This window comes from Burkholderia sp. BCC0397, from assembly GCF_902832865.1.
GTDB lineage: Bacteria > Pseudomonadota > Gammaproteobacteria > Burkholderiales > Burkholderiaceae > Burkholderia.
In genome coordinates this window covers 1-106,195 of record NZ_CADFDL010000022.1, presented here as the reverse complement: position 1 = coordinate 106,195, position 106,195 = coordinate 1, and the positions used below count along the sequence as shown (strand labels likewise).

Sequence of the window (106,195 nt, the reverse complement as noted above, 5' to 3'; positions counted from 1 at the left end):
AATGAACCAGTTTGCTATCCTGTTCGGCGAGCGATTTATGCAGGCGCGTGGATAACGTGCTGTTCAACCGCCTCGCCCACAAAAATGCGGACAGGTTCATGGCTCGCAGCTTTATCAGACCAACGTCGCAATCGATTCGCTGTCAACCTCGTCCTCGACCGGCCTGTCGACCACCAACAGCACGATCGCGTCGCTGTCCACGACGCTGTCGTCGTCCGATAGCTCGGTGACATCACTGTCGACCTCGACGTCGACCGGTCTGTCGTCGGCTACCAGTTCGATCAGCTCGCTGTCCACGTCGACTTCGACAGGTATCAATTCGCTGTCGACGGGTTTGAGCTCGACCGATAGCTCGGTGACTTCACTGTCGACCTCGACGTCGACCGGTCTGTCGTCGGCCACCAGCTCGATCAGCTCGCTGTCCACCTCGACTTCGACCGGCATCAACTCGCTGTCGACGGGCCTGAGTTCGACCGATAGCTCGGTGGCTTCGCTCTCGACTTCCACGTCGACAGGTCTGTCGTCGGCTACCAGTTCGATCAGCTCGCTGTCCACGTCGACTTCGACCGGTATCAACTCGTTGTCGACAGGCCTGAGCTTGACCAACAGTTCGGTTGCTTCGCTGTCGACTTCCACATCGACCGGCCTGTCGTCGGCTACCAGTTCGATCAGCTCGCTGTCCACGTCGACGTCGACGGGTATCAACTCGCTGTCGACAGGTCTGAGCTCGACCGATAGCACAGTGACGTCGCTGTCGACGTCCACGTCGACGGGCCTCTCGTCGGCAACCAGCTCGATCACGTCGCTGTCCACGTCGACTTCGACCGGTATCAACTCGCTGTCGACAGGCCTGAGCTCGACCAACAGTTCGGTTGCTTCGCTGTCGACTTCCACATCGACCGGCCTGTCGTCGGCCACCAGCTCAATCACGTCGCTGTCCACCTCGACTTCGACGGGCATCAACTCGCTGTCTACGGGCCTCAGCTCGACCGACAGCACGATCCTGTCGCTGTCCACGTCGACCTCGACGGGTGTCGGCTCGCTGTCCACCGGCCTGAGCTCGGCCAATAGTTCGATCACGTCGTTGTCGACCTCGACCTCGACTGCGATCGAAGCCGCGAAGACGCATTACTTCAGCGTCAACGACAACGGCACGCAGCAGGGCAACTACAACAACGACGGTGCAACCGGCATCAACGCGATCGCAGCAGGCACGAACGCGAGCGCGTCGGGCGCCAGCAGCGTCGCAGTCGGCGACGGTTCGCACGCGTCGTCGGACGGCGCGGTCGCGATCGGCCAGAGCGCTTCTGCAACCGGCGGCAAGGCCGTGTCGATCGGCGTCGCGAACACCGCGAGCGGCGATGGCGCGGTGGCAATCGGCGATCCGAACGTTGCAACCGGCGCCGGCGCGGTGGCGATGGGCGCGAACAACACGGCGACCGGCACCGGTGCGGTGGCGCTCGGCAACGCGAATACGGCGACCGGCGACGGCTCGCTCGCCCTCGGCAACGCGTCGACGGCCGCCGCCGCCGGCTCGCTGGCCTTCGGTTCGAACGCAGTCGCGAAGAACGTGAACGACGTCGCGCTCGGCACGAATTCGGTCACGGCCAACGCGAACCCGACGTCGAGCGTGACCATCGGCGGTGTCACGTACCTGTTTGCCGGCGGCACGCCGACGAGCGTCTTCAGCGTCGGCGCACCGGGTGCGGAACGTCAGATCACGAACGTCGCCGCGGGCCAGGTGTCGGCCGCCAGCACGGACGCGGTCAACGGCAGCCAGCTCAATGCGACGAACCAGGCGGTCACCAGCCTGTCCACGTCGACCGCGTCGAACATCTCGTCGTTGTCGACCGGCATCGGTTCGCTGTCCACGGGCCTCAGCTCGACCAACAGCTCGCTGACGTCGCTGTCCACGTCGACCTCGACGGCGATCAACTCGCTGTCCACGGGCCTCAGCTCGACGAACAGCAACCTCACGTCGCTGTCCACGTCGACGTCGACCGGCATCGGCTCGCTGTCCACCGGTTTGAGTACGACGAACAGCACGGTGTCCTCGCTCTCGACCGGCGTAACCAACCTCGGTGACCAGGTGTCCCAATTGTCGACGACGATCAACCAGAACCAGACGCGTACGGCGAACAACAACGGCGTCGCGGCCGACATGAACGGCACCGGCACCGACAAGCCGACCGTCACCGCCGGCTCGAACTCGGTGGCGATCGGCGCGAATTCGACGGACGGTGGCCGTTCGAACGTGGTGTCGGTCGGCAGCGACACGCAGCAGCGCCAGATCACGAACGTCGCGCCGGGTACGCAAGGCACTGACGCGGTGAACCTTAACCAGCTCAATGAATCGATTTCGCAGTCGAATCACTATACAGATCAGAGAGTCAACGAGGTATCCACACAAGTGAACCAGGTAGCAAAGGCCGCCTATGCGGGCGTTGCCGCTGCCACTGCGTTGACGATGATTCCCGACGTCGATCTTGGAAAGACGATCGCAGTGGGTATCGGTGCCGGCACATACAAGGGCCAGCAGGCCGTGGCTTTTGGGGCGTCGGTCCGCTTTACTCAAAACATCAAGGGGAAGCTCGGCGCGGGTTATAGCTCGCAGGGCACCAGTGTGGGCGTGGGTGCGGCCTATCAGTGGTAAATGTTGGCGGATTGAATCGACCGGGGGCAATTGCCTTCGGTCGATCGCCGCAAAGCCTGAAATTGCTCCGCCATCCGGAGCACATTCCGGACATGCCGGTTCGAATGAACACGGCATGTTCGTTCTATACGAGAGTCGACTATGAAATTGCTGTATGCCACACTTCTGACGTGCGCCGCCTTTCTGTCGGGATGTGCAGCATCCGGCCCGACCTACAATCTCGACGCCGTCACGCTTGAGAATGGCGCGCAAGCCAACCGGGTTCAATGCCAGGGTCTTCTCGAGACCGGCAAGGCGTGCGTCGATCAGGCCAACAAGGTCTGTGGTGCCGATAACCATCATCTGATTTCACGGACCGGGCCCGTCGATGACGCTTATAAACCGAACACCCCGCGCGAGCTGCTCTTCGCGTGCGGAAGCACTCGTAAGCAGACCGAATCGAATGGGTCGTAGGAAAAGGGAGGGTGCCGGCCATTGTGCCTTCCGGTGCCGCACGTGCCGTGGTGAACGAGATCGTCGAATCGAGCCATTCATTTTGCATGATGTGCGAAGGTGTCGAGTGCCACGGGGTCGTTGGAGCATGGGCCGGGAGTGGCTTGATTGAGAGACATTCGAATGGACGAATATAGCAAGCTACGTACGCTATACGATCGGTTGAAACGGGAGATCGAAGAAGATAGGCGAATGGAATCCGAACGCCTGGCGGAGCTGGTGATCGCGCGTGTGCGGGAGGCCCTGGATGAACTGCGTATCGATGCCGACGTAGTGCCGCGCCAAAGTGGCAACAAGGTTGCTAGAAAAAGAGCGCTGCCAAAGTACTGGAATCCGAAAACAGGGCAAACGTGGAGCGGGAACGGGCGACCGCCGAAGTGGCTGGCAGGCAAGAATCACGAGCGATTTCTGATTGAAAAAGATGCCGAGACCGATATTGGAACAGCGCGCCGGGCGCCTGAATCACCGTCAGAGGACCGGGATTAGACGCAGCTGAACCGTAGTGCATCCTGAGCCAAGCCCTTGACCTATCGCCGGCCGTCGCTGTCGCTCCCCGCCGGCGGCACGAAAAAGCCAAAGCCTGGCTGTCGGCGCAGGTAGAGCGCCAGTGCGACGGTGACGACAAACGCATAGGCAAGCAATCCGGCTCCTGTCAGTTGCTGGTCTGACAGCAGGTAATTGGCACAGAGCCGGCTTTCGGCATCGTGAAACAACATCCCGACAGTGGCCAGCGTCCAGATGAGATTGCCGCCGAAGAACAACAAGATCGCCGCTTGGGCTCGCCTCAAGCCATGCTGCATTGCCACGCCGGCGAGTATCAGAGACACATACTTTGCACCGTTGACGCCAGCGTCGAGCCTGGACAGGTCCAGCGCCAGCGGCACCATCCAGAACATCAGGCAGAGCGAGGCACCCAGCAGCGGCGCCAGTCCCATGTACATCAGCGCATCCACGGCAGGATGTTCTCGGTGGCGGTGCGCCAGCACGGCGGATGCCGAGAAGCCGAATGCCAGCAGGAGCGGAAATTCCACCAGCATCTGCCAGGCCATGCTCGCTTCCAGGGCCTCGCGCACGGGCGCCAGCAGCAGGATGGCTGGCAGGCCCAGGAGGCCACGGAGCACCCACCCGGCACGCCTTCCAGCCGTCTGTACTGTTTCCATTCCGGTAGCCAACCTCATCGCATGGCCCGCCGCGCCGCTTCGAGCGCCTCTTTGAACTGTCTGTAGTCGTACAGACCCAGGACGACGCCGCGGCCATCGATCAGGTGAATCTCTCCGTTGTGAACGTATCCCCCGAGGCCGTCCGGGATGGCTACCACATCGAGCGATCTCAACAGCGCGCCCCGCTCCGCGGACCTTACCGGCGCGCTAATGTGCCAGATGGCCGGATCGGCGCGCTGATGGCTGCCATAGTCGGCCAGGCGCGAGGTGTCGTCGTGGACCGGGTCAATGGAAACGGACAGCAGGCTGACCCGGTCTTCGAGCCCGCGTGCCCGGATTTCCTGCTGCATCCAGTAGAACTCCGAGCCGAGCGCTGCACAGACTGTTTCGCACCGCGTATAGATGAAATCCACGAGGTAAACCTGAGCCGATCGTGACGCTGCATTCCACGGCACGAACTGCCCACCGCGCGCGTTGCGTAGTACGACCGGAGCGGCCGACATGCTGCCCGCCGCGGCCTGCGCACTGCGGCGCTCGTCGAGCGTCCACGTCTGCAACCCGTGCGTGAGCCACGCCAGTGCGGCTGCAAAGCCAATGCACAGTACCAGGCAGGCCGCGCCTGCCGCGCGTAGGCCGGGTAGGCGGCGCAAGTCCCTGCTGTCCACGGTCTTCCCTACTTCAGCGGCACCAGTTCCTTGTCGCCATCGAAGGGACTGGTCTTGTCCTTGGTAGCGGCGCGGACCTGGCCGACGAGTTCCACCGGCACGGGCGGTGCGGCGTTGCCCCATTGGCTTCGCACATGGCTCAGCACGGCGGCGATCTCGGCGTCGCTGAGCTGGGCGCCGAACGGTGGCATCGACCCATTGAAGGCGTTGCCCTTCACCGTGAGCTGTCCCGTGATGCCATGCAAAACAATCGCAACAACGGTTTCCGGCTTTCCCCGCACCCATTCAGAGCCGGCCAGCGGCGGGAACACGCCCGGCAAGCCCTGGCCCGTCGCCTGATGGCAGGCGGCACACTGTCCAGAGAAGATGGCGGCCCCGTCCGCCTTGCCGCCGCCGCCCCCGCTTTTCCTGCCCGCCAGCGCGCTGATCGTGCGGCCGTCCCCGAGTTCGGACGGAATGTTGATCGGCGCACGCGCGATGTAGTAGATGCCCCAAAGGATCAGTACGGCCACGAGCAGCACGACGCCTCTGGGAATGGGCGTCTGCGATTCGCCGGGATCGGCATGCTCGCGCTGTTCCTGCGGCGAGGGCTGAATGGATGGCGGACGGTCTGACATGGCGGTCGGGTTCCTGAAGTCGTCGCGTGCCGCCGCTACTTGTTTGTCTTGCCGGTGGCGCCGTCGGGCAAGGCAAGTGCGGCGTAAGTGTGATCAAGCGCCTTCAGGTAGGCCACCAGATCCAGCGCCTCGGGCGTCGCCACGACGACCATGCCCGGTGGCGCGACACCGGGCGGCAGTGTCAGCGCGCGTTCGCCGGGCTCCGTGGTTTCCTTGACGTCGAACAGGTACGGGTAGCTCGGCATGATGCTCTGCTTCACGTAGGCGCGCGGCTGGTACAGGTGCCCGAGATGCCAGTCCGCGCTCGGCTGCCGGGCACCGATATTGAACAGGTCGGGCCCGGTGCGCATGGTACCCAGCAGGTGCGGCCGGTCATAGTAGTAATCCGCCGCCACGGAGGGTCTGCCCCAGCCCCGCTTGCCGTCTGGTGCGAACGACGGATCCCGTGGCTGTTGCGAATGGCAGTAGATGCAGCCGTTGCTGATATAGACCTGCCTGCCGCGCAGTTGTGCCGATGTATAGGGCTTCAGGCCGGGTGCCGGCTTCACGTCGTGCAGTTGCAGGTACGGCACCACCACCAGCGCACTGGTCGCAAGCGCCAGCATGACCATGCCCGCGCCGATCAGCAGCGTGATATTGCTCATGAGCCGGCTCCTGCCTCGTCCATGCTGGCAATCGGGAACATCGCCGGCTTGTCGCGGTTGGGGCCGAGCCCGAGAATGACGCAAACAAAATTGGCGATGAAACACAGATGCCCCAACACCATCAGCCCGCCGCCCAGCGAACGGGCCTTCAGGTACGGCACCGTCAGCGCGACGGAATCGATGAAAGGCCGGGAGGCATCGAGCATGGCCAGGCCCTGCAGGGTGCCGGCGATCGTCAGGGCGACAAAGTAGATGCCGACGCCTACGGCCGCACACCAGAAATGCGCGGCGATCAGGCCCGGATACGGCCATTCGCGCCGCGTGATGCGTGGCACGATGAAGTAGATGGCGCCAAAGAAGACGAAGCTCACGAAGGCATAAAGCCCCAGGTGGGCATGGGCCACCGTGAAATGGGTGAAGTGGGTGATGGCATTGACGCTGCGCAGCGCTTCAAAGGAGCCCTGGAGCGAACTGAGCGTGTACATCATGCCGCCGAGCGTCACGAACCGCAGCGTGGGCGAATATAGCAGCGCCCTGAAGTGCCCCTTCATCGTTTGGTGCAGGTTCACTGTGAACGCGATCACCGGGATGATCATCATCATGCTCTGCACGATCGAAAGCGTGACCATCCAGCCGGGAACCGGCCCGCCGATCAGATGGTGTCCTCCGACCTGCCCGTAGAAGAATGCAAGAGTCCAGAAGCCGAGCAGGGACAGGCCATATGACTGGATCGGCCTGCCGATGATCTTCGGCAGGAAATAATAGACGGAAGCCAGCGCGAGCGGCGTATAGAACAGGCCCAGCACGCTGTGCCCGAACCACCAGTTGGTGGTCGCCTGCTCGACGCCGAAATGGATGAAGGGAACCTTCGCGACCAGGTAAAGCACGGGGAACCAGAACAGCGCGCAGCCCATGTACCAGACGGATACGTACAGGTGGGTGACCCGGGTTGACAGCAGCGTCAGCACCAGCGGCATGCCGATCAGGGCTCCTCCCACGGCGAACACGATGCCGATCTGCCATGGAATCTCCAGCCACTCCATGCCGTCGGAAAGGCCGACGGCGATACTGCCGAGGCCGGCGACAAGCCCGGCGTTCCACATCATTGCCCCAAGCAGCGCGTAATTGGCGCCGACCAGGCGCGTCTTCAGCACACGCGGCAGGACGAACAGCGCGATGCCCAGGCCCGCCATCGGCGCCCAGCCATAGGCCACCGCGTTCAGGTGAACGGTCCGGACCCGCCCGAATGTCAGCCAAGCCTGCGAAGCAAGCGCATCTGGCATGTGCAGCTTGAGCGAAGCCGTCAGCCCGGCCAGCGAGGCCACCAGCAGCCATGTCATGGCGCTGCACAGGAAGATGAACGTCACCAGCGAGGAGGAATGATCGGCTTCGGCCCGCACGGATAGGTCCTCGTCCACGGTCGGCGATGGTGCCGGCATCTGGGCCTGGCCTGCGACAGCCTGCAGTGCCGCGCGCTGCTGCTCGGTGACCGCCGGCTCTTCGGTCCGCCCGATTTCGCCCCGCGCAAATATCACCTCGGCAGCCTTCTGGGACCCGTCGAGCAGTCCGTAGCGAACGCTGACGATGAATACCAGCAGTCCGACAACGGAAATGATGAAAGCCGACAGGAGTATGGCGACTGTGCTCATGGAACCCTCCCGGCCTCGGACTCCAGCGACGGCTCGTGCAACCGTCCGGCAGATGGCGGCACCCTGCGTGGCAACGTGGCGGAAGCCCGGCAGCGAGGGTGGCGCGGGGAAATTGTCCACTGCAATGTAGTCCATCCCCCCAAGACTTGCCAAATCCACTTTGCAGCGACAAGCATCGCAAATGCGCGGGGGCTTTCCGTTTCCTTGGTGAAGGGGCTCCGAAGAGCGTGCCTTGGCCGATGCGGAAAAGGCATGCACACGGCACGCGCGATGCCTTTCGCCCGCTTCTCGCAGGTGCCTTGCAGAGCCGGAGTCAGAATCAGCGCGGCAAGATCCCTTCCCGATGCGCTGCTGCCTGGATGCCGTATACGGCCGCCGCGGTTACCAGTCCGGTGATCAATACGCCGAGCATGCCGAGCAGTACAGCAACGACGCGGCCGATGTCGGTCATCGGAATCACGTCCCCATAGCCGATTGTCAAGGCGGTAATGGCGCAAAAATAGGCAACCTGGCCAATCGACGCGGGTGCATGAGTGACCACATTGACCGCTCCACCCGCGTAGCGCATGACCACCGCCAGCAGCACGAAGAGGATGAGCAAGATGAACAGGACCCCGCGCAGGTGCCAAAGAACGCGCGCGAACTCGCCGATGGCGTGGCGCGGCACGATGCGCTTGTCGAGTGCTTCAACGGATGCGTTTTCCATGTTGGCTCCTGTGGCGGTTTGTACTTGTGAATTCCCATTAAGAGCCTAGACTCTGATGTCGACGAAGGCACGTTTGGCAGCTGCCAGAAGGTGCGGACATCCTGCGGGACTCCTACAAGAAACTCGATCCCAGCAACCGGTTCGATCCGGGCATCGGACAGACGACCAAGCTCGCTCACTGGAAGGAAGGGCAAAAGGCGCGACAGGCGGGCGCACAGCAGGCGGAAGCCGTGGCAAAACTCAAACCTCGCATCATTTTTCAGCCCACTCGAGTTCGGACGGCCTGCTGCCTGCCCGGTCGTCCGTCTACCGGCCGGATACGGCGAGGCCGCTGGATATGATCGCGAGGGATTTGCACCGGGAGATGTCATGACAGCCCCTATCAATCTTGCGACCGTGGTTCCCTCCGACGAATTCCGGCTCACCAGCGCCGACGGCTTGCAGATATCGTGTGCCAGATGGAATGGCAGCAGCGGCCCCGTTCGTGGAGTCGTCCAGATTGCGCATGGCATGGGCGAACATATCGGGCGGTATGTCGGAGTGATCAGCGCACTGACGTCCGCCGGATTGACCGTATATGGAAACGACCATCGCGGGCACGGACACACAGCGCCATCCGCAGCAAGTCTTGGCGATTTCGGGGAGGGCGGCTTCGATCTACTGGTTGAAGACATGGTCCAGCTGACCCGCATCGCAAAGGAGGAAAACCCGGGTCTGCCGTTCATCCTGTTGGGACATAGCATGGGCTCCTTTGCCGCCCAGCAGTACGTGGAGTCTCACAGCCAGGAAATCGACGGCCTGGCCCTGTCGGGTTCCGGCGCGCTGGATGGGCTCGCACACCTGGTGAGCGCAGCCGCGCCGGGGACTAGCGTGCTCAATGCCGCCTTCGAGCCGGCGCGAACCTCGGCGGATTGGCTAAGCCGCGACAGCGCGGTCGTGGACGCATTCCTTGGCGATCCACTCTGCTTTGCGCAGCTTCAACCGGCGGCATTCCGGTCATTCCTGGCGGCAGCGCCTCGACTGGCCGATGCCGCCAGCCTTGGCGGAATTCGCAGCGATCTGCCCATCTATCTGTTCTCCGGCAGTGAAGACCCGGTCGGTCAGCAACTCGAAGGCGTCAGGCTGCTTGCAGCGCGCTATCGCGAAGCAGGCATCCGAGACGTGACGTGCGATTTCTACCCTGGGGGCCGTCACGAGATGCTCAACGAAATTAATCGCGGGGAAGTGCAATCGCGTTTGCTTGCATGGATCTCGGGCATCCTGAACAAGCACTGAAGGCACTGGACGGCGGCTCCACGCCGCTCCGCCGGCAGAAACGAAGCCGCGCTGAAATCATGTCCGCATGGTTATTCCTGAAGAGGCGTTCACTGTGACGCGAGAGTCCCTCAACGATTCCGAGCCCGGCAAATTCTGGTCGGAAACCTAGCGAGACTTCTCATAACGGTCACTCACCCAGCAGAGGCCACCTTTTCTGCGAACCTATAGCGGGGTTGATTTGCTGGTTGTAGGGTCTGCGCGCTCGCCCTCGGAGCGCGGCGCGACATCTCCGCGCGGATGCGTGTCCCTGCTGGCGATCATCGGGTCGACGATGTTCATGAAGTCCTGGCGGTCGGCTGGAAAGGTGTTTTCCCCCGTTGGTATGGCTGATGCTTTCGTACGGTGGCGAATGGCGGCCACGCATATAAGCATCGGACACGGGCGCTTACTAGTGGCGACGGCGAGCGTGTGATGATCAGGTGGACACGGATAGCTATGCGTGGTCCTCGCCGCTACCGGCCGGGCCATCCAAGCTTCTGTGCCCGGTCGAGCGAGGCTCGCACGACGAGGCGATGGAAAGGCGCGATCACGCCAAGATAGGCGCGGCCCAGCAGACGATTGTAGAAGACGAGCGTAGTGAGTATTAGTCGCCGGGGCCGCCCCTCGGAGGCAGGCTGCACGAGAACCGACACGCGGAAATCGAGATGCGCGTCGTCCTCGCCCAGAATGATCTCGTCTTCATGCCGTTCGAACACGCGGAAAATACTGAGCCGGTCGTCCTTCGCGGCTTTCAGATCGATCGTTCTTTTAAGGCCGAATGGCAAGACGGCAATGTCGCGAATGCCCTGCAGCATTGCGATCCATTGGGGTTGTCCTGCGAAGATATATCGAGCGAGAGACTCTGCGTCGTTGCAGGCAGTCGCTGGCAAGTCCACTGAAAATGCGTCGACAAAATCAGCGTTGCCGTACGACCGGCTCAGCCTCGAGGTCGCCGGCGGGCCGACCTGTTCGGCCTTCTTCGGTTGCTTCTGCATGCCCATTCTCCATGCGTTCAAGTTGTCCGGCTGCCTCGGCGCGACCCGAATGAACGCGGTCGAGAGAATGAGCGTGACATGTTCCTGCTTGAGCCGAAACAAACTGATCGTGGTGGCCCGGCACTGAACGCCGGACCGGATCACCCGTCGCGGGCAGCCCACCTTTGGACACTGACCTCTGCCAGCGCTTCGAATACAGCCGGCGTGCGTTCCAGGCGGGCGATCGTTCGCGCGCCTTCGAGGGCGGCGACCAATGCGGCCGCGGTGGAGGCCGCACGCGCGGGAGCGAAACCGCACCCCCTGAAATGCTCCGCAATAATCCCGGTCGATTCAGCAAATCCACGCGCCACGCGTTGGGTCAGCTCAGCGTCGAGCGCGGGTAGCTCATTCGCCAGATTTTGCATCAGACATCCATACTGGAAATCAGAGGCGACCATTTCGGCCGCGAATGTGCTGAAAATTCGATGAACGAAATTCAGCGCATCGCCCGCCGTACTCGCCGAGATATCCCGTAATACAGCCATTCGCTTCGCAACATAATTATCGATGGCTTCTTCTGCGAGTTGCGCCTTGCCCCGTGGAAAATGAAAGTAGAACGACCCTTTGGGCGCGCCGCTTTCCTCGAGTATCTGGGTCAACCCGGTCGCAGTGTAGCCCTGGATGCGAAAGAGTCGCTCGGCGGTGGCAATCGCGCGATCGCGCGCGTCAGTCTTGCGTGTCATGCCGAAAACGTACCACGTCTCGCTTGACGTTGCTATGGTGAACGCCATAGTATGGTGATCACCATATATCGGAGATGAGCGATGCCCTGGTACTCAATCAAGCCATCGTCGTCCCGACGAGCGGTCCTGGCGATGGGCGCGGCCAGTCTGGTTGCGACGTTACTCCGACCGGCCCGCGCAGACCCTACGGGAGGAACTGATTTGGCCACGTCGACCTATGGCGAAGGAACGCTTCCCACCGGGGTCCGCTCACGCATGATCCATGGGGTCAACGGCCTCGATGTCCATATTCTTGAGGCCGGTTACGAAAGTCCCGGCCGGCCGCTCGCGCTGCTTCTGCACGGCTTTCCGGATCTGGCTTACGGTTGGCGACACCTTCTCCCGATCCTGGCTGATGCCGGATACCATGTTGTTGCGCCCGACCAGCGGGGCTTTGGGCGCACCACAGGCTGGGTGAACGGCTATGACGCCCCGCTGGAGCCATTCGGCCTCCTGAATATGACGCGCGACGCCCTCGGATTGGTTTCGGCGTTGGGGTATCGGCGGACGACGATGCTCGTCGGGCACGACCTCGGCTCGCCGGTGGCGGCCTATTGTGCGCTGGCGCGACCTGACGTCTTTCCGTCGGTAGTGCTGATGAGTGCACCGTTCCCCGGCCCGCCGGCCCTTCCGTTCAACACCGCGCAAAGCGACGTATCGTCGGCTCAATCGAACACCGGCAATCAAAAGTTGGCGGCCGCGTTGGCGGCACTCGATCCGCCGAGAGCGCATTACCAGCAGTACCTGAGTTCACGAGGGGCGAACCAGGACATGTGGCACCCTCCTCAGGGCCTGCACACGTTTCTTCGTGCATTTTTTCATGTCAAAAGCGCCGACTGGCCGGGAAACAAGCCGCATCCGTTGAAGGCGCCAACCGCCGCGGAACTTGCACGGATGCCCACCTATTACGTCATGGATCTCGGCAAGACGATGCCCGAGACCGTCGCGCCATTCCAACCATCCGCCGCTGAGGTCCGGGCCTGCAAATGGCTCACCGAGCCGGAACTCGCGGTGTACACGGCGGAGTATGGCCGCACGGGATTTCAAGGCGCGCTGCAGGCTTATCGCGTTTTTTCCGATCCTGACCTGAACGCCGAGTTGCGCCTGTTTTCGGGCAAGACGATCGATGTCCCGTCGCTCTTTATTGGCGGGAAGAGCGATTGGGGCACCTATTCGGCGCCGGGCGCGCTCGATCTGATGAGGACGAAGGCGACGACGAGAATGAGTCGCATCGAGCTGATCGACGGCGCCGGTCACTGGATCCAGCAGGAGCAGCCGGGTCGGCTCGGCGAGCTGCTGCTCGCCTTCGCCAAGGAGGTCGGCGCGGCGGATTGTGCCAGCGATTAGTTCGGGAACGTCGGCCGTTCTGGCATCAGCTTTCGGCCGCACCGTCTTCGATCGCAGCGTGAAACATGCTCCCGATGAACGGCGTCGCGGGGCTGGATGCAGTTAACGCGACCCAAAGACGTTTAGCATATTTCGCGCGGCTCACTGAAATCTCGTCTGCCACCGTTCCTGAAATACGTGCCCGGACGATGTCACCCTATTAGCAGTGACACGGCAACCGTACCGAGTACGGAGCTGCAGGGTAAGTTTCACATTCACGAGAAATGTTTAGGGTTGCGTTACCGAATCATGAGAATTTTCGACAGAGGAAATTCTCATGAACGTGCCTAACTTTTTGATTTGTGTAGGGGGAGAAGGGCGGATTCGCTGAGACCCTGCACGCGTACGATGGACCGATTCGCAACTCGCTTGAACATGCCTGCCGGCGTGCATGCATGCGAATCCTCTATCCGGCGCACGGATGTCCCAGCGTCGCCGGCACCGGCGTCCTACAGTGGGCCAGATAAGCCGATCCTCCTTCCTGCCCGGATCGGCTCCTGATCGGGAGACCACGACATGACAGCCGACTACACCCTCACACACCGGATTGCGGGCGAGCCATGCGACGCCGCGCACGGCGAGTGGTTCGAGAAATTCGAACCGTGCACCGGACACCTGCTCGCCCGCGTGGCGGCCGGCACCGAAGCCGACGTCGACCGGGCCGTGCGCGCGGCGCGCGCCGCATTCGACGGCGGGCCGTGGAGCCGGTTGCCCGGCGCCGCGCGGGCGAAGCTGCTGCATCGGCTGGCGGACCTGCTCGAGCACGACGCGGAGCGCTTCGTCGAGCTGCTGGCGCGTGAGCAGGGGCGCCCGGCCATGGAGGTGCGCATGATGGATCTGCCGATGTCGATCGACACGCTGCGCTACTTCGCCGGCTGGGCGGACAAGCTCGAAGGCCGGCAGATTCCGACCGGCGGCTTCATGGGACGCCCGACGGTCAACTACACGGTCCGCGAGGCCGTCGGCGTCGCCGGCCTGATCGTGCCGTGGAATGCGCCGCTGATGATCGCGTGCTGGAAGCTGGCGCCCGCGCTCGCGGCCGGCTGCACGGTCGTGATCAAGCCGTCGGAGGACGCGCCGCTCGCCGTCGGCGCGTTGGCGGATCTGGCCGCGCAGGCAGGCTTTCCGCCGGGTGTCGTCAATCTCGTGCACGGTATCGGCGCATCGGTCGGGGCCGCGCTCGTCAATCATCCGGGCGTCGACAAGATCAGCTTCACCGGCAGCACCGAGGTCGGCCGGACGATCGCGCGTGAAGCCGGCGCGCAATTCAAGCGGCTGACGCTGGAACTCGGCGGCAAGGCGCCGCAGATCGTCTTCGACGATGCGAACCTCGAGCAGGCGATCGCCGGCGTCGCGATGGGGTTGTTCGTCAACCAGGGGCAGACCTGTGCGGCCGGCACGCGCGTGCTCGTGCAGCGTCGTCGCTACGACGACGTCGTCGGCGCGCTCGCGCACGCGGCACGATCGGTCGAGGTTGGCACACCGTTCGACCCGGCGACGCAAATGGGTGCGCTGATCAGCGCGCGCCACGCCGAGCGTGTGAAAGCGCATATCGCAACGGCGCTTCGCGACGGCGCGACGCTGGTCGCGGGCGACGAGCCGGTGCCGTCGCAAGGCTTCTTCGTACGGCCGACGATCTTCGCGAACGTCGATCCGGCAATGCGCATCGCGCGCGACGAAGTGTTCGGGCCGGTCGGTACGATCATCCCGTTCGAGACGGAAGACGAGGCCGTCGCGCTCGCGAACGATACCGTCTACGCGCTGTCCGCGACGGTGTGGACGCGCGATCTCGCGACCGCCCACCGCACGGCTGCCCGCCTGCGGGTCGGCGCGGTTGCGGTGAACGCGTGGAGCCCGCTCGACGCAAGGCTGCCATGGGGCGGTTTCAAGGACAGCGGCGTCGGGCGCGACCTGTCGCAAAGCGGGCTCGATGCGTACCTGGAAGAGAAGGTCGTCACGATCGCGATGTAGCCGAAGCCGCGCCCGTTCCGGCACGGAAACACCCCCCACAACGAGACCGCGGGCGTTGCGCCGCTGGTCCGCTTACCCCTATCGACAGACACATGACTACTCAAGACCTGACCTTCGATTACGTCGTCATCGGCGCGGGTTCCGCCGGTTGCGTCGTCGCCGCGCGGCTGATCCAGCAGAACGCCGGCTCGGTGCTGCTGCTGGAGGCCGGCACGCGCGACGACAATCCGTTTCACCGGATTCCGGGCGGCGTGATGCAGGTGTTCCAGAAGAAATCGTGGCCCTACATGACCGAGCCGCAGCCGAACGCGAACGGCCGCCGGATGATCATCGCGCAGGGCAAGGTACTGGGCGGCGGCAGCTCGGTCAACGGGATGATCTACATCCGCGGGCAGCGCGACGACTACGACGACTGGGCGACGCAGTGGGGCTGCACCGACTGGCGCTACGACGACGTATTGCCGTACTTCATGAAGGCGGAAGCGAACGAAAGCCTGGGACCTGCGTATCACGGCCAGACCGGGCCGCTGCCCGTCAGCGAGAACCGCTATCGGCATCCGTTGACTGCCGCGTTCATCCGGGCCGGGCAGGAGATGGGGCTCTCCTACGTCAACGATTTCAACGGCGAAGTGCAGCAGGGCATCGGGTATTACCAGACGACGACACGCAACGGCGAACGCGCGAGTACGGCCCGCACGTATCTGGCGTCGGTGCGCAACGACGCGAAGCTGAAGGTGGTGACGGGTGCGCTCGTGCACCGCATCCGCACCGATGCGGGGCGTGCGGTGGCGGTCGAATTCAGCGAGGACGGCAATGCGCCGGTATCGGTACGCGCGCACAAGGAGGTCGTCGTGAGCGCGGGCGCGATCGGGAGTCCGAAAGTGCTGATGCTGTCCGGCATCGGGCCGGCAGAGCAGCTCGCCGCGCTCGGGATCGATACGGTGGCCGCGTTGCCGGTTGGCAAGAACTTCCACGATCATCTGCACATGTCGGTGCAGGCGTCGATCCGCACGCCGGCCAGCCTCTACGGCGAGAACGCGGGGCTCCGGGCGATGCGCCACTTCCTGCAATGGAAATGCTTCCGCAGCGGGCTGCTGACCAGCAACATCCTCGAAGGCGGCGCTTTCATCGACACGCTGGGCACCGGGCGGCCGGACGTCCAGTTCCATTTCCTGCCGCTGCTCGACAATTTCGACAATACGCCAGGCGAAAAACCGCCGGCGAGCGAGCACGGCATGTCGGTCAAGGTCGGCCATCTGCAGCCGAAGTCGCGTGGGAAAGTGGGGTTGCGCAGCAAGGACCCGGCGGATCTGCCGACGATCGATGCGAACTTCCTCAGCGATCCGGCCGACCTCGAAGGACAGATCCGTGCCGTTCAGGCCGGGCTCCGGATCCTGTCGGCGAAAGCGCTGCAGGCGCACGTGAAGGAGATCGTCGCGCCCGCGCGGATCGATCCGGACGACCGGTCGGCAATCGAGACGTTCGTGAGGCAGGACATCAAGACCGTCTATCACCCGGCAGGCACTTGCCGGATGGGTACGGACTCGCGGACCTCGGTGGTCGATCAGAAGTCGCTGCGCGTGCACGGCTTCGCGAACCTGCGCGTGATCGACTGCTCGATCTGCCCGCAGGTGCCGAGCGGCAATACCAATGCGCCGGCGATCATGATCGGCGAACGCGGCGCCGATCTGCTGCTCGGCCGATGAAGGACGCGGCGCAGGGATGACCTGCGCCACCGCCGCGCCGGCCGATGCCGGCGCGGACCCGTTCGGGTCACAGCGGAAACACGGCCTTGAGCCAGAATGCCGCGCCTTCGGGGCGGTTCCGCACGTCGGTTTCCATCTGGTATTTGGCAGTCACGAACCAGCCCTTTCCGCTGTCGTACTTGATCGACGGGCCGATCGCGAACGAACGGCCGCGATCGCCGGCGATGGTCTGCCCGGCCTGCGAATCATCCGTCATCTGCCGATAGAAGTAACCACCCGCACCGAGCGTCAGCCCGTTGCCGAAGCCCCAGCCCGCCGAATAGTCGACGATGAGCTCCTGGCCGGACCGATAGTCCGTCGCGGGGTTGCGCCGGTTGAGGGTCCACATGACCTTGGCGTCGAACACGGGCCCGGTGCGGCCGCCGTACGAGACGCCGGCGATCGGCTGGATCGCCCAGTAGTGCCGGCCCAGGTTGGCCAGGTCATTCCTGGCGTACCGGCCGGTCGGCGCGAAGACATCGACGGCGAGCAGCGTATGGAGCGTCGGCGTGACGTGCCAGCCGAGCGCCGGCCCGAACGTCATGTCGCCGATGCCGGTCCGTCGCTGCGATTGCCCGCCCGCGTGGACGTCGAGCGTGACGAGCGGCAGCAGCGCATGCATGGCCAGCGACGCGCCGGCGAAGGTGTACGGCGTCACCCACACGATCCGCGGCGTGACCGCATAGGCCGTGATGCTGAAATCCGGCGGCGCGACGTTGCGGCCATCGTTGTCGCGCAGTTCGCCGGCGTGGTAGCGCTCGGTATAGATCAGCGCATAGAGCCCGGGCGGCGGCAGCGCGCAGCACAGGTAACCTTCCGCGCCCGTCGGGTACACGGAGCCGCCGCCTTCGGTCGCATGAGCGCCGTGCGCGGCGGCGAGCGCGGAAAGCATCAGGGAAATGCGTAGCTTTTTCATCGTTTGTTTCCTGCTGCGGCGCATGAGTGGCCGCTGTTCGTCTTCGGGCGGTGTGTTTGACGGCGTGACCCGGCAAACCCGAACGGATGGGGGGGCCGCTGGTCAGCAGGGTGCCGCGCCGTACCGCCGGTCGCATGTGTTTGCGTGCAGAGCCGTCAGGAGTGCGGTGCATCTAGGTGAAATCTTTATCGCGTCAGGTAGCGTCCCGGCCGGGCATGAGCGTTATGCGAATTTTTTTTTGCGCGGCCGCGTCGTATGCTTCGATCGGATCCCCTCGATGTATGACCGGCACGCGTCGCCGCACACGACCGGGAAGTCGGACGAGTCGATCATCGCGCCTGCGGTGTATGGATGCAGGCGGCCAGGTAACGGACGGACTTGAAAGCCGGATTCTTCTGGAGATGAACATCATGATCGAGTCGGGAGCGCTTTCGCGGCGGCGGGAGGGCGGCATTGCGTGCTGGTCGGAGCAGATCCGGCATCGATTCTTTCCGCTGGAACTGAGCGCCGGCGCATCCGGCGAATTCGACGCTCGCGTCGACGTGTTCGATCATGCGCGCTGCCGCGTCGCGCGCGTGTCGGCAAGCGCGCACAGCGCCTCCATCGGGCGCGACGCGTGCGGGACGCTGAAGCACCGCTATGTGAAGGTGATCTGGCAACTGAGCGGGGCGGCGACGCTCGAACAGCGTGCGTGCGAGGTGCTCGTGCCGCCCGGGCATTTCACACTGTACGAGGCCAGCAGTCCGTACTGGATTCAAAGCGACACCGGCGGCGAGTTCGTCACGATGCTGTGTGAAGTGGCCAATCACGACGTGCTGCTGGCATTGGCCCGGCACGCAATCGGCCGCGCGATGCCGACGACGGGCGGCGCGGCCGTCGCGCTCGCCAGCTTGCAGGCGATGATCGCCGAGGGCCCGCGCATGAATCCGCGCAGCCGGTTCGGTGTGCTGGAGCTGGTGGCGGCGCTGATCGCCGAGGAAATCGATTTTGCGGACGGCACGGCGCCCGCGTCGCGGCGCAGGCTCCGCGAGGCGTTGCTGCGCGACGCGCAGCACTACATTAATCAGCACCTGGACGACGGCGAACTGTCGCCCGATCGGATCGCGGCCGCATTGAAGGTCTGTCGCCGCACGCTCTACCAGGCGTTCGAATCGGTCGGCGAAAGCCCGCAGGCGATGATCCAGCGTCTACGGCTCGAGAAGTGCTACGACGTGCTGTCGCAGACCGGCGCCGACGGTGCGAGCATTACGCGCCTCGCGTTGCAGTCGGGATTCTCCGATCCCGCGTATTTTGCGAGGCTGTTCCGCCGGCGTTTCGGTGTCACGCCGTCGCAGTGTCGGGATGCGGCGATGCGCGACACGGGCGGTCCATTGCGGTAACCGTCGTTGAAAGGGGACGAAGGCAGCGGCCCGGCGCCGCGCCTTCGTCGTCAGTCGCGCCGGATGCCGGAACGCCGGAATGCCGACACGCCGCGCGGATCAGAACCGCGTACTGAACCCGATCCGCGCGACCGACTGCAACGCGCCGCTCGATGCGCCGTTCGCGTCCATCACGCCGTTGATCTGCGCGTGGCTGCCGCGGCTTGCGCGTTGATGCACGCCCGCGACGTACACCATCGTGCGCTTCGACAGCCAGTACTGGACGGCGGCGAGCAGCTGGTGCGCATGCGCGTTGTCGAGCGTGTCGTTGCCCTTCATGTACGTGTAGCTCGCGCCGATCACCCATACCGGCGATGGCCGCCACGCGGCGCCGGCTTCCGCCGACCACGCGCCCGCGCCGTTCTGCGCGTTGTGCACGGTCGTGAAGAGCGCCTTGCCCGTGACCGTGCCGACCGTGTAGTGCACGCCCGCGCCCCAGTTGCGTACGCTGGTGGGCGGCAGGCCGTCGGCCGCGCCGTATTTCTGGTTCGTATAGGCGGCGCCCGCGCCGAACGGGCCGTTGTCGTAGCTGGCGCCGACGCTGACCGTGTTGTTCGCGCCGATCGATCCCGCGACGTTGCCGAAACCGTACAGCGCGCCGAAGGTCAGGCCCGACAGCGACGGGCTCGTGTACTTGACCGAATTCGCGACGCGATTGCTGCCGGCGACGCGGTCCCAGTCGAATGCGCCGGTCGGGTTGTTCGGCAGCGCGAGCCGGTCGAACGGCCCGTTGCGAAAGCCGTACAGGCCGACGAGGTCCTGCGCGATCTCGTTGCCGCCGGCGGCCAGCGAATCGACCATGAACTCGTACTGGTTGCCGAGCGTCAGCGTGCCGTACCGGTCGTTCTGCAACCCGACATAGGCCGTGCGCGCGAACAGCCCGCCGCCGATGATCGAGCCGTTGCCGAGCGAATACTGGTTGACGAGCCGGAAGATCGCACGCGTGCCCGCGCCGAGATCCTCCTTGCCTTCGAAGCCGAGCAGGTTCGGAAAGAAGATGTTGTCGTCGAATTTTGCGGCGCCATGGCCGCCTTGATTGCTGACGTAGCTGATGCCGGCATCCATCAGCCCGAACATCGTCACGCTGCTCTGGGCGAACGCCACGGCCGGAAGCGTGCAGGCCGCGAGCGCCAGAAAGGTCTTTTTCGTCATCTCCAAAGTGCTCCTCACATGGTCCGATCGAGTCGGATATTTTTTAGTCGGACTACTGATTGATATGAAGAAAACTGAGCCGGGCGAACCCGGTTCAGCGACGGTCAAGCGGAGCCGTGACGCGCAACGGGCATCGGCAGATCGCGCCGATGCGCCGCGCTTGACCGTCGAATACCCGCCGTCCACCGGCACGACCGCGCCGGTGACGAACGACGCGCCGGGCGAGCACAGGAACAGGATCACTTCCGCGACTTCGTCGGCCGTGCCCCAGCGCCCGAGCGGCGTGCGCTCGAGGATGCGGCGCGACGCCTGCGTGTCGGCCATCAGCCCGCTGCTGAGCGGCGTGTCGATCCAGCCCGGCGCGACCGCGTTCACGCGGATGCCGCGATCGGCCCACGCTTGCGCGAGCGAACGCGTGAGTTGCGCGATGCCGCCCTTGCTCGCGCTGTACGCGGGCCGGTCCTTGCTGCCGAAGTACGTGTACATCGACGCGATATTGACGATGCTGCCGCCGTTCGCCGCCAGCGCGGGCCGCGCGGCGTCGGATGCCCGCATCACCGACGTCAGGTTCACGTTCAGCACGTGCTCGAACTGGTCCATCCGGTATTCGTCCGCGTGCCGACTGATGCCGACGCCGTTGACGAGCACGCCGAGCCGCGGCAGCGCGGCGATCGTGCGCGTCAGTGCATCGCCGTCGGCCACGTCGAGTTCCACGCAGCGGATGCCGGCATGCACGGGTGCATGCGGGCCGACTGCGTCGAGCCCGAGTGCGACGACCGATGCGCCGGCCTGCGCGAAGCGCAGCGCGGTGCGCGCGCCGATGCCCGACGTGCCGCCCGTCACCACGACCGACCGCCCGTCAAACGCCCACTGACGATTCATGCTCGACACTCCCGATGGTGGATGCGCGACGGGCCGGCCGCTGCGCGGGTGAAACGAGGATCTTGATCTGCGTGCGATCGGCGAGCAGCGCGTCGAAGCCGTCGGCGACGGCATCTTCGAGCGCTACGGTGCGCGTGACGATCGACGTGAGGTCGAGCGCGCCCGACGCGACGATGCGCAGCAGGTCTTCGTACGCATGCCGATAGCCGACGCTCGCGGTGAAGGTCAGCTCGTCGTTGACCGCGCGAAACGCGTCGAAGCCCGCGTGCGGCATCAAGCCGACCATCACGACGCGGCCGCCCTTGCGCAGTGCCCGCATCGCCGATTCGAACGTGGCCTGCAATCCGGCCGCTTCGAAACTCGTATCGACGCCGAGCCCGCCCGTGGCCGCGCGAATCGCGTCCTGCAACGCGGACGCATCGAGCCCGCGCGCATCGAACGCATGCGTCGCACCGAAACGCGTGGCCGCCGCGAGCCGTTCGGGCGACACGTCGACGGCGACGATCGTCGTCGCGCCCTGCAGCTTCGCGAGCATGATCAGCAGCAGGCCGATCGGCCCGAGCCCGAACACCGCGCAGATGTCGCCGAGCCGCAGTTCGCCCCGCCGCAGCGCGTGCAGCGCAACGGCGGCCGGCTCCATCACCGCGGCCTGTTCGAGGCTCACGCCGTCGGGCAGGCGATGCAGCATGTAGGCCGGCACGACCGCGAAGTCGGCCATCCCGCCGTCGCCCATCAGCCCGGCGAAGCCCATCGACACGCACAGGTTGTACGACCCCGAGCGGCAGTATGCGCACTGGCTGCAGCGATACTCGGGCTCGACCGCGACGCGGTCGCCCGCGCGCAGCGTCGTCACGCCTTCGCCGACTTCGACGACGGTGCCGCAGAACTCGTGGCCGAGCGTCAGCGGCGCGGTGCGGCGCGACAGCGGATGCGGCGCGTCGACCGGAATCGCGTGCGGGCCGTCCGCGTATTCATGCAGGTCGCTGCCGCAGATGCCGCAATACGCGACCGCGATGCGCACGTCGCCAGGGCCGACGCGCGGCGTGTCGATTTCCACGAGACGGACGTCGCGCGGGCCATGCCATTGAAGTGCGCGCATGTCAGCGTCCTCCGAGGTTTTGCGTGTCGAGGCGGCCGGCGGCGCCTGCGAGCGCGCGCTTGCGCAGCACGGCCGGCGCGGTTTCGACGAGGCCGAACGACAGCACGCACGCGAGGAGCGCGCCGGTGGTCGACGTCCACATCGCGAACTGCAGGCCGTACTTGTCCGCCGCGAAGCCGGCGACGGTCGGCGCGACGAAGCCGCCGATCAGCTCGCCGGCGCCCATGATCAGCCCGAGCGCGCTCGCGATCGCGCGCGGCGGCACCGTTTCGGCCGGGATCGTCGCCATGAACAGCGTGAAGCAGCCGAGGCCCGTGTACGTGACGAACACGAGCGCGCCGAGCGCCCAGACCGAGCCGACGTGGATCAGCACGACCGGGCACACGGCCGCGATCAGCGCGAACCCGATCATCGTCGGCTTGCGGCCGATCCGGTCGGAGATCGCCGGCACCGCGAAGCCCCAGAACACCCACGCGGCGCCGAGGCAGGTCATCACGACGCCCATGTCGGACGGCGACAGGCGGCGGCTTTCCACGAGGAACACCGGCGCGAACGAGATGATCACGACGAACCACGTGAGGAAGCAGCAACTGATCAGCACGCAGAGCAGGATGTTGCGTTCCTTCAGCAGCGCCCAGCGGCTGACCGCCGCGCCGCCGGCGGCCGGGACCGCGGTGGTATCGGCCTGCACGTGGCGCACGCCGCCGGGCGGCACTTCGCGCACCCAGCGCCAGAGGCAGAACGCGATCAGGAAGCCCGGAATGCACGACACGTAGAACGCCTCGCGCCAGCCGTATGCGGTGGCGATGCCGATCACGACCGGCGGCCCGATCATCGCGCCGAGCAGGCCGGCGGCCGAGCCTTGCAGCAAGCCCATGTTCAGCCCGCGGCGGCTCGGCGTCGAGCTCTCGACCATCAGCGATTGCGACAGCGGCAGCACGGGGCCTTCGGCGATGCCCATCAGCGCGCGAAAGGCGATCAGGCTCGCGAAGCCGCCGACGAGGCCCGACAGCGCCGAGCACACGGAAAAGCCGAGCACGGCCGCGACCAGCAGCGGCTTGCGCGTGCCGCGCGCGTCGGACCATGCGCCGGTGGCGGCGCCCGACAGCGCCCACGTGAGCGCGAGCGCGGACGACACCATGCCGAGCTGCGTGTTCGTCAGGTGCAGCTCGGCCGACATGAACGGGAACAGGAACGACAGCGCGAGGCGGTCGAAGAACACGAAGCCGAACGTCATGAACAGGATCAGCAGCAGCCTGTTCTCGTACGTCCAGGCGGGCCTGGAGGAGGAAGGGGAAGTCATCGTGAGCCTCGCCGCGCGTCAGCGGAACAGCTTCTCGATCGCTTGCGCGCCGAGGCCGACCTTCTCGTAATGCGCCTTGCACATCGCGATGTACGAATGCACGTCGAAGTAGCCGTCGGGATTGCCTGCGTCGTCGAGCCAGATCAGCGGGCCCTTGACGATGAAGAACGCGCGCATCGGCTCGGGATGATCGAATGCGACGAGCGTGTGGCCTTCGCCCGGCGTCTCGTACACGAAATCGCCGCGCGTCGCGGTCCATTCGTGTTCCAGGTAGCCCCATTTGCCCGACAGCGTGTACGCGAACACCTCGTGCGGGTGATAGTGCCGGTTCACGAGCCCGGCTTCCTTCGCCATCAGGATGTCGCACCATTTGTTCTGCGACGGCGAGATCCACAGCGGCCGCGACGAAACCGTTTCGGTGAACGGAACGTAATAGCGCTCGTCGTCGGTGGCCGCGTTCGGGATGTAGGCTTCGGGCCGCGCATCGGGCTTGAACGGATTGGCAATCGCCGGGATGTTTTGCCAGAATTCGGATACGGCTTTGTCGACCACGGTTGTCTCCTTGTGTATGGGTGTCGTGGGCTCGACTTTAGCCAGCCGGTGCGCGCCGCTCTTGACTGGGCGGGACGAATTGCTTGACCGCGCCGGACATTGCATCGCACCAGAATCCAGACGAACCATCTCCCAATCCGTGCCGCTCCGCACGACAGGCGCCAGCAGGAGGCGACGTGACGCATTCGACCGTTTTTTCACGCACGCGGGGCTCGACGGCCGACGTGCCGGCGCGCGACCGGATGGCGTACTGGGATGCGTTCAACGCGGCGACGCTGGTCGGCCTGCGCTGTTCGTCGCTGTCGCCGGCCGGGCTCGACGTCGAGAAGACCGACATCGCGCTGCCGGGCCTCGGCATCGCCGACATCAGCGGGCAGGATCACGTGATCGAGCGCAGCCCCGCGCTGGTGCGCCAGTTGCCGAAGGAGTCGCTGTTCGCGTGCCAGATCGTGAGCGGGCGCGCGTATTTCATCCAGCGCGACCGCTGCCTGCTCGCGGAAGCCGGCGATGTCGTCGTCTACGACACACGCGTGCCCTATCTGTTCGGATTCCTGACGCCGATGCGGCAGTTGCTGATCGATATCCCGATCACGACGTTCGACGACCGGCTCGATGCGGAGCTCGCCGCACTGCCGCTGCGGATCGCGCCGAAGCCGGGCGCGGGCGCGATGCTCGGCGCGACCTTGCGCGCGAGCGTCGAGCGGTTCATGAAGACGCCGGTCGAGCGCGACGCCGCGCGGTTCGCCGAGCACACGCGCACGCTGGTCGCGGAACTCATCGACGCGGAAGTGAACGGCGCGGGCGCCTCGCGGGCGTCGCTGTCGTACCTGCTGACCGCGAAGCAGTACATCGCGACGCATCTCGGCGAGCCGGAACTCGCGCCGCAGGCCGTCGCCGAGGCGGTCGGGCTGTCGCTGCGGCATCTGGGCCGTCTCTTCGCGGCCGAAGGCGAGTCGATCACGCAGCACATTTGGTCGGAGCGGCTGTCGCACGCGCATCGCGAGCTGACCGACGCGCGGTTGCGCAAGACGAGCATCGGCGAGATCGCGTTTCGCTGGGGGTTTTCGAGCCAGGCGCACTTCAGCCGCGCGATCCGCGAGCGCTACGGCGCATCGCCGATGGCGCTGCGCGATGCGGTGCGTGCGGCTGGGGGCTGATGCCGGCTTACCGGTGGTTCGGCGGCGGCGCGTGCATCACGCGCCGCTTCGTTTTCGGCGCGGCGCGGTGCATGCGCACGCGCATCGCGTCATGCCGCCAGCATGAATTCCGCGCAGCGCTCCGCGATCATGATCGTCGGCGCGTTCGTGTTGCCGGACACGATGCGCGGCATCACCGATGCATCGCAGATCCGCAATCCGTCGACGCCCTGCACCGCGAGACGCGGCGTGACGACCGCGTGCGCGTCGTTGCCCATGCGGCAGGTACCGGCCGGGTGATAGACGGTTTTCGCGCGACGCCGCACGTAGTCGGCGAGCGCGGCATCGGTCAGCGTCTCGGCTTCGTGAACGATGCGTGCGAGCGACGGCGCGCGGAGGATCTGCCGCGCGAGCGCGACGCCGCGCACGAGGCCCTCGACGTCGGCCGGATCGGACAGCGCGCCGCTGTCGAACCGGATCGGAGCGGCCGGATCGTTGCCGCGCAGTTGCACGGAGCCGCGCGAGCGCGGCCGGAGCAGGCACGGGTTGATCGACAGGCCGTGGCCGGGCAGCGGTTCGCGATCGACGTCGCCGACGAGCGTCGGCAGCACATGGAACTGGATGTCCGGGCGGCCGCTGCCCGTCGTGTCGACGAACGCGCCCGATTCGACGACGTTCGACGTCAGCAGGCCCGAGCGGCACAGCATCCATTGCAGCCCGTGCCGCAACGCCCTTAATCCGCGATCCTCGCCGAGCAGGCTGACGGGCGCATCGCTGCGGCCGTAGATCGATACTTCGAGATGGTCCTGATAATTCGCGCCGACTTCCGGGCTGTCGTGCAGCACGTCGATGCCGTGCGTGTGCAGGTGCGCGCCGGGGCCGATGCCCGACAGCATCAGCAGCTTGGGCGTGCTCAGCGCGCCGGCCGCGAGCACGACGTCGGCGCGCGCGGCGGCCGATCCCGCCGCGCCGCTCGCGGTGCGCCATTCGACGCCGGTTGCGCGGCGGCCGTCGAACCGGATGCGCGTCACGCGGCAGCCGGTCAGCACGCGCAGGTTCGGATCGGCGATCGCGTCGGCCAGATAGGTGGCCGCGGTGCTGCCGCGCTGCCCGTCGAAGATCGTCGTGTGATAGAAGCCGACGCCATGCTGCGCGGCGCCGTTGAAATCGTCGTTGTACGCGATGCCGGCTTCTTGCGCGGCCTTCACGAACGCGAGGCTCAGCGGATGCCGGAAGCGCGTGTCGCCGACCTTCAACGGCCCGTCGGTGCCGTGGTACGGCTCGGACAGCCGCAGATGCGATTCGGCGCGCTTGAACACGGGCAGCACGTCGTCCCAGCCCCAGCCGGCGCAGCCGAGCGCGGCCCAGTCGTCGTAGTCGTCGCGCGTGCCGCGCACGTACAGCATCGCGTTGACCGAGCTGCCGCCGCCGAGCGTGCGGCCCTGCGGCACGTAGGTCCTGCGTCCCGCCGCGCCGGGCTGCGGCTCGCTTTCGAACGTCACCGTGCGCTGCGTGCCGAGCACGCGGATGAACGTCGCCGGAATCCGGATGAACAGGCTGTCGTCCTTCGGGCCGTCCTCGAGCAGCAACACGCGCCGGCCGGCCTTCACCAGCCGGTGCGCAACCGTGCAGCCGGCCGAACCGCCGCCGACGACGATGTGGTCGTACGTCTCCATCCCGCTTCTTCTCCTTGCTGTCGGGCGGCGGAACGCATGCCGCCGCGCAGGAAGTCAGCTTAGCGAGCGGGCTGCGGCCCCATTTGACCGGGGCGGACGCCGTGCTTGCCTCGCCGGGACATCGCGGCGAGTGGCGGTGTGAGCGGCAGGAAGCGGCAGGGAGCGGGAACAGCCGCTAGCGTGCGTCGGCCGGCGCGCGCGTGTCGCTCGGCGTCTCGCCGAACCGCGCGCGATAGCTGCGGCTGAAGTGCGCGCTGTTGTTGAAGCCCCAGCGGAACGCGATCTCGCTGACCGTCAGGTGCTTCAGCGACCGGTCGCGCAGGTCGGCGCGACAGCGTTCGAGCCGCCGCGCGAAGATGTAGCGCGTGAGCGGCATCCCCTCGATCTCGAAGATGCGCGCGAGCTGGCGCGGCGACAGGTTGATCGCGCGGCTGACCGACCGGCTGTCGAGATCGTCGTCGGCGAGATGGCTGTCGATGAACGCCTTCGCGCGCGACAGCGTGTGGACCGTCGACTTCGTCGGCGATGCATCGCCGTCGCGCAGCCGCAGCATCGACTGAACGAGATCGAGGATCGCGGCGGCGCGCCGTTCGCGCGCGTCGGGCGTCGGCTCCTGCGGCGCGGCGAGCAGCGCAACCACCTGCCGCACGGCCCACGACGCGAGCCCGTCGCCGCGGTCGATCTTGACGAGGCTGCGGTAGCGCCACGGGCCGACGCGCGCTTCGAACACGTCGCGCGGCACGTCGAGCACGGTCATCGCCATGTCGGCGGGAAAGCCGTGACCGTACGGCATCGACGTGTCGTACAGCACGAGGTCGCCGGGCCCGTGCTGCATGCAGTCGACGTCCTGGAACGTATAGCCGTGCCCTTCGTGCATCAGGCAGATGAACACGGCGTCGCGCTGGTCCGCGTGAATGTTGTGCGGCGTGCGCACGACCGCATGCCGGTTCGCGACGATGTCGCATGCGCGGAACAGCCCGAGATCGCGTTGGCTCAGCGACGCATCGATCCCTTCGGACGATTTTCCGCTGCATTCGATCCGCACGAGCGTGCGAGCGACATGGTCGACCCAGAAGTCGACGCGCTCGGCGCCGCGTACGGCGCGCGTCGAGATCGTGGCGATCTCCGTGCTGGTGTCCGGCATGACGTTCTCCCGATGACGGCCCGAGCGGCGCAGTCTCGGGCATGCCGAACGCCGCGGTCAATCCGTGAAAGACCCGGGGCACGCGCGTGACGCGCTTGCAGCGGGGCGCGGCGGGCGATGGCGCGGGCGATGTCCGTCCCGGTCAACGGAAGCGGCCGGGCGAGTCAAGACACGTATGCGATTCCGGGGTAAGCGCTGCCGGCTTACTTCGATGAAGACGACGGCAGCCCGAGCGAAACGTTCTCCTGATAGCCCATCTTGCCGCCGCGAAACTCGACGCTCACGTGGCCCGGCGGCTGCGTGCCGCTGACGTTCGCGTAGATCGACGTCATCACCATCCCCGCGTCGCAGTCGAGCGCGATCGTACGATCGACGCGCCCCGTCGCGATGTTCACGGCCCGCAGCGACTGCATCGCGATGCCGCACTTGTCGGACAGCGCGTAGACGCCGACCAGCATGTGCGTCTTCGTGCGATACCACATCGGGATATCGATGCTGCCGTCGAGTTGTAGGTGCTGCGTGTCGGTGTCGTTCAGCCGGCCGACTTCGTTCAGCGTGACCGGCAGCGTCTTGCGGCCGTCGTCCCACGTGCCGGTCGCCGTTTTTCCTGCGACGTTCAGCGCGATCGGGCAGGGCTTCGGCCGTGACGGCGAGGCGGCCGGGACGACCGGCGAGTCGGCGTTCGACGCGGGCGACGAGGCTTCGCACAGCGTCAGGCGGCCGTCGGGCGCGCGGTGGCCACGCAACGGGATCGGCTTGCGATGCGCGTCGTAGTAGTAGCTGCCGTCGATGCGCGAGCGGCCCGCGTCGTTGTGGTTGAGGGTGTCGTAGGTCTGCACCGACACGTGTACCGGCGCATTGCCGATCGTGCCGGTGTAGTTCGCGATTTCGTACCAGCCGGCGAAGGACACGGCTGGTGCGCAGGCGAGCAGCGCGGCGATCGTTGCGGCGAGCGGACGGGAATAACGGGGGCGGCGGGCAGTGTGGATCATCGGCGGTCTTTTATGTGTGGTGCAGGTTCGGCGCGAAGAAGCCCGGTCGCGCCGCGCGGCCGTCGGATGCCCGCCATTGTATCCATCCACCCTGCACGCATCGCAGGCAGGCCGTCGAACCGCAACGCAGTTCACCCGGCCTGCTTGCCAACGCCACGGACGTCAGGGCGCGCTGGCTTCGTCGATCTGGCGGATATCGTCCTGATCGAGCGTGACGCGGATCGCTTCGCCGAGCAGGGCGAGCTGCGCAAGCGACGTCGCGCTCGCGATCGGCGCGGTGATCGTCGGCCGCGCGATCTGCCACGCGAGTGCGATCGCGGCCGGCTGCGTGCCGTGCTTCGCCGACACGGCGTCGAGCGCCGCGAGGATGCGCAGGCCGCGTTCGTTCAGATAGCCGGCGACGCGATCGCCGCGCACGCTCTTCTTCAGGTCGGCCTCGCTGCGGTACTTGCCCGACAGGAACCCGCTCGCGAGCGCGTAGTAGTTGACGACGCCGAGCTTCAGGTCGCGCACGACCGGCTCGAGATCGCGTTCGTAGCCGGCGCGGTCGAGCAGGTTGTATTCGGGCTGGATGACCTGGTAGGCGGGCAGCCCGTCGCGTGCGCTGATGGCGGCGGCTTCGCGCAGGCGTGCGCCGCTGTAGTTCGATGCGCCGATGATGCGCACCTTGCCCGCGTCGATCAGCGTTTGATACGCGCCGAGCGTTTCTTCGAGCGGGGCCGTGTCGGCCAGGTCGCGGTGCGAGAAATACAGGTCGATGTAGTCGGTCTGCAGCCGGCGCAGCGAATCGTCGACGGCCTTCAGGATGTTGTCTTTCGACAGCCCGGCGCGTGCGTCGAGCAGGCCGACCTTGGTCGCGATCACGACCTGCTCGCGCTTGCCGGAGCGCTTCAGCCACTTGCCGATGATCGTTTCCGATTCGCCGCCGTGGTTGCCGGGAACCCAGGCCGAATAGACGTCGGCCGTGTCGATGAAGTTGATGCCGGTGTCGGCGAGCGCGTCGAGCAACGCGAACGATGCGTTTTCGTCGACGGTCCAGCCGAAGACGTTGCCGCCGAACGCGAGCGGCGAAACCTGGATGCTGGAGGTGCCGAGGGTGCGATGTGCCATGTTCCACTCCGATAACTGCAGATAACGGGATTGAACTGCGGGATGGGCCGAGGCGATTGCGGCGGGACGGCAGGATGCGCGGTGCGGTTCCGCCGTTGTCGCGGGACACCGGACATTCTCGCCGATCGTTTCGATTCGTGCAGGCGGAGTGATGCCGCGATGGTGGACGGCTTGCGGCAGATGGCGGATACCGTGTCCGCTGCGTGAGCATGCCGTGCGGCTGTGTTCGATCGGGAGCGAATTTTTGCGGCGGGGTGTGCGACGGAAATCAGGCAAGTTGCGCTGGCGTGGCGCCGACGCGGAGGGCAAGCCGGGCGGCAGGCGGCCGCCCGTGCGCAGACGGGTCCGTCAGCGCAACTGCACCGCCGCGAGAAACAGCACCATGCTGCCGATCGCGCCGTCCAGCACGCGCCACGCGACCGCCTTGCGGAACCACGGCGCCAGCAATCGCGCGCCATAGCCGAGCCCGAGGAACCACACGACGCTGGCCGTCATCGCGCCGATCGCGAACGCGAGCCGCCCGCCTTCCGGCTCGCGCGCACCGGCCGTGCCGATCAGCAGGAACGTGTCGAGATACACGTGCGGGTTGAGCCACGTGAACGCGAGCGTCATCAGCACGATCGAGAGCGCGCTCTGCGGCGGCGGCGCGACCGCGTCGCCGCGGACGTCGAGCGTGTCGTGGCCCGGCTTGAACGCGCGGCGCAGCGCGTTGATGCCGAACCACGCGAGATACGCGAGGCCGACGTACAGCACCGCATGGACGAAGGTCGGATAGCGTTCGACGAGCACCGATGCGCCGCCGACGCCCGCGCCGATCAGGATCATGTCGGACACCGCGCACAGCAGCACGATCTTGCCGACATGCGAGCGCATGATGCCTTGCCGGAGCACGAACGCGTTCTGCGCGCCGATGGTGACGATGAGCGACGCACACAGTGCGGCGCCGTGGGAAAAAGCGAGCCAGTTCATGATGAGGGACAGCCGTGGAAGCAGTAGACGAATGAATCGGGTAGCGCTAGTCTGCGATCGGCAGGGGAATAAGAGAAGCTAAATCACCTAATGCAGATTAAGGAAATCTAATGCTCGACTACGCGTTGCTCGATGCCCTCGCGGCCGTGATCCGGCACGGTTCGTTCGAGCGGGCGGCCAAGGAGCTGAATGTCACGCCGTCGGCGGTGTCGCAGCGCGTGAAGCTGCTGGAGGAGCGGGTCGGCAGCGTGCTCGTCAAGCGCGGGCAGCCGTGTGTCGCGACCACCTCGGGCGCGCTGCTGTGCCGGCATACCGAACGCGTGCAGTTGCTGGAAGCCGAACTGGGCGGCCGAATGCCCGCATTGCCGGGCCAGATCGCGAGCGCGTGGCCGACGTTGCGCGTGGCCGTCAACGACGACAGCGTCGCGACGTGGTTCATCGACGCGGTCGGGCCGTTCTGCACGGAGCGCGAGACGCTGCTCGACCTCGTGATCGACGATCAGGATTACACGGCCTCGCGCATCCGCGACGGCAGCGTGCAGGGCGCCGTGACCGCGCAGGCCGAGCCGATCCAGGGATGCCGGTCGGAGCGGCTCGGGCGGATCCGCTATCGCGCGGTGTGCTCGCCGGCGTTCTACGCACGTTATTTCGACGCGGGGATTACGCGCGATGCGCTGCGCCGCGCGCCATGCGTGATGTTCAATCCGAAGGACGGCTTGCAGGCGCGCTTCATTCGGCGCGTGACGCGCGCGGATCTCGATCCGCCGCAGCACTGGATACCGCACGTCGCGGGCTATCTGCGCGCGTGCGAAACGGGATTGGGATGGGGGATGTGCCCGGACCGGATGGTCGACCGCCAACTGGCGGCAGGTGAATTGATCGACATGTCGCGCGGGCGAACCATCGACATCGATCTGTACTGGCAGAGCTGGCGTCTGTCGATCGGCTGGCTCGACGATTTCAGCGCGGCGCTGAAGGCGCGTGCCGCGCTGTTTCTCGATTGACCGGCGAGGTGATGCAAGCGGCGTGCGACGGGCGCGCGCCGTGCGGGGTCAGAGGTGCTGCAGGCCGTCGAAGTCGACGATCTGCACGTGGCGGCCCTGCATTTCGATCAGGCCGCGCTTCTGGAATTTCGACAGCGTGCGGCTGACCGTTTCGAGCGTCATGCCGAGATAGCTGCCGATGTCCTCGCGCGTCATCCGCAGGTTGAATTCCGACGGCGAGTAGCCGCGCTTCAGGTAGCGCGACGAGACGTCGAGCAGGAAAGCGGCGACGCGCTCTTCGGCATTCAGCGAGCCGAGCAGCATCGTTTGCGACGTTTCGCGCACGATCTGTTCGCTCATCAGCTTGTGCATGCGCAACTGCATCGAGCCGGCTTCCGAGCATAACGCCTTGAGCGCGCTGTACGGAATCACGCAGACCGAGCTGTCTTCCAGCGCGACCGCGGTGCGCGGATGCGTATCGTCGCAGATGCCGTCGAGGCCGAGCGCTTCGCCGGCGAGGTGCAGGCCCGTGACCTGTTCGCGGCCGTCGTGGCGCGTCGCGACGGTTTTCAGCGAACCCGAGCGCACCGCGTACAGGTTGTCGAATGCGTCGCCTTCGCGGAACAGCGCTTCGCCGCGCTTGACCGGGCGTGCCGCGCAGATGACCGACTCGAGGCGGCTGAGCGCTTCGGGCGCCAGGCCCTGCGGCATGCACAGATGCCGCATCGCGCACGACGAGCAGTGCGGGGCCTGACGGGGAGCCCAGCTAGCGGCATGGGGCGTGGCGGCAGGGCGGGTGGCGACGGGCGTCAGCATGATCGTTTACTCCGGCGTTGAATCGACGAAATCATTGTCCCACCGCAAGTTGCCGCTGTCGGGTGACAAAACGTCGCGACCGGCCGCGCCTGCCGAACGCCGCTCAGGCAGCCGGCTCGTCCGCGTTGGCGGCCGCCGGAATCAGCAGCACGGGCAGCGTCGCGTGGCGCACGCACTGTTCGGCGATGCTGCCGAGCACGAGGCGGCGGAAGCCGCGGCGGCCGTGCGTGCCGAGCACGAGCAGATCGGCGCCGAACGCTTTCGCGCCATCGAGGATCAGCGACGATACGTCGTTGAGCGACGTCGCTTCGTTCAGCCGCGTTTCGCCTTTCACGCCGGCGGCCTGCATCAGCTTCGCGAAATCCTGCGCGAGCGTGTTGCCCTGCGCGACGAGCTGATCGCGCAGCACGGACGGATCGTAGCCGGGCACGTTGTAGTAGATCGCGGCGTTCTCGACGACGTAGAACGGCTGCAGCTCCGCGCCGTGCGCTTTCGCGAGCGTCAGCGCGGCATCGAACGCATGGCGGGACGTGTCGCTGCCGTCGACGGCAACCAGAATACGTTTGTACATAGTGTCTCCGAGTGGCGGGTTGAAACGAAGTCGGCCGGATGGCCGATCGGGCTGAGCAATGCGCGATGCTGCGAGGCAGAGTAAACCAACGGGCACGATCGTGCAGCGAGATACCCGCCGTGCCGCGCAGCCGCGCGATTTCTGTGGATGACGTGCGTGGCCATGCGCGCGACGCATGCTGCATTGCGCGATGTGCGTCGTGTGTTCGGCGCGCGCATCGACCCGGCACGGCAAGCAAGTCGATGCGCCTCACGTATCGCCATTCAATCGCAACTGCGCCGTGGCGCCATGACTTCGGTCAACGCATGTGCGTCGATGCGATGCACGGCATGCATGACGGCGAATGCCCATGCCCATGCGCGGAGTCATTCGCTCCGGCACCGTGCGAGCGAGTATCGGTGCGCGGTTGAATCGCGCGCGCCGATTCACCGTCATCGACCCATGGCGATTCCCAAACGAACGATCGATTCAAACGCCGCGCCGGCTATCCCGGCACGACCGTCAACTCGATGATGCGCTCCGGCCGGCGGCTGTGGCCGGGCCAGTACGCGCTGCCGTACATCCGGTGAACGGGACCGAACGGCGCGTCGCCCGCAGGCGGCGCGGCGAAGCCTTTCTCGATCACCCTGTAGCCGGCGCGCAACGCGAACATCGGATGATTGCCGTCGGGGCGGCTGTCGAACCCGGCGAGCCCGTCGCCGGCTTCCGGCATCGCGTTGACGAGCGACGCGTTGCTGCGCGTGATCTGGTCGGGCGAAATCGGCCCGGCCCCGGCGAGGCGCGACGCTTCGCGGTTCTTGCCGTCGGTGTCGACCGTGCTGTCGTGCGTGTCGTCGTTGTCGAGTTCGATGCTGCGCGGATGCGCACGCGCGGTTTGAGCGGATGATTCCATCGCGGCTCTCCTGGCGGCGACACGCTCCGGATCGAAGCAAATCCCGTTCCGGGCACGACGGGAAAAGGCGCGCGGGCGATCGCCGCGGTCGCGCGACGCGCACTGATTTGTCATGATTTATTTCAGCTAGAAGACGCGTTTTCTACAGAGTATGATTCTTTTCCTGCGAAGCGGCGACAGGGGATGGAGTCTCGCCGCCTCTGCCCGCGCCGGGGCGCCGCAGCACCCTTAAAGACGGGTAGTGAACAACAAAGCAAGGGACTAGAGGTGGCGGATTCATGCAAGCGACTACTGCCTTCACGCACCGCGGTTATCTGTTGAATTGCGCGCCCGCACGCGCCAGCGACGGTTCATTCAAGCCCTATGTCGTGATCTCCCGATCGAGCGACGGGGAGCTCGTGGCGAACCGGTTTTTTCCGATCGAGCTCCAGTTCAACGACGAAGGCGACGCGATCGCGCACGCGCGCGACTGGGCCGTGCGCTGGATCGACGCAAGCAGCATCTCGAAGTGAGCCGTCGTATTCGAACAGCGTCGGCCGTCCGGCCGATCCCCGGGGGGCCGCTCCCCGACAAAAAACGCGGTAATCTTGCGGAACCCGTCACTTTATTAGCGGCCGTGCAACCGAGCGCGGCTGCCCGCATTGGCTTATGTCGACATCACCCGCCCGTCAGTGGGGCCTCGAAGAAATCGTCGCCGGCTTGCGCGAGTCGCGCGAGGAACTCCATCGCACGCGCCATCCGCGCGGCATTCGCGAACTGCCGTCGCGCGATGCGATCTGCAAGATTGTGACCGGCCTGCGCGCGTCGATGTTTCCGACGCACTACGGCGCGCCCGACCTGACCGACGAAAGCGTCGACTACTACGTCGGCCACACGCTCGAAAGCACGCTGCGCGTCCTGTCCGAGCAGATTCGCCGCGCGCTGCCGTTCCTGCCCGAGCATGTCGATACGCCGTTCGCCGAGCTCGACGAACGCGCGTTCGAGATCGCGCGCGAATTCGGCCGGCAGTTGCCGGCGATCCGCGCGCTGCTCGTCAGCGACATCCAGGCCGCGTACGCGGGCGATCCGGCCGCGCAGCACATCACCGAGATCCTGCTGTGCTACCCCGGCGTGCTGGCGATGATGCACCATCGGCTCGCGCATGCGCTGCACCAGCTCGGCGTGCCGCTGCTCGCGCGCTTCATCAATGAAATCGCCCACTCGGCGACCGGCATCGACATCCACCCCGGCGCGCAGATCGGCCCGAGCTTCTTCATCGACCATGGCACCGGTGTCGTGATCGGCGAAACCGCGATCATCGGCGAGCGCGTGCGCGTGTACCAGGCCGTCACGCTCGGCGCGAAGAGTTTCCCGGCCGATGGCGAAGGCGCGCTGGTGAAGGGCAACGCACGGCACCCGATCGTCGAGGACGACGTGGTGATCTATGCGGGTGCGACGATTCTCGGCCGCGTGACGATCGGGCGCGGCTCGGTGATCGGCGGCAACGTGTGGCTCACGCACAGCGTGCCGCCCGGCACGAGCGTCGCGCAGGGCAAGGTCCGCGAAGGCGGGAGCGCCGAGAAGCCGTAACGCGGCGGGCGGCGGCGCGGGTGTCGCTTGCGCAACGCAGGTGAGGGCGGGCGGCTGCTGTGCAGCCGTCGGCGCACACCCCGACGTGCAAAGGCGGCTCAATGCCGCCGCCGTACCTCTGAAGTCAGTGCTTGCCGTCCGGCGAGCGGTGCTTGTACAGCACGTCCTGGTCCACGCGGATCAGGTTCTGGCCCGCATCGACGACGAAATCCACGCCGTTGTACGCATTGCCCGTCAGCAGCAGGATCGCGCTTGCGACGTCGTCGGGGCCCGCGATGCGCGCGAGCGGCGTCGATGCGCGGCTCGCGTGTTCGAAGTCGGCCTGCGTCTGGTCGTCGCTCGGCAGCATCAGCCCCGGGAACACCGCATTCACGCGCAGCACCGGCGCGGACGACAGCGCGAGCATCTGCGTCAGGTTGCCGAGCGCGGCCTTCGCGACCGTGTAGCTGAAATGGTCGCGGTGGAAGTTTTCCTTGATCTTCTGGTCGACCACATTCACGACGACGCCCTGCGTGCCGGCCGCGCGGGCCCGTTCGTAGAACGCGCGCGTGAGCAGGATCGGCGCGCGGCAGTTGACGGCCCACGCCTGGTCGAACGCCGCGAGATCGAAGCTCGGGAAATGGTCCTGCCAGAACACCGATGCGTTGTTGACCAGCACGTCGAGGCGCCCGAAGCGCGCATAGACCTGATCGATCAGCGCGGTGATCTGCGCGGCATCGGACAGGTCGGCCTGCAGCGCCACCGAATCGTGCCCGCGTTCGGCAATCGCGCGGGCGGCGGCCTGCGCGGCATCGGCCGAACGGTCGTAGTGCACCGCGGTGCGATAGCCGTGCGCGGCGAAATACTCGGCGAACGCGCGCCCGGCCCGGCGCGCGGCGCCGGTCACGAGCACGACGGGCGCGTGCGCCGTTTGCTTCGTCTGCTCCATCAGGTATTCGTCAGGTTGACCGAGGAAGGATTCGCGACGATCGACAGGAATTCGCGCCGCGTCGACGGATCGGTGCGGAACGAGCCGAGCATGCGCGACGTGACCATCTCGACGCCCGGCTTGTGCACGCCGCGCGTCGAGATGCATTGGTGCGCGGCTTCGAGGATCACGCCGACGCCCTTCGGCTGCAGCACGTCGAACAGCGTGTCGGCGATCTGCACGGTCATCTTTTCCTGGATCTGCAGGCGCTTCGCGAACGCGTCGACGAGGCGCGCGAGCTTCGAGATGCCGACGACACGATGGTTCGGCAGATACGCGACGTGCGCGCGGCCGATGATCGGCACCATGTGGTGCTCGCAATAGCTCTCGAAGCGGATGTCCTTCAGCACGATCATTTCGTCGTAGCCGTCGACTTCGCTGAAGGTGCGCGCGAGGATCTCGCGCGGCTCCAGCGCATAGCCGGCGAAGAACTCCTCGTATGCGCGCACGACGCGTGCGGGCGTGTCGAGCAGGCCTTCGCGCGCGGGATCGTCGCCGGCCCAGCGCAACAGCACGCGGACGGCGTCTTCTGCTTCTTCACGGCTTGGCCGGGCGGCGACCGCCTCGGGCTGCGCGGATTTTTTTCCCTTACCCATGTAGTGGCTCCATCGAAGGCCGCCTGCGGCGGCCAATATCCGGGCATTGTTTCATGCTTTCGCCGGTCGTGCGTGCGGGCCGCCGCGCCCGCTTCTTCACTTCGGCCATTCGTCCTGCTCGTCGTTGAACAGCGACGCGACGACGCCGCGCAGCCATGCGGTGCGCGGGTCGTTGTGGTACTTGCGATGCCAGTGCTGCTTCAGGTCGAAGCGCGGCAGCGCGAGCGGCGGCTCGACGGGCACGATGAACGCGTGCTCGGCCGCATACGCATAGCCGATCGCGTGCGGCACCGTCGCGATCAGGTCGGTGCGGCTCAGGATGAACGGCAGGCTCATGAAGTGCGGCGTTTCGAGCACCGCGCGGCGCTGCATGCGCTGCTTCGCCAGATATTTCTCGAGCACTTCCTGGCTGCGGCCTTCGGCACGCACCACCGCGTGTCCGCACGCGAGGAACTGCTCGACCGTGAACGGCGGCGTCTGCTCGAACGGATGGCCGCGTCGCATCAGGCAGACGAACCGGTGCGTGAACAGCCGCTGCTGGAAGAAGTTGTTGCCGTCGAGATCGGGGAAGTAGCCGACCGCGAGATCGATCGACCCGGCTTCGAGGCCGCGTCCGACTTCGTCGTGCGCGAGCGAGACCGAACGCAGGTTCGCGTGCGGCGCAAGCGTCGCGAACGCCTGCAGCAGCTTCGGCAGGAACACGATCTCGCCGACGTCCGACAGCGCGATCGAGAACGTATGCGTGCTCGCGGCCGGATCGAAATCGTGCGGCGCGACGAGGCCGCGCTCGATCTGCGCGAGCGCGTCGCGGGCGGCCGGCAGCAGCGCGAGCGCGCGCGGCGTCGGCTCCATCCCGCGCGACGTGCGCACGAACAGCGGATCGCCGAAGTACTCGCGCAGCCGGCCGAGCGCCGTGCTCACGCGCGGCTGGCTCACGCCGAGCAGGTCGCCCGCGCGGCTCACGTTGCGCGTGTCGTCGAGGGCGACGAGGTAGGGAATCAGGTTCAGATCGAGCGCATCCATCGTCGGGCCGGTATCTTCAAAACGTATACAACATATCTCCTGAATCGCGTTGCCGCATAGTCGGGAAAGCGCTCAAATGTATTCCATTACTCGAACCAAAGTTCTGGAGACGAACAATGCGCACCCAGGTCGCCATCATCGGCGCCGGCCCGTCCGGCCTTCTGCTTTCCCATCTGCTGCGCCTGCAAGGCGTCGATTCCATCCTCGTCGAAGCGCGTTCGCGCGAATACTGCGAGAACCGCATCCGCGCCGGCGTGCTCGAGCAGGGCACGGTCGACACGCTGAACGAAGCCGGCCTCGGCGACCGGATGCGCCGCGAAGGGCTCGAACATCACGGCATCGAACTGCTGTTCGACGGCCAGCGCCACCGCATCGACCTGTCCGAACTCACCGGCGGGCGCGCGATCACCGTCTACAGCCAGCACGAAGTGGTGCGCGACCTGATCGCGGCCGGCGTCGAGCACGGCCATCAGATGCATTTCGAAGTCAGCGACGTCGCGCTGCACGATATCGAAAGCGAGCACCCGTTCGTCACGTTCAAGCACGCGGACGGCCGCGCGGACCGCATCGACTGCGATTACATCGCCGGCTGCGACGGCTTCCACGGCATCGCGCGCCAGACGATTCCCGCCGAGCGGCTGAACACGTTCGAGCGCGTCTATCCGTTCGCGTGGCTCGGCATCCTCGCCGACGCGGCGCCGTCGCTCGACGAACTCGTGTACGCGCATCACGACAACGGCTTCGCGCTGTTCTCGATGCGCTCGCCGACGGTCACGCGCCTGTACCTGCAGTGCAAGCCCGATGAAAACCTCGCCGAATGGTCCGACGCGCGGATCTGGGACGAACTGCACACGCGCTTCTCGAACGACACCGGCTGGACGCCAACCGAGGGCCGGATCACGCAGAAGAGCGTGACGCCGATGCGCAGCTTCGTGTCGGAGACGATGCAGCACGGGCGGCTGTTCCTCGCCGGCGACGCCGCGCACATCGTGCCGCCGACCGGCGCGAAGGGCATGAACCTCGCGGTGGCCGACGTCCGCGCGCTGTCCCGCGCGCTCGGCGCGCGCTACCGCAACGGCGACGCGACGCCGCTCGAGCGCTATTCGGCGACCTGCCTCGAACGCGTGTGGCGCGCCGAGCACTTCTCGTACTTCATGACGAACATGCTGCATGCGTCACCGGACGATTCGCCGTTCGTCAATCGCCTGAAGTTTGCCGAGCTGAAATACGTGACGCGTTCGCGCGCCGCCGCGCAGTCGCTCGCCGAAAACTACGTCGGCTTGCCGTTCGACGACGCGACCGCCCCCGAGGGAACCCGCCTTGACAACGCGCTGTGCGCGACTCTATGATCGGCCATCGTTCGCTAATCGAATCTAGGTTCGAATAGCGAACAAATGCCGAGGGTCGACTCAGGCCTCCGGCGCGGCACGCGGCACACGCGTGTCCCCTCGACAGGCCGCGCACGAGCCGCGGGTTCGCATCAGGAAGAGACATGGTCAACAAGATTTTCGAATCGCTTCAGTCGGCGGTTGCCGACGTCCACGATGGCGCGACAATCATGATCGGCGGCTTCGGCACGGCCGGCATGCCGTCCGAGCTGATCGACGCGCTGATCGAACAGGGCGCGCGCGACCTGACGATCGTCAACAACAACGCGGGCAACGGCGAGACGGGTCTCGCGGCGCTCCTGAAGGCGAAACAGGTGCGCAAGATCATCTGTTCGTTCCCGCGCCAGAGCGACTCGCAGGTGTTCGACGCGCTGTACCGCGCCGGCGAGATCGAGCTGGAACTGGTGCCGCAGGGCAACCTCGCGGAGCGCATCCGCGCGGCGGGCGCCGGCATCGGCGGTTTCTTCACGCCGACGGGCTACGGCACCAAGCTCGCGGAAGGCAAGGAAACGCGCGTGATCGACGGCAAGCCGTATGTGTTCGAGACGCCGATCCACGCCGATTTCGCGCTCGTGAAGGCGTACAAGGGCGATCGCTGGGGCAATCTCGTGTATCGCAAGACCGCGCGCAATTTCGGACCGATCATGGCCAGCGCCGCGAAGGTCGCGATCATCCAGGTGTCGGAAGTCGTGCCGCTCGGCGCGCTGAACCCGGAACACATCGTGACGCCGGGCATTTTCGTGCAGCGCGTCGTCGAAGTGCCGCAGGCCGCGCATGCGGCCGAGCTGGCCGCCGAATACGCAGCATCGCAAGCCGCCTGACCGCCCTGAACTTTGTATGGGACCGGAGTAAGCGCTGAAGCGCCAACTCCGGTCGACAGGAGACCCGACATGAAACGACTGACCCGCGATGAAATGGCCAAGCGCGTCGCCCAGGACATCCCCGAAGGCGCGTACGTGAACCTCGGCATCGGCGTGCCGACGCTGGTGGCGAACCACCTCGACCCGAGCAAGGAAATCTTCCTGCACAGCGAGAACGGCCTGCTCGGCATGGGCCCGGCGCCCGCGCCCGGCGAAGAAGACGACGAGCTGATCAACGCCGGCAAGCAGCACGTGACGCTGCTCACCGGCGGCGCGTATTTCCACCACTCGGATTCGTTCGCGATGATGCGCGGCGGCCACCTCGACTACTGCGTGCTCGGTGCGTTCCAGGTATCGGCGAACGGCGACCTCGCGAACTGGCATACGGGCGCGCCCGATGCGATTCCGGCCGTCGGCGGCGCGATGGACCTCGCGATCGGCGCGAAGCAGGTGTTCGTGATGATGGAGCACCTGACGAAGCAGGGCGAAAGCAAGATCGTCGCGCAGTGCTCGTATCCGGTCACCGGCGTGCAATGCGTGAGCCGTATCTATACCGATCTCGCCGTGCTCGACGTGACGGCCGACGGCCTCGCGGTGAGCGAGATCTTCACCGACCTGTCGTTCGACGAACTGGAGAAGCTGACCGGCGTGCCGCTGATCGACGCGACGCGCAAGGCCGCGGCCTGAACCACAGGCGTGCCGGCGCGCGCATTCGAGCGCACGCCGGCACGCTTGGGTGGACAATAGGCGCACGCCGTTTCCCCAATCTGATGCCATGCTCGAAGACAGCGCTCGCCTGACCTCCCTCATCTGCGGCACCGAGCCGCTCAACCGGATCTGGTCGCCCCGCGCGACGATCCAGCGAATGCTCGACGTCGAGGCCGCGCTCGCGCGCGCGCTCGCCGCCCAGCAGGTGATTCCCGCCGCGGCGGTCGCGCCGATCGAACGCGCGTGCGACGCCGGCCGGCTCGACGCCGATGCGCTTGCGCACGGTGCGGCGCTCGGCGGCAATCTCGCGATTCCGCTCGTCAAGCAGCTCACCGCGCAAGTGAAGGCCGACGACCCCGAGGCCGCGAAGTTCGTGCACTGGGGCGCGACGAGCCAGGACATCATCGATACCGCGACCGTGCTGCAGTTGCGCGACACGCTCGACGTGCTCGAACCGATGCTCGACGAAGCCTGCGCGTCGCTCGCTGCGCTCGCCCGCACGCATCGCGCGACGCCGATGATCGGCCGCACGTGGCTGCAGCAGGCGCTGCCGATCACGCTCGGCCTCAAATTCGCCCAATGGCTCGATGCGCTGCTGCGCCATCGCGCGCGTTTCGCCGAATTGCGCGAGCGTGCACTGGTGCTGCAGTTCGGCGGCGCGGCCGGCACGCTGGCGAGCCTGCGTGAACACGCGGCCGGCGTGACCGCCGCGCTCGCGGCCGACCTGAAGCTCGCGGCGCCGGCCGTGCCGTGGCATACGCAGCGCGACCGCATCGCGGAAGCCGCATCGTGCTTCGGCATGCTGACCGGCACGCTCGGCAAGATCGCGCGCGACGTGTCGCTGCAGATGCAGACCGAAGTCGGCGAGCTCGGCGAACCGGCCGCGGCCGGCAAGGGCGGCTCGTCGACGATGCCGCACAAGCGCAACCCGGTCGGCTGCGCGGCCGTGCTGACCGCCGCGGTGCGCGCGCCGAACCTCGTCGCGACCGTGTTCGCGGGGATGGTGCAGGAGCATGAGCGCGCGCTCGGCGGCTGGCAGGCCGAATGGGACGCGTTGCCCGACCTCGCGCGCCTCACCGGCGGCGCGCTCGCGCAGATCGCGCAGATCGTCGCGGGCCTCGACGTCAACACCGAACGCCTTGCCGCGAACCTCGACCTCACGCACGGGCTGATCCTCGGCGAAGCGGTGATGCTCGCGCTCGGCGACCGTATCGGCCGGCTCGATGCGCATCACGTCGTCGAGCACGCGTCGAAGGAAGCCGTGCGCACCGGCGCGACGCTGTTCGACGTGCTCGCCGCCGATGCGACCGTGTCGGCTCACCTGTCGCGCGACGCGCTCGCGCGGCTGCTCGATCCCGCACATTACGTCGGCGAGGCGCAGGCCTATGTCGACGCCGTGCTCGCGCTGCATGCGGGCGCGCAATAACCAGGAGAACCTTGAGATGCCTTTCGCCACTGTCAACGGCGTGAAACTGCATTACCGGATCGACCGTGCCGCACGCGACGACGCGCCGTGGCTCGTCTTCTCGAATTCGCTCGGCGCCGACCTGCAGATGTGGGCGCCGCAGATCCGTCCGCTCACGCAGCACTTCAATATCCTGCGCTACGACACGCGTGGCCACGGCCATTCCGACGCACCGGCCGGTTCGTACACGATCGAGCAACTGGCGGGCGACGTGATCGGCCTGCTCGACCACGTCGGCATCGAGCGTGCGCATTTCTGCGGGATCTCGATGGGCGGGCTGACGGGCGCCGCGCTCGCCGCGCGCTACCCGTCGCGCATCGTGCGCGCGGTGCTGTCGAACACCGCCGCGAAGATCGGCTCGCCGGAAGTGTGGGCGCCGCGTGCGCAGAAGGCGCGTACCGAAGGGATGGCCGCGCTGGCTGATGCGGTGCTGCCGCGCTGGTTTACCGACGCGTTCGTCGAGCGCGAGCCGCGCCTGTTCGACGCGATCCGCGACACCTTCGTGCATACCGACAAGGACGGCTATGCGGCGAACTGCGACGCACTGAACGCGGCCGACCTGCGCGAGGAAGTGAAGGGCATCGCGTTGCCGGTGCTCGTCGTGACCGGCGCGAAGGACATGTCGACGCCGCCCGACCAGGGCCGTGCGCTCGCCGCCGCGATTCCCGGTGCGCTGCACGTCGAATTCGACGCCGCGCACATTTCGAACATCGAATGCACCGGCGGTTTCAACCGCGCGCTGCTCGATTTCCTGACTGCGTGAGGCATCGGCGATGGACGACCAGGAACGTTATGAAGCAGGGATGAAGGTGCGTCGCGCGGTGCTCGGCGACGCGCACGTCGACCGTTCGCTCGAGAACCGTACCGAGGTGACCGACGAATTCCAGAACCTGATCACGCGCTATGCATGGGGCGAGATCTGGACCCGCGACGGCTTGCCGCGCCATACGCGCAGCCTGCTGACCATCGCGATGATGGTCGCGCTGAACCGCGGCGAGGAACTGGCGCTGCATCTGCGCGCCGCGCGCAACAACGGCGTGACGCGCGACGAGATCAAGGAAGTGCTGCTGCAGACCGCGATCTATTGCGGCGTGCCGGCCGCGAATTCCGCGTTCCATCTCGCGGACAAGATCTTCAAGGAACAGGACGGGGCCGCCTAGGTGGGGCCGCCGGCGGGGCCGCCGCGTAAGACGGCCGGTCACGCGCGGCCGGATGAGGGCGGCCGCAACCGATCGCACGGCCTGCTTTCGCAAGCGGGCCGTCGACGACGGGATCGATGAACGCGCCGGCAGAGCATCGGCGCGCGGCGCACCGGATGGCTGGTGCGCGAACAAAGGAAGGGCGCGGCTGCCATGCCGTATTGCTCATACATATATAGCGTTGCATGGGACCGGAGTAAGCGCAGACGCGCCCACTTCGGCCGACAAGGAGACAAGCGATGAATCGCGCACCCGTGGTCGATGTCCAGACCTTCATCAACGAGCAGCCGTTCGGCGGCTTTCAATGGCTCGTATTCCTCATGTGTTTCGTGATCGTGCTGCTCGACGGCTTCGATACGGCCGCGATCGGCTTTATCGCACCGTCGCTGCTCGGCGAATGGAACCTCACCAAACCCGATCTCGCGCCCGTGCTCAGCGCCGCGCTGTTCGGCCTTGCATGTGGCGCGCTCGTATCGGGCCCGCTGTCCGACCGGCTCGGCCGCCGCTCGCTGCTGCTCGGCTCGGTGTTCCTGTTCGGCGTCGCGTGCCTGATGTCCGCGTTCTCGAACACGATCGGACACCTGACGATCCTGCGCTTCATCACCGGCGTCGGGCTCGGCGCCGCGATGCCGAACGCGGTCACGATGATGGGCGAATTCTGCCCGGACAAGCGCCGCGCGACCGTGATCAACCTGATGTTCTGCGGCTTCCCGCTCGGCGCCGCATTCGGCGGTTTCCTGGCCGCATGGATGATTCCGCATTTCGGCTGGCGCAGCGTGCTGATGCTCGGCGGCGTGACGCCGCTGCTGCTCGGCGTGCTGTTGCTGCTGAAGATGCCGGAATCGGTGCGCTTCATGGTCGCGAGCGGCCAGTCCATCGACAAGATCCGCGCGACGCTCGCGCGCATCTCGCGCGACGCGCTGAACGCCGGCTCGTTCGCATTGACCGAAGCCGTGCCGCAGACCGGCGGCAAGGGCCTCGGTGTCGTGCTGTCGCGCTCGTACATCGTCGGCTCGGTGATGCTGTGGCTCGCGTACTTCATGGGCCTCGTGATCTTCTACGCATCGATCAACTGGATGCCGATCCTGCTGAAGGATGCGGGCCTGACGCCGAAGAGCGCGACGCTGATCTCGGCGCTGTTCCCGCTCGGCGGCGTGGGCGCCGTGCTGTGCGGCGTGCTGATGGACCGCTTCAACGCGAACCGCGTGATCGCCGTGTGCTACGCGCTGACGGCGGTGAGCGTGTATGCGATCGGGCAGGCGGCCGGCAACGTCGGGCTGCTGGTGCTGGTCGTGTTCGTGGCCGGCGTGCTGATGAACACCGCGCAATCGTCGATGCCGGCGCTGGCCGCGGCGTTCTATCCGACCGAAGGGCGCGGCACGGGTGTCGCGTGGATGCTCGGCGTCGGCCGTTTCGGCGGGATCGCGGGGTCGTTCCTCGTCGCCGAACTGACGCGCCGGCACTTCTCGTTTGCGGGTGTGTTCGCGACGATCGCCGTCGCGGGCGTGCTCGCGTGTATAGCGCTGCTGATCAAGCAGATGGCGCGGCCGCATGGTGTCGCGCAGCCGGCAGGCAAGATCGAGTCGCTCGGGCATTGAGCGACGGACGGGCCGGTGCGTGTTGTTCCGGCCCTATGCATGATGGATGCAGGCCGGCGGTGAGCAGATCGACCGGCGCACGACAGCAGACCGGGCCGCCTTCGCGGCCCGTCGACATTCCGGCCGTCGCACCGTTACTCCTCCGCGTCGTGCTCCTTGACGAAGTTGCGCAGATACGCGCGCAACGCGGCTTCCTGGCTGCGATGATCGTCGTGGTTCGCGGCGCCCATCTCTTCCTCGTCGCCGAACAGCGTCGGCGGCGCGCAGTAAGTGCCGACTTCGATGTTCTCGCGCAGCACGCGGATATCGTGCGTGAGCGGGTGATACTCGGCGATCCAGTGCATGCCCTCGATGTGCTCGCCCGCCCTGAGCATTGGCTTCATCAGCAATCTCCATGCAGAGCAGCGGCGCAACCGGCGAAGCGGTTGCACGCGCCCGTACCGAAAGGGTACGCCTGCATCACGTGAAGCTCAACGGGCGCGCTTGTGAGCGCTTACTGCGGCAGCAGATGGGCGACCAGCGGATACAGCGACAGGATCAGCAGCACGGCCATCGTCACGTTGAAGATGCGCAGCGCGCGGGGATTCGACAGGAAGCGCCGCAGGCCGAGGCCGAACGCGGCCCACAGGCAGATGCACGGGAAGCCGATCAGGATGAACACGACGGACATCCACGCGGCGTTCATTCCATAGTCGGCGGACAGCTGGACCGTCGTCGCGGCGGTCAGCACCATCATCCACGCTTTCGGGTTGACCCACTGGAACGCGGCGGCTTCGATGAACGTCATCGGCCGCGGCTTGGCGCCGTGCGCCTTCACCTCGCCCGACGTGCCGATCCTCCACGCGAGGTACAGCAGGTACGCGACGCTCGCGGCTTCGAGGATCGTGTACAGCAGCGGCAGGCGCTTGAATGCTTCGCCGAGGCCGAAGCCGACGCAGAGCATCAGGATCGCGACGCCGATGCTGATGCCGAACAGGTGCGGCATCGTGCGGCGGAAACCGAAGTTGACGCCGGACGCGAGCAGCATCGTGTTGTTCGGGCCGGGCGTGATCGACGTGACGAGCGCGAACAGCATGCCGGCGGGCAACGCGCTGAGGGTGAGGAATTCCATCGCGGATTCTCCATTCGGTTCGAGGCTGGGATGGAGATCAGTTTAGCGACGGTTTTCTGTACAGTACCGGTACAGTTGGATTGACGATTGCCGGTACGGGGGAGGGGCTTGCTGGGGAGGAGGTGCTTGGATGTTGTTGGTTCTCAGAAAAGATGTCCGTAGTCTCAATAAGTTGTCTTTGAATAAAAATTCATATAAATAGAGAATTTTCGTCGTATTCGCTAATATGCGCTGTTAATGATGTTTTTTTCTAAAATTCAATGAAGTGCGCAATTTATCACTGAGTCGAAGTGGAAAAGTGCGTCGCGAGTGATGGAAATGACAAGGGGGCAAGGGGATTGAGGGGCGATGAGAGGGGCGTTGTGTGGGTGGTTAACGGCACCGAATCGCCCGGCCGGCGGTTCGCTCGTCTGAAAGAGGATTTGGGGGCTCAACGGCAGGGGCAGCGGACAGTATTCGACCGATCCCTCTTCGTTCTCCAGACTCTGCGTCGAAGGTGCAGTGTATGTGTATGTATGCGCAGTCGGGTCGCGAAGAATACAGGTTGATCGGTGCGTACGTGCCCAAACCGCCCACGAGCGCGCCGACGCGATCCTCGACAAACCCAACGTGACCAGAAGCGCTGCGCATCGTGGTGCGATGCGCGGCAAAGTAGGAGAAGGATCACTTTACGGTGCCTGCGTTTGCAGGTATTTGGAGATCTGTGGCATTCTGCTTCGCAGTTGACGCATCAGAACGATGCGCAACAGCAACGGGCAGCATTTGATAGTAAAAGACCCATTCCGAATAGCTCTCCTTCCCTGCGAATGCTTCGAATGGCGAGGGAAACCTGTCAACCTTGATCGGGCGCCGATCGGACGCACTACTGATTCCCATGATCTCGCCGTTGGGCGTTGTAACAAGTATCCAGTCGGATTTCCCGGTTAAGGGGTCGATGTAGATCTGCCGTAGATGCCGGACGGCGGTCGGAAAACGTGTGTCTTTCAACAAAGCCTGCAGAGACAGGGGATAAGGGGCGCCACCGGGAGGCGTCGCTTCGTAGTAGCTTTTAAGAGCGGCCCGGAACTGGGCGCCTACGAAAAGCAACTCGTCCTCCGCAATCCGTCTCTGCGCGATCGAACCTAGCGCTGCTGTAGCAGCCGAGACAATTCCGATAATCGCGACAAAAATCAACAGTCCTAGGTATGTGAAACCTGTTGCTTGCATCCGCGGGCGTTTGCTAGTAGTCGGCATACCTCGCTCCACTCTTGTCGCTACCTTGCGCAGCGCTTTTTACGTCGTAGACCTTTCCCTGGTCTGGGTCATCAGGCGGCAAAATCTTCCACTCGGCCGTCGGACCGGCAATGGGATCGACGGGGACCGCACGTAGATATTTCTTGTCCACCAGTTGCGTAAGGCTGTCGGGGTAATGGCCCGTGTCTCCGTAGTATTTATCGATGGTCTCGCGCATGACGCGCAGATCTTCTCTCAAAACGGCTTCCTTAGCCGTTTCAACACTCTGGAAGTACTTCGGTATCGCAAGCGTGAGGAGCATGGCCACGATTGCCATGACGACCAGCAGTTCGATAAGCGTGAATCCATTCGCTCTGCGGAGGACGCACGATCTCGACGCCCCCGAAAGTAGATTGGGATCACTACCACCGGCGATACGGGATACCGTTAAGGCCAACGACCGGAGATTTCGAAAAGACGTCGTAGACATCGTCCCCCTCCTGCGGGTCCGTTGCATCGCTCGCGTAGCTGCGTTTTCCCCATGTATCAGCGTCACCGACGGCTTCGTCGTCACAAAAGGGATCGCGCGGGATACGTCGCAAGAAATAGATCTTTGATTTCCGAGGGTCCCGGACATCTTCGACGCCGTCGACTAGCACATTGAGACTTCTCGGATAGCCAGCACTGTCGGCGGCCTTTTCAATGCGTCCGTGGTCCGCTGCATCCTTGTAGGCGTCAATCCCCGTGCGAATCTCGCGTAGGTCCCGCCGCAGCTCGAATTCTTTCACACGTTGGACCGACACCTGCGCTGTCGGCAACGCAATGCTAGCCAACACGGCGAGTATGGCCAACGTGATGAGGAGTTCGATGAGCGTGAATCCGGCCAGATTGCATCGCATAAGACACCTTTCAAGGCGATACGACTATTGCCTGCGGAGCCGGCAACGCAAGAGGGACAGTCGCCCCGTTTTGCCCAACGGGAACCATGGACACAACGGAAAGTGAGGTTGGATTGGCCGAACTGATCGGTTTGAACGTTGCCGTCAATACGGCACCTTGCCCTGTCGCTCCGGCGACGCTTGATTGCCCATCACCGGTGTAAGTGTCGGTTACGTAGATTTGCCCGGCCGCCGGGTCGGCTCTAACTTGGAAACTCGTGGGCGTACCCCCTTGTTTCAGGAATTCGCCTTCAACGATGTTGCCCACTTCCAGTTTTTTCGGATCGTAGCCAATCGCTACGGGAATGCCAGTCACGGGCTGACCCGAATTCATGACAAGCTGTACGGTGAACGGTTGGCCAACTTTGGCTTGCGAAGGCGCAAGCCAGATCGCCTGTGCGGACCCATTCGCTGGGTCAGACACGGGATTCGCCGATCCATTCACAGGTGCGACCGGCGCACTTGGTGGCGAGGAGGTTGCGCTGCCTGTAGTTGCTGGTGCTTGTCCTTCAGGCGCCGGCTTTGCAGACGGGAGGCTAACGGGTGCCGCGCTGGGCTGCGAGGTAGCGCCCACATTGGCATCGCTTCTTACCATGCTGCGTGAGTTGGACTCAGTGCCGGAGTCGAATGCCAACAGTCGTGCATCGGGGCTCGGGAGGGTGCGAATGAGATGAGGCGTGATCGAGAGAACGATCTCGGTTTTCTTGCCATCATTCTGGTGGCTGGAAAAGAGCCTGCCCAGTATCGGAAGCTGGCCCAGTCCGGGTACCTTGTTCGCCGTGTGGGTATCGTTGTCATTGATGAGGCCAGCAAGTACTTGGTTTTCGCCATCCTTCAGTCGTAGTACGGTGGCCGCGGATCGGGTCCCGATCTGATAAGCGATGGTGCCTTGCGACGTCGTCAATTGGTTCGCGATGTTGCTCACTTCCAGATTGATCTTTATCTCAACCTCGCCGTCAGCGGCTATGACTGGCGTGACCTCGAGTTTCAACCCGACATCGAGATACTGAACGTTCGAAGACACGAAGCCAGTTGCGGTCGAAGTAGACGTGATGTTCGGGACCTTGTCGCCAATCAGGATTTTGGCGGTCTCGCGGCTACGCACGCGGATGCGAGGATTCGCGAGCAGGTTTGTATCCGTCGTTGTGAGACTCGCGTTGACCGTAAGTGGTGGCACGGTCGCACCCACGGCCGCCGTCGTCAGGCGACCCAGATCGGCCAGTGTCAGCGTATTGTTTGAGCCGCTCGGTAACGGCGTCAACGTAAGCTGATCGGGATACTTGATGCCGAGGCTTGAAAGGCGGTTGCGATCAACTTCCAGAATTTCCACTTCTAGCATCACCTCCGGGTCTGGCAGGTCCAGAAGTTGAACGAGTTTTTCCGCGATTGATACGTTTTCCGGTGAGTCGCGCATGATGACGCTGCTTTCCTTCTTGTCAACGATGAGGTCGCGGGTCTTGGCTATCGTCTTTAGCGTGTTGGCGACCTGTTCCGGGTCTGCATGCGCCAGGAAAAAAGTTCGCACCGTCAATGGTTTGTAGTCTTTCAGTTTCGCCGGTGTGTTGGGGTAGATGAGGATCGTGTTCTCGTCTAGGGTGCGTTGCTCCAACTGGTTGGTCATCAACACGACATCGATCGCAGCCTTGACTGTCGTGTGATTCAGAAAGACTGAGGTTTTTTGGTCAGTGCGTACGTCCTTGTCGAACACAAAGTTGACGCTTGACGTGCGCGACATCACCTCGAAAACTTGCGAAAGGGTTGCGTCTTTGAAGTTGATCGTGAACATCCGCTTCAGTGCCTCTGTCATCGTCGCGTTAAGAGGTGGTCGCTCAACGGGATCATCAAGAGACTTAAATAGCGTCCGAGCAGGCGTGTTAGCGGGGTCCTCCGCGAGAATTCTCTTCAGCAACGGAATCGCCCCGTCGACGTCCTTTTTCGCGACCATCGCTCGGGCCTGGTCTAACCACTTTGTGTGGAGTGCGTCAGTATCGAGTTGCACTAAACCGGACTTCGCCCGATCATTGTCCGGATCAAGCTTCAAAACGTTCTGATAGTTATCCCGCGCTGCTGGCACATTGCTTTTGCGTACTGCGTCTCTGGCTGCCTCCAGCCAGGTCGCGACGGCTTGATCGCGCAGTTTTAGATACTCGGCGCGCAGCGCTGCGTTTGTAGGGTCATTCTTGAGTGCTATTCGCAACGTCGCGAGGCTCTCGTCCACCTTTCCAGCATCGAAGGACTCATGCGCTGCACGCAACGCTCGCTCAGTGCCACACGCAGACAGCATCGTTATTAGGATGGCTCCAAGCAGAATGGATTTGGTTGACATGGTCGACGCGACTCGCTATTGGATATTCAGCTGTTGAGCCTCATTCAGAGGTAGATAGCGAATGGTCGCAGTCGGTGGAGTGATACTCTCGACTCGATAGGTATCGCGTATTACGTCGTTGGCCTTGACGATTAGTACCTCGTCGCCCTTGGCAAGAAAGACCCGCCACTGATCGCCTTCCAGCTCTTTGCCGAGATAGGTAAACGGAAGCGGCGGTGCGGTAGGCTTCTCTTCGACTGACGATATGGGTGGCGGTGGGGTCCAGGACGTCACAGCAAAAGGCGCGATGTCATTCTTGCGAATGGTCGGGGAGACGCGGTCACGCAGCAGCAGTACACCATTTTGATGCGAATCAGGGCCGACACGGTCTGATGCGCTCGCCGTCGTCGCCTGTATCGGCCCTGGCGAGCGTTCGGACGTCGGGACGAGCGCACGGCGTGTCGCACCTACCGCCTCTCCCGGATTCGATCGATCTCCGAACACCGCGATGAGAGCTGAAGCGACTAGGCCACCGCCCATTAGAATGCGGCGCATTTTCATTTCGTAGCCCCCGAGACCAATTGGGCTCCTGCTGGTGGCGATGGTCGGGGCAGTGCCGGTCGCGACATACGCAAGCCAGTAAAGATTGTCAGCCGAAGCGTCGCTTCGATCTGTCCGTTGCTGACCTTGTCGCGATGGAATTTGATAGCGTCCAGTGACGCTGATGGAAATTCAACCAGTACCTGTTCGCAAAACATCTGGATTGCTGCATAGGCTGCCCGAATGGGCAGGTCGACTTGATAGGTCTCGTACTGTCCAGCCTTGTCGGTGGTCAGGCGGTAGTCGGCTTTCTCGAGCTTCACACCTGAGAGGCTGGCAATCTCGAAGAGCCTCCCAATCGACCGCTCGAGCTGATCCTCAGGGATCAGCACGGAGTAAAAGTGTTTGAGCCGGCTTTCCGCCTCGTCAAACCTCGCTACCGGACGCGTGCTAGACCGTTGGAGGGTCCGCTCTTGCTGACGCAACTGCCAATTCTGCGAATTCAGTTCGCGATCCATAAGTGGTGCAACGACGCTGCTCAGCAGAAGACCTAACGCAAATGTTCCGGCCGCAATCCATTCCGCTATAGAAAACGTTGCGAGCCACAGAGTGATGTTGAGGACGGCGCGCTTCATCGCTCGGATCCCCGCCAGGTCGCGTCAAATCTGAAGCGTATTGGCAAGTTGGAATCGGATGTGTTGATCTCGTGATGGGTGAGGGTTACGCTCGTAAAGAACCCGTTCCGCCTGAGATCCTCGAGGTACTGAACCATTCCCTCCGGCCTTGCTGCCTCGCCCGTGCCTTTCATGGTGAAGGTCGCCGCTTCGGGCTCGATTGCCAACAGCGTTACATGCGGTGTAGCCACACTCTGTAGCGCTTCGAAGAAATCACCCCACGGTACATTTAGCCGCCCAATTCCTTGATTGACCGCACGCACCTGAGCCTCGGGAGGCGGCGGAGATGGGGGATTCGCGGTTTCACGCATCGCAAGGACCGACTCGAGACGGCTTTCTCGAGCACGGACTTTCGCGGTCGTGCTAAGCGCTTCATCGATTCGAACGCCAGCCCAAAGACATAGCCCTAGACCGATAAGCGCGAGCGCGAGGGCCGGCGAACGGAGCCGCCGCTGTGGCTGTCCGACTGATGCCGCGTAATCAATGTTTAGGCGCATCATTTCGAATCCCTTCCCGAATCCGCGTCACGAGACTCATTGGAACCAGCCTGTACTGTGACCCCCTGTACCCGTTTGAAATGGAATCCGCCGATATCGGTTCCGTGCCAGGCCTCAGGGACGTCACCGCTCAATATGACAGTTTGCGGTGAACTATCTTGATGGTGTAACGCCAGGCATCGAAGCGTGGACACGACCGCGTTCAACGAAGTCTCTTCACCAATTTGTTGCTGCACCTTACGGATGAATCCGATCTGCCGGTTCTGAATCAGTGCTGCGGTAAAGGTTGAGTCGCCGAACACCGCGAACCACGTTTCGCCCTGGTGGAAGGACCGATAGTGCTTGTTCCATTCAGCTACGAAATGGGGCACACAGCGTTCGACACTGAGGCAACGGGACGACATTCCCGTGCGAATCGCGTTGACGAGTGACAACGGAATTGCGCTGGCAATAAAAGGCTTGGTCGCGTGCCAATCAGCTTGCAGGCTCCAGTTGTCTGGCGAGTCGCCAAACAGCTCTTCGAATCGCAACAACATGCACAGTCTGAGATCCCTCCGTGTGGACACGTTCTTGGGGGGTACGACGATCCAGAATCGGGTATATGCATCGCTAACCACGATGTCCACGGCAAACTTCGTCTTTTGCTCATCGGCAAAGCACGACGCTACCGCGTCCTCAACGGATGCCAAAATTGGCACAGACAACTGCACGACCGGACCGACCGCGTTCATTGCGGAGCGTCGAAAAAAGGAAACGTGGTCCTGGGCGACCACGAGTTGGACGGTTTCACGTGACCATTGCCACACGTCGAACCTCCTCGAGTGTGGTAAGCCCCTGTGTGGCCCAATCCAAACTCGTCTGGTGTAACGGTCGAGTCCCAAGCCTGTACGCTGCTTCCTTGATTGGCCGGATAGGCGCTTTTTCGACGATCATCTCGCGAATCTCGTCGTTGAGAGTCAGGATCTCAGCGACTGCCTTTCGTCCGCGATATCCGGTGCCCCGACAGTCCCCGCAACCTACGCCCTTTACGAACGTGAATCGATCTGCGTCTTCTGCGTGCAGACCCGCGCTGAGCAATTGCGCAGGGGTAGGACGGACGGATTCGCGACACCGAGTGCAAGTCAAGCGCACCAGGCGTTGCGCACAAATGCCATTCAGGGACGATACGAAGGCGTAGGGGTCGATTCGCATGTGAGTGAATCGACCAAAGACGTCGAATACGTTGTTCGCGTGTACCGTGGTTAGGACAAGGTGGCCAGTGAGGGCAGCCTGAACCGCAATTTCAGCCGTTTCGGGATCCCGAATCTCGCCGACCATGATCTTGTCGGGATCGTGCCGCAAAATCGAGCGGAGACCGCGGGCGAAAGACAGCCCCTTTTTGTCGTTCACGGGAATCTGCAGGACGCCGGGCAGTTGGTATTCCACCGGATCCTCAATGGTGATGATCTTGTCGTGGCCGGAGTGCGTCTCCGCAATGACCGCATACAAGGTCGTCGTCTTTCCCGAGCCAGTGGGGCCCGTAACCAACAACATGCCATGGGGAGCATCAGCCAGTTGACGCAGCGTCTGGAGCGTTGACTCGTCAAATCCAAGTGGGAACGTGACGCAAACCAGTATCACGGATCCGAACGGCAATGTGCGTCAGATCGCGTTCAACAGCAGCGGGTATGCGACTAGCGCCAGCTGGGCAGTAGGTAAACCGGAAGCGCAGACCTTTACCTACGGTCGGGGTGTTGGCACCAACTGGCTGACCTCCAGCGCTGATGCGTTGGGACGAACGACAGCCTACACCTATGACGCTGCAGGCAATCTCGCGACCGTGACGGCGCTGTCGGGGACTTCGCAGGCGGTCACTGGTACTTATACCTATGAGTCGGTGTTTAACCGCCCGATCACCTACACGGACGGGCTGGGTCACACCACGACCTACCGGTACGACACCTCGGGCAATCTCACCGAGATCGACGACCCGCTAGGCAACGCCACTCACTTTACTTACAACCGCCTCGGGCAGATGATCGGGAGCACTGATCCGCTGGGTCATGCCACGACGTTCAGTTATCAGTATGGGGACCTCGCGGGCATCACTGATGCCCTCGGCCGTGCAATTATCCGCTACACGGACGGAGTCGGCCGGTTACTGTCCGTCTCGGATCCGCTCGGTAATCGCACAGTGTTCGACTATAACGGGCGCAGCTTGCCGACCCGCGTAACGGATGCGCGAGGCGGCGTCACGACCTTCGCTTACGACACCAATGGCAACCTGACGACCTTCACGGACGCGCGAGGTGGAGTAACGACCTTTGCTTACGACTCGAAGGAGCGACGGGCGAGCCGCACTGATCCGCTGCAGGCAATCGAAACCTACATTTATGATGGAAACGACAACCTCACTAAGTTCACCGATCGGAACGGTAAGATCGCGACGTTCAGTTACGATGGACTGAACCGCGGGGTGTCGGCTGCCTACGGGCAGACCAATTCCGGGGGGAGTCCGACGTCGCCCGATGCGACTGTGGCTATTACCTACGATGCGGGTGACCGCGCCACGCAGATCGCTGACAGTCAGGGTGGAACTATCACGCGCACCTACGATGGCCTTGATCGCCTTACGGCCGAAACCACTCCGCTAGGTGGTGTGACGTACGCATACGATGCAGCGAACCGGCGCACAAGCTTCCAAGTGGCGGGTCAGAATGCGGTCACATACACCTATGACAATGGGAACCGCCTTACCGCCGTCACGCAGGGCAGCGCGCAGGTGGGATTCACTTACGATGCCGCAAGTCGGCGATCGACGCTGACCTTGGCCAACGGGATCGTCGCGACCTACAGTTACGATATCGCGAATCAACTGACCGGGATAACCTACGCGAATGGCAGTACCGCCGTCGGCGCCCTGACCTACGCGTACGACAACGCCGGCCGGCGTACACAGATTGGCGGCACACTGGCCAGCCTAAACCTTCCGGCTACGCTGGCCAGTGCGACCTACGATGCGGATAACCGTCTGACGAACTGGTCTGGTACCACACTCACCTATGACTCAAACGGCAATCTCACGGGCGACGGCAGCCTCACTTACAGCTGGGACTCGCGCGGCCGACTCGCCTCGCTGGCAGGGACGGCGAGCGCGAACTTTGCGTACGACACACTGGGGCGACGCACCGGTAAGACGGTGAACGGTGTAGCGACGAATTTCGTCTTCGATGGACCGAACGTGGTTCAGGAGCTGGCGGGTAGCGCACCCACAGCAAACCTATTGACCGGCCTTCGCGCTGATGAAATCTATAACCGTACCGACGCCCTCGGCTCACGTAACTTCGTCACCGATGCGTTGGGCAGCACGGTAGCACTCACAGATGCGGGTGGCGCGATCAAAACGAGCTACGTATATGAACCGTACGGTAACACTTCCGCCTCTGGCGAAGTGAATTCCAACCCGGTTCAGTACACGGGACGTGAGAATGATGGCACCGGCCTATACTACTACCGGGCACGGTACTACCTACCAGGATTCAGCCGATTTGCGTCAGAGGACTCGATCGGTTTAGTCACGGGGGCTAACCTATACGCCTACGTAAATGGCGATCCGATAAATTTAGTGGATCCGTTGGGATTAATGGCTTTGGGTGGTTCTTTGCCTTTTGATTTGCCAGACTCACCTGCTTCGGCTTGCGAAGTTCCGACGCAAGGTATAGCAATGGACGGTGGCAACGGAGGCGGCGGTGAACGGGGATGGGCTGGAAGTCCATACGGAACAGACAATCCATTCAAACATATGAAACCGCATCCGACAGATCCTGATAAGGTGATTTATAAAGATCCTCAAACGGGGAAGAAAATAGTCAAGCCAAAGCCTCCGGGCTTCCCGGGGTAGATATCAATGTGTTATTGGAGAAAGTCGTGGGAAAAGTTTCATCTTTATTTTCCAGTCATCAGATGATAGGTACCTGGCGCGCAGATGAAGATGATGCGCGATCGGAATACACAGTAAGTGCTACCGTAAATGGACTTACCGTATCTGGTCGAGACTTCCTCGATGGCGAGTTATATCAAATCTCTAATGTGCGCTGGACTGATGCATCGGTGGAGTTTGACACATATATGACGTCGACAGGAAGACGTGGTCATCTTGTTCTATCTAAACTTCCGGGAGGGCAGGTGGAAATGCTTTTCACTTTTACAGATCGCTGTTTGGCTTGTAGATTGTGAATTTTGAGATCTAAATTTAATAGTATTTGGTGCGTTTTAAATGCGACAGGTGGCCAAGTTCTTGAGGAATTGATTTCGCGACTGCTCGGTAGTGGGGTTCCATCCAAGATTTTGGACATCGTAACAGATGAAGTGATTTTATTTACAAAGTACGTTTGTTGCTACTCGGAGTGTGATGAAATCACACACTTCAAGTGGCTTGATAAATACGCCTATGTCTCGATTAATTCGGTGAATTTAAACGACCCGCGCGACTACTGTCTGTGGTGCAGAGCTGCTATCGTCGGTGGCGTCATCGGTGGAATAAGCGGAGGCCTTTCAGCCATCAATACCTCGGGAGTATCTGCTGAGGGAGTTTTGTAGGTGTTGCAGTCGGAGTCGCGTTGGTGCTCTTAGCACCGTCTCATTTGGGACTGGAAGCATGTTTGCCCTTTCCAGTGCTGCGACAGGCGGTCTTGCCGGAGCAGCCGGAAACGTGGCCGGCCAGTTAGTCGGCGGCACATCACCGTCGTGCATCAATTGGGGGGCGGCGGGTGCCCAAGGTGCTATCGGCGCATTGGCGGGGCTTTTCGGAGGTGGGTTGGCGATAAATCCAGCCTTGAATCCTAGCGAGCTAGGGGCAGCGAGCGCTGCCAGTGCGGGCTTATTCAGTTTTGGTTTTAATGCAGGGACACCTACGTCGCTGGGCGGATTTTTTAATAGGCGATGAGCCACAGATAATCGAGAGTCCGTATGTATGATGCCAATAATGTCTTGGTCGCTTTTTTTTTGGTGTTGGGTATGGTTTTCCACTATTTTTGTAGGTCTCGTTGCACTAGATTTTGTCGGGAGGCACCGGGGTGCGAGTTGGTTCAAGCGGTCGCCGCTATGGTGGGCAATACGGGTACTGTGGCTAGTCTTGTTGACTGGCGGCTTACTTGGCATGGCGCGTGTGTCATATCTTTTGCGGACGGTCGGCGCGTTTGGCGTGCTGAGTTGGATATCCGGCATCGCCCTCGGCATTTGTTTCTTCATTGCGTTGCGGAATGCTCAGAGAAGAAGAGATAACGAACCGTGACCTTGGAAGTCTTTCAAATGTGATAGGTGCTGCGTGCTGCTAAGTTCCGTCGAAACACTTAGGTCTGGTGCCATTCCCAAAGGCAGCCTTTCTGACAACAGGCATACAGTTTTCTCAGAAAATATGTCCAAGTATTTGATCGGTCGAGGCGGCCAAAGACAACCTCGATGGCAAGTTGAACGAATGCTCATCCTTGCAATCAGCGTCGCGATTTGGCTTCTGTTCAGTTGCGACATGCTTTTAGAGGCGCTTCATGAGGATCGCGAAACTAATTAGGATCGAATTCAGAACCTAGTAGTTTGGGATTTGGTTGCGGATTCAACCCGTCGATGCAACACCCTTGAGGCTGCATAGCAGCGAGCAGTGTTCCAATGAAAAAGAGACGGCGGAGCTACTATACAGACAGCCAGAAAGCGCTAATGTGGGAGCGCTGGCGCAAGGGCGAGTCGCGTCTCCGGAGATATCGATTGCAGTTCGGATGATCCGCAACGCGTCTTGCAGATACTTTTGCACACTTTCGGCGCCGGGAAGGCGACTGATGGTATTGCGATGGACATGGGCTAGTCGAGCGAGCGTCTGTATGTCGATGTGTAGTGCGGCAGCGAAGCGTCGTGCCGAGACGATCGGCGCAGTGCTCTCGGCTCATTCAAAGACGCCATGAACCGGTCGAAATCGAGGGGCGGCGTTGAATCGCGGGCCAGATCAGGGTTCATCGAAGACTACAATTTGCACAGTTATAGCACCAGCAGTGTCGACGGTGCTGGTCGCTGAAACGCTCGTCCATTGCGCCACTGATCGCCGAGTTCCGTCGGGACACCTCGGCAGAGCCGTGACATTCCCAAGGACAACTTTTCTGAGAATTTCCAGGGCTGCGGACATCTTTTCTGAGGCGAGAGGTATGTCGATTTCTCAAAAAAGATGTCCAAGCCCTTGATTTTTATAGGGGGGCAAAGACACCTTTTCTGCGAGCCCACAGATGTTGTTGGTTCTCCGAAAAAATCTCCGCAGCCCCAATATGTTGTCTTTGAATTGATGATGAAAACGCCTCGAAATAATCTGCTTTAACCGGCGCAATTTTTGGAATTTTGCGTCTGCACCTTACCCCCTCGCCGTGAGCCTGCCTTCAGCGGAATCCTGCCAGACGAACGCAACCAGATCCACTTCGACCGCAGCGTATCGAGGCAGCCGGAATGCGCTGAGTGACGTTCTGGCGTGTACGCCCGCTTCGCCGAACACGGAATACACCACCTCCGATGCGCCATCGGCGACGGCACTGTGTTCTTCGAATGCAGGGTCGCTTTGCATGTAGACGCCGATGCGCGGAACTGCCCGGACCCGATCGAGGGTGCCGAGTGACCGTTGTAATAGCGCGATGCAGCGAGCGGCACAGATCATCGCGCCGCGCCGCCCACTGTCCACCGACACGTCCGATCCGATCAAACCGCGAATGGTGATTTCGCCGTTAAGCTTCGGAATTTGTCCACTGACGAAGATCTGGTTGTCACAGCGCATGAGCGGAGCGTACCGCCCGGCCGCACCCAAGTCCTCGTCTGCGGCGAGTCCCAGCGCATCGGCAATTCCGCGGAATATCGCGTCCCGGTTCATGTCGATCATCTCCGTTTCGTCGTCCGGCGCCGCGGTATTCACTGATACACCGGCGGGGAATCGCGGGAGGTGTCCGTCGAATGCGCGATCGCGTGGCCGCCATACGCAACAGCTGCCGCGTCCCAGCCGACGTCGATGTGCGATGCCATGACCTGCAGGTCGCGCCAGTGACGTTGTGCAGGATGGGCGTCGAATGCCACGGCGGTGCCCATGCTGCCGATCAGTCGTCGGATCGCGTCGACGCAAAGCTGCGCGATGAATGCGCGATCACGCCTGATGCGGACCGTCTCGGCAGGCGACACCGCGCGCCGCGCGATGCCGGCCGTGTGCAAGGTGCGGACCAGTGCGTCGTAGAGACGACCCGCGCAGGCGAGCTCCGCGTCGCTTTTCGCGATGTGCCCGCAAAGCACCGCGTCGCCGCTTCTACCGCGGCTGCGGAGCGTATTGATGCAGTGCATATACGCGCCCTGTGCGCAGCCCAGAATCGGTCCGATGATCCACGTCGTGCTGTACGGGATGAGCGGCACGTCGTACAGATACGCGTCGGGATGCAGGTCGGCGCCGGCGGGATGCGGGCCAAAATAGTTCGAACGAGCGAAGACCCACTCGTCCGATACGTACAGCTGGTCGAATGCAATATCCCTGGAACCTGTCGCGCGCATGCCGGACACGTGCCACGTGTCGAGCGCACGGACGTCTTCGCGTCGAACCACGACCTTGAAGATCTCCTGGGCCTCCGGTGCGTCCGTCCCGCCGAGTCGTGCCGAGACGATCACCCAGGTTGCGTGATCGATGCCCGAGCTGTAGCGCCAGATGCCGTTCAACCGGAATCCGCTGCCGTCCCTGACGAACGTGCCGTTCTGAACCGTGGCCGTCGCGAACAGCTGTCGCGGCCCGTTCGCGAAGATGATGTCCTGAGAGGCGGCGGGCAGGCGCGCCGCAGTCGTCACATGTCCGCCGACGACACTCAACATCCAGGCCGTGGACGCGCACGCGGTGGCCGCGAGCCGCGCAGCTTCGACGAGTGTCGGAAAGTCCTGCTGCAATCCGCCGTAGCGGCGCGGTGTCAGCAGGTGGAGGAGCCCGGCGTCGTGCAGTTCGGCCATTGTCTCGGGCGACAGGCGCGCGAACTGATCGGCCGCCTGTGCGCGAGCCTGCCAGCGCGGGAGCAGTTGTTCGATGCGTCGTCCGATCTGCGTGCGCTCGAGTTCGAGCCCGTCCACGCATGACCGGATCGTATCCATTGACGGGAGGTCATCATGCAGCTGCATCACGTCGCGTCTCCTCGCGGCCCGGCCACTCTGCGCGGTACGGGGTGATCGAAGCAGAACACGGGCTCGATGCAGGGTTCGCCGAGCAGCGAGACGAATTCCTCGATCGATCGTGCGTCGTTGGAGGCGACGAACTCGTAAAAATTCGTCCCGTTCCAGAGCAGATAGACATGTTCGAACTGCGCGTGGATCGACGCGACGAGCGTATCGAACGTCACCTGTCCGTTTTGCATCTGCGAAAGCATCTGGTTGCGCTTCCAGTCGATTTCCTCGCGGCTGAAGTAATGACGCTTGTGCAGTTCGTCCTTGACGCTCTCGCGCTTGTCGTACTCGTCGAGCGAATCGCAGTTGAGCTTCTCGAGGAAGAAGATCAATCCGTTCGGCTTGAGCAGGCGCGCGACATGACGAATCTGGTCCGCGCGATCCACGCCATAGAACTGAAATGCAGCAGTCTCGTAGATGTAGTCGAACGTGCCGGAGAAGCGGTCGAGGCGCGCATGCTCCCGGAACAGCCGAGGGGTGACGTGGGCGAATGCCTGCGGGTGGAACGTCGAGAAGTCGTGATTGGCGAACTGGTTGAACGCCGTTTCGTTGGCCGGATTGGGCGAGTTCGTGAAAGTGCGGATCAGGCCGTTCGATCGTTTTGCCAGCGTTCTGCCGTTGGTACCGTCGAAGGCATCGACTTCGTAAAACTCGAAGTGCTGATCCGCGTGCTGCCTGCAACGTTCGGAATACCGCGTGAGCGCGACGCCGACGCGCGACATTTCCTCCAGTATGGCTGGCACGCTGGCAAGGAAATGCGTGAACAGCGGCCCGGCTTCGGCGACCATCAGGTCGTGATACGCAAGCACGTCCGGATCGCGCAGCAAATGGCGGATGCGGCTCGCGACCGATTGCTTCGGCACCTGCGTCGCGCCCGTCGCAAGGCTGTGAAAATAACTTGCCATCCGGATCATCGGCGCGCTTTCCAGGTATTGCTCCGCGCCGTTCTCGATTCCGCTTGACGTCATGATTGACCTCTTCGCATGTGGTATCAGTTCAAGCCCTGGGCGGACACCTTGCCGCCGAACGTTCTTGGCAGCGCTCGCAGAAAGTCGATGCTTGCCGGAACCGCGGCGGAATCCAGATGGCGGCGACAATGATCGAGCAGCTCGATTGCATTGGCCGCAGATGTCGCAGCCGGAACGACATAGGCTTTGGGGACGCGTGCGCCGTCGGACCGGGAAACCGGTACGACGAGCGCTTCCGCAACGGATTCGTGGTCGAGCAATACCCGCTCGACGGCGCGCGGATTCACTGGCACGCCGTCTCGATCGAACAGGTCGCCTTTCCTGCATTGAAAGAACAGGAATCCGTCCTCGTCCATCGCGAACAGATCACCGGTCATGAACACGCGCGATTCACCGAAACATCCTGTGCGAATGACGCGGGCGGTATCGCTTTCGCGCCCCCAGTATTTCTCCATCAGCAGATCGCCGGCTACCGCCAGTTCACCGACCTGCCAGGGCTGGACCACGAGCGCATTGTCGTTGCCGACGAGGTAGGTTCTGATGCCCGGAATGGCTTTGCCGACCGAGCCGATACGTCGATCGAGTTCGGCGGGCGGCAGGTAGGCGACGCGTTTGCACTCGGTCGAACCGTAGTTGCAGTAGATCAGGACAGCCGGTAGCGCCCGCCGGAGCAGGCGAATGTACTTGCCGGGCAACGCCTGTCCGCTGGTCGAGACATACCTCAGCGATTGCAGTCTCGAGGCAGGCAGGTCGCCCGATTCGCACAGGCGGAAAAGCGCCGGCGGAAAGACGTGCAGGCCGGTTACGCCGTGTTGCTCGATGATGTCGACGATGGCGGCGGCCGACGCGGGCAACGCCGTCTCGACCACGGCACGGCCCCCGAACAGCAGCGGCATGACCGTGTTGTAAAAGCCGTAGTCCGAGCTCAAGCCCGGGGAGAAACCGAGCACGATGTCGCGTTCGCTATTGCCGAGATAGCCGGAGACCGAGCGGAACGCGGCAATCATGTTCCGGTGCGTGACGAGCACGCCCTTCGAATCGCCGGTCGAGCCGGATGTGTAGAAGATCGTTGCGGCGTCATCCATGGAGGGATTGCCGGCTTCGGATGCGCCGTCGGTCGCGAAGCAGACGACATATTCCGACAGGTCGCCGCGGGTCGCGTCGATCGTGACCGCGCGATGACGGGATGCGACGCGGGGCGAGGTCAATCGCGATGCCACGAGCGCGCTGGCGCCGCAATCCGCGATCTGCTGCTCCAGTTCGGCGGTGTCGATCGTGTGCCTGATGCATGCCAGTACGCATCCCGCCTTCAGGATGCCGAATGCAGCCGCCACCGCATGCACGGACATCTCCGAATAGAGCGCGACGCGCGCGCCGGCGGGAATGCCGAGACGGTGAAGCGTATCGGCTATCGTCAACATCACGTCCAGCAATTCGCCGTAGGTTGCCGAACGTCCGTCGACCACCAGCGCGACTTTGTCTCGCCGGCTGCTCGCGCTGCGCTCGAAGTATGTCGGGAATCGTTCAATCATGGCATCAGCCTTCATGTGAGGACACCGAGGCCGACGAGGGGCTGTGGTCCTTTCGAATGCGGGGCGCGAGCGAGACCAGCAACCCGAGGCAACCCATGCACACGGACAGCACCATGATTACCGTGTCTGGTCCGAAACGCGTCGAGAACGCGCCTACCGCGACGCCCGCGAGCGGCTGTGTCATGTTGTTGAGGAGGATGACGACTCCCGTCGTCTTGCCGTAGTCGCGCGCGGGGATGATCTTCTGCCGCGTGCTCCGGATGTACACATTGAACATCTTGTCGAATCCGACGATCAGCAGGAAGCCGAAAACGTACCCCGCAATTCCCGGGCTGGCTGCCGCGATAACGCCGCCGACACAGATCGAACCGAAGCCGACGAGGCCGAGGACGCGCCTCGGGACATGCAACCTCGCCGTCATCAGCAGAATCGCGATCGTCACGCACGCGCCTGCCGTTTGCAGTCCTGCGTAATAGCGTCCGCTTTCGTGATGAAAGCCGGTGACCATCGCGGCGGATGTCGCGAGCGTGACGCCGATCACGAGGTTCTCCGCGGCAGCCAGCATGATGACGGACTTGAGGCCTGGGAGACGGGCGACGTGAGACAAGGCCGTCCTGATCGGCGTGAACCAGGTGCCGTGCGTGCCTTCCGGCATCACGAATTCGAACGCGCTGGCCTTTTGCCAATAGGCGAGCGCGACGTCGGCCGTGACAAACAGCACGGCCGCGGTGGCCACGACGAATTCCCAGCGCCACCAGGACAGCAGGATCGCCGCGAGCATGGGGCCGAGCACCAGGCCAAGCTGGTCGGCCAATTGCGAATACGACAGCACTTTTTCGAAGCGATGGCTGCTGAATATCTGCGGCAGCATCACCTCGCGCGCCACGATGCCCTGACTCGTCAGCATGCCGCACAACGCGGACAGCGCGATCAGCCATCCGATGCCGCCGACGAGGTCGTAGGCGGCGACGCCCGCGACGCATACTGCCGCGCGGAGAACCTGACTGACGCGCATCAGTTTCGTGGGCGAATACCGGTCGCAAAGCGCGCCTAGAAACGGGAAGCACAGGTATCTCGGCAGTGTTTCGAGCGAAAACGCGATGCCCGACCAGGACACGCGCCCTGTCATCTGAAAGATGACCAGCGGCACGAGAAACAACAGAATCTGGTCGGCGAGGCGGGCAAGGAAAAGCGAATGGAAAAAGGCTTGATGCTGGGCGCGCACGAACAGTCACCTTTCTTTTGCGCGGAGCACGCGATGCATGCGCGCTCCTGCGGACGTTGCCGGGAGGGCGGGTACCCCGGGGCCTCCCGGAATGAGCGTATCGAGCCTCAGTAAGCGGACGCTTCCGCAGACTCCAGGTTATGCCGTTCGTGTCCCTTGAGCGGGGGATTGAAGACGCTGACAAGCACCAGATCCCCGTCTTTGCCGCCGCGCAGGTAATGCTGGTCGTGTCGATCGAGCACGTAGAGGGTGCCCGGGCGGATCGGAAAGACGTTACCGTTCATGTCCTCGACCTCGCCTTCGCCTGCAATGCAATAACAGGCTTCGAGATGGTTGCGGTATTGCAGGAGCGATTCCGTACCCGCACGCACCACCGTATGGCACACCCCGTAGCCCATGCCGTCCTTTTCCGTCAGCAAGCGATGGCTTGTGCCGGAGCCCCATTCGACAAGCAGTCCATCTTTTTCGACATCTCTCAGGTTCCTGACAAACATATTCGCATTCCTTTCTTTTATGTAAGAAATTATTGTCCTGCTCTCGGCGGAAGCGAAGCCACGAAAAAGCAAGCCAGTGCCCGTAACAGAATGGCCGGCTAAATCATGTAGTTTTTCAACATTAACCGCTGATGGCGTGGCTGGTCAAGGGCGGGATATGGGAGAATTTCCGGTGATTAATGTCAATATGCCTTGGGGGTATTGGGGCGGAGCTGGATAGGCGCAATGTAGTTTATCTACATTTTTTGTGGATTGCACGGCTTGCCGACATAATGCGTGGCGGTGTCATCTGGCTCTCACGCGCGATCTTGCTATCAAAATGTAAGGCGCGACGCCCTGAAGTATTCGATATCGGGATTGATTCAAAGGCGTCTTGATGAGGGGTGTTTTAATAATTTGGGAAGAGTTGAGTGTTCTATCTTTGGTGGATGTATTAAACCTGCCATTTCTGCGAGGTGCGTGGTCCTTAATCATAGAATTGATGCTGATTGGTAATTGTAAAAAACGCGAGGGCATTGTTCCGTTGTTCGCACGGCCGCTGACGGATTTCCTCGCTACCGTGGTCGTGAACGACGCCGTGCTGTACCCGAGTGCCAATGCCGTTCAGCAAGCCAACCCTGACGAACTCGCGTTCCGGGACATGTTGCTGATTTCCTTTTCCTCAGCGAGATGAGCTGACATGAAATCCGAGCTGGTTCTAGAAAAATGCGCTTCGTCTTCGTTGGCGCAGTGGTACGTCTGGTTGTCGTTCAAGACGATCTCCGACATCAGTTCGACGATGATCAGCATCGTTCTGGCGACCTACGCGCTCGAGGTCACGGGCTCCGCTGCGCTGCTCGGCCTGACGATGGCGTCGCGCCTGCTGGGTGCGGTCGCGGGCGGTGCCGCGGTGCCGCGGCTGAGCCGGTTCTCCCGCCGTACCCTGATCTTCGCCGCGGAAGCGGGCAGTGCACTGGCGATCGGCGTGCTGGCTACGTCGTCGCGTGCCGCCGACGCGTCGCTCATCTATTTCGTGCCCTTCTTCATCGGCCTTTTTCAGGGGATGTACCGGGTGTCCATCATGTCCGAGGTTCCGGAAATGGTCGGGCAGGAGGGCCGGCATCGTTTCAATGCGATCCTCAGTGCGACCGATGGCGTGTCGGTGGTCGGCGGCAGCCTGCTCGCATCGGTGATCACGCAGTACCTGGCCTACAAGCTCGTATTCCTGATCGATTCGATCACGTTTGCGGTCTCCGCCATTGCATTCCTGATGCTGGTGGGCAACATGCCGCGCCGACATCGACCGGCCGAGGAGACACAGGCTGCCGCCGAGGCCGGCGTGCGGCCGGGCGCGGCGCGTTATCTGTCGGCCATCGTGATGCTGGTAATCGGCGCGCGCTTCGTCGAAGCGCTCGGCTCCGGTACGCACAATGTCGGCTTCCCGATCAGGTCGCAGCTGTTCGACGCGAATCAGCCCGCGTTTCTGTACGGCTGGCTGATGGCGGTGTGGGGTGTCGGACGGCTCGTTTCCGCGGCAGTGACACCGCGCTTGCTGGAGCGTCTCGAATCGCGTCACCAGCCGCTCGAGCCGTATTTCATCGAGTTGCTGATCTTGACCTTCGCGTGCTTCCTCGGCGTCTTCGAGGTGCGCGGCATGCCGGGCATGTTGGGCTTCGTCTTGCTGGCAGGCATTTTCGACGCCGCCACGGAGACGATCTACTATTCGCTCCTGCAATCGACACCGGCCGCGTCACGCGATCGCGTGATCGGTATCTCGTACGTTGCGGAGCGCACCGGCCTCGGATTGGGCATGCTGGCGGTCGGGTTCGTGTTCTCCCGGCTGGGAACGGATGTGACGGCGCTGCTGTTCTATTGTGGATCCATCGCGCTGGCCGGCTTGGCGTTCGTGGGCGTCAAAAGACGGCTGGCGCAGGAGGCAGCGGTCCGGTAGATCGACTGAGCCAGATACGACCCGCTAGCCCCTTCGACGTCTCAATCCTCGCGCTTGTACTGCGGGAGCACCCAAAGCATCCGCCCGACCGCTTCGGCCTGATTCCGCGAATGCGTCTTTTCATAGATCGCACGCAATTGAGTACGAACCGTCGCCAGCGACACGCCCGCGATGGCCGCACATTCGTCAGGCGTCTTGCCGTTGATCAGCGCTTCCGCCACTGCGGCTTCGGCGCTCGACAAACCGAACGACTGCCGCAACTGTTGTGCGACGACGAGCGGGGCGGCGTTGCGTCGCCTGACCGTGATCAGCATCGTCGCGTCGCCGAACGTCGCATGGAGCGCTTGTCCGGACAGTGCCGCGATGCTGAGAAAAATTTCATGCGCCGCCACCAGCGTGCCGGAAAGCGCAAGGCTCTCGCCCTTGCGGGTCTTCGCGACGCGCGTCAATGCCGCCTTGAATGCATCGTTCTGCGGCGCGCTCGTCGCGCTCAGGCACCCGTTCTCGATCTTGAGGCAGGTGGTGGCGCGCAGCATCGACTCGGCCGCCCGGTTGACGAAGACGACGCGCGCGTGCCTGTCCAGTGCAAAGACGGAAAGACCCAGCTCCTCCATCAGTTCGGCGCCGAGCGTGGCGTCGCGATGCAGCACGCGCGCGTCTCGCCACAGGTTGATCGAGCGTTGCAGATGCCCGGCCATGCCGGTCAGGGTCGCGCGTTCTTCCGACGAATACGGCGTCCGGCCGTGCGCTCGCAGCAACCCGAGCAGAATGTTGTCGCTGCCGGGGCGCGCGAAGCGAATCCCCATCAGGTAGCGAAATCCCGACGGAATCTGAAAGTCCTGGAAGAACTCGCTGCGTTCGACGTCGCAGTCGGTGAGGTGATCCTGACAGCACACGAATTCGCCGAGCGGTGCGCTCTCGACGAAGCCGCGGCGTGGATCGAGCGCGCCGTAATACTGGTCGTAGCGGGCGATGATCTCGTCGAATTCCGCGCGCGGCGAATAGATCGAGAATTGCGGCGCATTGCGCGCGGCGTCCCAACTGAACATGTGAAAAACGTTTGCGCCGAGCGATTCGGATACCCGATGAAAAACTTCGAGAAAACCGTCCGGTTGCAGCGCGGCCTCATAGAGGTCCCCGATGAGTTGGTCCCGTTGCATGCTTCCCCCCGTCGCTTCGCGATCTTCGTATATGCATTTTGTCTGACGATATTGCTTCGAATACCGAATTTTTTTCAGGCTAACACAGGTTATTTGCGTTTCATGCAGTGTTATTTCCCGATTTTCATCCACCTGAATGATGATCGCAAAAATCGGCTTTGCGAGAATCCTCGCCGTCCAGCGTGCATGAGCGGTGCATATGACACGCATCAACCAGAAGGATGTCGGGGGAAACGCAATGAAACTCACGCCTGTCGTATCCGGTATTGCAGCGCTCGTCCTGTCGGCGTGCGGTGGTAGCGACAGTTCTTCGTCGCCGCCCGGGGCACCCGCGGCGCAGACGGTCAGCGGGGTCGCGGCCGCCGGCGCGGCGATGCAGGGCGCCACCGTTAAGCTGGTCGATGCGACCGGCAAGGCGGTCGACTGTCCGGCCGATGCGTCAACCGGCGGGTTTCATTGCGCGGTGACTGGCCTGACCGCACCTTTTGCGTTGTCCGCATACGGCAACGTCGCCGATTCGCAGGCCACGCTGATCGCGCTCAGCGCCACGGCCGGCACGCAGACGATCAACATCACGCCGATCACGAACGCGATCGCCGCCACGATCATCGGGGACAATCCGACGAAGCTGATGGCCGACACCGGTTTGCTGCAAAGCAAGGTTACGGCCCAGGCGGTTGCCGGCACGGTGCAGGCTTATTCGTCGGTGCTGGCCGACCTGCTGGCCGCCACCGGCAATACGGGCGTCGACCTGATTTCCGGCCCGTTGACCGCGGGTGCGCCGGGGCTCGACCGGTTGCTCGACCAGGTGAAGATCAACGTCCTGCCGGACGGCGGCGTCCAGATCAGCTCGGTGGCGGGCGCGTCCAGCGATACGCCGGTGCAGCTTCAGCTCGCGCCCGGCGTCGCGCCGCAGGCGAGCGACAAGGCCAGCCTGCCGGCCGCCGCGACGATCAATGGCGCGGTGGTGTCGAACCTGCCGAGCGCCAGCGATCTGGCGGCATTGCAGCGCGTGCTCAACCAGTGTTTCGCCGGTTCGACCGGCGCGGCGCGCACGGGCGGCAGCGTATCGGCGTGCGGCCAGATCTTCGTCGACGATGTCGCGTCCGGCGCGCTGAATGCAGGCGTGCCCGCCGCGTATCTCAACAACGGGATGTCGGTCGACCAGGAGTTCGGTGCGCCCGCCGGCGGCACGCCGGGCATCGTGGCCGACGATGCGATGAACAACGCCAGCTTCAGCTTGCCGGAAGTCATTCGCGTCGTCGCCAGCGACACGATGTGGGTCAAGCTCGCGTGGACGCGCAGCGACGGCATTCGCGACGGCATGCAGCAACATGTGCAGCTCGCGGTGCGGGCGGGCAGTCTCGCGAATGGCGATACCGGCTGGCGCGTGATCGGCAACCAGCGCGCGGTACTGAGCAAGGTCAACGCGAACGCGCAGAAGTGGGACTGGTTGAATCCGGCTAATCCGTCGACGGGGACCAACGCGTTCGTCGATTCGCTCAACCTGCAGGTGGGGGCCGTCGACGCGGCCGGCACCGCGGTGGACTTCGCGATCGTCAACGGCCCCGGCTTGCGCAACGGCGTGTTTCTCCAGCCGTCGAGCGGCACCTGCGACACGCTGAACATCCGTGCGCAGATCGCAAGCGGGCAGACGCCGGCGCAGCTCGCCGCCCTGGCGAAGAGCGCGCAGTGCCGCAACAACTTCCGCCTGGCCGGCGTCGCGCAGGACCCGGCCAACCAGGGCCTGTTCACGTGGCCCGGCGACGCGCCGCGCAACAATACCGCGTGGGCGAAGCCGCAACTGAGCGCCGCCGAGCTGGCCGACATCAAGCCGTTCAGCGCCTATACGATCGACGTCTACCAGAACGGCAACACGTCGACGCCGGCCAGGCACTACACGGTGCGGGTGCGTACGCCGTCGCCGTCGCCCGACGCGCTGCGTCAGTACGCGTGGCACGATCTCGCGCAGTCCACGCGCGACAAGCTGACGCCGGGCTCCGCCGGCACGTTCGCGGGCGGCACGATCTTTCCGTTGGGCTGGACGTCGAAAGCGGGGCTGCCGTTCGTCAAGCGCGGCAACGTGCAGATTCGCGCAACCGCGGCCGGGCAGACCGTGGCGACGTTCGTCAACGGTACGGCATCGGCGCCGCCGGTCCAGCCGGGTGCGGCGGTGACGCTCAACGTGCCGGGCGATCAGGGCGTCGCGTTCCCGTCGGTGGCCGGCTGGGGTGGCAGCACCGACTTCTCGTTCGTGAGCTTGAGCTGGTCCGATTCGATCGACACGGCCTTCACCGAGTCCTTCGAGTACGACCGGTAACGGACAGCCGGGCCGATGCGTCCGGCGAACACGCGGCCGGCGGGACGATTCGCGATCCCGTTGGCGCGTTCATGCTCGCCGGCTTGACCTGACGGCGAGGCCCGTCCGTGCGCACGCATGGCATGGACGGGTATCGAGAGGTCGGTGGATGAGTCGCGTTTCGGCGATGATGCGCGCTACCAGGCCGCCCCCACCCGCGCCTTCAAACACTTGCACCACAACCTCACAGCGCCGACCCCGCTCGCCACCGGAATCCGCGGCAACAGAAACGGATCGTCGGCCGCACCGGCACATCCGCGGCGGGTCGTCGTCGCATTGCCGTAACCGGCAGCGATGACCTGGTCGCGCACGCGTGCGTCGAGATCCCCGTACGGATAACAGAGCGGTTACGTGCGGTAGTGTCGATGTCTGCGCATCTTTGTGACGATGTGTCGCGCTCGCTGGATCGTGTCGGCCCGTGTGCGACGATTTCCCGCGAAAGCGATCGTGACCGGCATGGCGGCCGACACCTGCGTGTTGGTTGCCTGACGCCCGGCGTCGCCGGCCTGCCGCGTCTTTTCGGGCCGGCCGCCTTCTGCGCGACTCACTGACATTCCCCGGCATCCGGCCGCGCGGGAAGCGGCCCGGACCGCGACACAACCCCTTTCCCGACGACATCAGGACGCAAATCAACCCGCGCCGCTTTCAGAATTGAAAGCCGGTGCGCCATTTGCGTTAGAATGCCCCCCCTGTCCGCCCTGGTGACCGCCGGAGACCGCCCGAAGCGGACAGATCGCCCGCATGGCGACACAGGTTTCGATTCGCAGCCGGACGCGACTGATTGACCAGCCGTTAGCAACATACGCCTTGTAATTTGGACCACTAATGAAGAAGAAGCACAACATTACCAAGTACATCGTTGTCGCGATGATTCTTGGCATCGCCGTAGGTTACGCCTGCCATAGCGCGTTTCCCGACCCGAAGATGGCGAAGGAAGTCGCCGGTTACGTGTCGTTGCTGTCCGACGTGTTCCTGCGCTTGATCAAGATGATCATCGCGCCGCTGGTGTTCGCGACGCTGACCGTGGGCATCGCGCAGATGGGCGACGGCAGCGCGGTGGGCCGCGTGGGCGTCAAGGCGTTCGGCTGGTTCTTCATCGCGTCGTTCACGTCGCTGCTGCTCGGTCTGCTGACCGCGACGCTCCTGCAGCCGGGCAGCCACCTGAGCCTGCCGCTGCCGCCGTCCGATGCGGCGCTCAACCTGAAGACGGGCGCGTTCACGCTGAAGGATTTCGTGGTGCACCTGGTGCCGAAGTCGATCGCCGAGGCGATGGCGAACAACGAAATCCTGCAGATCGTCGTGTTCTCGATCTTCTTCGGCACCGCGCTGTCCGCGCTCGGCGAATCGGGCAAGCGCCTGACCGGCGTGATCGACGATCTCGCGCAGGTGATGCTGAAGGTGACGGGGGCGGTGATGTTGTTCGCGCCGGTCGCGGTGTTCGCGGCGCTGGCGTCGACGATCACGACCGAAGGGCTCGGCATCCTGCTCACGTTCGCGAAGTTCATGGCGAGCTTCTATCTGGCGCTTGCGCTGCTGTGGGCCGTGCTGACGCTCGCCGGCGTGACGTTCCTCGGCAAGCGTGCGTTCACGCTGCTCCGGCTGATTCGCGAGCCGTTCCTGCTGTCGTTCGCGACGGCCAGCTCCGAGGCCGCGTATCCGAAGCTGCTGGATGCGCTCGACCGCTTCGGCGTGAACCGCAAGATCTCGAGCTTCGTGCTGCCGATCGGCTATTCGTTCAACCTCGACGGCTCGATGATGTACTGCACGTTCGCGGTGCTGTTCATCGCGCAGGTGTACGGCATCCATCTGCCGCTCGGCACGCAGATCACGATGCTGCTGATGCTGATGGTGACGTCGAAGGGGATGGCCGGCGTGCCGCGCGCGTCGCTGGTCGTGATCGCGGCGACGCTCAACCAGTTCAACCTGCCCGAAGCCGGCTTGCTGCTGATCATGGGCGTCGACATGTTCCTCGACATGGGGCGCTCGGCCACCAACGCGGTCGGCAATTCGATCGCGGCGGCCGTGGTCGCGAAGTGGGAAGGGCAGCTCGACGCGCCGCGCGACGACGATTCGGACGGCGCGCGCGTGCCGGAAGTGAAGGTGCGCGAAACGTCGGCATGATGCGTGGCGACGCGTTGCCTGCCCCGTAGTCAATGACGATCGCCGGCCTGGATTCGATACGGATTCAGGTCGGCGATTTGTTTGGGTGCAGTGGTTTTTCCGATACTTCCGGAATGGCATTCGCCGTTTCAATTTATCGACGCCGAACCGGCGGCGATATTCCCGCAGGCAACAGCCTGATTCTTCCGATTCCCGATTCGGCGTGGAAGTGACCATTCACTGACACGCGGCGGCGCTTGTCGCAAGCGCGGGTGATTCGCAATTTTTTTCGATTTATATAACGCTATTCTCGCCCTGCGCATTATCGAATGCATGCCGTACGTCATACCGACTGCGCCGGATGATTCGGGGAAGAATTTACATCTCGCGGACTTCAAGCCATCTGGCCGGCCGATCCCTTATGTGAATGTTTGTCCCGTTCAGGAGAGCATCCGTCATGGTCGCCAGACAACAAATCCGGGCCGCGCTCGTTGCCGCGGCGATCGCCGCATTTGCGCCCGCTGCTCACGCAGCCAACACCACCGACTGGATCGCGAATACGTACGGCACGCTCGCGGCGCACGTCGGCAACGTCGCGCGCGCGATGTGGGTCGCGCCCGAAGGCGTGATCTACACGGCGTCGATGTGGGACGAGGATGAAGGCGGCGTCGCGATCTACCAGAACGGCAAGAGCCTCGGCTCGATCGGCGCGCATTCGGAATTCCAGGGCAGTGCGATCACCGGCAATGCGACGTCGCTGTTCGTCGCGCTGCAGCCCGGCAAGACGTACGGCAGCGGCGCGGTGGGGCGCTACAACCGCGCGACGAAGTATCGCGACCTCGTGATCCAGGTCAGCGCGGCGACCAATCAGCCGCGCATCGACGTCGTCACCGGACTCGCGACGGTCGGCTCGCTGCTCTATGCGAGCGACTTCTACGGCAATCGCGTGCGGGTGTTCACCACCGATGGCGTGTGGCAGCGGGACATCGGCGTGTCGGCGCCGGGCGCGCTCGCGGTGGACGGCGCGGGCAACGTGTGGGTCGCACAGAAGAGTGCCGGCTCGATCGTCGGCTTCAGCCCGGCCGGCGCGCTGCTGAACACGATCCGGATGCCGGCCGGCTCGCACCCGTCGGCGCTGTATGTCGATGCGGCGGCCGGGCAACTGCTGGTGGGCGACGAAGGCCCCGACCAGAACATCAAGCGTTATTCGATCTCGGGCCGGCCCGCGCTGGCCGGCGCGTTCGGCGTGCGCGGCGGCTATCTCGACACGACGACGGGCATCAAGGGGCAGGTCGGCCCGCAACGCTTCACGCGCATCGTCGGGATCGGCAAGGACACCGGCGGCAACCTCTATGTGCTCAACAACCCGTGGGGCGGCAGTTGGGATCTCGGCCGCAACGGCGCGACCGACATTCACGCGTACGGCAGCAGCGGCAACCTGCGCTGGACGCTGCAGTCGCTGAACTTCGAAGGCATCGCCGCGCCGGACCCGGTCACGGACGGCGCGCTGTTCTACGGCGGCACGCACATCTACAGCGGCAGCGCGGGCGGCAAGTTCGTCGCGAACACCGTCGATCCGTTCACGTATCCGTCGGACCCGCGCATCAACATGAGCGATACGCAGCGCGACGAACACTTCGGGCTGCTCACGTCGGTCGGCGCGAACCGGATCCTCGTCGCGGCCGGCCAGAATCCGCCGGTCTTCTACTTCTATCATTTCAACGCGGCGAACGGCTACATCGCGATTCCGGACGGCTCGATTCCGGGCCCCGCGTTCAACACGACGCAGCGCGTGACGGGCGGCTTCAGCGTCGACAGCCAGGGCGGCGTATGGGCCGGCCTCGACAAGACCGGCGCGATCACGCATTACCCGCTGACCGGCTTCGACGCGAACGGCAAGCCGTCGTGGGGAGCCGGCGTCGCGACCCGCATTCCGGCCAGCATCCAGCCGCTCACGCGCATCGTCTATCTCGCGGACAGCGACACGATGGTGCTCGCGCAGGGCGCGGTCGGCAGCAACGACTGGACGTCGATCGGCACGCGCATCGAGGTGTATCACGGCTGGCGCGCGGGCAATACGACGAAGCCGGACCCGGTGATCACGCTGCCGCACAGCGGCGCGAAATCGATCGACGCGGCGGGCAACCACCTGTTCGTCGGCTACTGGTTCAGCAGCAGCGGGCCGCTGTGGCCGAACGTCGACGCGTTCAACCTCAGCACCGGCAATCTCGACACGACGCTGGTCAACGCGAGCCCCGCGACCGTCGATACCAGCAGCGCGATCGATGCGATGTACAGCATCCGCGCGTACCGCCGGTCGAACGGCGAGTACGTGGTGATGAAGAACAACGTGAAGGGGAACAGCATCACCGTGTACCGGTGGACGCCCTGACGTGCTGAACGTGCGGCCGCTTCGGGCGGCGGCCGTAGTCGCGAAGTCGTGAAAGCAATCGTGAGCATTTCCGCGGATGGTTGCTCAACGCGCATGCAATGAACCGCGGGCACAATGCGTGCGGCGCCGCGTCGGACCCGCTTCCCCGACCTCCCGACGTGGAAATGCGGTTCCGTGCACAATGGCAGCGGCTCCCGCAGACGTCGTGCGGGCGTGCACGATGAACGGGCGCGGCTGCCCTCTGCCGCGTTTCTTATGCTTGAAGCGACATCACGATGAAAATGAAAACGATACCGAACCGCCTGTTGACGATCGTCGCGCTGGCCGGCGCACTGAGCGGCCCTGTCCACGCACAGACGGCGGCGACCGTCGCGACCGTCAACGGCACGCCGATCACGCAGGCCGACGTCGATACGCTGCTGCGCGCGTCCGGGCAGCCCGATTCGCCGCAGATCCGCCAGGCGATCAAGAACCAGCTGATCACGCGCGTGCTGGTTCAGCAGGCGGCCGAGAAGGCGAACTACGCGGACAAGCCCGAGGTCAAGGCGGCGATGCAGCAGGCGAAGGTGACGGCCGAGGTGCAACTGTACCTGCGCGACAACGTGAAGCCGGAGCCGGTGACCGACGAGCAGGTCAAGGCGCGCTACGACGAACTCGTCGCGGCGCTCGGCAAGAACGAATACAAGCCGCGCGTGATCGTCGTCAAGGATGCGGTCGCGGCGGCGACCGTGCTGAGCGAGCTGAAAGCGGGCAAGTCGTTCGACGGGCTGGCACGCCAGTACAGCCTGGCGCCGAGCCGCGATACCGGCGGCGAGCTGCCGTGGGTGAGCTTCAACACGCCGGCGGCGGAAGGCAAGACGGCCGGGTTGCCGCTGCCGGTCGCGCAGGCGCTCGAGAAGCTGACGGTCGGCGCGGCGACGAAGGATTCGATTCCGGTCGATGGCGTGCGGGCGATCGTGAAGCTGGATGCGAAGCGGCCGACGCAGGTGCCGGGCTTCGAAACCGCGAAGCCGACGCTTCAGCAGCAGTTGCAGGCGATTGCGGCCGAGAAGGCGAGTGCGCAGATGATCGGCAATCTGCTGAAGGACGCGAAGATCACGCAGTAATGGAAATGCGGCGGCGTCGAAACGACGCGCGTCACGCGTGCCGGATCAGGTTCGCGCTCGTGTCGGTTTCCGACGCGACGCGGAAGCCGAGGCGTTCATAGAGCCGCCGCGCCGGGTTGCCGTGCAGCACGCTGAGCGACACTGGTACGTGCGCGCGTGCCGCATCGGTCAGCAATGCGTGCAGCACGGCTTCGCCGATTCCGTGGCCTTGGTGCGCGGGGAGGATCTGGATCTGGTGGACGTGCCATTCGCCGGCGGCGCGTGTCACCTTCAGCAGGCCGATGGCATTGGCGCCTTCGCAGACGATCATCGCGTCGTCGAAGTTCGCGCGGATGCGCCGGTCGTGCGCATCGTCGTCGGTCGGCGCGCCGACGCGCTGCAGGTGCTCGGTCATCGTGAGTCGACGGAGTGTCAGCAGGAACGGGAGATCTTCCTGAGACGCCGTACGCAGATGGATCGCCGGTTTCACGAGTGATGAGAAGTTGCGTCGGGTGCGAGGCGTCGGTGTGGATCACATGCCCGGCAACCGAATTTGCAGGCCGGCCGGGCGATGTTCGAGGACATCCGTGACCTCGTACTCGGTTTTTGCCCCGTCCGAAGTTTGCCACTGCTGCATACGGACATTGCACAACAGCACGTCTCCCTTGCTGAAACTGATCTGGCTGTTGTTCACGCGCGACAGGAAGCCGGCATCGGTGATCGTCGCGTGAATCGTCGACGTGCCGTCGTACAGGCGCCACTTGTTGTCGTCCTTGAACGCGAGCGACACGATCGAGAACGCCATCTTGCGATGCTCGTCGAGCAGGAGCGCATCGGTTGGCTCGGGCGCATGAAACCATGCGATCTCGTTGCGGGTGACCGTCTCGTACACCTCGGTATCGGTGCCGGCCGCGAAAATCTCGATGCCTTCGCGCGCGAGCGGCGCAAGCACTTGCGCGATAGCTTGGCGAACGCGGACGTCACTCAGCAGCGTGAGGACGGGCAGGTCGATTTCGAGTTCGTCGCCGTCGACGTCCAGCACCGCGGTGTGGGCCTGCATCCGCACGTGCGTGATCTCGCGCCCGCGCAGCCATTTGACGACGGCGAAAAGCCCCTTCCTCGCCCTGGGCGCGGCGATGCCGAGCGCGGTCAGGATCGTGACCGCATTGGCGAGCGCCGTGCCTTCGTTGCCGCTCAGCATGTCGCGCATGCGGCCGAGCAGCGAGGTCGCGAGTGTGAAGTCGATGCCGAAGCTGCCGGTCTTGAAGCTGCCGCGCACGTTGACCTGCGGTCGTACCTGAGCGCCGCACAGTGCGCGGGTGGACGCGTCTAGCAAATCGCCGAACGCCAGCAGCGCGGGCGCGAGTTCGCGCACGTCCCTCTCCGACGAGTCGAGCGTGGGCCCGTCGTACGTGATGCGAAATCGGCTCATGGTGCCGAAGGGGCCGATATCGGCCGGGCCGGTACTGTTTTCATGTGCGGTCATGTGGAATGCGGGTGTGAGAGGTGGACGATACTCGAAACGAATGCTTTCGGATGCCTTTCATGGTGGGGGCGAGCGGCCGGCCGCGCGCGATTTTGGCCATCCGGACAAGGCGGCTTGCGGACGTGTCCCGATAGCGCCCGGCAAGCCACGAACTTTTCCGATACTTTCCCGGTCACACTCGCCAGCTTGCGGGGGGCGCGCCGGTGCCCCGAACGTGCTGCCGCCTGCCGGTATTCCGCCGTTCGACTCGCCCGCCTATCATGCGCACATCGCTCGCACGCACGGCGCAATACACAGGGATTCTCGATGGACACCAAACGACCGCGGCCGGGGCTCGTCGCCGCGCTGCTCTGGGCAGCGCTGTATCTCGCGACCGGCTACATCTCGCACGAATTCAACGGCCCCGTCCGGCTGACCGGCTACATCTGGCTGCCGGCGGGCGTGACGGTCGGCGCGTTCATGCTGCGGCCGGCGCGCGAATGGCTGACGCTGGCCGGCGCGTTCCTGGTCGGGCAGCTCGCGCTGACCGGCATCGAGCACGGCAGCCTCGTCAACGCGGTGCTGTTCACGGTCGACGAAGTCGGCGCGGCCGCGCTCGCGGTCTGGCTCGTGCAGCGCGTGCGCTTTTCGCTCGAAGGGCTGTACTTCCTGCGCTCGGTGATCCTCGCCGGCTTGATCGCGGGCGTCGTCGGCGCGATCGGCGGCGCGGCGTGGTACACGACGGTCAAGGGGGCGCCGTTCTTCGACGTGTGGTGGGTGTGGGCCGCGTCCGATTTCGTCGGCGTGCTGCTGGTCACGCCGGTGCTCGCGTCGTGGTCGCGCTTTCGCGCGCACCGCTCGGGCGACCACGAGCGCTTCGACCTGATGCTCGGCATCGTCGCGTTCGCGCTGCTGGCGGTCGTCGCACTCGTGATCTTCGACGGCGATACGTCGCAGAAATTCGGCACGGGCGCCGGCTTCGCGCTCACGTATGTCCCGCTGTTCCTGACGGTCGCGGTGACGCTGCTGCTCGGCGGCCGTGCGGGTTCGTCGTCGGTGCTGGTGCTCGCGCTGATCGTGATCGAGCAGACCGCGCAAGGCGACGGCCCGTTTACGTCGTTCCACGAGCATTACGGCAGTGCACTGCTCGAGGCGCAGCTCTATCTGGCGGTCGCGTCGCTGCTGGTGCTGACGGTGAGCACGCTGAAGACGACGCGCGAGCGCGTGCACGAGCATGCGGCCGTCCTGCAGAACAACATGGAGCTCGCGCTCGCGAGCGCCGGCCAGCTCGCGTACGTGCTCGATCCCGAGTCGGGCCGGATCGAATGGAGCGGCGACGTCGAACGCGTGTTCGGCGTCGGCGTCGACGCTGCGCAGATCGCGAGCGTGCCGCTCGTGCTCGAACGCGTGCAGCCGGGCGACCGCGACGCGCTGCGCGACTACTGGAATGCGGAGATCGCGGGCGAGGACCGCGCGTCGCTGTCGCTGCGCATCGTGCTGCGCGACGGCGGCACGCGGACGATCACCGACCACGGCGCGCCGCTGCTCGATTCGAACGTCGACGTGACGGTGGTGGCGGGCGTGTGGCAGATCGAGCGCGTGTGGGCGGCGGACGAATGAGCGGGCGCGCGTCATGACGGGCCGCACGGGCGTGCTGCTGATCCACGGGCTCGGCGGCACGCAATACGATCTCGGTTCGCTGCACAAGGCGATGCGGCGCGCGGGCGGCGACACGCACATGATCACGCTGCCGGGGCACGGCACGCGCCCCGAGGATCTGGTCGGCGTGCGTGCGGAGGCGTGGCTCGACGCGGTGACCGAGCAGTACCGCGCGCTAGAACGCGAGTACGACACGCTGCACGTCGCGGGGATGTGCATGGGCGCGCTCGTCGCGCTGCTGCTGTGTCATCGCGTGCAGCATGCGCGCGGCCGGCTCGCGCTGCTGGCCACGCCGGTGTTCATCGACGGCTGGTCGACGCCGTGGTACCGGTCGCTGCGGCACGTGCTGTATCGCGTGCCGGGTGTCGCCGAGCGAATGCGCGTGGAGGAAGGCGATCCGTTCGGCATCAAGAACGCGACGATCCGCGCGATCGTGAAGAAGAAGTTCGAGCGGCAGGACAGTTTCCACTATGCGTGGGTGCCGCTCGCGTGCATGCGGCAGGTGGACCGGATGCGCGACTGGGTGCTCGACGCGGCGGCCGGTACGCCGTGCCCGACGCTCGTGCTGCATGCGCGCGAGGACGAGCTGACGAGCCTGCGCTCGGCCGATTTCCTGCTGGAGAAGCTGCCCGACGCGCGCGGGATCGTACTGGAGAACAGCTATCACATGATCTGCGCGGACAACGATCGCGACGACGTCGCGCGGCACGTGCTCGAATTCTTCGGCTTCGATCCCGTGCATGCGGTGAGCCCGGCGATGGCGCGGAGAATGGGGCGGCTGGAATCGTGACGGCGGCTCACGCCGTTATCGGCCGCCGCGCGATCCGCTCCCGAACCTCCGGCGTCGCGAGGCACGTGGCCACGGCCTCATACCCCGGCGCGCCGGAATAAGGCGCCACGCGCGCAGGCGAGCTGTGATTGGCCGGGCATAACAGGATGGTTTCGTCGGGGCCGACCGCCGCCAGATCGAGGATCGCCGACGAGCGCGTCAGCACGAACAGCGGCCGCATGCCGGCGGCTGCGCATGCGCGCAGATGCGCGATCAACGCCAGTTGCGTGGCCCGGTCGAGGCCCTGTTCGATCATGTCGACGATCCGCACGCGCGGGCCTTCCGCTTCGAGGCCGACGAGCAGCGCGGTCAGCGCCGCCGACGGCGTCGCGCCCCTGCCGGCGAGCAACGCCGACGTGCGGTCGACGCACGACTTCAGTGCCGGATCGGCGCGCAATGCGTCGGATGCCGCGGCACAATCGTCGTCCAGCCGATCGAGGCCGACGAACACGGCGGCCGGGCAGTGCGTCGGCCAGCCGAAGCGCGAGCCGCGTCTTGCCGCTCCCCAGCGAACCGATGATGTAGTTCAACGGCCGGATATCGCGGCACTCGAACCATTCGCCGCCCCACGGCCACGGCAGTCTGAACGCGACGCCGGCGCTGCCAGGGTCGAGCAGCCGCGTCAGCTCGCCATCGGCCGGCATCCGGCCGCGCGCCAGGCCGGCGCGCATCGCGCGCACGCGGTCGAGCTTGATCACGAGATCCTGAATCCCGTGATCGAGCGCCGCCTCGTGAGCAGCCAGCGCGGCATCGAGACTGCGCGCGTCGCCGTCGAGCACGCTCGCCACTTGCGCGAGACCGAGGCCGAGCTTGCGCAGCGCCGCGATGTCGGCGGCGCGCGCGAGGTCGTCCGGGCCGTACGCGCGGTATCCGGCGGGCGTGCGTTCGGGCGTGACGAGGCCGTGCCGCTCGTACAGCCGCAGCGCCTTGATCGAGACGCCGAGCCGCGCGGCGGCGGCCGATGCGTTCAAACGGGGCGTGTCCGTACCCATCCGTCACCTCTTGGCTGTCGATTCGTTGCGCTCAGCATAAAGGCGATCCCGGGGGCCGGGTCAAGCCCGATCGCGCGGCCGTGCTTGTTCGAATGCCGCCGATGACGGCAGGAACAATGGTGTGACGCGGGCGATGCGATCACCACATCAAAAGAGTTCGTGAACCGATACTTTTTGTTCAGGGTCGGTCGTGCGATGCACAAAATGTGTCGGTTGGGGAGGGCGGACGGGCGAGAGGCTGGCGGTGGCGTAACCGGGCACGTTCAGCCCGCGCGTGGCACCATCGCCGACATTGCGCCAGCGCCCAGTCGAAACGGATCATGAACAAATTTTCCGACATGAGCACCTTCGTGGCAGTGGTCGAGGCGGGGAGCTTCTCCGAAGCCGCTCGTCGCCTCGGCACCACCAAGTCGATCGTCAGTGCCCGTATCCAGAAGCTCGAGCTACGCCTCGCTTGCACGTTGCTCAAGCGCGGCCGTTCGCTGCAACTGACCGATCCGGGGCAGCGGTTCTTCGAGCAATCCCGGCAGCTTCTGCAGGAACTCGAGCGTATCGAAGGCGAAGTGAACGAAGCCGGCGCGAGCCTGAGCGGCAACCTGAAGCTTTCCGTTCCGGTCACCTTCGTCGCGCGCTATCTTGCGCCGCTGCTCTCGCGTTTCGCGGAAATGTATCCGGCGCTTTGCCTCGACGTCGAAGCGGACGACCGACTGTCGAATCTTCAGGACGGGCACTTCGATGCGGCGATCCGGATCGGCCAACTGGCCGATTCGAGCCTGATCGCCCGCCCCGTCACCGTCAACCGGCACCTGATATGTGCGAGCCCGGGCTATCTCGAGCGGCGCGGCGTGCCGGTGCATCCCGACGACCTGCCGCAACACGACGGATTGCTCTATCTGAACCGCGAACCCCATGGCATGTGGAGCCTGCCGCTCGAATACGAAAAGCAATCGTTTCGCGTGAGGGTACGCATGCGGACCGATTCGGGTTTTCAACTGCTTGCCGGTGCGATCGCCGGGCTGGGGCTGGCGATCCTGCCGACGTTCCTGGCGTCCGACGCGCTGGTTGCCGGCGAGCTCGTGTCGGTGCTGCCGGAATATGCGCCGTCAGGCGGGCAGGTCAATGTCGTCTATCGCAAGACGGTTCGCACGTCGCCGAAGATTCAGGCACTGGTCCAGTTCCTCGACGAAGCGATCGGACACCCGGCCCGTTGGGACGTGCCGCTGATCGAACGCGGCCTGCTTCCGCATCCTTCGCATACGTGAGCGCGCGGTCGCCTCGCCAATGAGGGCCGCGCGCATGACGGGCGGATGCGCGCGTTCGGAAAAAGCGAACCACCGGTTCGGTTTCCGGTAGCTATCGGGTCGCGGCGCCCCACCGTACTGTGGCAGACGCATTCAATGGAGAACGCGTCTGCCATGAAGAACACCACGCCGTATCGTCCCGCGCGCCGCGTCCTGCTCGCGCAAACCCTCGCCCATTCGGCGACGCTCGCTGTCGGTTCGCTGTTCGGCGCCAACGCGATCGCGGCAAGTGCGGCAAACTCGTCGAACTCGCTGAACTCGTCCGGCTCGGGCGCCGCCGGCACGTCGCCCCGCACCACGACCGGAAGCGGCCCGCGAACCGTCGATGTGCTGGTCGTCGGCGGCGGTTCCGCCGGTGCCGTCATGGCGGCCCGCCTGAGCGAGAAGGCAAGTCGCAACGTCCTGCTGCTCGAGGCCGGGCACGACTATGCCGCCTGGGACTACCCGCACGTCATCGCCAGCAGCGATATCGTCGGTGGCGATGCGCGACATGAATGGGGGTACCGCACCCAGGCCGGCTACGTCGATCACCCGATCAACGCCCTGCGCGGCAAGGTGCTCGGCGGCAGTTCGGCGATCAACGGTGCCGTCGCCATTCGCGCGCGGCCGCAGGATCTGAAGCACTGGAATCTTCCCGGCTGGTCGTACGAGGCGATGCTGCCGTCGTTCCGGCGGCTCGAACATCGCGACAACGACAGCGTGTCGCACGGCCAGGCGGGGCCGCTGCCCGTGCGTCAACTGACGCGCGAGGACCTCACGCCGATGCAGCGCGCGTTCGTCGATGCGACCGTCGCGAACGGCTATCGCGCGATCGAGGATTTCGACGGCGCGGACGCCAACGGCGTCGGCCCGTATCCGATGAATATCGTCAACGGCGTGCGTGTCAATACGGGCATGGCCTACCTGACCAATGAGGTCCGGGCACGGTCGAATCTGGCGATTCGCGGCGGCGCGCTGGTCGATCGTGTGCTGGTCGCGCAGGGACGGGCCATCGGCGTGCGGCTCGAAAACGGCGAGGACATTCACGCGAACGAGGTGATCCTGAGTGCGGGCGCTTATGGCAGCGCGGCCATTCTGCTGCGTTCGGGCATCGGGCCGGGCGCCGACCTGCGCGCACTGTCGATTCCCGAAGTCGCCGCGTTGCCGGTTGGCCGGCGCCTGAAAGATCATCCGTTCTATTACAACGCGTATGCCGCCCGTCCCGACCGGATCGGCGAGCAGTCGCCGTCGATCGGTGCGTTCCTGTGGACGAACAGTTCGACGGCGCAGCATGGCGATCTCGATCTGCATGTCACCGCGACGCATCTGTTCCCGCACGACCAGAGCCCGACCAAGGTCGGTTTCGTCCTCGCGGTCGCGCTCACGCGTCCGTTGTCGGTCGGCAGCCTGACACTCGCGAGCCGGCAGCCGGGCGATGCACCCGTGATCGACCTGAATTTCCTCGGTGAAGAGCAGGATCGCGTGCGGCTGCTCGAAGGCATCAAACTGGCGCGCCGCATCGGCCGCACCGCGCCGCTGTCCGGCCTCGTTCATTCGGAACTGAATCCGGGGCCGGGCGCGGAATCCGACGAACGGATTCTGGCGTCGGCGCGCTCGACGCTCGACACGTACCACCATCCGACTTCGACCGCGCCGATGGGCGCCATCAACGATCCGCATGCCGTCGTCGATCTCGAAGGACGGGTGCACGGCGTGAGCGGCCTGCGTGTCGTCGACGCGTCGATTTTTCCGGATGCGATTTCGGTCGCGACCAACATCACCACCATTGCGGCGGCCGAGCATATCGCCCGCCGCTACAGCTGACAGGAGAACGTCATGACTGTTGCTGCTCCCGCATTGCACTGGATCGACGGCGAGTGGGTGGATTCCGTCGCTCATCGCGATTCCGTCGACCCCGCGACAGGCTCGGTGATCGGCCGTTATGCCGACGGCGGCGAGCCCGAGGCGCGCGCGGCGATCGACGCAGCCCTGCGCGCGTTTCACGACACGCCGTGGAAGCGCGATGCCGCGCTGCGCGCACGCGTGCTGGACGAACTGGCCGCCGCATTCGAGCGGCATGCCGACGCGCTGATCGAACTGCTGGCGCTCGAGAACGGCAAGATCAAGCCCGAAGCGCGTTTCGAAGTGTCGATGGTGCCGTCGAAGCTGCGCTACTACGCGGCGCTGGCGCGGGCCGAAACGGGCCGCAGCGGAACGCCTCGGCCGGACGTCGTGTCGCTCGTGCTGCGCGAGCCGATGGGCGTCGCCGGCATCATCGTGCCGTGGAATTCCCCCGTCGTGCTGATGGTGCGTTCGCTCGCGCCGGCGCTGGCGGCGGGGACGACCGCCGTCGTCAAGATGCCGGGCCAGACCGCGCAGACCAATGCGCTCGTGGCACGGGTCCTGTCCGAAGCGCCGTCGCTGCCGCGCGGCGTCGTCAATCTGTTCAGCGAATCGGGCGCGGCCGGAGCGAAGCACCTGATCGCCTCTGCCGACGTCCCCGTCATCAGCTTCACGGGCTCGACCGCGACGGGGCGCGCGATTGCCGCCGTCGGCGCGCAGCGGCTCAAGCGCGTCGGTCTCGAGCTCGGCGGAAAGACGCCGCACGTCATGTTCGACGACACGGATCTCGATTCGGCCTTGCCCGTCATCGAGAAATCGCTGACGGTGTTCGCCGGGCAGTTCTGCATGACCGGCTCGCGCCTGCTGGTGCAACGCGGCATCGCGGACACCGTGCGCGCGCGTCTCGCGCAACGCCTGGCCGCGGTGCGGGTCGGCCCGGCCGCCGATCCGCGCAGCGACATGGGGCCGCTCATCGACCGGCCCAACGTCGAGCGCGTGAATCGCGCGGTCGACGCGGCGATCGCAGCGGGCGCGAAAGTGGTCGTTCGCGGCGGCCCGGTGACCGAGGTCGAGCTTGCGCGCGGTGCGTTCTATCGTCCGACGTTGCTCGAAGTCGACAGCGCCCGGCTCGATATCGTTCAGCAGGAAACCTTCGGGCCCGTCATGACGATGCAGGTATTCGATACCGAGGCGGAAGCCGTCGCGCTGGCCAACGACAGCGAATATGGCCTGGCCGCGGCGGTCTGGACCCGTGACTTGCCGCGTTCGATCCGCGTGGCGCGGTCGCTTCAGGCGGGCACGGTGTGGATCAACGACTGGGCGAAGGTGTACGACGAATTCGAGGAGGGCGGGTATCGGCAATCCGGCCTGGGCCGCCTCAACGGCGCTGCCGCGATCGACGACTTCATCGAATACAAGCACATCACGCTGACAACCGGAGAAGCGCTTTGAAAGCCAAGATCGTACTGGAAGAGCACCTGTCGACCGCGCTCAACAACAGCATGTGGGACGCGTCCGGCGAAGCCGAGCGCAACGGGAAGCGCTACATGGACGACGTCGACGCGCGACTGCTTGACGCGGACCGGCGGATCGGGGAGATGGACCGGTGCGGGATCGACATCGCGGTGCTGTCGCTCACGTCGCCCGGTGCGCAGTCGATTCTCGACCGCGCGGCGGCCGTCGATTTCGCGAAGCGGACCAACGACGAGATCGCCGAGCGCTTCACCTCCGTGCATCCCGGGCGCCTGCAGGCATTCGCGACCGTCGCGCTGCAGTCGCCGAAGGACGCGGCGGACGAACTCGAACGGGCCGTCGCGGAACTCGGGATGCGAGGGGCGCTCGTGAACGGCTATACGAATATCGGCGACGCGGACACCGCGCAGTATCTCGACGAGGCGCCGGTCTGGGAATTCTGGGAGCGCGCGGCCGCGCTCGACGTGCCTGTCTATCTTCATCCACGCGAGCCGCTGCCGAGCCAGCGGCGGATCTACGACGGCTATTCGTCGCTCGTCGGCTCGGCATGGGGGTTCGCCCATGAGACCGCCACGCATGCGATCCGCTTGATGCTGAGCGGCCTGTTCGATCGCTATCCGAACCTGACGATCATCCTGGGGCATCTCGGTGAAGGGTTGCCGCTGATGTTGCCGCGCCTCGAGCATCGCCTTCGCATGCAGCGGGACGGCACTGGGCTGGGGCAGGCGAAGCGCCCGGTCGGCGAGTATTTCAGCCGCAACTTCTACGTCACGACGAGCGGCCACTTTCATACGAAGGGGCTGCTCAACACGATCAGTGAAGTCGGCGTCGATCGCGTGCTGTTTTCCGCCGACTACCCGTACGAGAGCATGCAGACTGCCAGCGAGTGGTTCGACCACGCCTTGCTGAGCGAAAACGACCGGGTCAAGATCGGCCGCACGAATGCGGCGCGTCTGTTCGGTTTCTGATCCCGGCGGCATCTGAAAGCGGGACGCGTTTCGTTTCCGCGATGACACGCGGCGCGCTCATGGGCGTCGCGTGCCGTTTCAGGTAGTGGGGTGCGGTGCGCGGCCGTCAGTCCGCGCGCCCGGCAGCGGCGCCGACATCGATCCGGTACACCCGCAGCGCGTTGTCATGCCAGATCGCGCGGCGCGCGGCGTCATCGAGGTGCGTCATCGCACAGGCGAACGTGCGCAGCAGCGCGGGATACGACACACGCAGGCCGGCCACGGGGAAATTGCTGGCGAACAGGCAGCGCTGCGAGCCGAAGATCGCGATCGTGTCGCGGATGATCCTTGCGTTGTCCGCATCGTTCCACACTGCATCGCGCAGGCCGAGTTCGGAAATCTTCACGACGACACGCGGCGATTCGGCGAGCGCCGCCATGCCGCTGCGCCAGCGCGCGAGCCCTGCGTCCGAGCGATCCCACGGCAGCCCCGCGTGTTCGAGCACGACGTCGACGTCGGGCGCATCGGCCAGCATCGCGGCTGCGTCGCCGAGATGCCAGAACGGCACGCGCAGATCCCAGCTCAGGCCGTGCGCGGCGACGCGTTCGAGCGCGGCCGGCCAGCGCGGATCATGCAGCGCGCTCGGCCCGTCGATCGATGCATCCGGCGCGGCCGTGGTGCGCGGCTTGAAACGCACGCCGCGCACGCGCGGCCACGCGGCCTGTTCGGCGAGCCGTTCGTCCGCATCGCCGGCCAGCAGGTCGACCCACGCGACGATCGCCGACGGTAGCCCTTGCGCAGCCGCGACGTCGTGCAGCCAGCGCGTTTCCGCCAGCGCCTCGTCGCGCGCGCGTTCGGCTTCGACGTGCACGCTCGCGACGATCGGCGCACCTTGCGCGGCGTGCCGGTAGTCATCCACACCGAAATCGCGGCACAGCGCCGCGTAGTCGCCGAACATGAAGCGCGCCGGGTCGTACTGCTCCTGCAGCCACGGATAGTGCGCGCCCGTACCGAGCCGCCACAGGTGGTGATGCGCATCGACGAGCGCCGCCGGCATCGCGTCGGCCGACATGGCGCCGTCGCGCGGCTCAGCGCGTGCCTGCGAGCACATACGACGCATCCGGTTCGCGCAGCGTCGGTAACGCACCGACGAACCGCCACGCGTCGAGGTCGAGTTCGCGCACATAGTCGTCCTGGAACGACACGTACGCGATGCGCCGCGACGGATGGAACGACAGCGCGGTCGGGTTCGCGGGCAGCGCGACGCGTTCGATCTCTTCCAGCTGCCGCGCATCGAACACCGAGATCGACCGTTCGCCTGAATTGGTCAGCAGCAGCAGGTCGCGGCCGTCCGGCGCACGGGTGAGGTAGATGCGGTTCGGGTCGCTGCGCGTTTTCACGCGGCGGCCGCAGGTCATCGTCTCCGTGTCGATCTCGACCAGCGTGTCGTCGCCGCGATTCGCGACGAACAGCGTGCGCTCGTCGCTCGACAGCGCATTGCCTTCGGGGCGCGGGCCGGGCATCACCGCGCGCGGGGCGACGGTCGCGTCGCGCGGATGGAATTGCGTGACGGTGTTCGACAGCAGGTGCACGCCGTACGCGCGGCTTGCGTCGCGCGTGAGCGTCACGAGGTGCGTCTTCACGCCGCCGGACGGCACCGCCATGTTCGGTACCGGCTGCCGGGTCGGCTCATCGAATACGAGCAGCATGTCGTGCGCCTCGCTCATCGCATACAGCCGGCCGTCGCGGTCGCTCGCCATCCCGTGCGGCCGGTAGTACGGCCACAGGTCGAGCATCCGCGTGTGGGTGCGCTCGACGAGGTCGATCTCGGCGATCCGGTGATCGCCTTCATGACCGCGCGACCACGCGGTCTCGATACCGAAGATGCCGACGTACGCATAGCGGTCGTTCACGTCGACGGTGAATTCGTGCGGGAAGTTCGGCAGCACGATGTGCTTGAGCGCGGCTTTCGTGTCGAGGTCGTAGAAGCTGAAGGTATGGGCGCATTTCTGCACCAGCAGCAGGATGTCGTTCATCGTGTGTCTCCGTTGTTTCGTTCGCGTGACCGCGTGTCGATGCGCTTCAGTCTTCGCAGCGGCGGGGCAGCGTCAGTGCGAGCAGGCCGGCCACTGCAAGCGTGACCGCGAGGCTGTAGACGCCGGCCGCCGCGCTCACGTGCTGCGTCAGCACGCCGACCGCATACGGGCCGCAGAAGCCGCCGAGATTGCCGAGCGCGTTGATCAGGCCGCGTGCGCTGCCGGCCGTCTCGACGCTGCAGAGCTTCGGCGGAATCGCCCAGAACACGCCGGCCGCCGCCTGCAGGAAGAAGCCGCAACCGATCAGGAAAGCGAACGATACGGCCATCGACGCATGCGTGAGCACCGACAGCGCGAGGCATGCGGCGAACCCGACGAGCGGCAGCAGCACGAACAGGCGCCGCTTGCCGGTTCGATCAGACCAATACGACGTGACGAGCATCCCGATCACCATCGCGACGTACGGCAGCATCGCGAGCAGGCCGATCCGGCCCATCCCGCTGTGCGTGAGATTTTTCAGCAGGGTCGGCAGCCACATCGTATAGCCGTAGATGCCGGCCTGATAGCAGAAGTTGATCGCGATGAGCAGCCTGATCGTCGGGTGGCGCAGCAGCGCGCCGAACGAAGCGGCCGCCGGCGTGCCGGCCGCGCGCTTGCGTTCCTGCTCGTCGCGCAGCGCGTCGAGGATGTACGCCTTCTCGCGCGGCGACACCCAGCGCGCGGTCTCGGGGCCGTCGTCGGCGAACAGCATCCACACGACCAGGCACAGCAGCGACAGCGCGCCCGCGCTGAAGAACAGGTGATGCCAGTCGTACGCGGCGAGGATGAAGCCGGACAGCGGCGCGGTGATCATGCCGGCGAGCGGCACGAACAGGATGACCATCGCATTCGCGCGGCCGCGTTCGCGGTCGGGAAACCAGTGGCTGACCATCGTCAGCACGACGGGCAGCATCCCGCCCTCGGCCACGCCGAGCAGGAAGCGCAGCGTCAGGAGTTGCCACATATGGGTGACGAGCCCGGTCAGCACCGACAGCACGGCCCAGCTCACGAGCGACCACGCGATGAAGGTCTTGCCGCTGCCGCGCGCCGCGAGCCGGCCGCCGGGAATCTGCAGGAACAGGTAGCCGAAGAAGAAGATGCCGCCGGCGAGGCCGGCCATCGTCGCGTCCATGCCGAGATCGGCGTTCATCCCGCCGGGCATCGCGAACGCGATGTTCACGCGGTCCATGTAGGAAATGATGCAGGCGAGCAGCAGCGGCGGAATCACGCGCAGCCAACGGCGGCGCGGGATGGCTTCGCCGGCTTCATAGGCCGGGTTCAACAGGTTCATGGTGTCTCCAATCCATGTGATCCATCTGACGGGCGGCGGCGGCCTTCTGTCGGGCCGCCGTCACGCCGATGCGCAACGCACGCGCGTTGCGGGTGCAAAAACGATGTCTAGCGCCCCCAGCGCAGCACGAGCGGGTCGAGCCGCCGCGCCGTATCGAGCAGGCCGGCGCGCACCTGCGGATGCAACTCGGGCCACGGCGCGCGCGGCCGGTCGCACGCGATCACGCCGCCTTCCTTCATCAGCGCCTTCGCAGTGAGGAAGCCCGACTGGCGGTTCTCGTAGTTGATCAGCGGCAGCCAGCGCGCGTACTGCTCGTACGCGTCGTCGCGGCGCCCGGCGAAATACGCATCGGTGATCCGGCGGATGCCGTCCGGGTAGCCGCCGCCCGTCATCGCGCCGGTCGCGCCGGCGTCGAGGTCGGCGAGCAGCGTGATGCCTTCCTCGCCGTCCCACGGCCCTTCGATCGCATCGCCGCCGAGCGCGATCAGCTCGCGCAGCTTCGACGCGGCGCCGGCCGTCTCGATCTTGAAGTACGACACCGCGTCGATCTCGCGCGCGAGCGTCGCGAGCAGCGACGCCGGCAGCGCGACGCCGCTCGCGGGTGCGTCCTGGATCATCAGCGGAATGTCGAGGCCGTCGGCGACTTCACGGAAGTACGCGCGCACCTGCACTTCGGGCACGCGGAACGTCGCACCGTGATACGGCGGCATCACCATCACCATCGCCGCGCCGAGCGCCTGCGCGTGCCGGTTGCGTTCCGCGCAGATCCGCGCGCTGAATTGCGACGTCGTGACGATCACCGGCACGCGGCCGGCGACGTGCTCGAGTGTCGTGCGGGTGATGAGGTCGCGCTCGTCGTCGCCGAGCGCGAACTGCTCGGAATAGTTCGCGTGGATGCAGAGGCCGTGCGAGCCGGCATCGATCATGAAATCGATGCAGCGGCGCTGGCCGTCGAGATCGAGCGCGCCGTGCGCGTCGAAGATCGTCGGCACGACGGGAAAGACGCCCTGGTAGCGTGCGTGCATGGTCGGCCTCACTCGACGATGTCGAACTGGTCGAGGAATTCGGTCTTCAGCGTGAGGCCGAGGCCCGGCACGTCGTCGCGCAGTTGCAGGAAGCCGTTCTCGGCCACCGGCTCGCCGTCGAAGATGTAATAGAACAGCTCGTTGCCGACTTCGACGTCGAACATCGGGAAGTACTCGCTCATCGGCGACGCGAGCGTGCTCATCGTCAGGTGGTAGTTGTGCATCTGGCCTGCGTGCGGAATCACCGGCACGCTGTACGCCTCGCACAGCGCGTTGATCTTGTGCGCCATCGTGATCCCGCCGACGCGGTTCGTGTCGTACTGCACGACCGACACGGCCTTGCGGTCGAGCAGTTGCTTGAAGCCGTACAGCGAGAACTCGTGCTCGCCGCCGGAGATCGGGATGCGCGTGAGCTGGTTCAGCTCGGCGTAGCCGTCGATGTCGTCGGCGATCACCGGCTCTTCCAGCCAGCGCGGCTGGTATTTCTCGAGCTTCGGCAGGATGCGCTTCGCATACTCGAGGTTCCAGCCCATGTAGCACTCGAGCATCAGGTCGTTGTCGTAGCCGATCACCTCGCGGATCGCCGCGACCGACTTCAGGTTCTCCACCACGCCCTGCTGCCCGTGCGCGGGCCCGTAGCCGAAGCGCATCTTGAACGCGCGGAAGCCTTCCTTCAGGTACTGCTGCGCTTCCTCCTGCATCGCCTTCAGGTCGGTGCGGTAGAGCTTCGAGTAATAGCAGGGAATCTTTTCCTTGGTGCGGCCGCCGAGCAGCTTGAACACGGGCTTGCCGACGCTCTTGCCGAGGATGTCCCAGATCGCGATGTCGACCGCCGAGATCGCCGCCATGCCGATGCCCTTGCGGCCCCAGGCGTGGGTCGCGCGGTACATCCGCTGGTTCAGGTACTCGTAGTCCCACGGGGCCTGGCCGATCACGAGCGGCGCGAGATACTGGTCGATGATCACCTTCGCGACGTGCGGCGCGAGCGCGACGTTGCCGAGGCCGACGATGCCGTCGTCGGTCTCGACTTCGACGACCGTCCACGCATGGAAGCGGAACGTGCTCATGGTTTCCTGCGGCGCGTACAGCAGGTCCATCGCGTTCGAGCAGAAGTTGCCTTGCGGCGGGACGGTCTTGCCTTTCCACTGGAATACGCGGGCGCGCACGGAACGGATTTTCATGATGGTGTCTCCAGAATCGATGTTGTCGTGGGTAGAAGGCGCGCGAGCGTCACGCCGAAACGATGGGCGAGCGCCGCGCTGCGCCCATCCGGCACGCGATCTGCAGCGCCTGCCAGGTTGCGCCGACGTCGGCCGTGCCGCGGCCCGCGATGTCGTACGCGGTGCCGTGCGCGGGCGTCGTGATCGGCACGGGCAGCCCGCCCTGCACGGTCACGCCGCGCGAGAAGCCGAGCAGCTTGATCGCAATTTGTCCCTGGTCGTGGTACATCGTGACGATCGCCTGGTAGTCGCCGGCCTGCGCCTTCAGGAAGATCGTGTCGGCCGGGAACGGGCCATGGAACGGCGCGTCGGTCGGCCAGTCGCGCGCCTGCAACCGGCGCACGGCCGGCTCGATGATGTCGACTTCCTCGCGGCCGCAACTGCCGCCGTCGCCGCCATGCGGGTTGAACGCGGCGATCGCGACCTTCGGCGCGGCGACGCCGTTCGCGAGCAGCGACCGGTAGATCAGCTCGGACGCCTGTTCGATCCGCTCGACGCTCAGTTGGGCCGCCGCATCCTTCAGCGGAATGTGCGACGAGATTCGCGCGGTCCACAGTTCGCCGAGCGTGTTGAATTCGCAGAAGTAACCGGTCACGCCGAGCGCGGCGGCGAAGTGGTGCAGTTCGTCGTCGTGGCGCAGCCCGCCGAGCTTCATCGCGTACTTGTTCAGCGGCGCGAAGCAGATCGCGTCGATGTCGCCGGCGAGTGCGGCGTCCAGGCACTCGTCGAGCACGGTCAGCGTCGAGCGGCCGCCGGCCGCACCCGCCTGGCCGACCGTGACCTGTGCGGGATCGATCGTGTCGACGGCGACGAACGCGGCGCGCGCGGTGGACGGCCGGCTGCGCACGGCTGCGAGCGACGCGATGGGTTCGACGTCGACCTTGACGCCGGCGACCCGCTGGCCGGCTTCCCACAGCCAGCGATCGCCGATCAGCACGAGGTTTGCGCGGGCGGTCGCGTCGGGGCGGGCGAGCAGTTTCGCGATCAGTTCGGCGCCGATGCCGGCGGGGTCGCCGAGCGTCAGCGCGACGACGGGCAGCGCGACGACGGGCAGGGCGGCGGCGGTCGAGGGGGTGTGCATGCGGTGTCTCCGGTGGCGGCGCGCGGCCGTTGGTCTATGGGGTTGATGCTAGGTAGACGGAATGAGTCGGTAAATTGAAAACTCTTGATGAATCGATAACCTGGAGTAATCAAAGATGGGCTCGATCGACCGACGAGACTCGACCCCGCAACTGCTGAACCGACTGCGCATGCGGCAGATCGCGCTGCTGCTGGCCGTGGACGAATGCTCGACGCTGCGCGCGGCGGCCGAGCAGATGGGCCTCACGCAACCGGCCGCGACGAAGATGCTGGCCGAACTGGAGAGCGCGCTCGGCCAGCGGCTGTTCGACCGCATCGGGCGCGGGCTCGTGCTGAACCCGGCCGGCGAGCGCGTGCTCGGCTATTTCCGCGGCATCCGCGGCAGCATGGAAGCGCTGAACCGCGAGCTCGGCGAGCTGCAACTGGGCAGCGCGGGGCGGCTCGCGATCGGCAGCATCATGGCGGCGTCGCCGGGGCGGCTGACCGAGGCGCTGGTGCAGTTGAAGGCGCGTTATCCGCTGCTCGCGATCGACATCGCGGTGGATACGAGCGACCGGCTGATGCCGCAGCTTCGCGAAGGCGTGCTCGACGTGGTGATCGGGCGCAACGTCGGGACCGACTGTGACTTCCGCGTGGTCGACGACGAGGCGCTCGCGATCATCGCGGGCCGCGACCATCCGCTCGCGGGCGCGGGGCCGGTCGAATTCGATGCGCTGCTCGATTACGCATGGATCCTGCAGCCGGCCGGCAGCCCGGCGCGAGAGGTCGTCGAGCGCGAATTCCGCGCGCGTCACCAGCCGATGCCGCGCGGGCTCGTCGAAACGGGCTCGATCCTGACCACGATGAACCTCGTCGACCGTTCGCCGATGCTCGGCGTGATTCCGCAGACGGTCGCGCAGCGCAACGCGGCGCACGGGCTCGTCGCGATCATCGATTACACGCTCGAACAGAAGCTGCCGTCGTACGGCAGCCTCGTGCGGCGCGACCGGCCGTTGAGCATTCCCGCGCAGCAGTTTCTCGCGCTGTTTCACCAGGACGCTGCGGGGGATGACGGCAGTGCGTAATCGCGCGGTTTGCCAGCCGAGGCGGCCGAGCCAGCCGCGCCAACCGCGCTGGCCGAGCAGGCCGATCAAGCCGATCAAGCCGATCAAGCCGATCAAGCCGATCAAGCCGATCAAGCCGATCAAGCCGATCAAGCCGATCAAGCCGATCAAGCCGAACCAGCCGAACCAGCCGAACCAGCCGAACCAGCCGAACCAGCCGAACCAGCCGAACCAGCCGAACCAGCCGAACCAGCCGAACCAGCCGAACCGGCCAAGCCACCACCATCGCGGAACGCGGTGAAGCGTGATGGCGACGCCGGCGAGGCGGCCGAGGCAGGCGAACCCGAAGCGAACCGCTTCAGCGCACCGACGGCGCGGCGGGCGCGTCGGCGAGCGCCGGCATCGAGTCGGACAGCGCGCGATCCGGCCGAATCCGCAGCGCGGCGACGATGCCGATCAGCAGCATCGCGACCGAGCCGATGAACGGCACCGTCCAGCTGCCGGTGCGATCGACGAGATAGCCGAACAGGATCGGCGACAGGATCCCCGAGATCGCGGAACCGGCGTTCATCATCCCGCTCGCGATGCCGGCGTGGGTCGGCGCGATGTCGCTCGGCACGGCCCAGATCGGCCCGATCGTCAGTTCGAGGCACAGGAACGATCCCGACAGGCACAGCGCGACGCCGGCCGTCGAGTGCACGACCGCGAGCGGCAGCAGGCAGGTGAGCGCGCCGACGAAGCTCGTCACGATCACGCTCTGCCGCGACAGCGCGAGGTTGCCGGTCTTCCGGTAGATGCGGTCGCAGAGCCAGCCGCCGAGCGTGTCGCCGACCACGCCCGCGAAGAACACGCCGGACGCGAACAACGCGGTCGACTTCAGGTTCAGGCCCTGGCCGTTCAGGAAAAAGGTCGGCAGCCACGTGAAGAACAGCCACGCGGTCCAGCCGTAGCAGAAGTAGACGAAGATGGTCGGCCCCATCCGGCGGAACAGCGGCCCCCACGGCGTGGGCCCGGACGGTGCGGCAGGGCGGCGGGTGCGCGTGCGGCCGTCGTCGTCGCCGAGCGGATGCTCGCGGAAGCCGACGATCCACCACGCGAGCCAGACGAGCGTCACCGCGCCGATCACGAAGAACGCCGCGCGCCACGACAGCCACGTCATCAGCGCGGCGACGATCGGCGGCGTGACCGCGTTGCCGAGCCGGGAGAACGAATGCGTGAAGCCCTGCACGACGCCGCGCCGTTCGCGCGGGAACCAGTGCGTGATCGCCCGGGCCTGGGCCGGCAGCGTCGCGCCTTCGCCGATACCGAGCAGCAGGCGCGCGGCGAACAGCAGCCCGAGACTGTGCACGAGCCCGGTCGTGAACGTGGAGACGACCCAGATCAGCCCGCAGCCGATCAGCGTGATGCGGGCGCCGAACCGGTCGGCGATCCAGCCGCCGCCGATCTGGCAGATTGCATACGAATACGCGAACGCGGAGAATGCGACGCCAAGCTCGGTATTCGACAGCCCGAGTTCGGCCTTGATCGCGCCGGCCGCGGTGGCGAGGTTGACGCGGTCGACGTAGAGGATGAACGAAAGCGCGCACAGCAGCCACAGCGTGTGGCGCCGCTGACGATGGTCGGTGGGCATGTGTCTCACTCCATGTTCGTGCGCGGCGTTGCAATGACGCTGCGTTCACGGGCGGGCCCAGCATCGCGCGGCGGCGGAGACACAGTCCAATGAATCTTTGGGATCAATCGATAACCGCAGGTATTCATTCCCGTTTCGGCCGCACCGGGCGCACGGATGCAACGGACACACAGGTGACGAATTGACCGACGACGACGAACTTTCGCTCCGCCCGGAGAGCCGCTTCTGGCAGCTCGCGCCGGTGAGATGGTGGATCCGCGGGCACGGCCGCGACGGCTATTCGTTCCGCCTGCTGCTGTGCCCGCTCGCGATCGTGTTCGTGCTCGAATTCGTCTGCGTGATGGCCGGCGCGCTGTACACCAGCATCGCGATCAGCGCGGCCGCGACGCTGTTCCTCGGCATCGCCGGGTTCTACGGTGCGCAGCGCGAATGGCTGATGACGCCCGCGCCCGCCCGCGCGCTCGCGAAGGCGCGCATGAAGCAGGCGGCCGAGCGGCTCGCATCGCTGGGCGTCGGTGCGACCGTGCTCGCGATCTTCGTCGCCGCGACGTCGCTGTCGCTCGTGATGTCGGGCCAGCCGGTGCTGGACAGCGTGTCGAAGGACGCGGTGTCGATCTTCATCGCGCTGGCGTTTTTGCCCGTGTACGTGTCCGGCGCGGTACGCAAGCTGGCGATCGCGCGGATCGAGGCACTGGAGGCGTTGCGCCAGGCGACCGTCGGCACGCGGCTGAAATTCGACCGCGCCGGCGCCGTGCGCGCGGTGGTCGTGCAGGGCGCGGCCGGGAAAGGGACGGTATCGGTGATGGAATACACGGTGCTCGGGTTCACCCCGCCGCTCGAACAGGTCGGGCGCGAACCGCGCGCATGAGCGGTAAGGCTCGCACGTTACGCCGGGAAGCGCTCGCTTTCAGGCACCGGCACGAGATCGTCGGGCCACTGCACCTCGAACCGCGTGCCGCCCGCGCCGGTCGGCACGCACAGCGCTTCGCCGTGGTGCGCATGCGCGATCGCCGCGACGACGGCGAGCCCGAGGCCGGAGCCGCCGGGTTGCGACTCGTCGACGCGCCGGAACGCCTGGAACACGTGCGGCGCGAACTCGGCCGGGATGCCGGGGCCGTCATCCTCGACGCGCAGCCGGCACATGCCGTTCTCGATGCGCGTCTGGATCCGGATCGCGCCGGGCACCGCATGGCGGCGTGCGTTCTCCAGCAGCGCGAGTAAAGCCTGACGGATGCGGACCGGGTCGCAGCACATGCGACGCGGGTCGAGATCGAGTGCCGGATGCTGACCGGCGGCCTGCAGCGCGTGCGCGAACACGTCGACCACCGCGCGCACCTCGGCGGCGAGGTCGGTGTCGCGGATCTCGATGCTCAGGTGGCCGCTGTCGGCGAGGCTGACCACGCGCAGATCCTCGATCAGCCGCGTCAGCCCTTCGACCTGCGCGAGCAGGCTGCGGTACAGCGCGTCGCTCGGCGTGAACACGCCTTCGGCGAGCCCCTGCAGCCGGCCGCGCAGCACGGTCACCGGCGTGCGCAGCTCGTGCGCGATCGCCGCGTTCCAGAAGGTTTGCTCGTCGGTCACGCGCTGCAGCTCGCTCGCGAGCACGTTGAAGTTGTCGGCGAGCAGCGCCGCTTCCTTCAACGAACGGTCGCCGGCGACGGCCCGTGCGCCGAGATCGCCGCGCGCGACGCGGCGGATGCTGTCCGTCACCGAATTCAGCGGCACGAGGATGCGGCGCGACAGGTTGATCGCGACGACGATCGCGATCAGCAGGCCGACCAGCGTGGTCGAGATGATCCACACCCACTCCGGCCCGCTCGGGAGCCAGCTCACCGCCTGGAACGACTCCGGCGAGTACTGGTACAGCAGGTAGTAGAACGCATAGGCCGTCACGACGATCAGCACCGTGACGCCGAAGGCGATCGCGCCCATCGTCAGCGCGATCTGGCGGCTCAGGCCATCGAGTCTCACTCGCCGCCCCACAGTTTGTAGCCGACGCCGCGCACGCTTGCCGGCACGCCCGCGACGCCGAGATCGTCGAGTTTCTTGCGCAGCTTGCTGACGTGGCTGTCGACCGTGCGCTCCAGCGCGTCGCCTTCCGGCAGGCAGGTGGCCATCAGCTCGGCGCGGCTGAACACGCGGCGCGGCGCGCGCGCGAGCTGCGCGAGCAGCTTGAATTCGGTGAGCGTCAGCACGAGCGTGTGGCGCGTGCCGTCGATTTCGACCGTCGCTTCGTGGTGTTCGAGATCGATCTCGAACGGCGCGGCGCGCAGCACGCGCTGCTCTTCCTGGCGCGAGCCGCCCATCGACCGGCGCAGCACCGCCTGGGCGCGCGCGACGACTTCGGCGGGGTTGAACGGCTTGACCACGTAGTCGTCGGCGCCGATGCGCAGCCCGGTCAGCTTGTCGATGTCCTGGTCGAGCGCGGTCAGCATGATGACCGGCGTGTCGCCGCGATGGCGGATCTCGGCGAGCACCTTCCAGCCGTCGACGTGCGGCATCTGCACGTCGAGCAGCACGAGGTCGGGCTTCAGCGACAGGTGGAGTTCGAGCGCGCGGCGGCCGTCGGCGGCGTGCACGGTGCGCAGGCCGTTGCGCGCGAAATAGGCGATCAGGATCTCGGCGATCTCGGGTTCGTCCTCGGCGATGAGGACGAGCGCCTGCGCGCGCTGGCCGGCGCCGGGGGATGAAGAAAATTCGGGCATGGCCACTCGTTCAGATCCATCGGGGTTCCATCGAATCGCCATACTACCGTACGGCCCGCGCAACCGAACGGAGACGGGCGCGGCCGCGCCGATCGCCGTCGCGTGCGCCGTCTTTCCGCAACCTTTCGGAAGCGCTGAAAGGCGTTGCCCGACAGGGGAATACCCTGTCTTTTTTTTTCAAGCCTGTTTTATGTATCATGACCTAACTTTTGCAACATGTACTAATTAGAGGCGCCGGAAAATCCTTATCGGTACGGGGTAGTACGGCGCGTGTCCAGGCAGGAATGCGAACCGGATTCGCGCGCCCCGTCAGGGGGCGGGCGGGCCGGCGGCAGGTGAAGCGGATCGGGATCGCATCCCGTCGTCAGACTCCGCGCGAACGATGGCCGCCTGCCGCCGGGGCGGCCGGCGTTCGCGCTCATTGCAGGCGTCATTCACAGATCATGTCCAGGAAGTCATCCATCAGCGGGGCGGCCGACCCGCAGCGCAGGCAGTGGCTCAAGGTCGCGGGCGCGTCGGTCGCGGCGGGCGGCCTTGCACTCGGCGCCGCGCGGGCGAAGGCCGATGCGGCGCCTGCCGCCGGCCACGACGGCGCGGTGCTCGATGTCGCGATCGTCGGCGCCGGGCTGGCCGGCCTGACGGCCGCGCGCGACCTGCGCTACGCGGGCTGCGAATCCTTCGTCGTGCTCGAGGCGCGCGACCGCGTGGGCGGCCGCACGCTGAACTACGACGTGGGCGGCGGCTTCGTGACCGAAGTCGGCGGCCAGTGGATCGGCCCGGGCCAGACGGCGGTCGCCGATCTCGCCCGCGAGCTGGAAGTCGGCACGTTCCCGAGCTACTACGCGGGCAAGACGGTGATTCTCGGCGGCGACGGGCGCGCCGAGCTCGACCTGGAGGGCACCTTCGGCACCGACGAGGCCGTCGCGGCGAAGCTGAGCAAGCTGTCGCGCGACGTGCCGTCCGGTGCGCCGTGGACGTCGCCGAAGGCCGGCGAGCTCGACCGGCTGTCGGTCGGCGACTGGCTCGCGACGCAGGGTATCAAGGCGGAAGACCGGATGGGCTGGAACGCGTCGATCTCGCTGTCGGGCGGCATCGCGCCGGCGAAGATGGGGCTGCTGCACTTCCTGTCGATGATCAACTCCGCCGATTCCGATTACGCGCAACTCGACTCGATCAAGCACAGCGCGCAGGAAACCCGCTTCGTCGGCGGCTCGCAGCTTCTCAGCATCCGGATGGCGCAGCAACTGGGCGACAAGGTGCGGCTGTCGTCGCCGGTGCGGCGGATCGTCGGCTGGGATCGCGACGTCGTCACGTTGCAGACCGATCGCGGCACGGTGCGCGCGAAAAAGGTCGTGATGGCGCTTCACCCGGCACTGTGCCACCAGGTGCAGTTCGACCCGCCGCTGCCCGACAAGCGCCTCGCGCTGCAGCGCGCCTGGCCGGCCCATTCGCCGGCGCGCAAGACGGCGATGGTCTATCGCCGCCCGTTCTGGCGCGACAAGGGCTTGAACGGCCACATCTTCCAGACCGACGGGCCGATCTTCTGGGCTTACGACAATTCGCCGCCGGGCGGCGAGATCGGCGTGATCAACGCGTTCGTCCGGAATGCGCTGGTGCCGTCGGATCCGCAGGCCGCGAAGCAGATGCACATGGATCTCTATGCGCAGGCGTGGGGCGACGAAGCGCGCGCGCCGGTGTCGTACCACGATCGCGACTGGGGGCTCGCCGACCCGTGGACGCTCACGTGCGTGTCGGCGATCCCGCCCGGCTTCTGGAGCGCGCACGGCGACGCGCTGCGCGCGCCATGCGGCAACCTGATCTGGTCGGGCACCGAGACCGCGAACATCTGGGCCGGCTACATGGACGGCGCCGTGCGCTCCGGTCACCAAAGCGCGCTTCAGGCGCTCAATGCGCTGCGTCGTGCTTAGGAGAGCGAAGATGAAGAAACGCATGCTGCTCGTCGCGGCGCTCGTGGTGATCGGCGCGTTGCTGGCGCTCTACGGCCCGACGCTGCTGGGCTTCTACCGCCTGCAGCGCCATATCGATACGGCCGCGCAAGCCGACGACGCCGACGGCGGCCCGTGGCCGCGCGTGACCGACGCGTGCATGAGCTGCCATGGCGTGAAGGGCACGTCGCTCAACCAGGCGTATCCGAGCCTCGCCGGCCAGCCGGCGCAATACGTGGCCGCGCAGCTTCGTGCGTTTGCGGGCGGGCAACGCGCGAACCCGACGATGGGCCCGCTCGCGATGACGATGAGCGAAGCCGAGATCACGCGTCTGGCCGGTTATTACGCGAAGCAGGCGCCGCTGGACAACGGCTCTTTCAAGCCGGATGCGCGGCTGCGCACGAAAGGCCAGCAACTGGTGACAGGCGGTGCATGCGCCGCCTGCCACGGCGCACGGCTGACGGGCCAGGCGCAGTTCCCGCGTCTGGCCGGGCAGGGTTACGACTATCTGCTCGCGCAGCTCGACGCGTTCGCGACGGGCTCGCGCAGCGAGGCGACCGGCACGATGCAGCGCGTCGCGCAGGCGATGTCGGCGGATGACCGCGCGGCGGTGGCGACCTATCTCGCGAGCCTCAGCCCCGCCAGGCAGTGAATCAACGGCAGCAATCGACCTCGGGAGTTCGAACCATGGATCACAGATCACTTGTCCTTTGTCTTTCCAGCGCGACGCTTGCGGCGACGACCGGCGTCTACGGCTTCAAGTTCGTGCGCAAGCGTAACTTCCTGATCGGCCTCGAGTGGTGGATCGTGACGATCTCCGCGTCCAACGCGGTGATCTTCTTCGCGACGGAATCGCCGGTGTCGTACTTCATTTCGCACTTTCTCGACGCCTTCTCGCGCGGGTTCGGGATGCCGGTGATCGCGGTCGCCGGCCTGATGGCCGTCACGCACGGCTACCGGCCGTCGATGCGGCAGGACGTCACGCTGTTCGTGCTCGCGACGCTCGGGACGGTCGCGCTCGTGGCCGGCGTGTTGCAGCACGCGTTGCCGTACTTCTACGTGGCGATGTGGACGCTGATGTCGATCTATCTCGCCAGCTTCGTGTGGCGGCTCGTGCGTGCCGGCCACGCGTTCCACGCGCTGACGACGACGCTCGGGCTCGTCGCTTCGCAGGCGATCGCGTGCATCTACGATTTCTACAAGATCCCGGGCGAGGAAACCAACGTCGTGTTCAATTTCTATGTACTGGCGCTGCTGACCTGGTCGTACCTGACCGTCGTGCTCTATTACGCGTATTGCGCACTGGAGCGGGAGAAGGGGCGCAGTCGGGCCGGTGCCGGTGTGTTGTCGTATCCGAAATGAGTAGATGTACTGAGAAAGTGATCGGCATGCACGTATCGCGGGCGACCGGCTGCCGCGGTGGTGGTGGAACGGTCCGATGGACTCGCCGCGCCTGACCCGCGCCGAGCGGCGCGATGCGACGCGCGAACGCCTGCTCGGCGCCGCGCACGCGATCTTCGCGGAGAAGGGGTATGCGGCCGCGAGCGTGGAAGACATTGCAACGGCGGCCGGGCATACGCGTGGCGCGTTCTACTCGAACTTCCGCGGCAAGGCCGACGTGCTGTTCGAGCTGCTGCGACGCGATCGGGACGACGCTGCCGCGACATTGCAGCGGATCGTCGGTTCGCATGACCCGGACGACGATGCGCAGCGCGCGATGCTCGCGTACTGGCGAAGGGGCACGACCCAGCCTGCAGCGCAGCTGATGTGGCTCGACGCGCAGCTCCAGGCCGCGCGCGATCCGCGGTTCCGTGCGCGGTTCGGCGCATTGCTGCGCGACCGGCAGGCGCTCGCGGCCGCGTGCATCGACGCGTATGCGGCACGGGCCGGCGTGTCGCTGCCGTTGCCCACGCCGGTGCTGGCGCTCGGCCTGACCGCGCTGTGCGACGGCATGCAGTCGCACGGCGCGGCCGATGCGCGAAGCACGGTCGACGCGCTGGCCGACACGGTACTGGTCGGCTTCATCACGCACACGGTGTTCGATCGCGTGCGCGGATGAAGGTGCGAAGCAGCGGCGGCCGCGCGTCGTCGTGCGCTTGTATGAAGGCCGAAAGCAGATTGTCATGATGGGCCGGCGGCGGGCGGCGACGCACGTTCGATCATGCAGACGAAACAGGGAATACCCCGCCTTTATCTTTTATTTATTTTTGTCATGATGACCTAACATAGTCATCATGTTCTACTGAAGGGCCGGCAGTGAAGACGAACCGCCGGTTGTGGCTGAACGAATGGGGAGATAGACGATGGATGCAATGAAGCGAAAGGCGTTCTTCGAGGACGGAGCCGTGCTCATCGAAGGCGTGCTCGACGACGAACAACTCGCGCAATGCCGCGCGGTGTTCGACTGGGGAATGGAGAATCCGGGCCCGATGGCGACGACGTTGCTCGACGGCACCGAATACAAGTCGCACAACGACAACGCGAACCCGTATGCGAAGGAGCGGCTCGACGCGCTGGTCGGCACGCTGCCGTTCGGGCAGCTGTTCGCCGACCTGTGGGGCTCGAAGCACGTGTGGTATTTCGCCGAGGAGCTGTTCATGAAGGGCGGCGGCAAGAGCGCACGCTCGCCGTGGCACCAGGACACATCGTACCTGCCGTGGCAGGGGATGCATTTCGGCAACGCGTGGATCAGCTTCGAGCACGTGCCGAAGCGCAATGCGCTGGAGATCGTGCGCGGCTCGCATCACGGTGTGCGGCACGACGGCACGACGTTCCAGAACGCCGAGGACCCGACCGATCCGTTGCATGGCGGCGACGTATGGCCGCGCCTGCCGAACATCGAGGCCGAGCGCCGCACGGCGCCGGATGCGTACGACATCCTGTCGTGGGAAACGAAGCCGGGCGACGTGCTGCTGCTTCATCCGGGCGTGTTGCACGGCGGCGGCGCGGTCGATGCCGATTTCCCCGATCGCCATACGCTCGTGCTGCGCTTTTTCGGCGACGACGCGGTGTTCAGCCCGCTGCCCGACGAAAGCCGCTCGGGATTCACGCCGGCCGGCGTGCTGTTCGTCGAGGAGCTCGCTGCGCTGAAGGCCGGCGATCCGTTCCGCGCGCCGTGTTTCCGTCAACTCGTCTGAACCGGGAGAACTCATCATGACAGCAACCCCGAAGCGGCAATCGATCGTGCCGGCCGCGTTCCAGCCGTGGTACGACGCGTACCACTTCTCGCCGGCGACGCGCGTCGGCGACACGATCTGGGTATCGGGCCAGGTCGGCCTCGACGCGCAGATGCAGCCGGCCGACGGCGTGCAGGCGCAGGCGCAAATCGCGTTCGAGTGCCTGAAGATGATCCTCGAGGAAGCCGGCGCGAGTCTCGCCGACGTCGTCGAACTGACGACCTTCCACACGGATCTGCAGCGCGAGACCGAAGGCTTCGCGGCGGTCAAGGACGTGTATTTCCCCGACCGTTACCCGTCGTGGACGGCGGTCGGCGTCACGCAACTGGCGCTGCCGGGGCTGTGCGTCGAGATTCGCGCGGTGGCGGTGGCCGGGTCCGGCAAGGGCTGACGGAAGGCACGAGGGTTTTGCGTTGGATCTGCGTTCCATATGGATCGTAGTACTGAAGAAATAGTGCCAAGAGAGCAATCAATCAAGTGGCAGGCAGCCGGCCGGAACCCCGGCCGGCCTCGATCAGGGAGCGACGTCATCGTCGGCTGACGATGACGATCGAAGCAAACGCGTTTCGTCCGGGATGGGCGAGCGAAGGCGGAGCACGAAGGAGAACCATGATGAAGAAGCATCGTTTCTGGACCACGTCCGCGATCGCGGCCGCTGCATGTGTCGCGATCGGCACCGCCGTCGCGGCGGACGACCTGACGCCGGCCGGCGCCGACCGCTCGGCGAGCAAGGACGGCGCGGTGCCGGCCTATACGGGCAAGCAGTCGCCCGACGCCGGCTGGGAGTGGGGCAAGGTGCGCGGCGATTTCTGGAAGCATCGCAGCGAGAAGCCGCTCTATTCGATCGATGCGGCGAACGTCGACAAGTATGCGGACAAGCTGTCGCCCGGGCAGGTCGCGCTGATCAAGCAGAAGAAGGGCTACCGGATGGACGTCTACCCGTCCCACCGCGAATGCCAGTTGCCGGATGCCGCCGAGCAGAACTCGAAGGCGAACCTCACGGCCGCGAAGCTGGATGCGAGCGGCGAGAACCTCGCCGCGGCCGCGTTGCCCGGCGTGCCGTTTCCGCAACCGAAGAGCGGCATCGAAGCGATCCTGAACTACGAGATGCGCTATCGCGGCGAAGGCGTCGAATGGGCGCAGGTCGCCACGAGCATTTCGCCGCGCCCGGGCGGCAGCGAATGGATCGACGCGGTCGGCCCGCAGACGTTCTACTTCCCGTCGGCCAAGCTCGGCAAGACATCGCCGCAGGACGTCGACCAGTTGAGCGCCGCCGTCTACTTCCAGATGAACTCGCCGGCCGCACTGGCCGGGCAGGCCTTCGTCCAGCGGCAGTATTTCAACAAGGACTCGGAAACCTACTACTACTTCCCGGGCCAGCGCCGCGTGCGGCGCATGCCGGCCTATACGCACGACGCGCCGCTGATCGGCTTCGAGAACCAGTACCTGATCGACGAGGCCAACATGATCAACGGCTCGCTCGACCGGTTCAACTGGAAGCTGGTGGGCAAGAAGGAAATGCTCGTCCCGTACAACGCGTTCGGCATGTACAAGTTCAAGAGCAAGCTGCACGACGTCGCGACGCCCGACGGCCTCGCCGCTGCGAACCGCCGCTACGAGACGCATCGCGTGTGGGTCGTCGAAGCGACGCTGAAGCCGAGCGCGCGGCACGTCGCGTCGAAGAAGGTGTTCTATCTCGACGAAGACAGCTGGCTCGCGCTCGTCGGCGAGGACTACGACGCGCAGGGCAAGTTGTGGAAGGTGCGGGAAAGCTACCCGATTCCGGTCTGGGAGCTCGGCGGCACCTGCGACAACGAACCGCTCGCGCAGTACGACATGATCAACGGCCGCTATGTGTTCGATGCGTCGTCGATCGGCCAGGGCAAGGACATTCGCTGGTTCGGTCAGGCCGACGATCCGCGCTTCAAGTCGGATTTCTACACGGCGGAATCGCTGCGCTCGGTCAGCGAACGCTGACGGCCGCCGGCTGACGGATAAAAGGACCGGCGCGCGCAACGATCGTGCGCCGGCATCGAACAGGGGCGGAGGTGGATCATGGAACCGGCAAGATTGTTCAGGAA

General features: G+C 65.0%; 93 protein-coding genes and 6 pseudogenes. 43 read left to right on the top strand and 56 right to left on the bottom strand.

Translation table 11 applies throughout. From position 1 onward, the window contains the following. The 3 genes and pseudogenes from HWX03_RS36130 to HWX03_RS36120 form a co-directional block, all read left to right on the top strand. A pseudogene (locus tag HWX03_RS36130) lies at window positions 1–2,653 on the top strand (YadA-like family protein); the annotation flags it as partial. 141 nt (window positions 2,654–2,794) lie between these two features. Then, on the top strand, window positions 2,795–3,106 hold the full coding sequence (locus tag HWX03_RS36125; RefSeq protein WP_175874599.1) for a hypothetical protein: 312 nt from the start codon (window positions 2,795–2,797) through the stop codon (window positions 3,104–3,106). A gap of 162 nt (window positions 3,107–3,268) precedes the next feature. Further along, window positions 3,269–3,631 carry an H-NS histone family protein gene (locus HWX03_RS36120; RefSeq protein ID WP_175874598.1) on the top strand — a complete coding sequence of 121 codons (363 nt, stop codon included), beginning with the start codon at window positions 3,269–3,271 and terminating at the stop codon, window positions 3,629–3,631. Window positions 3,632–3,672: 41 nt separating this feature from the next. Here the strand turns inward: HWX03_RS36120 and HWX03_RS36115 are convergent, their stop codons facing one another. From HWX03_RS36115 to HWX03_RS36090, 6 genes are all read right to left on the bottom strand, one after another. Then, on the bottom strand, window positions 3,673–4,305 hold the full coding sequence (locus HWX03_RS36115) for a hypothetical protein (RefSeq protein WP_244132872.1): 633 nt from the start codon (window positions 4,303–4,305) through the stop codon (window positions 3,673–3,675). A gap of 14 nt (window positions 4,306–4,319) precedes the next feature. Further along, a complete protein-coding gene (locus tag HWX03_RS36110; RefSeq protein ID WP_244132871.1) occupies window positions 4,320–4,970 on the bottom strand; it encodes an SCO family protein in 651 nt (216 codons plus the stop codon). Window positions 4,971–4,978: 8 nt separating this feature from the next. After that, on the bottom strand, window positions 4,979–5,587 hold the full coding sequence (locus HWX03_RS36105; RefSeq protein WP_175874595.1) for a cytochrome c: 609 nt from the start codon (window positions 5,585–5,587) through the stop codon (window positions 4,979–4,981). 35 nt (window positions 5,588–5,622) lie between these two features. Further along, complete coding sequence (locus tag HWX03_RS36100; protein WP_175874594.1) at window positions 5,623–6,231, bottom strand: cbb3-type cytochrome c oxidase subunit II; 609 nt, start codon at window positions 6,229–6,231, stop codon at window positions 5,623–5,625. Then, window positions 6,228–7,880, bottom strand: a complete 1,653-nt coding sequence (locus tag HWX03_RS36095; RefSeq protein ID WP_175874593.1) for a cbb3-type cytochrome c oxidase subunit I — start codon at window positions 7,878–7,880, stop codon at window positions 6,228–6,230. The genes HWX03_RS36100 and HWX03_RS36095 overlap by 4 nt, the downstream gene beginning before the upstream one ends. Before the next feature lie 319 nt (window positions 7,881–8,199). Then, window positions 8,200–8,586: a potassium channel family protein gene (locus HWX03_RS36090; RefSeq protein ID WP_175874592.1), complete on the bottom strand. Its 387-nt coding sequence runs from the start codon at window positions 8,584–8,586 to the stop codon at window positions 8,200–8,202. A 369-nt stretch (window positions 8,587–8,955) separates the two neighbouring features. Here HWX03_RS36090 and HWX03_RS36085 point away from each other — a divergent pair, with 369 nt between their 5' ends. Continuing rightward, on the top strand, window positions 8,956–9,861 hold the full coding sequence (locus HWX03_RS36085; protein ID WP_175874591.1) for an alpha/beta hydrolase: 906 nt from the start codon (window positions 8,956–8,958) through the stop codon (window positions 9,859–9,861). A 494-nt stretch (window positions 9,862–10,355) separates the two neighbouring features. On the opposite strand, the gene HWX03_RS36080 is transcribed toward HWX03_RS36085, so the two are convergent. Continuing rightward, a complete protein-coding gene (locus HWX03_RS36080; protein WP_175874590.1) occupies window positions 10,356–10,877 on the bottom strand; it encodes a DUF2867 domain-containing protein in 522 nt (173 codons plus the stop codon). 140 nt (window positions 10,878–11,017) lie between these two features. Beyond that, window positions 11,018–11,599: a TetR/AcrR family transcriptional regulator gene (locus HWX03_RS36075; protein ID WP_175874589.1), complete on the bottom strand. Its 582-nt coding sequence runs from the start codon at window positions 11,597–11,599 to the stop codon at window positions 11,018–11,020. A 255-nt stretch (window positions 11,600–11,854) separates the two neighbouring features. Between HWX03_RS36075 and HWX03_RS36070 the strand changes: the two genes are divergently transcribed. From HWX03_RS36070 to HWX03_RS36060, 3 genes are all read left to right on the top strand, one after another. Further along, entirely contained in the window at window positions 11,855–12,985 is a 1,131-nt protein-coding gene (locus HWX03_RS36070; protein WP_175874605.1) for an alpha/beta hydrolase, read from the top strand. A 555-nt stretch (window positions 12,986–13,540) separates the two neighbouring features. Continuing rightward, window positions 13,541–14,995 (top strand): aldehyde dehydrogenase family protein, encoded by a 1,455-nt coding sequence (locus HWX03_RS36065; RefSeq protein WP_175874588.1) that lies wholly within the window; start codon window positions 13,541–13,543, stop codon window positions 14,993–14,995. A gap of 92 nt (window positions 14,996–15,087) precedes the next feature. After that, entirely contained in the window at window positions 15,088–16,701 is a 1,614-nt protein-coding gene (locus tag HWX03_RS36060; RefSeq protein WP_175874587.1) for a GMC family oxidoreductase N-terminal domain-containing protein, read from the top strand. A 67-nt stretch (window positions 16,702–16,768) separates the two neighbouring features. Here HWX03_RS36060 and HWX03_RS36055 read toward each other — a convergent pair whose 3' ends face one another. Then, window positions 16,769–17,656 (bottom strand): transporter, encoded by an 888-nt coding sequence (locus tag HWX03_RS36055; protein WP_175824244.1) that lies wholly within the window; start codon window positions 17,654–17,656, stop codon window positions 16,769–16,771. Window positions 17,657–18,066: 410 nt separating this feature from the next. On the opposite strand from HWX03_RS36055, the gene HWX03_RS36050 reads away from it, so the two are divergent. Further along, window positions 18,067–19,035, top strand: coding sequence for a helix-turn-helix domain-containing protein (locus HWX03_RS36050; protein WP_244132870.1), 969 nt, complete (start codon window positions 18,067–18,069; stop codon window positions 19,033–19,035). A gap of 99 nt (window positions 19,036–19,134) precedes the next feature. Here the strand turns inward: HWX03_RS36050 and HWX03_RS36045 are convergent, their stop codons facing one another. The 5 genes and pseudogenes from HWX03_RS36045 to HWX03_RS36025 form a co-directional block, all read right to left on the bottom strand. Next, window positions 19,135–20,226 (bottom strand): porin, encoded by a 1,092-nt coding sequence (locus tag HWX03_RS36045; protein ID WP_175874604.1) that lies wholly within the window; start codon window positions 20,224–20,226, stop codon window positions 19,135–19,137. Between the two features lie 162 nt (window positions 20,227–20,388). Further along, a pseudogene (locus HWX03_RS36040) lies at window positions 20,389–21,108 on the bottom strand (SDR family oxidoreductase); the annotation flags it as partial. Further along, a complete protein-coding gene (locus tag HWX03_RS36035) occupies window positions 21,086–22,207 on the bottom strand; it encodes a 2,3-butanediol dehydrogenase (RefSeq protein WP_175874586.1) in 1,122 nt (373 codons plus the stop codon). The gene HWX03_RS36035 and the pseudogene HWX03_RS36040, both read right to left, overlap by 23 nt. Window position 22,208: 1 nt before the next feature. Then, window positions 22,209–23,510, bottom strand: coding sequence for an MFS transporter (locus tag HWX03_RS36030; protein WP_175874585.1), 1,302 nt, complete (start codon window positions 23,508–23,510; stop codon window positions 22,209–22,211). An 18-nt stretch (window positions 23,511–23,528) separates the two neighbouring features. Continuing rightward, complete coding sequence (locus tag HWX03_RS36025; protein ID WP_175874584.1) at window positions 23,529–24,062, bottom strand: 2,4'-dihydroxyacetophenone dioxygenase family protein; 534 nt, start codon at window positions 24,060–24,062, stop codon at window positions 23,529–23,531. Window positions 24,063–24,238: 176 nt separating this feature from the next. Here HWX03_RS36025 and HWX03_RS36020 point away from each other — a divergent pair, with 176 nt between their 5' ends. After that, on the top strand, window positions 24,239–25,219 hold the full coding sequence (locus HWX03_RS36020; RefSeq protein WP_175874583.1) for a helix-turn-helix domain-containing protein: 981 nt from the start codon (window positions 24,239–24,241) through the stop codon (window positions 25,217–25,219). An 89-nt stretch (window positions 25,220–25,308) separates the two neighbouring features. Here the strand turns inward: HWX03_RS36020 and HWX03_RS36015 are convergent, their stop codons facing one another. From HWX03_RS36015 to HWX03_RS35995, 5 genes are all read right to left on the bottom strand, one after another. Beyond that, window positions 25,309–26,874 (bottom strand): GMC family oxidoreductase N-terminal domain-containing protein, encoded by a 1,566-nt coding sequence (locus HWX03_RS36015; RefSeq protein ID WP_175874582.1) that lies wholly within the window; start codon window positions 26,872–26,874, stop codon window positions 25,309–25,311. A 175-nt stretch (window positions 26,875–27,049) separates the two neighbouring features. Then, window positions 27,050–28,018: a helix-turn-helix domain-containing protein gene (locus HWX03_RS36010; protein ID WP_175874581.1), complete on the bottom strand. Its 969-nt coding sequence runs from the start codon at window positions 28,016–28,018 to the stop codon at window positions 27,050–27,052. Window positions 28,019–28,221: 203 nt separating this feature from the next. Then, window positions 28,222–29,010 carry a hypothetical protein gene (locus HWX03_RS36005; RefSeq protein ID WP_244132869.1) on the bottom strand — a complete coding sequence of 263 codons (789 nt, stop codon included), beginning with the start codon at window positions 29,008–29,010 and terminating at the stop codon, window positions 28,222–28,224. 162 nt (window positions 29,011–29,172) lie between these two features. Beyond that, complete coding sequence (locus HWX03_RS36000) at window positions 29,173–30,120, bottom strand: aldo/keto reductase (protein ID WP_175874579.1); 948 nt, start codon at window positions 30,118–30,120, stop codon at window positions 29,173–29,175. Window positions 30,121–30,468: 348 nt separating this feature from the next. Then, window positions 30,469–31,089 (bottom strand): LysE/ArgO family amino acid transporter, encoded by a 621-nt coding sequence (locus HWX03_RS35995; protein WP_175874578.1) that lies wholly within the window; start codon window positions 31,087–31,089, stop codon window positions 30,469–30,471. A gap of 110 nt (window positions 31,090–31,199) precedes the next feature. On the opposite strand from HWX03_RS35995, the gene HWX03_RS35990 reads away from it, so the two are divergent. After that, window positions 31,200–32,093, top strand: coding sequence for a LysR family transcriptional regulator ArgP (locus HWX03_RS35990; RefSeq protein ID WP_006480142.1), 894 nt, complete (start codon window positions 31,200–31,202; stop codon window positions 32,091–32,093). 48 nt (window positions 32,094–32,141) lie between these two features. On the opposite strand, the gene fnr is transcribed toward HWX03_RS35990, so the two are convergent. From fnr to HWX03_RS35975, 3 genes are all read right to left on the bottom strand, one after another. Further along, a complete protein-coding gene (gene fnr, locus HWX03_RS35985; RefSeq protein ID WP_175874577.1) occupies window positions 32,142–32,888 on the bottom strand; it encodes a fumarate/nitrate reduction transcriptional regulator Fnr in 747 nt (248 codons plus the stop codon). Window positions 32,889–32,991: 103 nt separating this feature from the next. Continuing rightward, window positions 32,992–33,459 carry a universal stress protein gene (locus HWX03_RS35980; RefSeq protein ID WP_175874576.1) on the bottom strand — a complete coding sequence of 156 codons (468 nt, stop codon included), beginning with the start codon at window positions 33,457–33,459 and terminating at the stop codon, window positions 32,992–32,994. A 484-nt stretch (window positions 33,460–33,943) separates the two neighbouring features. Beyond that, window positions 33,944–34,351, bottom strand: a complete 408-nt coding sequence (locus HWX03_RS35975) for a DUF3005 domain-containing protein (RefSeq protein ID WP_175824198.1) — start codon at window positions 34,349–34,351, stop codon at window positions 33,944–33,946. A gap of 278 nt (window positions 34,352–34,629) precedes the next feature. Between HWX03_RS35975 and HWX03_RS35970 the strand changes: the two genes are divergently transcribed. Further along, entirely contained in the window at window positions 34,630–34,863 is a 234-nt protein-coding gene (locus HWX03_RS35970; protein WP_175874575.1) for a hypothetical protein, read from the top strand. Between the two features lie 136 nt (window positions 34,864–34,999). Further along, window positions 35,000–35,920, top strand: a complete 921-nt coding sequence (epsC, locus tag HWX03_RS35965) for a serine O-acetyltransferase EpsC (protein WP_027781850.1) — start codon at window positions 35,000–35,002, stop codon at window positions 35,918–35,920. A gap of 124 nt (window positions 35,921–36,044) precedes the next feature. On the opposite strand, the gene HWX03_RS35960 is transcribed toward epsC, so the two are convergent. The 3 genes from HWX03_RS35960 to HWX03_RS35950 all read right to left on the bottom strand — a co-directional run bounded on the left by HWX03_RS35960 (window position 36,045) and on the right by HWX03_RS35950 (window position 38,506). Then, window positions 36,045–36,848 carry an SDR family oxidoreductase gene (locus HWX03_RS35960; RefSeq protein WP_006494586.1) on the bottom strand — a complete coding sequence of 268 codons (804 nt, stop codon included), beginning with the start codon at window positions 36,846–36,848 and terminating at the stop codon, window positions 36,045–36,047. Further along, window positions 36,848–37,483 (bottom strand): GTP cyclohydrolase I FolE, encoded by a 636-nt coding sequence (folE, locus tag HWX03_RS35955; protein WP_174433639.1) that lies wholly within the window; start codon window positions 37,481–37,483, stop codon window positions 36,848–36,850. Before folE ends, HWX03_RS35960 begins: the two co-directional genes overlap by 1 nt. Window positions 37,484–37,579: 96 nt before the next feature. Beyond that, window positions 37,580–38,506 carry a LysR family transcriptional regulator gene (locus HWX03_RS35950; protein WP_006480134.1) on the bottom strand — a complete coding sequence of 309 codons (927 nt, stop codon included), beginning with the start codon at window positions 38,504–38,506 and terminating at the stop codon, window positions 37,580–37,582. Window positions 38,507–38,622: 116 nt separating this feature from the next. Between HWX03_RS35950 and pobA the strand changes: the two genes are divergently transcribed. From pobA to HWX03_RS35915, 7 genes are all read left to right on the top strand, one after another. Further along, window positions 38,623–39,855, top strand: coding sequence for a 4-hydroxybenzoate 3-monooxygenase (gene pobA, locus HWX03_RS35945; protein ID WP_175874574.1), 1,233 nt, complete (start codon window positions 38,623–38,625; stop codon window positions 39,853–39,855). A gap of 143 nt (window positions 39,856–39,998) precedes the next feature. Next, a complete protein-coding gene (locus tag HWX03_RS35940; protein ID WP_175874573.1) occupies window positions 39,999–40,715 on the top strand; it encodes a 3-oxoacid CoA-transferase subunit A in 717 nt (238 codons plus the stop codon). 69 nt (window positions 40,716–40,784) lie between these two features. Next, entirely contained in the window at window positions 40,785–41,441 is a 657-nt protein-coding gene (locus HWX03_RS35935; protein WP_175874572.1) for a CoA transferase subunit B, read from the top strand. An 88-nt stretch (window positions 41,442–41,529) separates the two neighbouring features. Then, window positions 41,530–42,888 carry a 3-carboxy-cis,cis-muconate cycloisomerase gene (locus HWX03_RS35930; protein WP_175874571.1) on the top strand — a complete coding sequence of 453 codons (1,359 nt, stop codon included), beginning with the start codon at window positions 41,530–41,532 and terminating at the stop codon, window positions 42,886–42,888. Between the two features lie 16 nt (window positions 42,889–42,904). Then, complete coding sequence (gene pcaD, locus HWX03_RS35925; protein ID WP_174390188.1) at window positions 42,905–43,690, top strand: 3-oxoadipate enol-lactonase; 786 nt, start codon at window positions 42,905–42,907, stop codon at window positions 43,688–43,690. A gap of 10 nt (window positions 43,691–43,700) precedes the next feature. Next, window positions 43,701–44,087 carry a 4-carboxymuconolactone decarboxylase gene (pcaC, locus tag HWX03_RS35920; protein WP_046548861.1) on the top strand — a complete coding sequence of 129 codons (387 nt, stop codon included), beginning with the start codon at window positions 43,701–43,703 and terminating at the stop codon, window positions 44,085–44,087. Window positions 44,088–44,365: 278 nt separating this feature from the next. Continuing rightward, window positions 44,366–45,724: an MFS transporter gene (locus HWX03_RS35915; protein ID WP_175824192.1), complete on the top strand. Its 1,359-nt coding sequence runs from the start codon at window positions 44,366–44,368 to the stop codon at window positions 45,722–45,724. A gap of 134 nt (window positions 45,725–45,858) precedes the next feature. On the opposite strand, the gene HWX03_RS35910 is transcribed toward HWX03_RS35915, so the two are convergent. The 10 genes and pseudogenes from HWX03_RS35910 to HWX03_RS35865 form a co-directional block, all read right to left on the bottom strand. Then, a complete protein-coding gene (locus HWX03_RS35910; protein ID WP_174390186.1) occupies window positions 45,859–46,107 on the bottom strand; it encodes a hypothetical protein in 249 nt (82 codons plus the stop codon). 110 nt (window positions 46,108–46,217) lie between these two features. Next, window positions 46,218–46,835 carry a LysE family translocator gene (locus tag HWX03_RS35905; RefSeq protein WP_089493017.1) on the bottom strand — a complete coding sequence of 206 codons (618 nt, stop codon included), beginning with the start codon at window positions 46,833–46,835 and terminating at the stop codon, window positions 46,218–46,220. Window positions 46,836–47,498: 663 nt separating this feature from the next. After that, window positions 47,499–48,068: a type II secretion system protein gene (locus HWX03_RS35900; protein WP_244132868.1), complete on the bottom strand. Its 570-nt coding sequence runs from the start codon at window positions 48,066–48,068 to the stop codon at window positions 47,499–47,501. After that, window positions 48,055–48,504, bottom strand: coding sequence for a type II secretion system protein (locus tag HWX03_RS35895; RefSeq protein WP_347879552.1), 450 nt, complete (start codon window positions 48,502–48,504; stop codon window positions 48,055–48,057). Before HWX03_RS35895 ends, HWX03_RS35900 begins: the two co-directional genes overlap by 14 nt. Then, window positions 48,470–48,946, bottom strand: a complete 477-nt coding sequence (locus HWX03_RS35890) for a type II secretion system protein (RefSeq protein ID WP_175874569.1) — start codon at window positions 48,944–48,946, stop codon at window positions 48,470–48,472. The genes HWX03_RS35895 and HWX03_RS35890 overlap by 35 nt, the downstream gene beginning before the upstream one ends. A 10-nt stretch (window positions 48,947–48,956) precedes the next feature. After that, entirely contained in the window at window positions 48,957–51,311 is a 2,355-nt protein-coding gene (locus HWX03_RS35885; RefSeq protein ID WP_244132867.1) for a secretin N-terminal domain-containing protein, read from the bottom strand. A gap of 15 nt (window positions 51,312–51,326) precedes the next feature. After that, entirely contained in the window at window positions 51,327–51,851 is a 525-nt protein-coding gene (locus HWX03_RS35880; RefSeq protein ID WP_175874568.1) for a hypothetical protein, read from the bottom strand. Continuing rightward, the gene (locus HWX03_RS35875) at window positions 51,848–52,465 is read right to left on the bottom strand and encodes a hypothetical protein (protein ID WP_175874567.1); all 618 of its coding nucleotides are present in this window, start codon (window positions 52,463–52,465) and stop codon (window positions 51,848–51,850) included. Before HWX03_RS35875 ends, HWX03_RS35880 begins: the two co-directional genes overlap by 4 nt. A 535-nt stretch (window positions 52,466–53,000) precedes the next feature. Further along, entirely contained in the window at window positions 53,001–53,807 is an 807-nt protein-coding gene (locus HWX03_RS35870; RefSeq protein ID WP_175874566.1) for a hypothetical protein, read from the bottom strand. Next, window positions 53,788–54,594 (bottom strand): annotated as a pseudogene (locus HWX03_RS35865) (GspE/PulE family protein); the annotation flags it as partial. The pseudogene HWX03_RS35865 and the gene HWX03_RS35870, both read right to left, overlap by 20 nt. 7 nt (window positions 54,595–54,601) lie before the next feature. Between HWX03_RS35865 and HWX03_RS35860 the strand changes: the two are divergent. Further along, window positions 54,602–56,881: an RHS repeat protein gene (locus HWX03_RS35860; RefSeq protein WP_175874564.1), complete on the top strand. Its 2,280-nt coding sequence runs from the start codon at window positions 54,602–54,604 to the stop codon at window positions 56,879–56,881. A gap of 1,842 nt (window positions 56,882–58,723) precedes the next feature. Here the strand turns inward: HWX03_RS35860 and HWX03_RS37160 are convergent. The 7 genes and pseudogenes from HWX03_RS37160 to HWX03_RS35835 form a co-directional block, all read right to left on the bottom strand. Continuing rightward, a pseudogene (locus HWX03_RS37160) lies at window positions 58,724–58,986 on the bottom strand (DUF2384 domain-containing protein); the annotation flags it as partial. A 385-nt stretch (window positions 58,987–59,371) separates the two neighbouring features. Further along, the gene (locus HWX03_RS35855; protein WP_175874563.1) at window positions 59,372–59,887 is read right to left on the bottom strand and encodes a RidA family protein; all 516 of its coding nucleotides are present in this window, start codon (window positions 59,885–59,887) and stop codon (window positions 59,372–59,374) included. 29 nt (window positions 59,888–59,916) lie between these two features. Then, on the bottom strand, window positions 59,917–61,149 hold the full coding sequence (locus HWX03_RS35850) for an acyl-CoA dehydrogenase family protein (protein WP_175874602.1): 1,233 nt from the start codon (window positions 61,147–61,149) through the stop codon (window positions 59,917–59,919). Further along, window positions 61,149–62,288 (bottom strand): class I SAM-dependent methyltransferase, encoded by a 1,140-nt coding sequence (locus HWX03_RS36785; RefSeq protein ID WP_244132866.1) that lies wholly within the window; start codon window positions 62,286–62,288, stop codon window positions 61,149–61,151. The genes HWX03_RS35850 and HWX03_RS36785 overlap by 1 nt, the downstream gene beginning before the upstream one ends. Continuing rightward, window positions 62,183–63,706 carry a class I adenylate-forming enzyme family protein gene (locus HWX03_RS36780; protein ID WP_208456833.1) on the bottom strand — a complete coding sequence of 508 codons (1,524 nt, stop codon included), beginning with the start codon at window positions 63,704–63,706 and terminating at the stop codon, window positions 62,183–62,185. Before HWX03_RS36780 ends, HWX03_RS36785 begins: the two co-directional genes overlap by 106 nt. Further along, window positions 63,696–64,916: an MFS transporter gene (locus tag HWX03_RS35840; RefSeq protein WP_175874562.1), complete on the bottom strand. Its 1,221-nt coding sequence runs from the start codon at window positions 64,914–64,916 to the stop codon at window positions 63,696–63,698. The genes HWX03_RS36780 and HWX03_RS35840 overlap by 11 nt, the downstream gene beginning before the upstream one ends. 107 nt (window positions 64,917–65,023) lie before the next feature. After that, a complete protein-coding gene (locus tag HWX03_RS35835) occupies window positions 65,024–65,410 on the bottom strand; it encodes an ectoine synthase (protein ID WP_174433576.1) in 387 nt (128 codons plus the stop codon). A gap of 481 nt (window positions 65,411–65,891) precedes the next feature. On the opposite strand from HWX03_RS35835, the gene HWX03_RS35830 reads away from it, so the two are divergent. Both HWX03_RS35830 and HWX03_RS35825 read left to right on the top strand, forming a co-directional pair. Then, on the top strand, window positions 65,892–66,083 hold the full coding sequence (locus tag HWX03_RS35830) for a hypothetical protein (protein WP_175874531.1): 192 nt from the start codon (window positions 65,892–65,894) through the stop codon (window positions 66,081–66,083). 6 nt (window positions 66,084–66,089) lie between these two features. Then, window positions 66,090–67,340 (top strand): MFS transporter, encoded by a 1,251-nt coding sequence (locus tag HWX03_RS35825; RefSeq protein WP_175874561.1) that lies wholly within the window; start codon window positions 66,090–66,092, stop codon window positions 67,338–67,340. Between the two features lie 41 nt (window positions 67,341–67,381). Here HWX03_RS35825 and HWX03_RS35820 read toward each other — a convergent pair whose 3' ends face one another. Beyond that, window positions 67,382–68,500, bottom strand: a complete 1,119-nt coding sequence (locus HWX03_RS35820) for a helix-turn-helix transcriptional regulator (RefSeq protein ID WP_175874601.1) — start codon at window positions 68,498–68,500, stop codon at window positions 67,382–67,384. A gap of 238 nt (window positions 68,501–68,738) precedes the next feature. Between HWX03_RS35820 and HWX03_RS35815 the strand changes: the two genes are divergently transcribed. Next, window positions 68,739–70,820 carry a hypothetical protein gene (locus HWX03_RS35815; RefSeq protein ID WP_175874560.1) on the top strand — a complete coding sequence of 694 codons (2,082 nt, stop codon included), beginning with the start codon at window positions 68,739–68,741 and terminating at the stop codon, window positions 70,818–70,820. Between the two features lie 176 nt (window positions 70,821–70,996). Here HWX03_RS35815 and HWX03_RS37155 read toward each other — a convergent pair. Continuing rightward, window positions 70,997–71,200: pseudogene (locus tag HWX03_RS37155) on the bottom strand (polysaccharide deacetylase family protein); the annotation flags it as partial. A 484-nt stretch (window positions 71,201–71,684) separates the two neighbouring features. Between HWX03_RS37155 and HWX03_RS35810 the strand changes: the two are divergent. The 4 genes from HWX03_RS35810 (at window position 71,685) to HWX03_RS35795 (ending at window position 76,457) form a co-directional block, all read left to right on the top strand. Then, window positions 71,685–72,980 (top strand): dicarboxylate/amino acid:cation symporter, encoded by a 1,296-nt coding sequence (locus tag HWX03_RS35810; RefSeq protein ID WP_175874559.1) that lies wholly within the window; start codon window positions 71,685–71,687, stop codon window positions 72,978–72,980. 32 nt (window positions 72,981–73,012) lie between these two features. Next, window positions 73,013–73,192, top strand: coding sequence for a hypothetical protein (locus tag HWX03_RS35805; RefSeq protein ID WP_175874558.1), 180 nt, complete (start codon window positions 73,013–73,015; stop codon window positions 73,190–73,192). A 224-nt stretch (window positions 73,193–73,416) separates the two neighbouring features. Then, window positions 73,417–75,351 carry an SMP-30/gluconolactonase/LRE family protein gene (locus HWX03_RS35800; RefSeq protein WP_175874557.1) on the top strand — a complete coding sequence of 645 codons (1,935 nt, stop codon included), beginning with the start codon at window positions 73,417–73,419 and terminating at the stop codon, window positions 75,349–75,351. A 275-nt stretch (window positions 75,352–75,626) separates the two neighbouring features. Beyond that, window positions 75,627–76,457, top strand: coding sequence for a peptidyl-prolyl cis-trans isomerase (locus HWX03_RS35795; protein WP_175874556.1), 831 nt, complete (start codon window positions 75,627–75,629; stop codon window positions 76,455–76,457). A 31-nt stretch (window positions 76,458–76,488) separates the two neighbouring features. On the opposite strand, the gene HWX03_RS35790 is transcribed toward HWX03_RS35795, so the two are convergent. Continuing rightward, complete coding sequence (locus tag HWX03_RS35790; protein ID WP_175874555.1) at window positions 76,489–76,926, bottom strand: GNAT family N-acetyltransferase; 438 nt, start codon at window positions 76,924–76,926, stop codon at window positions 76,489–76,491. Between the two features lie 42 nt (window positions 76,927–76,968). Continuing rightward, the gene (locus HWX03_RS35785; RefSeq protein ID WP_175874554.1) at window positions 76,969–77,922 is read right to left on the bottom strand and encodes a hypothetical protein; all 954 of its coding nucleotides are present in this window, start codon (window positions 77,920–77,922) and stop codon (window positions 76,969–76,971) included. A 306-nt stretch (window positions 77,923–78,228) separates the two neighbouring features. Here HWX03_RS35785 and HWX03_RS35780 point away from each other — a divergent pair, with 306 nt between their 5' ends. Then, window positions 78,229–79,521, top strand: coding sequence for an MASE1 domain-containing protein (locus HWX03_RS35780; RefSeq protein WP_175874553.1), 1,293 nt, complete (start codon window positions 78,229–78,231; stop codon window positions 79,519–79,521). 13 nt (window positions 79,522–79,534) lie between these two features. Beyond that, entirely contained in the window at window positions 79,535–80,350 is an 816-nt protein-coding gene (locus HWX03_RS35775; RefSeq protein ID WP_175874552.1) for an alpha/beta fold hydrolase, read from the top strand. Between the two features lie 7 nt (window positions 80,351–80,357). On the opposite strand, the pseudogene HWX03_RS35770 reads toward HWX03_RS35775, so the two are convergent. Further along, window positions 80,358–81,381: pseudogene (locus tag HWX03_RS35770) on the bottom strand (MerR family transcriptional regulator). A gap of 320 nt (window positions 81,382–81,701) precedes the next feature. Between HWX03_RS35770 and HWX03_RS35765 the strand changes: the two are divergent. The 4 genes from HWX03_RS35765 (at window position 81,702) to HWX03_RS35750 (ending at window position 86,944) form a co-directional block, all read left to right on the top strand. Beyond that, on the top strand, window positions 81,702–82,643 hold the full coding sequence (locus HWX03_RS35765; protein WP_175874551.1) for a LysR family transcriptional regulator: 942 nt from the start codon (window positions 81,702–81,704) through the stop codon (window positions 82,641–82,643). A gap of 153 nt (window positions 82,644–82,796) precedes the next feature. Further along, on the top strand, window positions 82,797–84,485 hold the full coding sequence (locus HWX03_RS35760) for a GMC oxidoreductase (RefSeq protein WP_175874600.1): 1,689 nt from the start codon (window positions 82,797–82,799) through the stop codon (window positions 84,483–84,485). 12 nt (window positions 84,486–84,497) lie between these two features. After that, window positions 84,498–85,955, top strand: coding sequence for an aldehyde dehydrogenase family protein (locus tag HWX03_RS35755; protein ID WP_175874550.1), 1,458 nt, complete (start codon window positions 84,498–84,500; stop codon window positions 85,953–85,955). Beyond that, entirely contained in the window at window positions 85,952–86,944 is a 993-nt protein-coding gene (locus tag HWX03_RS35750) for an amidohydrolase family protein (RefSeq protein ID WP_175874549.1), read from the top strand. Before HWX03_RS35755 ends, HWX03_RS35750 begins: the two co-directional genes overlap by 4 nt. 106 nt (window positions 86,945–87,050) lie before the next feature. Here HWX03_RS35750 and HWX03_RS35745 read toward each other — a convergent pair whose 3' ends face one another. The 6 genes from HWX03_RS35745 to HWX03_RS35720 form a co-directional block, all read right to left on the bottom strand. After that, the gene (locus tag HWX03_RS35745; RefSeq protein WP_175874548.1) at window positions 87,051–88,034 is read right to left on the bottom strand and encodes an amidohydrolase family protein; all 984 of its coding nucleotides are present in this window, start codon (window positions 88,032–88,034) and stop codon (window positions 87,051–87,053) included. Next, a complete protein-coding gene (locus tag HWX03_RS35740) occupies window positions 88,012–88,959 on the bottom strand; it encodes a YncE family protein (RefSeq protein WP_175874547.1) in 948 nt (315 codons plus the stop codon). The genes HWX03_RS35745 and HWX03_RS35740 overlap by 23 nt, the downstream gene beginning before the upstream one ends. Window positions 88,960–89,005: 46 nt before the next feature. Then, a complete protein-coding gene (locus tag HWX03_RS35735; RefSeq protein WP_175874546.1) occupies window positions 89,006–90,289 on the bottom strand; it encodes an MFS transporter in 1,284 nt (427 codons plus the stop codon). 107 nt (window positions 90,290–90,396) lie between these two features. Continuing rightward, window positions 90,397–91,314: a dihydrodipicolinate synthase family protein gene (locus tag HWX03_RS35730; protein WP_175874545.1), complete on the bottom strand. Its 918-nt coding sequence runs from the start codon at window positions 91,312–91,314 to the stop codon at window positions 90,397–90,399. A gap of 8 nt (window positions 91,315–91,322) precedes the next feature. Continuing rightward, the gene (locus HWX03_RS35725; protein ID WP_175874544.1) at window positions 91,323–92,495 is read right to left on the bottom strand and encodes an L-rhamnonate dehydratase; all 1,173 of its coding nucleotides are present in this window, start codon (window positions 92,493–92,495) and stop codon (window positions 91,323–91,325) included. Window positions 92,496–92,544: 49 nt separating this feature from the next. After that, window positions 92,545–93,615, bottom strand: a complete 1,071-nt coding sequence (locus HWX03_RS35720; protein WP_175874543.1) for a 4-hydroxythreonine-4-phosphate dehydrogenase PdxA — start codon at window positions 93,613–93,615, stop codon at window positions 92,545–92,547. A gap of 115 nt (window positions 93,616–93,730) precedes the next feature. Between HWX03_RS35720 and HWX03_RS35715 the strand changes: the two genes are divergently transcribed. Both HWX03_RS35715 and HWX03_RS35710 read left to right on the top strand, forming a co-directional pair. After that, window positions 93,731–94,678, top strand: coding sequence for a LysR family transcriptional regulator (locus HWX03_RS35715; protein WP_175874542.1), 948 nt, complete (start codon window positions 93,731–93,733; stop codon window positions 94,676–94,678). Beyond that, window positions 94,662–94,958, top strand: a complete 297-nt coding sequence (locus HWX03_RS35710; protein WP_175874541.1) for a hypothetical protein — start codon at window positions 94,662–94,664, stop codon at window positions 94,956–94,958. The genes HWX03_RS35715 and HWX03_RS35710 overlap by 17 nt, the downstream gene beginning before the upstream one ends. Before the next feature lie 57 nt (window positions 94,959–95,015). Here HWX03_RS35710 and HWX03_RS35705 read toward each other — a convergent pair whose 3' ends face one another. Further along, window positions 95,016–96,287 (bottom strand): MFS transporter, encoded by a 1,272-nt coding sequence (locus HWX03_RS35705; RefSeq protein WP_175874540.1) that lies wholly within the window; start codon window positions 96,285–96,287, stop codon window positions 95,016–95,018. A 181-nt stretch (window positions 96,288–96,468) separates the two neighbouring features. Here HWX03_RS35705 and HWX03_RS35700 point away from each other — a divergent pair, with 181 nt between their 5' ends. After that, entirely contained in the window at window positions 96,469–97,155 is a 687-nt protein-coding gene (locus HWX03_RS35700; RefSeq protein ID WP_175874539.1) for a hypothetical protein, read from the top strand. 17 nt (window positions 97,156–97,172) lie between these two features. On the opposite strand, the gene HWX03_RS35695 is transcribed toward HWX03_RS35700, so the two are convergent. Then, window positions 97,173–98,258 (bottom strand): ATP-binding protein, encoded by a 1,086-nt coding sequence (locus tag HWX03_RS35695; protein WP_175874538.1) that lies wholly within the window; start codon window positions 98,256–98,258, stop codon window positions 97,173–97,175. Continuing rightward, window positions 98,255–98,992, bottom strand: coding sequence for a response regulator (locus HWX03_RS35690; RefSeq protein ID WP_175874537.1), 738 nt, complete (start codon window positions 98,990–98,992; stop codon window positions 98,255–98,257). Before HWX03_RS35690 ends, HWX03_RS35695 begins: the two co-directional genes overlap by 4 nt. 443 nt (window positions 98,993–99,435) lie before the next feature. Here HWX03_RS35690 and HWX03_RS35685 point away from each other — a divergent pair, with 443 nt between their 5' ends. From HWX03_RS35685 to HWX03_RS35655, 7 genes are all read left to right on the top strand, one after another. Next, complete coding sequence (locus tag HWX03_RS35685) at window positions 99,436–100,920, top strand: FAD-dependent oxidoreductase (RefSeq protein ID WP_175874536.1); 1,485 nt, start codon at window positions 99,436–99,438, stop codon at window positions 100,918–100,920. 10 nt (window positions 100,921–100,930) lie between these two features. Then, window positions 100,931–101,590, top strand: a complete 660-nt coding sequence (locus tag HWX03_RS35680) for a c-type cytochrome (RefSeq protein WP_175874535.1) — start codon at window positions 100,931–100,933, stop codon at window positions 101,588–101,590. Between the two features lie 35 nt (window positions 101,591–101,625). After that, window positions 101,626–102,300, top strand: a complete 675-nt coding sequence (locus HWX03_RS35675) for a hypothetical protein (protein WP_175874534.1) — start codon at window positions 101,626–101,628, stop codon at window positions 102,298–102,300. Between the two features lie 76 nt (window positions 102,301–102,376). Next, window positions 102,377–102,997, top strand: coding sequence for a TetR family transcriptional regulator (locus HWX03_RS35670; RefSeq protein ID WP_175874533.1), 621 nt, complete (start codon window positions 102,377–102,379; stop codon window positions 102,995–102,997). A 244-nt stretch (window positions 102,998–103,241) separates the two neighbouring features. Then, entirely contained in the window at window positions 103,242–104,075 is an 834-nt protein-coding gene (locus tag HWX03_RS35665; RefSeq protein WP_174385555.1) for a phytanoyl-CoA dioxygenase family protein, read from the top strand. Window positions 104,076–104,091: 16 nt separating this feature from the next. After that, window positions 104,092–104,505: a RidA family protein gene (locus tag HWX03_RS35660; protein WP_175874532.1), complete on the top strand. Its 414-nt coding sequence runs from the start codon at window positions 104,092–104,094 to the stop codon at window positions 104,503–104,505. Between the two features lie 218 nt (window positions 104,506–104,723). Next, window positions 104,724–106,091, top strand: a complete 1,368-nt coding sequence (locus HWX03_RS35655) for a DUF1329 domain-containing protein (RefSeq protein ID WP_175824157.1) — start codon at window positions 104,724–104,726, stop codon at window positions 106,089–106,091. Window positions 106,092–106,195 lie beyond the last annotated feature (104 nt).

Excerpts from the sequence above, each read along its gene's own strand:
- HWX03_RS36125 (WP_175874599.1), top strand. The coding sequence starts at position 2,795 with ATGAAATTGCTGTATGCCACACTTCTGACGTGCGCCGCCTTTCTGTCG.
- HWX03_RS36120 (WP_175874598.1), top strand. The coding sequence starts at position 3,269 with ATGGACGAATATAGCAAGCTACGTACGCTATACGATCGGTTGAAACGG.
- HWX03_RS36115 (WP_244132872.1), bottom strand. The coding sequence starts at position 4,305 with ATGGAAACAGTACAGACGGCTGGAAGGCGTGCCGGGTGGGTGCTCCGT.
- HWX03_RS36105 (WP_175874595.1), bottom strand. The coding sequence starts at position 5,587 with ATGTCAGACCGTCCGCCATCCATTCAGCCCTCGCCGCAGGAACAGCGC.
- HWX03_RS36100 (WP_175874594.1), bottom strand. The coding sequence starts at position 6,231 with ATGAGCAATATCACGCTGCTGATCGGCGCGGGCATGGTCATGCTGGCG.
- HWX03_RS36095 (WP_175874593.1), bottom strand. The coding sequence starts at position 7,880 with ATGAGCACAGTCGCCATACTCCTGTCGGCTTTCATCATTTCCGTTGTC.
- HWX03_RS36090 (WP_175874592.1), bottom strand. The coding sequence starts at position 8,586 with ATGGAAAACGCATCCGTTGAAGCACTCGACAAGCGCATCGTGCCGCGC.
- HWX03_RS36085 (WP_175874591.1), top strand. The coding sequence starts at position 8,956 with ATGACAGCCCCTATCAATCTTGCGACCGTGGTTCCCTCCGACGAATTC.
- HWX03_RS36080 (WP_175874590.1), bottom strand. The coding sequence starts at position 10,877 with ATGCAGAAGCAACCGAAGAAGGCCGAACAGGTCGGCCCGCCGGCGACC.
- HWX03_RS36075 (WP_175874589.1), bottom strand. The coding sequence starts at position 11,599 with ATGACACGCAAGACTGACGCGCGCGATCGCGCGATTGCCACCGCCGAG.
- HWX03_RS36070 (WP_175874605.1), top strand. The coding sequence starts at position 11,855 with ATGATCCATGGGGTCAACGGCCTCGATGTCCATATTCTTGAGGCCGGT.
- HWX03_RS36065 (WP_175874588.1), top strand. The coding sequence starts at position 13,541 with ATGACAGCCGACTACACCCTCACACACCGGATTGCGGGCGAGCCATGC.
- HWX03_RS36060 (WP_175874587.1), top strand. The coding sequence starts at position 15,088 with ATGACTACTCAAGACCTGACCTTCGATTACGTCGTCATCGGCGCGGGT.
- HWX03_RS36055 (WP_175824244.1), bottom strand. The coding sequence starts at position 17,656 with ATGAAAAAGCTACGCATTTCCCTGATGCTTTCCGCGCTCGCCGCCGCG.
- HWX03_RS36050 (WP_244132870.1), top strand. The coding sequence starts at position 18,067 with ATGATCGAGTCGGGAGCGCTTTCGCGGCGGCGGGAGGGCGGCATTGCG.
- HWX03_RS36045 (WP_175874604.1), bottom strand. The coding sequence starts at position 20,226 with ATGACGAAAAAGACCTTTCTGGCGCTCGCGGCCTGCACGCTTCCGGCC.
- HWX03_RS36035 (WP_175874586.1), bottom strand. The coding sequence starts at position 22,207 with ATGCGCGCACTTCAATGGCATGGCCCGCGCGACGTCCGTCTCGTGGAA.
- HWX03_RS36030 (WP_175874585.1), bottom strand. The coding sequence starts at position 23,510 with ATGACTTCCCCTTCCTCCTCCAGGCCCGCCTGGACGTACGAGAACAGG.
- HWX03_RS36015 (WP_175874582.1), bottom strand. The coding sequence starts at position 26,874 with ATGGAGACGTACGACCACATCGTCGTCGGCGGCGGTTCGGCCGGCTGC.
- HWX03_RS36010 (WP_175874581.1), bottom strand. The coding sequence starts at position 28,018 with ATGCCGGACACCAGCACGGAGATCGCCACGATCTCGACGCGCGCCGTA.
- HWX03_RS36005 (WP_244132869.1), bottom strand. The coding sequence starts at position 29,010 with ATGATCCACACTGCCCGCCGCCCCCGTTATTCCCGTCCGCTCGCCGCA.
- HWX03_RS36000 (WP_175874579.1), bottom strand. The coding sequence starts at position 30,120 with ATGGCACATCGCACCCTCGGCACCTCCAGCATCCAGGTTTCGCCGCTC.
- HWX03_RS35995 (WP_175874578.1), bottom strand. The coding sequence starts at position 31,089 with ATGAACTGGCTCGCTTTTTCCCACGGCGCCGCACTGTGTGCGTCGCTC.
- HWX03_RS35990 (WP_006480142.1), top strand. The coding sequence starts at position 31,200 with ATGCTCGACTACGCGTTGCTCGATGCCCTCGCGGCCGTGATCCGGCAC.
- fnr (WP_175874577.1), bottom strand. The coding sequence starts at position 32,888 with ATGCTGACGCCCGTCGCCACCCGCCCTGCCGCCACGCCCCATGCCGCT.
- HWX03_RS35980 (WP_175874576.1), bottom strand. The coding sequence starts at position 33,459 with ATGTACAAACGTATTCTGGTTGCCGTCGACGGCAGCGACACGTCCCGC.
- HWX03_RS35975 (WP_175824198.1), bottom strand. The coding sequence starts at position 34,351 with ATGGAATCATCCGCTCAAACCGCGCGTGCGCATCCGCGCAGCATCGAA.
- HWX03_RS35970 (WP_175874575.1), top strand. The coding sequence starts at position 34,630 with ATGCAAGCGACTACTGCCTTCACGCACCGCGGTTATCTGTTGAATTGC.
- epsC (WP_027781850.1), top strand. The coding sequence starts at position 35,000 with ATGTCGACATCACCCGCCCGTCAGTGGGGCCTCGAAGAAATCGTCGCC.
- HWX03_RS35960 (WP_006494586.1), bottom strand. The coding sequence starts at position 36,848 with ATGGAGCAGACGAAGCAAACGGCGCACGCGCCCGTCGTGCTCGTGACC.
- folE (WP_174433639.1), bottom strand. The coding sequence starts at position 37,483 with ATGGGTAAGGGAAAAAAATCCGCGCAGCCCGAGGCGGTCGCCGCCCGG.
- HWX03_RS35950 (WP_006480134.1), bottom strand. The coding sequence starts at position 38,506 with ATGGATGCGCTCGATCTGAACCTGATTCCCTACCTCGTCGCCCTCGAC.
- pobA (WP_175874574.1), top strand. The coding sequence starts at position 38,623 with ATGCGCACCCAGGTCGCCATCATCGGCGCCGGCCCGTCCGGCCTTCTG.
- HWX03_RS35940 (WP_175874573.1), top strand. The coding sequence starts at position 39,999 with ATGGTCAACAAGATTTTCGAATCGCTTCAGTCGGCGGTTGCCGACGTC.
- HWX03_RS35935 (WP_175874572.1), top strand. The coding sequence starts at position 40,785 with ATGAAACGACTGACCCGCGATGAAATGGCCAAGCGCGTCGCCCAGGAC.
- HWX03_RS35930 (WP_175874571.1), top strand. The coding sequence starts at position 41,530 with ATGCTCGAAGACAGCGCTCGCCTGACCTCCCTCATCTGCGGCACCGAG.
- pcaD (WP_174390188.1), top strand. The coding sequence starts at position 42,905 with ATGCCTTTCGCCACTGTCAACGGCGTGAAACTGCATTACCGGATCGAC.
- pcaC (WP_046548861.1), top strand. The coding sequence starts at position 43,701 with ATGGACGACCAGGAACGTTATGAAGCAGGGATGAAGGTGCGTCGCGCG.
- HWX03_RS35915 (WP_175824192.1), top strand. The coding sequence starts at position 44,366 with ATGAATCGCGCACCCGTGGTCGATGTCCAGACCTTCATCAACGAGCAG.
- HWX03_RS35910 (WP_174390186.1), bottom strand. The coding sequence starts at position 46,107 with ATGAAGCCAATGCTCAGGGCGGGCGAGCACATCGAGGGCATGCACTGG.
- HWX03_RS35905 (WP_089493017.1), bottom strand. The coding sequence starts at position 46,835 with ATGGAATTCCTCACCCTCAGCGCGTTGCCCGCCGGCATGCTGTTCGCG.
- HWX03_RS35900 (WP_244132868.1), bottom strand. The coding sequence starts at position 48,068 with ATGCCGACTACTAGCAAACGCCCGCGGATGCAAGCAACAGGTTTCACA.
- HWX03_RS35890 (WP_175874569.1), bottom strand. The coding sequence starts at position 48,946 with ATGCGATGCAATCTGGCCGGATTCACGCTCATCGAACTCCTCATCACG.
- HWX03_RS35885 (WP_244132867.1), bottom strand. The coding sequence starts at position 51,311 with ATGTCAACCAAATCCATTCTGCTTGGAGCCATCCTAATAACGATGCTG.
- HWX03_RS35880 (WP_175874568.1), bottom strand. The coding sequence starts at position 51,851 with ATGAAAATGCGCCGCATTCTAATGGGCGGTGGCCTAGTCGCTTCAGCT.
- HWX03_RS35875 (WP_175874567.1), bottom strand. The coding sequence starts at position 52,465 with ATGAAGCGCGCCGTCCTCAACATCACTCTGTGGCTCGCAACGTTTTCT.
- HWX03_RS35855 (WP_175874563.1), bottom strand. The coding sequence starts at position 59,887 with ATGATCGACATGAACCGGGACGCGATATTCCGCGGAATTGCCGATGCG.
- HWX03_RS35850 (WP_175874602.1), bottom strand. The coding sequence starts at position 61,149 with ATGCAGCTGCATGATGACCTCCCGTCAATGGATACGATCCGGTCATGC.
- HWX03_RS36780 (WP_208456833.1), bottom strand. The coding sequence starts at position 63,706 with ATGAAGGCTGATGCCATGATTGAACGATTCCCGACATACTTCGAGCGC.
- HWX03_RS35835 (WP_174433576.1), bottom strand. The coding sequence starts at position 65,410 with ATGTTTGTCAGGAACCTGAGAGATGTCGAAAAAGATGGACTGCTTGTC.
- HWX03_RS35830 (WP_175874531.1), top strand. The coding sequence starts at position 65,892 with ATGCTGATTGGTAATTGTAAAAAACGCGAGGGCATTGTTCCGTTGTTC.
- HWX03_RS35825 (WP_175874561.1), top strand. The coding sequence starts at position 66,090 with ATGAAATCCGAGCTGGTTCTAGAAAAATGCGCTTCGTCTTCGTTGGCG.
- HWX03_RS35820 (WP_175874601.1), bottom strand. The coding sequence starts at position 68,500 with ATGCAACGGGACCAACTCATCGGGGACCTCTATGAGGCCGCGCTGCAA.
- HWX03_RS35815 (WP_175874560.1), top strand. The coding sequence starts at position 68,739 with ATGAAACTCACGCCTGTCGTATCCGGTATTGCAGCGCTCGTCCTGTCG.
- HWX03_RS35810 (WP_175874559.1), top strand. The coding sequence starts at position 71,685 with ATGAAGAAGAAGCACAACATTACCAAGTACATCGTTGTCGCGATGATT.
- HWX03_RS35805 (WP_175874558.1), top strand. The coding sequence starts at position 73,013 with ATGACGATCGCCGGCCTGGATTCGATACGGATTCAGGTCGGCGATTTG.
- HWX03_RS35800 (WP_175874557.1), top strand. The coding sequence starts at position 73,417 with ATGGTCGCCAGACAACAAATCCGGGCCGCGCTCGTTGCCGCGGCGATC.
- HWX03_RS35795 (WP_175874556.1), top strand. The coding sequence starts at position 75,627 with ATGAAAATGAAAACGATACCGAACCGCCTGTTGACGATCGTCGCGCTG.
- HWX03_RS35785 (WP_175874554.1), bottom strand. The coding sequence starts at position 77,922 with ATGACCGCACATGAAAACAGTACCGGCCCGGCCGATATCGGCCCCTTC.
- HWX03_RS35780 (WP_175874553.1), top strand. The coding sequence starts at position 78,229 with ATGGACACCAAACGACCGCGGCCGGGGCTCGTCGCCGCGCTGCTCTGG.
- HWX03_RS35775 (WP_175874552.1), top strand. The coding sequence starts at position 79,535 with ATGACGGGCCGCACGGGCGTGCTGCTGATCCACGGGCTCGGCGGCACG.
- HWX03_RS35765 (WP_175874551.1), top strand. The coding sequence starts at position 81,702 with ATGAACAAATTTTCCGACATGAGCACCTTCGTGGCAGTGGTCGAGGCG.
- HWX03_RS35760 (WP_175874600.1), top strand. The coding sequence starts at position 82,797 with ATGAAGAACACCACGCCGTATCGTCCCGCGCGCCGCGTCCTGCTCGCG.
- HWX03_RS35755 (WP_175874550.1), top strand. The coding sequence starts at position 84,498 with ATGACTGTTGCTGCTCCCGCATTGCACTGGATCGACGGCGAGTGGGTG.
- HWX03_RS35745 (WP_175874548.1), bottom strand. The coding sequence starts at position 88,034 with ATGTGCTCGCAGGCACGCGCTGAGCCGCGCGACGGCGCCATGTCGGCC.
- HWX03_RS35740 (WP_175874547.1), bottom strand. The coding sequence starts at position 88,959 with ATGAACGACATCCTGCTGCTGGTGCAGAAATGCGCCCATACCTTCAGC.
- HWX03_RS35735 (WP_175874546.1), bottom strand. The coding sequence starts at position 90,289 with ATGAACCTGTTGAACCCGGCCTATGAAGCCGGCGAAGCCATCCCGCGC.
- HWX03_RS35730 (WP_175874545.1), bottom strand. The coding sequence starts at position 91,314 with ATGCACGCACGCTACCAGGGCGTCTTTCCCGTCGTGCCGACGATCTTC.
- HWX03_RS35725 (WP_175874544.1), bottom strand. The coding sequence starts at position 92,495 with ATGAAAATCCGTTCCGTGCGCGCCCGCGTATTCCAGTGGAAAGGCAAG.
- HWX03_RS35720 (WP_175874543.1), bottom strand. The coding sequence starts at position 93,615 with ATGCACACCCCCTCGACCGCCGCCGCCCTGCCCGTCGTCGCGCTGCCC.
- HWX03_RS35715 (WP_175874542.1), top strand. The coding sequence starts at position 93,731 with ATGGGCTCGATCGACCGACGAGACTCGACCCCGCAACTGCTGAACCGA.
- HWX03_RS35710 (WP_175874541.1), top strand. The coding sequence starts at position 94,662 with ATGACGGCAGTGCGTAATCGCGCGGTTTGCCAGCCGAGGCGGCCGAGC.
- HWX03_RS35705 (WP_175874540.1), bottom strand. The coding sequence starts at position 96,287 with ATGCCCACCGACCATCGTCAGCGGCGCCACACGCTGTGGCTGCTGTGC.
- HWX03_RS35690 (WP_175874537.1), bottom strand. The coding sequence starts at position 98,992 with ATGCCCGAATTTTCTTCATCCCCCGGCGCCGGCCAGCGCGCGCAGGCG.
- HWX03_RS35685 (WP_175874536.1), top strand. The coding sequence starts at position 99,436 with ATGTCCAGGAAGTCATCCATCAGCGGGGCGGCCGACCCGCAGCGCAGG.
- HWX03_RS35680 (WP_175874535.1), top strand. The coding sequence starts at position 100,931 with ATGAAGAAACGCATGCTGCTCGTCGCGGCGCTCGTGGTGATCGGCGCG.
- HWX03_RS35675 (WP_175874534.1), top strand. The coding sequence starts at position 101,626 with ATGGATCACAGATCACTTGTCCTTTGTCTTTCCAGCGCGACGCTTGCG.
- HWX03_RS35670 (WP_175874533.1), top strand. The coding sequence starts at position 102,377 with ATGGACTCGCCGCGCCTGACCCGCGCCGAGCGGCGCGATGCGACGCGC.
- HWX03_RS35665 (WP_174385555.1), top strand. The coding sequence starts at position 103,242 with ATGGATGCAATGAAGCGAAAGGCGTTCTTCGAGGACGGAGCCGTGCTC.
- HWX03_RS35660 (WP_175874532.1), top strand. The coding sequence starts at position 104,092 with ATGACAGCAACCCCGAAGCGGCAATCGATCGTGCCGGCCGCGTTCCAG.
- HWX03_RS35655 (WP_175824157.1), top strand. The coding sequence starts at position 104,724 with ATGATGAAGAAGCATCGTTTCTGGACCACGTCCGCGATCGCGGCCGCT.